The sequence below is a fragment of the Streptomyces sp. NPDC024017 genome (assembly GCF_040638895.1).
In the GTDB taxonomy this organism is placed as follows: domain Bacteria; phylum Actinomycetota; class Actinomycetes; order Streptomycetales; family Streptomycetaceae; genus Streptomyces.
Map to the genome: position 1 here is coordinate 397691 of NZ_JBEZYZ010000007.1, position 112550 is coordinate 510240.

General features: G+C 69.6%; 104 protein-coding genes and 14 pseudogenes (1 of these 118 cut by a window edge). 60 read left to right on the forward strand and 58 right to left on the reverse strand.

Annotated features, from left to right (window positions below; genetic code table 11):
• Together AB0G20_RS21440 and AB0G20_RS21445 are read left to right on the forward strand one after the other, a co-directional pair.
• Window positions 1–327, forward strand: partial view of a helix-turn-helix domain-containing protein gene (locus AB0G20_RS21440; protein WP_361304803.1) — the 3' portion only. 78 nt of this gene lie to the left of the window's left edge; 327 of the gene's 405 nt are visible here — the last part of the coding sequence; its start codon lies beyond the left edge, outside the window; its stop codon occupies window positions 325–327.
• Between the two features lie 337 nt (window positions 328–664).
• A complete protein-coding gene (locus tag AB0G20_RS21445; RefSeq protein WP_361304805.1) occupies window positions 665–1174 on the forward strand; it encodes a MarR family transcriptional regulator in 510 nt (169 codons plus the stop codon).
• Between the two features lie 86 nt (window positions 1175–1260).
• Here the strand turns inward: AB0G20_RS21445 and AB0G20_RS21450 are convergent, their stop codons facing one another.
• The 4 genes from AB0G20_RS21450 to AB0G20_RS21465 form a co-directional block, all read right to left on the reverse strand.
• Complete coding sequence (locus AB0G20_RS21450; RefSeq protein ID WP_361304807.1) at window positions 1261–1686, reverse strand: PPOX class F420-dependent oxidoreductase; 426 nt, start codon at window positions 1684–1686, stop codon at window positions 1261–1263.
• Window positions 1687–1761: 75 nt separating this feature from the next.
• The gene (locus AB0G20_RS21455; protein ID WP_361304809.1) at window positions 1762–2154 is read right to left on the reverse strand and encodes a nuclear transport factor 2 family protein; all 393 of its coding nucleotides are present in this window, start codon (window positions 2152–2154) and stop codon (window positions 1762–1764) included.
• Window positions 2155–2192: 38 nt separating this feature from the next.
• The gene (locus AB0G20_RS21460; protein ID WP_361304811.1) at window positions 2193–2975 is read right to left on the reverse strand and encodes an MBL fold metallo-hydrolase; all 783 of its coding nucleotides are present in this window, start codon (window positions 2973–2975) and stop codon (window positions 2193–2195) included.
• 50 nt (window positions 2976–3025) lie between these two features.
• On the reverse strand, window positions 3026–3406 hold the full coding sequence (locus AB0G20_RS21465; RefSeq protein WP_361304813.1) for a VOC family protein: 381 nt from the start codon (window positions 3404–3406) through the stop codon (window positions 3026–3028).
• Between the two features lie 286 nt (window positions 3407–3692).
• On the opposite strand from AB0G20_RS21465, the gene AB0G20_RS21470 reads away from it, so the two are divergent.
• Window positions 3693–4574, forward strand: a complete 882-nt coding sequence (locus tag AB0G20_RS21470) for a radical SAM protein (RefSeq protein WP_361304815.1) — start codon at window positions 3693–3695, stop codon at window positions 4572–4574.
• Here the strand turns inward: AB0G20_RS21470 and AB0G20_RS21475 are convergent.
• Complete coding sequence (locus AB0G20_RS21475; RefSeq protein ID WP_361304817.1) at window positions 4523–4789, reverse strand: winged helix-turn-helix transcriptional regulator; 267 nt, start codon at window positions 4787–4789, stop codon at window positions 4523–4525. The genes AB0G20_RS21470 and AB0G20_RS21475 overlap by 52 nt on opposite strands.
• Here AB0G20_RS21475 and AB0G20_RS21480 point away from each other — a divergent pair.
• Entirely contained in the window at window positions 4673–5164 is a 492-nt protein-coding gene (locus AB0G20_RS21480; protein ID WP_361304820.1) for a response regulator transcription factor, read from the forward strand. The genes AB0G20_RS21475 and AB0G20_RS21480 overlap by 117 nt on opposite strands.
• Before the next feature lie 32 nt (window positions 5165–5196).
• Here the strand turns inward: AB0G20_RS21480 and AB0G20_RS21485 are convergent.
• From AB0G20_RS21485 to AB0G20_RS21500, 4 genes and pseudogenes are all read right to left on the reverse strand, one after another.
• A pseudogene (locus AB0G20_RS21485) lies at window positions 5197–5277 on the reverse strand (methionine adenosyltransferase domain-containing protein); the annotation flags it as partial.
• A 99-nt stretch (window positions 5278–5376) separates the two neighbouring features.
• Complete coding sequence (locus AB0G20_RS21490) at window positions 5377–5625, reverse strand: non-oxidative hydroxyarylic acid decarboxylases subunit D (RefSeq protein ID WP_361304822.1); 249 nt, start codon at window positions 5623–5625, stop codon at window positions 5377–5379.
• A gap of 32 nt (window positions 5626–5657) precedes the next feature.
• Complete coding sequence (vdcC, locus tag AB0G20_RS21495; protein ID WP_361304824.1) at window positions 5658–7085, reverse strand: non-oxidative vanillic acid decarboxylases subunit C; 1428 nt, start codon at window positions 7083–7085, stop codon at window positions 5658–5660.
• Between the two features lie 28 nt (window positions 7086–7113).
• Window positions 7114–7707: a non-oxidative hydroxyarylic acid decarboxylases subunit B gene (locus tag AB0G20_RS21500; RefSeq protein ID WP_361304827.1), complete on the reverse strand. Its 594-nt coding sequence runs from the start codon at window positions 7705–7707 to the stop codon at window positions 7114–7116.
• A gap of 156 nt (window positions 7708–7863) precedes the next feature.
• Here AB0G20_RS21500 and AB0G20_RS21505 point away from each other — a divergent pair, with 156 nt between their 5' ends.
• Window positions 7864–8697 carry a helix-turn-helix transcriptional regulator gene (locus AB0G20_RS21505; RefSeq protein ID WP_361304829.1) on the forward strand — a complete coding sequence of 278 codons (834 nt, stop codon included), beginning with the start codon at window positions 7864–7866 and terminating at the stop codon, window positions 8695–8697.
• Between the two features lie 263 nt (window positions 8698–8960).
• Here AB0G20_RS21505 and AB0G20_RS21510 read toward each other — a convergent pair whose 3' ends face one another.
• From AB0G20_RS21510 to AB0G20_RS21520, 3 genes and pseudogenes are all read right to left on the reverse strand, one after another.
• Window positions 8961–9488, reverse strand: coding sequence for a hypothetical protein (locus AB0G20_RS21510; protein WP_361304831.1), 528 nt, complete (start codon window positions 9486–9488; stop codon window positions 8961–8963).
• 2 nt (window positions 9489–9490) lie between these two features.
• Window positions 9491–11728 carry an amidase domain-containing protein gene (locus AB0G20_RS21515; RefSeq protein WP_361305054.1) on the reverse strand — a complete coding sequence of 746 codons (2238 nt, stop codon included), beginning with the start codon at window positions 11726–11728 and terminating at the stop codon, window positions 9491–9493.
• A 27-nt stretch (window positions 11729–11755) separates the two neighbouring features.
• A pseudogene (locus AB0G20_RS21520) lies at window positions 11756–13591 on the reverse strand (DNRLRE domain-containing protein); the annotation flags it as partial.
• A 410-nt stretch (window positions 13592–14001) separates the two neighbouring features.
• On the opposite strand from AB0G20_RS21520, the gene AB0G20_RS21525 reads away from it, so the two are divergent.
• Genes AB0G20_RS21525 through AB0G20_RS21535 form a run of 3 tightly spaced genes read left to right on the forward strand, consistent with a single transcriptional unit; the run spans window position 14002 to window position 17541 of the window.
• Complete coding sequence (locus AB0G20_RS21525; RefSeq protein WP_361304833.1) at window positions 14002–15243, forward strand: hypothetical protein; 1242 nt, start codon at window positions 14002–14004, stop codon at window positions 15241–15243.
• Entirely contained in the window at window positions 15240–16805 is a 1566-nt protein-coding gene (locus tag AB0G20_RS21530) for a substrate-binding domain-containing protein (RefSeq protein WP_361304835.1), read from the forward strand. The genes AB0G20_RS21525 and AB0G20_RS21530 overlap by 4 nt, the downstream gene beginning before the upstream one ends.
• Window positions 16792–17541 carry a hypothetical protein gene (locus tag AB0G20_RS21535; RefSeq protein ID WP_361304837.1) on the forward strand — a complete coding sequence of 250 codons (750 nt, stop codon included), beginning with the start codon at window positions 16792–16794 and terminating at the stop codon, window positions 17539–17541. The genes AB0G20_RS21530 and AB0G20_RS21535 overlap by 14 nt, the downstream gene beginning before the upstream one ends.
• Before the next feature lie 153 nt (window positions 17542–17694).
• On the opposite strand, the gene AB0G20_RS21540 is transcribed toward AB0G20_RS21535, so the two are convergent.
• The 4 genes from AB0G20_RS21540 to AB0G20_RS21555 form a co-directional block, all read right to left on the reverse strand.
• Window positions 17695–18606 carry a hypothetical protein gene (locus tag AB0G20_RS21540; protein ID WP_361304839.1) on the reverse strand — a complete coding sequence of 304 codons (912 nt, stop codon included), beginning with the start codon at window positions 18604–18606 and terminating at the stop codon, window positions 17695–17697.
• Between the two features lie 490 nt (window positions 18607–19096).
• Complete coding sequence (locus AB0G20_RS21545; RefSeq protein ID WP_361304841.1) at window positions 19097–19642, reverse strand: glyoxalase superfamily protein; 546 nt, start codon at window positions 19640–19642, stop codon at window positions 19097–19099.
• 385 nt (window positions 19643–20027) lie between these two features.
• Window positions 20028–20894 (reverse strand): cytochrome c oxidase assembly protein, encoded by an 867-nt coding sequence (locus AB0G20_RS21550; RefSeq protein WP_361304843.1) that lies wholly within the window; start codon window positions 20892–20894, stop codon window positions 20028–20030.
• Window positions 20894–21457 (reverse strand): DUF2243 domain-containing protein, encoded by a 564-nt coding sequence (locus AB0G20_RS21555; protein WP_361304845.1) that lies wholly within the window; start codon window positions 21455–21457, stop codon window positions 20894–20896. The genes AB0G20_RS21550 and AB0G20_RS21555 overlap by 1 nt, the downstream gene beginning before the upstream one ends.
• A gap of 336 nt (window positions 21458–21793) precedes the next feature.
• On the opposite strand from AB0G20_RS21555, the gene AB0G20_RS21560 reads away from it, so the two are divergent.
• The 4 genes from AB0G20_RS21560 (at window position 21794) to AB0G20_RS21575 (ending at window position 25936) form a co-directional block, all read left to right on the forward strand.
• Window positions 21794–22159, forward strand: coding sequence for a hypothetical protein (locus AB0G20_RS21560; RefSeq protein WP_361304847.1), 366 nt, complete (start codon window positions 21794–21796; stop codon window positions 22157–22159).
• A 154-nt stretch (window positions 22160–22313) separates the two neighbouring features.
• Complete coding sequence (locus AB0G20_RS21565; protein WP_361304849.1) at window positions 22314–22700, forward strand: hypothetical protein; 387 nt, start codon at window positions 22314–22316, stop codon at window positions 22698–22700.
• A gap of 329 nt (window positions 22701–23029) precedes the next feature.
• On the forward strand, window positions 23030–25234 hold the full coding sequence (locus tag AB0G20_RS21570) for a glycoside hydrolase domain-containing protein (RefSeq protein ID WP_361304851.1): 2205 nt from the start codon (window positions 23030–23032) through the stop codon (window positions 25232–25234).
• A gap of 48 nt (window positions 25235–25282) precedes the next feature.
• Window positions 25283–25936, forward strand: coding sequence for a hypothetical protein (locus tag AB0G20_RS21575; RefSeq protein WP_361304853.1), 654 nt, complete (start codon window positions 25283–25285; stop codon window positions 25934–25936).
• An 86-nt stretch (window positions 25937–26022) separates the two neighbouring features.
• Here AB0G20_RS21575 and AB0G20_RS21580 read toward each other — a convergent pair whose 3' ends face one another.
• Entirely contained in the window at window positions 26023–27216 is a 1194-nt protein-coding gene (locus tag AB0G20_RS21580; protein ID WP_361304855.1) for a serine hydrolase domain-containing protein, read from the reverse strand.
• Window positions 27217–27448: 232 nt separating this feature from the next.
• Between AB0G20_RS21580 and AB0G20_RS21585 the strand changes: the two genes are divergently transcribed.
• Window positions 27449–28042: an isochorismatase family protein gene (locus tag AB0G20_RS21585; RefSeq protein ID WP_361304857.1), complete on the forward strand. Its 594-nt coding sequence runs from the start codon at window positions 27449–27451 to the stop codon at window positions 28040–28042.
• 189 nt (window positions 28043–28231) lie between these two features.
• Here the strand turns inward: AB0G20_RS21585 and AB0G20_RS21590 are convergent, their stop codons facing one another.
• From AB0G20_RS21590 to AB0G20_RS21605, 4 genes are all read right to left on the reverse strand, one after another.
• Window positions 28232–28969, reverse strand: a complete 738-nt coding sequence (locus AB0G20_RS21590) for a VOC family protein (protein WP_361304859.1) — start codon at window positions 28967–28969, stop codon at window positions 28232–28234.
• A gap of 675 nt (window positions 28970–29644) precedes the next feature.
• Window positions 29645–30289: a hypothetical protein gene (locus tag AB0G20_RS21595; protein WP_361304861.1), complete on the reverse strand. Its 645-nt coding sequence runs from the start codon at window positions 30287–30289 to the stop codon at window positions 29645–29647.
• A 576-nt stretch (window positions 30290–30865) separates the two neighbouring features.
• A complete protein-coding gene (locus AB0G20_RS21600) occupies window positions 30866–31549 on the reverse strand; it encodes a response regulator transcription factor (RefSeq protein WP_361304863.1) in 684 nt (227 codons plus the stop codon).
• A gap of 5 nt (window positions 31550–31554) precedes the next feature.
• Window positions 31555–32757, reverse strand: coding sequence for a histidine kinase (locus AB0G20_RS21605; RefSeq protein WP_361304865.1), 1203 nt, complete (start codon window positions 32755–32757; stop codon window positions 31555–31557).
• Window positions 32758–32899: 142 nt separating this feature from the next.
• On the opposite strand from AB0G20_RS21605, the gene AB0G20_RS21610 reads away from it, so the two are divergent.
• Both AB0G20_RS21610 and AB0G20_RS21615 read left to right on the forward strand, forming a co-directional pair.
• The gene (locus tag AB0G20_RS21610) at window positions 32900–34045 is read left to right on the forward strand and encodes a glycosyltransferase 87 family protein (protein ID WP_361304867.1); all 1146 of its coding nucleotides are present in this window, start codon (window positions 32900–32902) and stop codon (window positions 34043–34045) included.
• Complete coding sequence (locus AB0G20_RS21615; RefSeq protein WP_361304869.1) at window positions 34042–35205, forward strand: glycosyltransferase family 4 protein; 1164 nt, start codon at window positions 34042–34044, stop codon at window positions 35203–35205. Before AB0G20_RS21610 ends, AB0G20_RS21615 begins: the two co-directional genes overlap by 4 nt.
• 154 nt (window positions 35206–35359) lie before the next feature.
• Here AB0G20_RS21615 and AB0G20_RS21620 read toward each other — a convergent pair whose 3' ends face one another.
• A complete protein-coding gene (locus tag AB0G20_RS21620; protein ID WP_361304871.1) occupies window positions 35360–35506 on the reverse strand; it encodes a hypothetical protein in 147 nt (48 codons plus the stop codon).
• A gap of 240 nt (window positions 35507–35746) precedes the next feature.
• Between AB0G20_RS21620 and AB0G20_RS21625 the strand changes: the two genes are divergently transcribed.
• Together AB0G20_RS21625 and AB0G20_RS21630 are read left to right on the forward strand one after the other, a co-directional pair.
• Window positions 35747–36352: a dihydrofolate reductase family protein gene (locus AB0G20_RS21625; RefSeq protein WP_361304873.1), complete on the forward strand. Its 606-nt coding sequence runs from the start codon at window positions 35747–35749 to the stop codon at window positions 36350–36352.
• A gap of 198 nt (window positions 36353–36550) precedes the next feature.
• Complete coding sequence (locus AB0G20_RS21630) at window positions 36551–36991, forward strand: VOC family protein (protein WP_361304875.1); 441 nt, start codon at window positions 36551–36553, stop codon at window positions 36989–36991.
• 147 nt (window positions 36992–37138) lie between these two features.
• Here the strand turns inward: AB0G20_RS21630 and AB0G20_RS21635 are convergent, their stop codons facing one another.
• Window positions 37139–37615, reverse strand: a complete 477-nt coding sequence (locus AB0G20_RS21635; RefSeq protein WP_361304877.1) for a GNAT family N-acetyltransferase — start codon at window positions 37613–37615, stop codon at window positions 37139–37141.
• A 20-nt stretch (window positions 37616–37635) separates the two neighbouring features.
• Between AB0G20_RS21635 and AB0G20_RS21640 the strand changes: the two genes are divergently transcribed.
• Both AB0G20_RS21640 and AB0G20_RS21645 read left to right on the forward strand, forming a co-directional pair.
• The gene (locus AB0G20_RS21640; RefSeq protein WP_361304879.1) at window positions 37636–37968 is read left to right on the forward strand and encodes a DUF6086 family protein; all 333 of its coding nucleotides are present in this window, start codon (window positions 37636–37638) and stop codon (window positions 37966–37968) included.
• Between the two features lie 315 nt (window positions 37969–38283).
• Window positions 38284–41031 carry a hypothetical protein gene (locus tag AB0G20_RS21645; RefSeq protein ID WP_361304881.1) on the forward strand — a complete coding sequence of 916 codons (2748 nt, stop codon included), beginning with the start codon at window positions 38284–38286 and terminating at the stop codon, window positions 41029–41031.
• A gap of 202 nt (window positions 41032–41233) precedes the next feature.
• Here AB0G20_RS21645 and AB0G20_RS21650 read toward each other — a convergent pair whose 3' ends face one another.
• Both AB0G20_RS21650 and AB0G20_RS21655 read right to left on the reverse strand, forming a co-directional pair.
• On the reverse strand, window positions 41234–41803 hold the full coding sequence (locus AB0G20_RS21650; RefSeq protein WP_361304883.1) for a GNAT family N-acetyltransferase: 570 nt from the start codon (window positions 41801–41803) through the stop codon (window positions 41234–41236).
• A gap of 74 nt (window positions 41804–41877) precedes the next feature.
• The gene (locus AB0G20_RS21655; protein ID WP_361304885.1) at window positions 41878–42816 is read right to left on the reverse strand and encodes a MerR family transcriptional regulator; all 939 of its coding nucleotides are present in this window, start codon (window positions 42814–42816) and stop codon (window positions 41878–41880) included.
• 136 nt (window positions 42817–42952) lie between these two features.
• Here AB0G20_RS21655 and AB0G20_RS21660 point away from each other — a divergent pair, with 136 nt between their 5' ends.
• Complete coding sequence (locus AB0G20_RS21660) at window positions 42953–43753, forward strand: inositol monophosphatase family protein (protein ID WP_361304887.1); 801 nt, start codon at window positions 42953–42955, stop codon at window positions 43751–43753.
• A gap of 188 nt (window positions 43754–43941) precedes the next feature.
• Here the strand turns inward: AB0G20_RS21660 and AB0G20_RS21665 are convergent, their stop codons facing one another.
• From AB0G20_RS21665 to AB0G20_RS21680, 4 genes and pseudogenes are all read right to left on the reverse strand, one after another.
• Window positions 43942–44097, reverse strand: coding sequence for a hypothetical protein (locus AB0G20_RS21665; protein WP_361304889.1), 156 nt, complete (start codon window positions 44095–44097; stop codon window positions 43942–43944).
• Between the two features lie 302 nt (window positions 44098–44399).
• Entirely contained in the window at window positions 44400–46571 is a 2172-nt protein-coding gene (locus tag AB0G20_RS21670; RefSeq protein ID WP_361304891.1) for an endonuclease, read from the reverse strand.
• A 610-nt stretch (window positions 46572–47181) separates the two neighbouring features.
• Window positions 47182–47559, reverse strand: coding sequence for an antibiotic biosynthesis monooxygenase (locus tag AB0G20_RS21675; protein ID WP_361304893.1), 378 nt, complete (start codon window positions 47557–47559; stop codon window positions 47182–47184).
• A 269-nt stretch (window positions 47560–47828) separates the two neighbouring features.
• Window positions 47829–48200, reverse strand: a pseudogene (locus AB0G20_RS21680) (RidA family protein).
• Window positions 48201–48419: 219 nt separating this feature from the next.
• Here AB0G20_RS21680 and AB0G20_RS21685 point away from each other — a divergent pair.
• The 3 genes from AB0G20_RS21685 (at window position 48420) to AB0G20_RS21695 (ending at window position 52457) form a co-directional block, all read left to right on the forward strand.
• Window positions 48420–48614, forward strand: coding sequence for a hypothetical protein (locus tag AB0G20_RS21685; RefSeq protein WP_361304895.1), 195 nt, complete (start codon window positions 48420–48422; stop codon window positions 48612–48614).
• Between the two features lie 706 nt (window positions 48615–49320).
• Entirely contained in the window at window positions 49321–49698 is a 378-nt protein-coding gene (locus AB0G20_RS21690) for a tectonin domain-containing protein (RefSeq protein ID WP_361304897.1), read from the forward strand.
• Between the two features lie 1559 nt (window positions 49699–51257).
• Window positions 51258–52457 (forward strand): S8 family peptidase, encoded by a 1200-nt coding sequence (locus AB0G20_RS21695; RefSeq protein WP_361304899.1) that lies wholly within the window; start codon window positions 51258–51260, stop codon window positions 52455–52457.
• Between the two features lie 288 nt (window positions 52458–52745).
• Here the strand turns inward: AB0G20_RS21695 and AB0G20_RS21700 are convergent, their stop codons facing one another.
• The 4 genes from AB0G20_RS21700 to AB0G20_RS21715 all read right to left on the reverse strand — a co-directional run bounded on the left by AB0G20_RS21700 (window position 52746) and on the right by AB0G20_RS21715 (window position 56922).
• Window positions 52746–52949 (reverse strand): hypothetical protein, encoded by a 204-nt coding sequence (locus tag AB0G20_RS21700; RefSeq protein WP_361304901.1) that lies wholly within the window; start codon window positions 52947–52949, stop codon window positions 52746–52748.
• A 227-nt stretch (window positions 52950–53176) separates the two neighbouring features.
• Window positions 53177–54541 (reverse strand): NlpC/P60 family protein, encoded by a 1365-nt coding sequence (locus AB0G20_RS21705; RefSeq protein WP_361304903.1) that lies wholly within the window; start codon window positions 54539–54541, stop codon window positions 53177–53179.
• A gap of 1023 nt (window positions 54542–55564) precedes the next feature.
• Window positions 55565–56746: a GTP-binding protein gene (locus AB0G20_RS21710; RefSeq protein WP_361304905.1), complete on the reverse strand. Its 1182-nt coding sequence runs from the start codon at window positions 56744–56746 to the stop codon at window positions 55565–55567.
• Between the two features lie 5 nt (window positions 56747–56751).
• Window positions 56752–56922: a 50S ribosomal protein L32 gene (locus AB0G20_RS21715; RefSeq protein ID WP_361304907.1), complete on the reverse strand. Its 171-nt coding sequence runs from the start codon at window positions 56920–56922 to the stop codon at window positions 56752–56754.
• 355 nt (window positions 56923–57277) lie between these two features.
• On the opposite strand from AB0G20_RS21715, the gene AB0G20_RS21720 reads away from it, so the two are divergent.
• Entirely contained in the window at window positions 57278–58291 is a 1014-nt protein-coding gene (locus AB0G20_RS21720) for an RNA polymerase subunit sigma-70 (protein WP_361304909.1), read from the forward strand.
• Window positions 58292–58508: 217 nt separating this feature from the next.
• Here AB0G20_RS21720 and AB0G20_RS21725 read toward each other — a convergent pair.
• A pseudogene (locus AB0G20_RS21725) lies at window positions 58509–59525 on the reverse strand (PHB depolymerase family esterase); the annotation flags it as partial.
• 337 nt (window positions 59526–59862) lie between these two features.
• On the opposite strand from AB0G20_RS21725, the gene AB0G20_RS21730 reads away from it, so the two are divergent.
• From AB0G20_RS21730 to AB0G20_RS21755, 6 genes and pseudogenes are all read left to right on the forward strand, one after another.
• Entirely contained in the window at window positions 59863–61314 is a 1452-nt protein-coding gene (locus tag AB0G20_RS21730) for a tannase/feruloyl esterase family alpha/beta hydrolase (RefSeq protein WP_361304911.1), read from the forward strand.
• 604 nt (window positions 61315–61918) lie between these two features.
• Entirely contained in the window at window positions 61919–62737 is an 819-nt protein-coding gene (locus tag AB0G20_RS21735; protein WP_361304913.1) for an SAM-dependent methyltransferase, read from the forward strand.
• Window positions 62738–62809: 72 nt separating this feature from the next.
• Window positions 62810–63002, forward strand: a pseudogene (locus AB0G20_RS21740) (transposase family protein); the annotation flags it as partial.
• A gap of 97 nt (window positions 63003–63099) precedes the next feature.
• Window positions 63100–63429: a hypothetical protein gene (locus tag AB0G20_RS21745; RefSeq protein WP_361305066.1), complete on the forward strand. Its 330-nt coding sequence runs from the start codon at window positions 63100–63102 to the stop codon at window positions 63427–63429.
• A 234-nt stretch (window positions 63430–63663) separates the two neighbouring features.
• Window positions 63664–64062: pseudogene (locus tag AB0G20_RS21750) on the forward strand (DUF6308 family protein); the annotation flags it as partial.
• A 16-nt stretch (window positions 64063–64078) separates the two neighbouring features.
• Window positions 64079–64228, forward strand: coding sequence for a hypothetical protein (locus AB0G20_RS21755; protein ID WP_361304915.1), 150 nt, complete (start codon window positions 64079–64081; stop codon window positions 64226–64228).
• Between the two features lie 50 nt (window positions 64229–64278).
• Here the strand turns inward: AB0G20_RS21755 and AB0G20_RS21760 are convergent, their stop codons facing one another.
• On the reverse strand, window positions 64279–65088 hold the full coding sequence (locus AB0G20_RS21760; protein WP_361304918.1) for a hypothetical protein: 810 nt from the start codon (window positions 65086–65088) through the stop codon (window positions 64279–64281).
• 6 nt (window positions 65089–65094) lie between these two features.
• Entirely contained in the window at window positions 65095–65472 is a 378-nt protein-coding gene (locus AB0G20_RS21765; RefSeq protein ID WP_361304920.1) for a hypothetical protein, read from the reverse strand.
• A gap of 117 nt (window positions 65473–65589) precedes the next feature.
• On the opposite strand from AB0G20_RS21765, the gene AB0G20_RS21770 reads away from it, so the two are divergent.
• Window positions 65590–70203 (forward strand): CHAT domain-containing protein, encoded by a 4614-nt coding sequence (locus AB0G20_RS21770; RefSeq protein WP_361304922.1) that lies wholly within the window; start codon window positions 65590–65592, stop codon window positions 70201–70203.
• Between the two features lie 51 nt (window positions 70204–70254).
• Here AB0G20_RS21770 and AB0G20_RS21775 read toward each other — a convergent pair whose 3' ends face one another.
• From AB0G20_RS21775 to AB0G20_RS21785, 3 genes and pseudogenes are all read right to left on the reverse strand, one after another.
• Window positions 70255–70905: an endo alpha-1,4 polygalactosaminidase gene (locus AB0G20_RS21775; protein WP_361304924.1), complete on the reverse strand. Its 651-nt coding sequence runs from the start codon at window positions 70903–70905 to the stop codon at window positions 70255–70257.
• Window positions 70906–71081: 176 nt separating this feature from the next.
• A pseudogene (locus AB0G20_RS21780) lies at window positions 71082–71471 on the reverse strand (WYL domain-containing protein); the annotation flags it as partial.
• A 68-nt stretch (window positions 71472–71539) separates the two neighbouring features.
• Complete coding sequence (locus tag AB0G20_RS21785) at window positions 71540–72277, reverse strand: 2-oxoglutarate/malate transporter (protein WP_361304926.1); 738 nt, start codon at window positions 72275–72277, stop codon at window positions 71540–71542.
• 45 nt (window positions 72278–72322) lie between these two features.
• Between AB0G20_RS21785 and AB0G20_RS21790 the strand changes: the two genes are divergently transcribed.
• Both AB0G20_RS21790 and AB0G20_RS21795 read left to right on the forward strand, forming a co-directional pair.
• Window positions 72323–72949, forward strand: coding sequence for a helix-turn-helix domain-containing protein (locus AB0G20_RS21790; RefSeq protein WP_361304928.1), 627 nt, complete (start codon window positions 72323–72325; stop codon window positions 72947–72949).
• Between the two features lie 114 nt (window positions 72950–73063).
• The gene (locus AB0G20_RS21795) at window positions 73064–73639 is read left to right on the forward strand and encodes a damage-inducible protein (RefSeq protein ID WP_361304930.1); all 576 of its coding nucleotides are present in this window, start codon (window positions 73064–73066) and stop codon (window positions 73637–73639) included.
• A 508-nt stretch (window positions 73640–74147) separates the two neighbouring features.
• Here AB0G20_RS21795 and AB0G20_RS21800 read toward each other — a convergent pair.
• Window positions 74148–74801: a TetR/AcrR family transcriptional regulator gene (locus AB0G20_RS21800; RefSeq protein ID WP_361304932.1), complete on the reverse strand. Its 654-nt coding sequence runs from the start codon at window positions 74799–74801 to the stop codon at window positions 74148–74150.
• A 91-nt stretch (window positions 74802–74892) separates the two neighbouring features.
• On the opposite strand from AB0G20_RS21800, the gene AB0G20_RS21805 reads away from it, so the two are divergent.
• The gene (locus tag AB0G20_RS21805) at window positions 74893–75306 is read left to right on the forward strand and encodes a DUF4345 domain-containing protein (protein ID WP_361304934.1); all 414 of its coding nucleotides are present in this window, start codon (window positions 74893–74895) and stop codon (window positions 75304–75306) included.
• Window positions 75307–75917: 611 nt separating this feature from the next.
• On the opposite strand, the gene AB0G20_RS21810 is transcribed toward AB0G20_RS21805, so the two are convergent.
• Window positions 75918–77126: a hypothetical protein gene (locus AB0G20_RS21810; RefSeq protein ID WP_361304936.1), complete on the reverse strand. Its 1209-nt coding sequence runs from the start codon at window positions 77124–77126 to the stop codon at window positions 75918–75920.
• Between the two features lie 420 nt (window positions 77127–77546).
• On the opposite strand from AB0G20_RS21810, the gene AB0G20_RS21815 reads away from it, so the two are divergent.
• Both AB0G20_RS21815 and AB0G20_RS21820 read left to right on the forward strand, forming a co-directional pair.
• Window positions 77547–78287: a class I SAM-dependent methyltransferase gene (locus AB0G20_RS21815; protein WP_361304938.1), complete on the forward strand. Its 741-nt coding sequence runs from the start codon at window positions 77547–77549 to the stop codon at window positions 78285–78287.
• Window positions 78288–78933: 646 nt separating this feature from the next.
• Window positions 78934–80544 carry a ricin-type beta-trefoil lectin domain protein gene (locus AB0G20_RS21820; RefSeq protein WP_361304940.1) on the forward strand — a complete coding sequence of 537 codons (1611 nt, stop codon included), beginning with the start codon at window positions 78934–78936 and terminating at the stop codon, window positions 80542–80544.
• Here the strand turns inward: AB0G20_RS21820 and AB0G20_RS21825 are convergent.
• Window positions 80545–80778 (reverse strand): annotated as a pseudogene (locus AB0G20_RS21825) (amidohydrolase family protein); the annotation flags it as partial.
• 481 nt (window positions 80779–81259) lie between these two features.
• Window positions 81260–81523, reverse strand: coding sequence for a helix-turn-helix transcriptional regulator (locus AB0G20_RS21830; RefSeq protein ID WP_361304942.1), 264 nt, complete (start codon window positions 81521–81523; stop codon window positions 81260–81262).
• A 534-nt stretch (window positions 81524–82057) separates the two neighbouring features.
• Between AB0G20_RS21830 and AB0G20_RS21835 the strand changes: the two genes are divergently transcribed.
• The 3 genes and pseudogenes from AB0G20_RS21835 to AB0G20_RS21845 all read left to right on the forward strand — a co-directional run.
• Window positions 82058–83137 (forward strand): SPFH domain-containing protein, encoded by a 1080-nt coding sequence (locus AB0G20_RS21835; protein WP_361304944.1) that lies wholly within the window; start codon window positions 82058–82060, stop codon window positions 83135–83137.
• Window positions 83134–84036, forward strand: a complete 903-nt coding sequence (locus AB0G20_RS21840; RefSeq protein ID WP_361304946.1) for a hypothetical protein — start codon at window positions 83134–83136, stop codon at window positions 84034–84036. The genes AB0G20_RS21835 and AB0G20_RS21840 overlap by 4 nt, the downstream gene beginning before the upstream one ends.
• A gap of 274 nt (window positions 84037–84310) precedes the next feature.
• Window positions 84311–84499: pseudogene (locus AB0G20_RS21845) on the forward strand (integrase core domain-containing protein); the annotation flags it as partial.
• Window positions 84500–84520: 21 nt separating this feature from the next.
• Here the strand turns inward: AB0G20_RS21845 and AB0G20_RS21850 are convergent.
• Window positions 84521–84916: a helix-turn-helix domain-containing protein gene (locus AB0G20_RS21850; RefSeq protein ID WP_361304948.1), complete on the reverse strand. Its 396-nt coding sequence runs from the start codon at window positions 84914–84916 to the stop codon at window positions 84521–84523.
• Window positions 84917–85073: 157 nt separating this feature from the next.
• Between AB0G20_RS21850 and AB0G20_RS21855 the strand changes: the two genes are divergently transcribed.
• Window positions 85074–85805, forward strand: a complete 732-nt coding sequence (locus tag AB0G20_RS21855; RefSeq protein ID WP_361304950.1) for an alpha/beta fold hydrolase — start codon at window positions 85074–85076, stop codon at window positions 85803–85805.
• Window positions 85806–85921: 116 nt separating this feature from the next.
• Here AB0G20_RS21855 and AB0G20_RS21860 read toward each other — a convergent pair.
• Window positions 85922–86395: pseudogene (locus AB0G20_RS21860) on the reverse strand (transposase); the annotation flags it as partial.
• A gap of 564 nt (window positions 86396–86959) precedes the next feature.
• Between AB0G20_RS21860 and AB0G20_RS21865 the strand changes: the two are divergent.
• From AB0G20_RS21865 to AB0G20_RS21895, 7 genes are all read left to right on the forward strand, one after another.
• The gene (locus AB0G20_RS21865; RefSeq protein ID WP_361304952.1) at window positions 86960–87796 is read left to right on the forward strand and encodes a helix-turn-helix domain-containing protein; all 837 of its coding nucleotides are present in this window, start codon (window positions 86960–86962) and stop codon (window positions 87794–87796) included.
• An 82-nt stretch (window positions 87797–87878) separates the two neighbouring features.
• Window positions 87879–88349, forward strand: a complete 471-nt coding sequence (locus AB0G20_RS21870; RefSeq protein WP_361304954.1) for a cupin domain-containing protein — start codon at window positions 87879–87881, stop codon at window positions 88347–88349.
• A complete protein-coding gene (locus tag AB0G20_RS21875; RefSeq protein WP_361304956.1) occupies window positions 88346–89065 on the forward strand; it encodes an SGNH/GDSL hydrolase family protein in 720 nt (239 codons plus the stop codon). The genes AB0G20_RS21870 and AB0G20_RS21875 overlap by 4 nt, the downstream gene beginning before the upstream one ends.
• Before the next feature lie 735 nt (window positions 89066–89800).
• A complete protein-coding gene (locus AB0G20_RS21880) occupies window positions 89801–90448 on the forward strand; it encodes a hypothetical protein (protein WP_361304958.1) in 648 nt (215 codons plus the stop codon).
• A gap of 222 nt (window positions 90449–90670) precedes the next feature.
• Window positions 90671–90958 carry a hypothetical protein gene (locus AB0G20_RS21885; RefSeq protein WP_361305068.1) on the forward strand — a complete coding sequence of 96 codons (288 nt, stop codon included), beginning with the start codon at window positions 90671–90673 and terminating at the stop codon, window positions 90956–90958.
• A gap of 167 nt (window positions 90959–91125) precedes the next feature.
• On the forward strand, window positions 91126–91440 hold the full coding sequence (locus AB0G20_RS21890; protein WP_361305056.1) for an STAS domain-containing protein: 315 nt from the start codon (window positions 91126–91128) through the stop codon (window positions 91438–91440).
• Window positions 91440–92372, forward strand: coding sequence for a sensor histidine kinase (locus tag AB0G20_RS21895; RefSeq protein ID WP_361304960.1), 933 nt, complete (start codon window positions 91440–91442; stop codon window positions 92370–92372). The genes AB0G20_RS21890 and AB0G20_RS21895 overlap by 1 nt, the downstream gene beginning before the upstream one ends.
• A 372-nt stretch (window positions 92373–92744) precedes the next feature.
• Here AB0G20_RS21895 and AB0G20_RS21900 read toward each other — a convergent pair whose 3' ends face one another.
• The 6 genes and pseudogenes from AB0G20_RS21900 to AB0G20_RS21925 all read right to left on the reverse strand — a co-directional run bounded on the left by AB0G20_RS21900 (window position 92745) and on the right by AB0G20_RS21925 (window position 99324).
• Window positions 92745–93383, reverse strand: a complete 639-nt coding sequence (locus tag AB0G20_RS21900) for a LysE family translocator (protein WP_361304962.1) — start codon at window positions 93381–93383, stop codon at window positions 92745–92747.
• A 376-nt stretch (window positions 93384–93759) separates the two neighbouring features.
• Window positions 93760–94565, reverse strand: a pseudogene (locus AB0G20_RS21905) (IS5 family transposase).
• Between the two features lie 75 nt (window positions 94566–94640).
• Window positions 94641–96104: an MFS transporter gene (locus tag AB0G20_RS21910; protein WP_361304964.1), complete on the reverse strand. Its 1464-nt coding sequence runs from the start codon at window positions 96102–96104 to the stop codon at window positions 94641–94643.
• Between the two features lie 904 nt (window positions 96105–97008).
• Window positions 97009–98478: a VWA domain-containing protein gene (locus AB0G20_RS21915; RefSeq protein ID WP_361304966.1), complete on the reverse strand. Its 1470-nt coding sequence runs from the start codon at window positions 98476–98478 to the stop codon at window positions 97009–97011.
• 179 nt (window positions 98479–98657) lie between these two features.
• Window positions 98658–98798, reverse strand: a complete 141-nt coding sequence (locus AB0G20_RS21920) for a hypothetical protein (protein ID WP_361304968.1) — start codon at window positions 98796–98798, stop codon at window positions 98658–98660.
• Window positions 98799–98874: 76 nt separating this feature from the next.
• Window positions 98875–99324: pseudogene (locus tag AB0G20_RS21925) on the reverse strand (lamin tail domain-containing protein).
• A gap of 283 nt (window positions 99325–99607) precedes the next feature.
• Between AB0G20_RS21925 and AB0G20_RS21930 the strand changes: the two are divergent.
• From AB0G20_RS21930 to AB0G20_RS21940, 3 genes are all read left to right on the forward strand, one after another.
• Window positions 99608–99802: a DUF6336 family protein gene (locus tag AB0G20_RS21930; protein ID WP_361304970.1), complete on the forward strand. Its 195-nt coding sequence runs from the start codon at window positions 99608–99610 to the stop codon at window positions 99800–99802.
• Between the two features lie 171 nt (window positions 99803–99973).
• Window positions 99974–100471 carry a hypothetical protein gene (locus AB0G20_RS21935; protein WP_361304972.1) on the forward strand — a complete coding sequence of 166 codons (498 nt, stop codon included), beginning with the start codon at window positions 99974–99976 and terminating at the stop codon, window positions 100469–100471.
• Between the two features lie 488 nt (window positions 100472–100959).
• Window positions 100960–101151 carry a hypothetical protein gene (locus tag AB0G20_RS21940; protein ID WP_361304974.1) on the forward strand — a complete coding sequence of 64 codons (192 nt, stop codon included), beginning with the start codon at window positions 100960–100962 and terminating at the stop codon, window positions 101149–101151.
• 657 nt (window positions 101152–101808) lie between these two features.
• On the opposite strand, the gene AB0G20_RS21945 is transcribed toward AB0G20_RS21940, so the two are convergent.
• The 4 genes and pseudogenes from AB0G20_RS21945 to AB0G20_RS21960 all read right to left on the reverse strand — a co-directional run.
• Complete coding sequence (locus tag AB0G20_RS21945) at window positions 101809–102378, reverse strand: hypothetical protein (protein ID WP_361304976.1); 570 nt, start codon at window positions 102376–102378, stop codon at window positions 101809–101811.
• A 255-nt stretch (window positions 102379–102633) separates the two neighbouring features.
• A complete protein-coding gene (locus tag AB0G20_RS21950; RefSeq protein ID WP_361304978.1) occupies window positions 102634–102906 on the reverse strand; it encodes a zinc-binding dehydrogenase in 273 nt (90 codons plus the stop codon).
• Window positions 102903–103076, reverse strand: a complete 174-nt coding sequence (locus AB0G20_RS21955) for a hypothetical protein (RefSeq protein ID WP_361304980.1) — start codon at window positions 103074–103076, stop codon at window positions 102903–102905. Before AB0G20_RS21955 ends, AB0G20_RS21950 begins: the two co-directional genes overlap by 4 nt.
• Before the next feature lie 21 nt (window positions 103077–103097).
• Window positions 103098–103328 (reverse strand): annotated as a pseudogene (locus AB0G20_RS21960) (dihydrofolate reductase); the annotation flags it as partial.
• Window positions 103329–103550: 222 nt separating this feature from the next.
• Here AB0G20_RS21960 and AB0G20_RS21965 point away from each other — a divergent pair.
• From AB0G20_RS21965 to AB0G20_RS21980, 4 genes are all read left to right on the forward strand, one after another.
• Complete coding sequence (locus AB0G20_RS21965) at window positions 103551–103718, forward strand: hypothetical protein (RefSeq protein ID WP_234335411.1); 168 nt, start codon at window positions 103551–103553, stop codon at window positions 103716–103718.
• Between the two features lie 84 nt (window positions 103719–103802).
• On the forward strand, window positions 103803–103991 hold the full coding sequence (locus AB0G20_RS21970) for a hypothetical protein (protein ID WP_361304983.1): 189 nt from the start codon (window positions 103803–103805) through the stop codon (window positions 103989–103991).
• A 113-nt stretch (window positions 103992–104104) separates the two neighbouring features.
• Window positions 104105–104794, forward strand: a complete 690-nt coding sequence (locus AB0G20_RS21975) for a response regulator transcription factor (RefSeq protein ID WP_031144502.1) — start codon at window positions 104105–104107, stop codon at window positions 104792–104794.
• The gene (locus AB0G20_RS21980; RefSeq protein ID WP_361304985.1) at window positions 104791–106095 is read left to right on the forward strand and encodes a HAMP domain-containing sensor histidine kinase; all 1305 of its coding nucleotides are present in this window, start codon (window positions 104791–104793) and stop codon (window positions 106093–106095) included. Before AB0G20_RS21975 ends, AB0G20_RS21980 begins: the two co-directional genes overlap by 4 nt.
• A gap of 62 nt (window positions 106096–106157) precedes the next feature.
• On the opposite strand, the gene AB0G20_RS21985 is transcribed toward AB0G20_RS21980, so the two are convergent.
• Window positions 106158–107009: a CAP domain-containing protein gene (locus AB0G20_RS21985; protein WP_361304987.1), complete on the reverse strand. Its 852-nt coding sequence runs from the start codon at window positions 107007–107009 to the stop codon at window positions 106158–106160.
• A gap of 846 nt (window positions 107010–107855) precedes the next feature.
• Here AB0G20_RS21985 and AB0G20_RS21990 point away from each other — a divergent pair.
• The 4 genes from AB0G20_RS21990 to AB0G20_RS22005 all read left to right on the forward strand — a co-directional run bounded on the left by AB0G20_RS21990 (window position 107856) and on the right by AB0G20_RS22005 (window position 110019).
• The gene (locus AB0G20_RS21990; protein ID WP_361304989.1) at window positions 107856–108311 is read left to right on the forward strand and encodes a carboxypeptidase regulatory-like domain-containing protein; all 456 of its coding nucleotides are present in this window, start codon (window positions 107856–107858) and stop codon (window positions 108309–108311) included.
• A gap of 104 nt (window positions 108312–108415) precedes the next feature.
• The gene (locus tag AB0G20_RS21995) at window positions 108416–109138 is read left to right on the forward strand and encodes a peptidoglycan recognition family protein (protein WP_361304991.1); all 723 of its coding nucleotides are present in this window, start codon (window positions 108416–108418) and stop codon (window positions 109136–109138) included.
• Window positions 109139–109551: 413 nt separating this feature from the next.
• Window positions 109552–109806 (forward strand): EF-hand domain-containing protein, encoded by a 255-nt coding sequence (locus AB0G20_RS22000; protein ID WP_361304993.1) that lies wholly within the window; start codon window positions 109552–109554, stop codon window positions 109804–109806.
• A gap of 12 nt (window positions 109807–109818) precedes the next feature.
• The gene (locus AB0G20_RS22005) at window positions 109819–110019 is read left to right on the forward strand and encodes a hypothetical protein (protein WP_361304995.1); all 201 of its coding nucleotides are present in this window, start codon (window positions 109819–109821) and stop codon (window positions 110017–110019) included.
• On the opposite strand, the gene AB0G20_RS22010 is transcribed toward AB0G20_RS22005, so the two are convergent.
• Window positions 109973–110419: a transposase gene (locus AB0G20_RS22010; protein ID WP_361305058.1), complete on the reverse strand. Its 447-nt coding sequence runs from the start codon at window positions 110417–110419 to the stop codon at window positions 109973–109975. The two genes, AB0G20_RS22005 and AB0G20_RS22010, sit on opposite strands and share 47 nt — an antisense overlap.
• 380 nt (window positions 110420–110799) lie before the next feature.
• Complete coding sequence (locus AB0G20_RS22015) at window positions 110800–111303, reverse strand: N-acetyltransferase (RefSeq protein WP_361304997.1); 504 nt, start codon at window positions 111301–111303, stop codon at window positions 110800–110802.
• Between the two features lie 310 nt (window positions 111304–111613).
• On the opposite strand from AB0G20_RS22015, the gene AB0G20_RS22020 reads away from it, so the two are divergent.
• Window positions 111614–112078, forward strand: a complete 465-nt coding sequence (locus AB0G20_RS22020; protein WP_361304999.1) for a MarR family transcriptional regulator — start codon at window positions 111614–111616, stop codon at window positions 112076–112078.
• Between the two features lie 42 nt (window positions 112079–112120).
• Window positions 112121–112512, forward strand: a pseudogene (locus AB0G20_RS22025) (transposase family protein); the annotation flags it as partial.
• Window positions 112513–112550: the final 38 nt, after the last annotated feature.

Below are 112550 nucleotides of genomic sequence, written 5' to 3' on the forward strand. Positions count from 1 at the left end.
GTTCCGCCAGGACACGAACCGCGATGCCCTATTGACATCACCCTCGCCGCGCTGAGTGGCCGGTGGACGCCGCTGGTAGTCCGCGAGTTCCTACGCCGCGGTCAGGCCACATACTCCGAACTGTCAGCCGCCTTGCCCGCTCTCTCGGACAAGGTCCTCTCGGATCGGCTGGCCCAGTTGACCAGTGCCGGCGTCATCGAGCGTCACCGCACCCCGGGCTGGCCTCCCCGCGTCCGCTACATTCTGACCAGCCAGGGCCGGGCGCTGGAACCAGTGGTGCGCAGCATGTGGGAGTGGGGCACGGCGCGACGGGACGCCCTCGGCTGATCGCCGGACCCGTCGAACACGGCCCGAACCTCGCCGGCGGCCCGGCCCGAACCACGCTCAGCACAGGCGGACTTCGGGCGGGTGCACAGGAGTCGCCGGCTTTCGGGAAGCCCTTCGGGCAGGGGGACCAAGCGCGGTGCGATGGCGGCGGCGAGCGGCGTGGTCAGCCGCTGTGGCAGAGCGTTCCGGTGGTCGGGCAGCCGTACGGCGAGCGCCTTCGGGTGCCGGGCGCTCCCGGTGGACCCGACCAGTGCCGCACCCTGGCGTTCGCCGAGAATCCGATGCCGATGACCTACAATTAAGCATCCCTGGAAGATAATTCTTCGGAAGATGAGTGATGGCTGACCTGAAGCAGCTGTACCGGGAGTTGGTCTCGCTGGAGATCGAGCTCTGGAATGGCATCGAAGGGCGGTTGCGGGCCGAGTACAACCTGCCGCTGACCTCGTTCGAAGTGCTGCATCTGCTGTTGCGTCGGCCCGGGCCGAGGATCCAGGACATCGCCGAGGAGTTCTCGATCACCGTGGGCGGCACGAGCAAGGTGGTCGACCGTCTGGAGGCGGCGGGCCTGTGTGAGCGGCGTGCCAATCCGAACGACCGCCGTTCCTCCGTCGTCGAGTTGACGTCTGCGGGACGGAAACTGGTGGACGGAGCACTGAAGGTTTTCGAGGACGAGCTGGAACTTCGGATCGGGTCGGTGATTCCCGAGCAGTCCGTGCGCGAGGTGACGGCGGTCCTCGGCACGCTGCGGGCGGCCGGGAGAGCCCTGGACGCGGAGCGGAAGGCCGCCGGGCAGACGCCGGCGCCGGGCATGCGGGGGCCGAAGCAGCCCGGCCGGCCGGCGTCGTGAGCTGCGACGGACTGCGCTGTGGCCGTGCGCTGATGGGGCGGGGCCGGGGACTGTGTTCGCCCGGCCCCGCTCCATCAGCCCACGGGTCAGTCGGCGATGCCGTCGAAGGCGATGACTTTGTCGATGCGGCCCCGGACGAGGAGGTTGCCGGGGCCGCCGTTGCGTGCGGCGTACTCCTCCCTGCGGCTTTCGCCCATGTAGCGGGTGCCGAGGAGTCCGCCCCAGCGCAGCATGTCGTCGGGGTCCTCGGAGATCTCGGCGCGTCCTTGGATCAGGACGAACGCGTACGGTGGCCGGTCCTCGTCGACGCAGAGGGCGAACCGTCCGTCACGTACGAGGTTGCGGCCTTTGACCCCGTCCTTCTCGGTGGTGAGCACGACGTCATCGCCGTCGAGGAGGAACCAGATCGGTGTCACATGGGGGCTGCCGTCGGCGCGGACGGTCGACAGCTTCCCGGTGCGGGTGCCGTGAGTGACGAACTCCCGCCACTGCCCGTCGGTCATCTTCCGCATGTGGGTGCCCTTTCGTCTTCGCACGGATCGACTGGCGGGTGTCCGAGGGGGAGTCGGCCTCGGACACCCAGAGGTTCAGCCCCAGAAGGCGTCTTCGGCGGCCGGGTCGCCGGAGAAGAGCCACATCTCGGTGATCTTGCCGTTTTCGATGCGCAGGACGTCGACGCCGTCCATGTTCATCGACGCGCCGTCGTGGCGGCCGCTGAAGCGGATGGTGGCGGCGACCAGGTCTCCGTTGCCCATCAGCGTGTGGATCTTGTCGATGGCGAAGGTGCCCTGACTGGCCTCCATCATCCGGCCGAGCATCTGGAAGACGGCGCCCTGGCCCTTGTGCTCGCCGGAGAACTGGTTGGCGCCGGGCTGGTGCCAGACGATCGCCTCGTCGAGGAGTTCGCCGAGGGTGGCCATGTCTCCGGTCTGTACGGCCTGGAAGTAGGTGCGGGCGATGTCGATGTTCGCTCTGGTCATGTCGCTTGCTCCTTGGGTTCTTGCACGGAGGGTGGTGGCTATCGGGCGAAGTCGAGGCGGTCGGTGAGGCCGGCTTCGGTGAACGCGGACTCGATCTCGTCCCGGCCTTCCTTGAAGTGCGCCCAGCTGTCGAAGTGGGCGGGGACGACCCGGCGGGCGCCGAGCATCTGGGCGGCCTGGGCGCCCTGGGTGCTGTCGAGGGTGAGCAGGGCGCCTTCGAAGGCGAAGGCCATGCGGGCACCGCCGAGGAACAGGACCGCGGTGTCGACGGGAGCGATCCTCTCGGCGATCTCCTTGACGTGCTCCAGGGCGGCGTTGTCGCCGCTGACGTAGACCGAGGGCATGTCGTCGGAGGTGAGCATGAACCCGACGACGTCGCCGGAGATCGGTTCGCAGCCCTCGGGGCCGTGCCGGGCGGGCAGGCCGGTGACGGTGACGGTGCCGCCGTCGGGCCGCCTGAGCTCGGCGCTCTGCCAGAAGGCCAGCCCCTGTGCGTTGCCGCCCAGACGACGGGCGCCGCTTTCGGTGGTGAAGACGACCGGCACCTCGGGCAGGAAGGCGCGGCCGGCGTTGTCGAGGTTGTCGTCGTGCTCGTCATGGGAGAGCAGAACGGCGTCGACGCGGCCCAGGTCGGCGGCGGAGACAGGTGACGGCTCGGTCTTGACGAGCTTGTGGTCGCCGGGGAGGGGCATGGGGTACTCGCCGGGCGGGTCGAAGGTGGGGTCGGTGACGAACCTGAGCCCGCCGTACTCGATCAGGGTGGTCGGGCCGCCGTACACACGGACGGGGATCTTTTCGCTGGTGGCGCTGGCGCCGGACATCGGTGAACCTCCAGGCGGTGAACAGTGGAGACGCGGCTCTGCGGAACCGGTCAGGCGGCGGGTACGGAGAAGACGCCGAAGTGGTTGCCGGCGGTGTCCTGCAGCCGGGCGAAGGTGAAGCCCGCAGAGTCGGAGGCCGGCTCCATGAGGACCTCGGCGCCGAGCTCCTGGCCGCGCTCGACGGTCGCGGCGACGTCCTGGACGAGGACGTAGAAGACCGCGTAGTTGGGGAAGCCGCCCTCCGACTCCCACACGCCGCCGGCCGGCTGCTGGGCGCCCGGCGTCATCACCGAGTGGTAGGTCACGCCGGGGGTGTCGGTGTTGAGGACGTACTTCCAGTCGAAGAGCTCGCCGTAGAACTCCTTGACCTTCTCCGGCTGGTCGGTGCCGAACTCGAACCAGGCGACCGAGTTGAAGGCGGGAACGGTCATGACACTCACTCCTTGCGCCCTGTGGGGAAGAAAAAGACGACTCTCTGAGTCGGGCTGAATCAGACGGTGATCACCACCACGCGGTGGGCCGCCCGGCAGGGGCCGGCAGGGATGGGGGCCCGGCCGGCCCGGCGTCCAGCAAACCATTTACATTCCATGGAAGCAACTTCCATGGATTATTGTTCCAGGGTATGGGTTCGGTGGTCCTCAGTCGGCCGGCCCTTGGACGGCACAGGAACCCGGCGTCTGGGACGCGGACGGTCGGGTCAGCAGGAAGGAAGCGGTCATGGAGCCGGTCGAGATCGAGGCGAAGACCTTGATCCAGAAGTCGAAGACCCCGTCGAACGACTACGTCATCAACCCCTACACCGGCTGCGTGCTGGGCTGCGCCTACTGCTTCGCCAGCTTCGCCGGGCGGCAGTTCGGTCGGTCGGTGAAGGAGTGGGGCGACTACCTGTACGTGAAGAGGAACGCGGTCGAGCTCGCCCGCAAGGAGCTGGCGAAGATGCCGGAGGACAAGCGGCGGGGCACGATGCTGCTCAGCTCGGTCACCGACCCCTACCAGGGTCACGAGACGCAGTACCGGCTCACCCGCGGCATCCTGCGTGAACTGGAGGCGGTCGAGTACCCGGGCCTGGTCCGCATCCTCACCAAGTCACCTGTCGTCACCCGCGACATCGACCTGCTCACCAGCCTGCCCAGCGCCGAGGTCGGCATGACCGTGACCACCACCGACGACAAGGTCAGCCGCTGGCTGGAGGTGCGCGCCCCACTCGCCTCCCGCCGCCTGCGCACCCTTGCCGAACTCAAAGAGGCCGGCATCCACACCTACGCCTTCGTGGGCCCGCTCCTGCCCCACTTCGCCACACAGCCCGAGCTCTTGGACGACCTCTTCGGCCGGCTCGTCGACGCTGGGGTGGGTGAGGTGTTCATGGAGCACATCAACCTCAAGCGGTACATCCGCGAGCGCATGGACCAGGTCCTGGCCGACGAGCCCGAAGACGTCCGCGAGGCGTACCTCCAAGCGCGGACGACGGAGCATCGCGAACAGCTCGACGCGATCGTGGCTCAGCTGCTGGACAAGCACGGTCTGCGGCTGCGCTTCGAGGAGGTCGTTCACCATGACGACAACGACTCCCTGCGGCAGAGGCTCGCATCCTCGGCGTGATTGGTGAGGGTGTGCGGGCTGATGCCGGGCAGGGCCTCGCGGAGCTCGTTGAAGCGGTGGGGGCCGTGCAGCAGTTCGCGCACGATCAGGGTGGATTCATGGACGTCCGGATGCCCGGCATGGACGGCCTCACCGCGCTGAAGGAGCTGCGCCGCGCGACGAACCCGCCGCGCGTCATCATGCTGACCACGTTCGACCTCGACGACTACGTGCACACGGCGCTGCGCGGCGGCTCTGCCGGGTTCCTGCTGAAGGACACCTCCCCACGCGACCTGGCCGCCGCGGTCCGCACGGTCGCCGAGGGCAGCGCGATGCTGACGCCGCGCATCACCAAGCGGCTCATCGACACCTTCGTCGGGCTGGAGTCGGCCGACGCGGCCGGCGCCCGGGAACGCCTGTCGGTGCTGACGGAGCGTGAGGGCGACGTGGTACGAGCCGTCGCCCGCGGTCTGTCGAACGCCGAGATCGGCCGCGAACTCGCCATGAGCGAGGGCACGGTGAAGGCCCACGTCAGCCGTGCCCTCGCCAAGCTCGGCCTGTCCAACCGGGTCCAGGTGGCGCTGCTCGTACGGGACGCCGGCCTGTCCTGAAGGGAGACATCGGCACCGTCCGTCGGTGGCGGACAGCGCGTGGCGAGGCCCGCAGCCACCACGTTCTGCGCGGCCCAGCGCATCGCGTACGCCGCGCAGCGGTCGACCTTGGACCGCGAGCTGCTGCGCGACCCGTCCTCGCCTGCTACGCGGCGCGCGAACTGGGCGCCGACGTACACGTCGGCTCTCCCCGGCACTGCCCTCCGTCGCGTTCAGGCGGGCTCGGCCCGCAGCGGCGGTATGGCCGGCACCTCGATCGCGTTGTCGATGTCGGCCTGCGTCAGCTTGAAGGCGTCTGGATAGGCGGAACGCCGGGTGCGCCGGGCGGGCTCGATGGTGCGCCAGGTGTAGAGGCAGCGGTCGCACTGGAGCACCTCCCAGACTCCGGGCACGGGCGACGTGGCGAGTCGGCTTACGGCCGCGAAGGCGCAGCGCGGGCACTCAAGCGGGTTTTCGTTCACGGGAGTTGACCCCTTCTGGAGACGGTAGGAGTTCAGTGGCGGGCCGCGATGAGGCGCTGCAGGCGGGCCGCCCACTCGGCGGTCTCGGGCAGGTCTTTGGCCGGGGTGGAGAAGTTGCCGCGGACGTCGGGGGCGACCGGTGTCGTGGCGTCGATGATCATCTTGCTGGTGATGCCGGCGGGCTGGGCGGCAGGCGCGAGTTCGAGGACCGACAGGTTCGGTATGACCACGACGTCGTCCTTCGGATTGACCTTCGCGGACATCGCCCACATGACCTGCGGCAGGTTGAAGGGGTCCACGTCCTCGTCGACCAGGATCACCTGGGAGACGTAACCGAGTCCGTGCGGTGTCGTCATCGCGCGCATGCCGACGGCCTTGGCGAAGCCGCCGTACCGCTTCGCGGTGGAGATCACCACCATCAGCCCGTGGGTGTACATGGCGTTGACGGCCTGCACCTCGGGGAACTCGGCGCGGAGCTGCTTGAGCAGGGGGACACAGGTGTTGGGGCCGACGAGGTAGTCGACTTCGGTCCAAGGCATGCCCAGGTAGAGCGACTCGAAGACGGGATCCGTCCGGTACGAGACGCGGTCCACGCGGATGACCGGCATCCGCCGTCCGCCCGAGTAGTGGCCGGTGAACTCCCCGAAGGGGCCCTCGATCTGCCGCGTACGGGACTCGATGACGCCCTCGATGACGACCTCGCTGCCCCACGGCACGTCGAAGCCGGTGAGCGGCGCGGTGGCGATCGGCGCGGGCGCCCCGCGCAGCGCGCCGGCCATCTCGTACTCGCTCTGGTCGTACGCCATCGGCATCCCGGCGACGATCGCCATCACGGGGTCGTTGCCGAGGGTGATGGCGATGGGCAGGTCCTCGCCCACCTCCTCGGCCTTGCGCAAGTGCTGGGCCACGTCGTGCATGGGGACCGGCTGGAACGCGAGCCGGTCCCGGCCGATGACCTGGATGCGGTACGTGCCGACGTTCTGCTTGCCGAAGTCGTCGGGGTCCTCGGGGTCGCGGGAGACCACGGCGGCCTTGTCGAGATAGAAGCCGCCGTCGCCGTCGTTGAGCCGGAAGAGCGGCAGGACGGAGAAGAGGTCGACGTCCGCGCCCTCCTGGGTGTTCTCGCGCCACGGTGCGTCCGCGCGGCGTTCGGGTGCGACGGGGAAGGCGTCCCAGCGCCGGGCGAACTCCTCGACCTGTTCCTTGACTGGTGTGTTCCTCGGCAGTCCCAGGGCGAGCGCGTGGTTGGCCCAGGAGCCGTGCACGTTCAGCGCGATGCGGGCGTTCGTGAAGCCCTTGACGTTGTCGAAGTACAGGGCGGGGGCGTTCTCGCCGATGCGGCCCGTCGCGTTGGCAGCGGCCGCCAGATCGGGTTCGGGCAGCACCTCGTCGGTGATGCGCAGCAACTGCCCCTCCTTCTCCAGCGTTTCGAGGAAGCTGCGCAGATCGTCGTAGGCCATGATCAATTCCTTTGTGCGATACGGGACGTCATGCGGCATCACGGGCAGCGGTGCGGGCGGCGCGCATACCGGCCCAGCGGCGGGCGGCGGGCGCGGGCAGCTCGAACTGGTCGAGGATGCGGGCCGTGACGTGGTCGACGATGTCGTCGATGCTCTGCGGATGGTTGTAGAAGGCGGGCATGGGCGGCACCAACTGCACGCCCATACGGGCCAGTTCGAGCATGTTCCGAAGGTGGATCTCGCTCAGCGGCGTCTCGCGCGGAACGAGGACGAGCTTGCGGCGCTCCTTGAGGACGACATCGGCGGCGCGCGCCACGAGCCCTTCGGCGTATCCGGTCCGGATGCCCGCGAGGGTCTTCATGGAGCACGGCACGATGACCATGCCGTCGGTACGGAACGAGCCGGAGGAGAGGGAGGCGCCCTGGTCGTCCGGGTGGTGCGTGACGTCCGCGAGCGCTGACACGTCGGCGACGGACAGGCCCGTCTCCAGTTCGATCGTGGTGCGCGCCCAGCGGGAGAGGACCAGGTGGGTCTCCACGTCCGGCAGCTCGCGCAGGTTCTCCAGGAGCCGGACACCGAAGGGCGCACCCGTCGCCCCCGTCATGCCTACGACCAATCGCACAGCATCTCTCCTCACACGTTGCTGACCTGTGCTTTCACGCTAGGCGGCAGGACGGACCCGGCAGCGGTACGCTTGGGACTCGGTATGGGGAAAATCGGACAGGATGCAGGGGGCGCTTCGGGCGCGGACGTCAGGGACCTGGCGTACACCCCGGCCGTGGGCGCGCCTGCCGGGGTCGAGGTGATGGAGCTCGCCGATCTGTACGAGCGGGCACGCCGGCACGGCAACGACCCGTACGTCCCGCTGCGCCCCGCCTTCCACCAGCTGATCGGGGCCCGCGGCCGTCCGGTGCGGATGTGGGTGGACTTCGTCGAGCAGGAGCTGCGGCCCGGGTCGTGGCTGTGGATCCGGCCGGGGCAGGTGCAGCGGTTCGCTTCCGATCTGGCGGCGGTGGACGGGGTGATCGTGCTGTTCCAGCCGGGTTTCCTGCCGCCGGCGACGGTCACGGCCGCGCACCTGGACACGCCGTACGAGCAGCGCCCGCTGGAGCCACGGGGGCCGGACGCCGAGGCGGTGACGCGGGCGCTCGAACATCTCCGCTACGAGTACGAGGCGCTGGCCTCGCTGCCGCTGCAGGCCCATACGGAGGTGCTGCGCGCCCTGCTGTCCGTGCTGGTGGTGCGCCTGGCGAACGTGCGTGATCCGGCGCCCGGCGCGGCGACGGTGTCCGGCACGTTCCGCCGCTTCCACGCGGCCGTCGAGCGGGACCACGCGGTGACCCGGCGCGTCGAGGACTACGCGGCGGCGCTCGGCTACAGCCCGCGCACGCTGACCCGGGCGACGGTCGCCGCGACGGGCCGCACGGCGAAGCAGTACGTCGACGACCGTGTACTGCTGGAGGCCAAACGCCTGTTGTGGCACAGCGGCCTGTCGGCGAGAGAGGTGGCGGCCCGGCTGGGCTTCGCCGACCCGAGCGACTTCACCAAGTTCTTCCGGCTGCGGGCGGGCGAGACACCCGGCGCGTTCCGCGGGGGCCCGCGGGCCGGTTGACCGGCCCGCGGGCAGTGTTCCGCAGACGTCCCCTGCCATGCTTGCTCCGCAACTCTCCCAGCGACGGTGTTGCCGAGCCGACGCGAAGGTGCGTGGGTAGCAGCGCAGCCGTACGCCGGGCTCGCAAGGCACCCAGGTGGTGTTGCCCGCCGGCGCGGTTGTCCATCGGCCGGCGCGCAGACGGCCAGGCCCGGCAGATGCGAAGGACCGCACCCCGAATGTTCGGAGTGCGGTCCTTGAAGGGGCTGCGGGGCAGGTGACCGCTAGCCCCCGGACGGGGCGCCGGAGGTGCGGGAACCGGAGCCGCCCGGCTTCGGCGGTGCCCACGTGGGCTTGGCCGTCGCCTCGGCCGGGTCGCGCTCGGCGAGGGTGAGTCCCCAGGAGTCGTCCTCGCCGATGCGGGCCTCGATCTCCTTGATCTGGCCGCTCTTGGCGAAGTACAGGACCACGACCTGCCGTACGGAACCCTCGTCGTAGAAGTCCGCCGTCACGTCTCCCTTGGCTGCGGCGCCGAAGGCCTTGACCCAGTTGCGGGCCGTGGCATCGGCGTGCGTGTCGTCGACGGCGAGCGCGGCCAGCCCGTCGGCGTCGCCGTCGGCGAGCCGCCACACGGCCTTCTGCACCGTCTCAAGACTTCCCGTGGAGGGGTAGCCGACGACCTGCAGCGGCCGGTGATTGCCGTAGTCCGTCTGATACGTCAGGGACTCGTCGTCCGACGTGCAGCCCGTGAGAAGTCCGCCCGCGACGACGGCGGCCAGTGCGAAGCCGGTGAGCCTTGTCTTGCGTGCCATGGTCAGGACCTCGCCTTCGGACGGAGGATGGTGATCCGCTCGATGTAGTTGGGCTTGCCGCGGTACCGCAGGATGGCAGCCGCGAGGCTGGTCCTGTTCGAGCTGCCGTGCTGGATCAGCTGGAGCCCGTGCCGCTTGCGCTCGACGATGGCCACGTGGTTGTAGCCCCGTTCCCGCTTCCACTTGAAGAGCACGAGGTCTCCCGGCTTGGCGGACAGGGACGTGACGTGCTTGGCCCCGCGGTAGCGGATCATGTGCCGGCGGAAGTTCTCGGCGGCGGCCCAGGTGTAGCTCTTGTTCTTGATCTTTCCGAAGAGGTAGTACTGCTGCCACCAGGCGCGGTCGTGCTTGCGACCGCCGTGGCGGGTCTTCATCTTGCCACCGTGGTACAGCGCCTTCGACACGAAGTTGGTGCAGTCCTGGCTGTACTCCCAGCGGGTGTTGACGTTCCGGGACGCCCACTTGACCGTTCCGGAGCCGGACACCTGCGCGGCGGCGCGCGTGACGCGCGGTGCCGACTTCTGAACGGCCGGAGCGGGTTCCTCGATCGGCAGGCCGTCCGCGTCGAGCGCGATCGGCTCGTCGGGCACCTCGCTGATGGGACCCAGTGAGTCGTCGGTGGTCTCCAGGCCGTTGGCGGCCGAAGCCGACGCGGAGAGCACGGTTTCCACCGCAGGGGCGTCCGCCTCGACGTGGAGGATCGGGGCGCCACTGTTGGTGCTGAAGGTGAAGCGCTGCTCCCGCCGTCCTTCCTCCGGTTCACCGCTCGGGTCACCCGAGTCGCCGGCGTCCGCCGGGTTCCCGCCCGTCAGTACGGCAGCGTCCTCGAGGACCGCGCGCAGGAACACCGTGCCGCTGTCGTCGACACCGACCAGGACGTCGGACAGCTTCGTCGTCATCTCGGTGTAGCGCTGACCGCGCCGGGCCAGTACGTCCCTGGTCCCCGCCAGGTCCGCGGCCTGGGCGCCGAGCAGGTCCTGGAACGCGGCCCCGCGCGAGCTCGCGGCGAGGGCCGCCGCGGCGGTCGGATGCTTGTCGGTGAGGATGGCGCTGCGGGCATCGACGTACTGTTGCACGATCTCCCGGTAGGTGGCCGCGCCACCCGGAACGGCCACGGGGGTGAGTGCTTCCGACGCCGTGCCGGGACCGGTGCCGTGCGGGGTACGCGCCGTCACGGTCACCCGATGTGCGGTGCCGTTCTTCAGTCCGTCCACGACGAGGTGCGCGTCGCGGGTGGTGGCCCTGGCGGCCTCGCTGCCATCGGTCTTCGTGACGACGACGGTGTACTCCGCGCCGTCCGTCGACGAACCCAGGTCCGGCGGCGGGTTCCAGGTCGCCAGGAGCCCGCCGTCACCGGCGGTCACGCGCAGGTCCTGCGGAGCTCCGGGCGCGGTCGGTGCCACGTAGGTGATGACGAGCCGCGGCCGCTTCGCCGCGTCCGTGCTGCGGCTGGAGTGGTAGGAGACGGCCGACGCGGTGTCGGCGGCGGGGAGCCGCACCGCGAACCCCTCGCCCGCCTGCTCGTCGATCCAGGACTGCACCAGTGGCGCGAGGTCCTGGGTGTCGGCGAGCGCGGTTTCGGTGAACGGGGCGTCGTCCAGCACGTCCAGCAGGCCGGTTCCGGTGCGCGGGGTGGCCCACGGTTCGTGCAACTGGTACATCTCGACCGGCCGCTGCGCGCAGGTGCCGGTGCCGCATTCGGCCGGAGTCAGCACGAGCCGGGCCCGGGTCACCCTGGCGCCTTCCGGCACCTTGCCGAGGTCCGGCTTGAGCCAGGCGGCCCGCTCACCGTCGGTGCCCCCGCCCAGCGTCAGCCGGCCGTCGGTGACGGCGGGGCAGCCGCCGTCCGCACAGGCCTTGGTGCCGACCGGCACCGTGGCGTCATCGAGGGAGGGGCCGGTGAGGGTGACGGACGTGGTGTCGGGTGCCTTCGGGTCGCCCGCGTCGGTAGCGGTGAACTCCTGCTCGTAGGACCAGGCCGAGCAGCCCCGGTCCGTGCAGGCACGCATCGCCCAGAGGTACGTCGTGCCCACGCGCAGGGCGCCTTCGGGGACGCGTGCCGCAGCGCGCTGGCCGCTGTCCACCCAGGTCTCCGGGACGCTCACCCCGGGGAGCTGCTTCCCGTCGGCGTCGCGCAGGACGAACTCGGCTCGTACGCGGCCCAGTTCGGGGCTGGACACCAGCCCGGACAGCAGGGGGGTGAGGGACTGCGTGGCTCCGGACTCCAGCGCCTGCGGCATGTCCGGGAGACCGCCGGGACGGCGCCCGGTGCCGACCGTGAAGGTGGCCCAGTCGGACCAGGCGAGGTTGAAGTGCGTGCCGTCATAGGGACTGGTGCGGAACCGGTAGGTCGCACCGTCCTTGAGCGTGCCGTCCGGGACGGTCACGGCCGCGGCACGTCCGGAGTCGACGCGCGGCGAGACGAGGTAATCTCCCACCCGCTTGCCGGTCGCCGCATCGACGATCTCGAAGGTGCCGGTGACTCGGTCGCCGTCCTTGTCGGAGAACGTGTCCCGCAGCGTCGGCGTCGTGGTGTTGACCTGCCAGGTGCCCGAGGCGTCCGCGGTGAAGGGCGGGCCGGCCTGGCGGTTGTCGCCCGACCGCGGACGGAAGTTGTAGGTGACCGTCAGCTTGGGCGGGTTACTGGTGGCGTTGGCGGAGTTGACCCGCTTCCACTGCCCGACCTCGGACTCGTCGGCGGCCCTCAGACCCATGCTGGACTGCGGAGCCTTGGAGGAGGCCCACGTCTGTACGAGTGAGGTCACATCGGCGTTGATCCAGCCGCCCGCGCCGCACTTCGGATTGCCCTTGGTCTCCGTGGACGTCGACTGCTGGGTGTGCAGGGAGGGCTGGGACGTCCAGCGGCTCGAGACCGAGGCCTTGTCGGCCGACCAGACCGCCCAGGGCTGCGCCTTGCAGTCGAGGTTGCCCGAGTGGAAGTTCCACAGGCTGAGCTCGGCGCTCGTCACCAGGGCGTCCGCGAGGGGGGCCGTTCCCCAGGTGATGAAGGACCGTGCGGTGCGCGGGGTGCCGTTGGCGTTCTTCGTGCCCGGGTTGCCGAAGTCCAGCTCGGTGTCGGTGGACCAGTCGCGGGCTTCTCCCTGCTGGACGTACGTGTCGAAGACATTGCCGAGGACGGAGGTCGAGGGGTCGACGGTGACCGGGTACCGCGTCGTCGGGTCAGCCAGGAACGCGGCGTCCGGCGTGACAACGAGGTCGATCGAGGAGCCCCGCTGCTTCACCTGCATCGCCACCGGCACGCGGCGGGTGTGCTCGCCGGACCGTTCGTCGACGGTCGCGTCCCACATCACCGGGGCGGGCATGACGGCCCGCTCCTGGCCGGTCTCGCGGTCCGTGAACAGCACGCTGCCGTCCGGTTGTTGCTCGGCACGCAGTCCTTCCGCACGCAGCGGAAGGGTGTAGCCGTAGTCCTTCGTGGACGGGCGCTGCTTGATCTCGACGTACTGCTCGAATCCCGTACGAGTGGCTTCCACGACGACGTCGGCGCCCGGGACGGCATCGGGATAGGTGGCGCGGTTGCCGTCCAGTTCGGGCTGCGGCAGGCCGCCCTTCCACTGGAGGGTGACCTGCTGCTCGCCCTCGCCGAGGGTGACGAGGTCGCGCGCATCCGCCTTGCGGGCGGCGCTGAGGGAGGAGGCGGGTGTCCCGCCCTTGCCCGCGAGGGTGAGCGAGGCGGGATGTGCCTTGGGCGCCACGGTGCCGTCACGGCGTTCGGTGAGATCGGTGTCGACCGTGACCCAGTTGCCGTTCCGGTCGAACCGTACGGGGCCGGCGGTGAGTTCGGTCGTCAGGGAGCCGTCCTGGTTGACCCAGGTGGTGGACGTCTCGGTGCGCTCGGACAGCGCCTCCACCCGCTTGCCGGAACGCTTCGCCTCGGCGAGGGCGGACGGCACGTCGGGAGCGGAGAGTTTCCCGGCCGGTCCGTTCACGGCGGGTGTCGCCGCGACGGCCGGCCGGGGCGTCGTCAGGATCGCCCCACTCAGCAGTGTCAGGGAGAGGGTGAGCAAGACGGTGGTTCGGGACAGACGTCTGAGCGCGTGCGGAGCGCCCCGTTCCCCCGGAACGGGCGGTGGTATGTGCATGGTGTGCATTCGACCCTTGGTCAGATGGTCAGAGATGATGAAGAAGTCGTAAAGCTAATGCCTGGCTGGTGTGCACACATCACCGAGGGTGCCTTTTGTCCCGTGATGACCAAGGGTGGGCTGCGGTGGGCTTTGTCACGGAGAAGTGAGGGAACCTCAGGCTCCTTCCGCCGTCCACCTTCGCACCTGGCGGCCCCGATGCCGTGGCCGGCCCTACACGCTGCCCGAGGGCGCGCCCTGGAGTGGATCGAGCGGCCAGGTGGGTAGCGCCCCTCCGGCCTTCGCGCCGTGCGCTCTCTCTACGTTCAACTGACGTTCCGGGAAGCGGTGTTCGGGGTACACCGGCATCACCGACGATCCTGGCCCGGGCCCACGGGGGGAGAACGCAGGTGTCACGGGGGGAGACGCAGGTGCCCGCGAACAGACCCGCTGCCGAAGAGCCGCGGTTAGCCGTCACCAGACCCCCGCGCCGACGCCTGCGCAGAGTGCTGGCGTCGGCGCTGCCCGTCCCGGTCGTCGGGCTGGTACTGCTCGTGGCCTCCGGAAACCTGCTGTTGCCGCTGCGGCAGGTGGTCACCATAGAGGCCAAGATGGCCTCGAAGAGGGACTTCTTCCAGGACCCCGTGGTCGAGCGGCTGCTGATGAAGCATGGATTCCGGGTGCACATCACCAGCATGGGCTCGCGTGAGATCGCCAAGCAGGACTACGAGGGGTACGACGTCGTCTTCCCCTCCGGCCAGCCGGCCGCCGACCTGATCAGCCGGGAGCGTGCCCGGGCGAACCGTCCGGTGTTGCTGTACCGCCCGTTCGTCAGTCCCATCGTGCTGGCCACCTACCGGGACTACGCCGAGGTGCTCAGGAGGGAAGGCGTCGCGAAGCGCCTGCCGGGTTCGGGCAGTCGGCCGATGTACTACACCCTCGACATGCGGAAGTTCCTCGATCTCGCGCGTGGCAAGAGGAATGATGTCCAGCGCGCTTCCAAGGACGGCTACCGCTGGGACGAGATCGACCGCAAGGTCCATGTCCGCAACGGCAACAAGATCCTCGCCCAGACCTCGGACATCTGCGAGGCCAACTCCGCCGGCACCTACCTCGGACTCGTGGCCTTCGTCGAGCACGGAAACGACGCGCCGGACAGCGAGGCCGAGGCCGTGCAACTCGCCCGGAAGATCAAGCCTCTCCTCGTCGAGCAGGGCCTGCCGTCCTCCGAACGGGCCGAAACGTATCTGTCCCCCGACGGGCAGAGCATCGCCCCGATCTCGGTGATCTACGAGCACCAGTTCCTGGCCCACCAGATCGGGCACCAGGAGGCGAAGGGCGCGACCGACGACGAGCGCGTCCTGCTCTACCCATCCACACGCTTCGTCACCGAACCCCAGCTCGTGGCGCTGACCGGCGACGGCGCCCGGCTCGGCGAACTGGTCAGCAAGGACCGAGAACTCCAGCACCGCGCCATGGAGCTGGGATTCCGGGCCCGCAACGCCACTGGCGGCGCGACCGGCGACGAGCTCGCCCGGTTCCTCACCGAGCGGCAGATCCCGGCGCCCACCACCTCCTCCGACGACACCCGGGCGGTCCTGCCCAGCCTGCCCCTACTGGAGAAGATGATCGAGATCGTCGGCGACTGCCCGGACCGGACGGGCAGCCAGTGAGACGCGGGGCGGGCCTGCTGGCGCTCTGCCTGGTGCTCGTCACCACCCTGCTCACCGCCTGCTCGGGCGACGACGGCGACGACACGGTCCGGCTGCGCGTGCTCGCCAGTCCCGATCTCGCCGTACTGGCTCCGCTGCTGGGCGATCTGAAGGAGGAGACCGGCGTCGACCTGCGCCTCGACCACCGGGCCGACGCCGAGACGCAGACCCCGGACCGCGACAGGTACGACCTCGCGTGGCTGTCCTCAGACCGCTATCTGCGTCTCACCGACAAGAGCGCGACCCGGGGAGTGCAGCGCACCTCCACCATGACGTCCCCCGTCGTCATCGGCCTGAAGCCGGACGTGGCACAAAAGCTCCGCGCCCGGGTGCCCGGCGGCCGGCTCACCTGGGCGGACATCGCGGACGCCGCCGCCACCGGCACCGTCCGTTTCGGCATGGCCGACCCCCGGCACGCGGGCAGCGGGCTCGCCGCCCTCGTCGGCGTCGCCACCGCCGCGGCCGGCACCGGAGCCGCGCTGCGCCCCGAGGACGTCTCCTGCGACCGGCTGCGCGGCTTCCGCTCCGGCCAGACCCTCACCGCCGACACCGGTCCCGCCCTCGTAGACTCCTACGCCGACCATCAGGACGAGGCCAACGCCCTCATCACATACGAGTCCGATCTGCTCGCCCTCAACGCCTCCGACCGCCTCGACGACCGTCTGGAGGTCGTCCGCCCCGAAGACGGCATGGTCCTGGCGGACTTCCCGCTGCTCCTGCTCAACCCGGCCCAGCGCACCGCGTACGACAAGGTCACGCAGTGGCTGCGGCGCGACTCGGTGCAGCGGCAGATCATGCGGCACACGCTGCGCCGCCCCGTGAACACGACGGTCACCCGGGACGCGCGGCTGCGCGAACCGATCGGCAACGCCCTCTTCTACCCCGACCAACCCGCCGTCATCGGAACCCTGTTGGCGGACTACGGCGACCCCGACCGCCGCACCACGAGCCAGGTGGTCTTCCTGCTCGACTTCTCCGGCTCGATGCGCGGCGCCCGGACGGCCGCCCTGCGCGAGGCCTTCGCCGGACTCAGCGGCGCGGACCCCTCCGCCGCCGGCAAGTTCACCCGCTTCTACCGGGGCGAGCGGCTGACCGTCGTCCGGTTCGGGGGTCGAGTGCTGGAGGAGAAGACCGTCACCGTCACCGGCCCGAAGGACCTGACGGCCCTCGCCGACACCGTCGCCAGGGGCGGATACGGCGATGCCACCGCCGTATGGTCCGCCCTCGACCACGGCTACCGCACCGCCACTCGCGAACTGGCCACCGACCCCGACCGCTCCGTCTCACTCGTCCTGATGACGGACGGCGAGAACAACGCGGGCCTGTCCTATGCGGAGTTCGTACGCCGCCACAAGGCGCTGCCCGCCGCCGTACGCGCCGCCGTCCACACCTACCCCGTCCACTTCGGCGAGGCCGACGCAGGCGAACTGCGGCGTGCGGCGGCGCGGACGGGCGGACGGATGGTGGATGCCGCCGGCTCGTCCCTTTCCGAGGCTTTCAAGGAGATCCGTGGCTGTCACTGACGCACTGTGGTGGAGCCTTTGGTGGCCGTGGATGACGGTCTGGCTGGTGACGGCCGCCGGCGCGGTGGTGCTCGCGGGGGTCCTGGTACGCCATGCCCGGGAGCGGCGCAGGCACATGCGGCGCTGGCAGTCGGCGTACAGCATCTGCCTGTACCTCGACGAGCAGGCGGTGATGGACCTGTACGAGCTCGGCAACTACCGGTCCGCGCTGGAGGAGGCCGTCGAGCTGCGGACGAAGGTCGACACGAGTGTCGGCTTCTGGAGCCGGGTGCTGACGTGGCTGTTCCGCTTCCGGTTGAAGCGGGACGTCAGCCAGGAGACGTTCCGCAAGTTCGTGCGCAAGGACAAGCCGATCAACGTGATCGGCGTGGTCATGGAGGCCTTCGACCGGGCCGACGCCATCGTCCACGCCGACCTGACCACACTGACGGTCGTCCCGAACCGGAACCTCGCCGACAACCTGGCCGACGGCCGTGCCGTGACCCTGAGCCGCATCGGCGAATTCGTCTCGGTCAAAGGGGTGTTCACCGGCGTGCCGGACGTCGCGGAGGGATTCGTCCTGCGGGCCGAGTACGGCACCGAGCGGCCCCCGGTGTACATGCGTGTCGTAGCCCCCGGGAACGCGCGCCGCTCGATCCCGGCCGGCACATTCACGGCCCGTTGCCTGGGCAAGATGACCGGCTGGCGCGAGGACACCCGCGAGGTGACGCTGGAGGCGATCGCGATCTTCTGGTGAACGCCGCCGCTCACCGGGAGTTGAGCTCGGCAGCGAGCAGCCCTGAGGAACTCGTGGTCCAGGTGCCCCACAACGCGACCCGGCCCGGGCCCTTGTTCCTCGAGAGGAGCGGGGCCCGGGCCGGACGGTGTGGCTGTGCGTCGGACGTGTGGGTCAGACCCGGGTGAGGCGGACCGCCACCGTCTCGCTGACCGTTACGGGCCGGTCGTAGTCCGGGTCCGTCGCCGTCGCGCGGCCCTCGACCTCGACGTCCCCCTTCTGGAACGGGACCGAGCCGTTGGGTACGGCCGTACCGGTCCACGCGACCGGGGCGCCCGGGGTGCAGGACACCGACGTGGAGAAGGAACCACGGATGAGGTCCCGCTTCTTCACCTGCGTGACGTCGCCCGCCACGGTCACCTGCACCGGCTTGTTGCAGCTCACCGTGCCGTGGAGGGTGGCCTTGCCGTTGAGGGAGCTCGCGGTGCCGTCCAGGGCGATGCCGAGGCCCAGGCCGAGTTCGGCCGGCGGGGCCGGGTTCTCGATGTGGACCTCGCCGCGCGCCGCCGGGGTGCCTCCCTCGCAGTGCTGCACGAAGGTGGCGTCGAGCTCCTTCACGTAGCCCTGGGGGCCGAACTCCACTGCGGAGATGGTGAAGGTGCCGGTGAGCTGGTTGCAGCCGCGGCCGTTGCCGCTGAGCGACAGGCCCGGCTCGGTCCCGTCGTTGAACGGGTAGCGGGTGGCTCCCGTGTACGTTCCGGGCGTCAGGGCCTTGCCGGACGGCGCCGCGAGGTTCAAGGTCCACCAGTCGCCGTTCGCTCCGTCGACGGAGACGGTGACCACCCTGTTGTCGGTGTTGCCGGAGACGTTCATGCGGTCCTGGGACGCCGTCGCGTAGGCGTAGGACTGGCCGCCGCTGATGTAGTCGTCCTCGTCGCCGCTGAAGCTGAAAGAGCCCCCGGTGACCGGCTGGGCGTGCGCTTCGGTGCCAGAGAGCAGGCCGGTGGTGCCGGTGGCCATGGCCAGCGCCAGGGCGAGGGTGGCGGTGGCCCGGGCCAGGACGCGTCTGGGCAGGCTGAGATTCATGGAGGTTCCCCCTGGTGAGATGACGTGAGCCCCGTCCGCCGACCTGATGCTTCCACGTGTGCGTTCGCACGCGTGTTCGCGTATGTCCGGCGGCGAGGCGAGTCTGCCAACCAGAAGGATGTGCGGCAACTGTGTTTCAGGTGTGATGAGTTGATGTTTCAGCCAACACCAGGTGTCAGCGTCGCCAGTCGGACAGGCGTGCCCTCCGTGCCCCAATTCCCCGTTGCGGGACCTATACGCCGTCGACCTCCGACCTGCAATGCGTCAGCCTGCTCGCCCTGGAGCCCCGACTCCGCACCACAGGCGAGATCGCGGACCTGACGGGGCTGACCTCCGGATCAGCCACCCGCCTGGTCGACCGCCTGGAGAAGGCCGGCCTCGTCGAGCGCCATCACCGACGACGAGCTCACCGTGATCGAGCGCTACCTGCGGCGCACTACCGATGTCGGCACCGAACAGACCGCACGCCTGCGCACTGGCTGACCTGGAATCAGCCGGACGGCTGTGTGAACCTCAGATTGTTGCCGTACGGGTCGATGACCTGCAACGTCGGCCCTCCTGGCGCGTCCGGATCGATTCCGGGACGTAGCGGAGCGTGCGGTCGGGCGAGCAATTCCTTGTGCAGCGCGGCCACGTCACGCACCGGGATCCAGACCGTGCTGTTGGGGCTGCCATCGCCGTGGTGCTCGGAAAGGTGCAGCACGGCTGATGAGCGCGATACCTGCACATACAGTGGCAACCCGGGCTCGAACCGGTGCTCCCAGTCCAGGGTGAAGCCCAGGTAGTCAAGGTAGAACGGCAGTGCCTGCGCGACGGACATGACGCGCAGGACCGGCACGCCCGGGCTGATGTCCGGCGCGGCAGGGCTCCCGGCGCGGCTCGTCAGGGCGGCGAGCACGTTCCAGTCCTTGGTGCCGAGCTGATGGGCGATCAGTTCGAGCGCGAGGCTGTGCGGGATCGCGATCCCGGCCGCGGCAAGGTCCTCGCGCAGGAGTTTGGCGAGCTTCTTGGCTTGGTCAGTGGTAGGGGACGTCATCGCGTCGGCTTTCCACGCGGCCCATCCTGCCGATGCTCGCGTTGTCGGCTGGCGCCGCGTTCAGGGAGCCGAGGCGAGGCGACTCACGGTGCATTCACCCAACCTTGAAAGGCGCGAGCGGCCGGCTGCACCAGGCCGCTGCCGATAGTACTGGTTGCTCTTACGCGATGGCACCCCTGCCCCCGACATGGGGGAGGCCACAGCTCCCCTCGTCAGGCTACGAGTCGGAGGACTTCGGTCAGGCCCCGAACTTCGAGTGGTCCACGAGGAGCAGGGCCCGCTCGGCGCGGATGCGGGAGAGGGCGCGGGTGACCTCGGGTCCGGTGCAGGAGTTGAAGTCGCCGTGATACCGCCCGCCGGGACTGGCCCTGGAAGTCCGCTGCTATCACCAAGAGGAGCCTCGTGTGCGACCTGAGCTCGCCGGATCAGCGTTCTGTTCCCGCTCGGCAAGGGTGCTGCGGGTCGTCTGGCGGCGGTGTTCGGGGCGCCAGGTGGCGACCAGGGCGGCGGCCAGCAGCAGTTCGGCGATGTCGCCGCCGTAGTACATGATCTCCGCGCCTGTCTGGACCTGGTAGATCGGTGCGTGGATGTCGACCCAGAAGCCGCCGTACATCAGCTGGGAGATCACCGCGTGCGCCGCGATCGCGACGCCGAGGTACACCAGCCGGGCTCGCACTCCAGGGCGGGAGGGGGCGGGGTCGGGGCCGGCGATGACGTAGGCGAACAGGCATCCGGACAGCAGGAAGTGCGCGTGCAGCAGCCAGTGGGCTGCCGGGTTGTCCGTGGTCGCGTTGTAGAGGGGGGTGAAGTAGAGGACCGCGAGGCTGCCCGTGGACAGTGCCAGCGCGACAGCGGGGTGGGCGATCACGCGGGCAGGCGGGCTGTGCAGCACGGCGGTCAGCTGCCGTCCCCGGACCGCGGGCAGGGTGCGCAACAGGAGGGTGACGGGTGCCGCGAGGACGAGCGCGAGCGGCGCGTACATGCCGATGAGCATGTGCTGGACCATGTGGCCGCGGAAGTCCTCGTGCGCGAAGTCAGCCACAGGTGGCAGCAGCGCGACGCCGAGCAGGACGGTTCCGGTCAGGAAGCCGGTGGTCCGCCACCGGCTCCAGCCCAGGGCCGGGTTGCGGAGGCGTGCCCGGCGGGCGAGGAGCAGATAGGCGCCGGCAGCGGTCAGCAGGACGAGCGCGGGCAGCGTCCCCGGGAGGCTGCTTCCCGCGTCGTGCCCGTGTGCGGGCATGTCGTGGTCCATCAGGCTTGCCGGTTCTCACTCCGCCCGGCCGGGGCGTTCGGGTCGAAGGGCTGGCCGCTGCGCTGGAGCAGGTAACCGCCGACGACCAGCAGGGCGCCCAGGACGAGGAAGCCGATGTCCCACCAGGCTTGGCCGTCTCCGGCGTAGACGTGGTGGATGCCCAGGATGTGGTGGTCCAGGACGCCTTCGACGAGGTTGAACAGGCCCCACCCGACAAGCATCCATCCCCACAGCACCCGAGAGGTCCACACCCGCAGCCGGTCGTGGGTGACCCGCGAGTACAGGATGGCGAGCCCGAGGAGGACCGAGAGCCAGCACACGGTGTGGAAGACGCCGTCCCACAGAGTGTTCATCTCCAGGCCGGAGACGGTGTGCGGGTCGTAGTACTTCACCCCGATGCGGTCCTGGTTGGTGCTGGAGAGCATGTGGTGCCACTGCAGCAGTTGGTGCAGCAGGATGCCGTCGGCGAACCCGCCCATCCCCACCCCGAGCACGATGCCCGGCAGCTGGATACTCCTCGGCTGTGAGAGACCGACCCGCGCGTCGCCTGTCGTCGTGGCCATCGCTTGTCTCCGCTCCTGCATCTGGACTCTGCTGGAAGTTGCCTCAGCCGCAGGTTGCCCTCTCTGCGGCACCTGACGCGTGCGGATCGTCCGTCCGGCCCAGCCGGCGTGCAATACCAGACAGTCAGCGTGCGGTCGTGAGTCGTGAACTTTTCAAATGGTTCGTCGGGTCGACTCCGGGCCGGATTCCCTGACATCTGTCAGGACTGTTCCTGCCCGTGGGCTCCTAGCCTCTCGTGCACGAGCCCCTGTCATCGCGGCCGCAAGGAGCGCCGTGCATGCGCGCACCGACGGCAGCCCAGTGCTGACGACGGTGACAAGAAGAGGAGGACCTTCATGCGACTTCACCTGCGAGTACGAGCCGCCGCGCTGACCATCGCCGCCGCGCTGGGGAGCTTCGGCCTGAGCACGCCCATGGCCTCCGCGAGTGCCCAGCACCAGTGCACGCTCGAGACGAACGCCCACTACTGCTACAACGTTTACGCCGCGAAGGTCTACGACAGTTTCGACGGCACCGGCGAGGTCGTCGGATACATGTACACCACCTACAGCTGGTTCAGTTGCCGGCTCGACAACGGCGCTTATGTAGGCGGCCCGCACCCGAACCGCTGGCTGTTGACGAAGGCGGACAACGGAGTCTGGGGATGGATGAAGGACACGTCCGTCAGCTCCGAGACCGACCCCTTGATCCGCTGCAACTGACGCCGAGGTCTCTCGGCATCCCGTGACGGGCGGAGCAGGCGCCGCTCACAGGAGTACGACCGGCTGTTCGAAGCGGTTTCCATGTCATGTGTGCCGCCCGCTGTGACGTCCGGGCCCGCACCGACCTTTTGACCATCCCAAGGGGGAATCAATCATGATCACTTCTGTGAAGGCCGCCGCCGCGGCCATGGCATCCACGGTCATCGCCGCCGCCGGCCTCGTCTTCGGCACCGCGGGCTCTGCCCACGCGACCGGTCATGGCGAGGGCTACTACGGTGTCTGGGCCTCCGGCGTCAATGTCCGTGCCGGTGGCGGGGAGCAGTGCTATCTGTACCCGTCAGCCGCCAACTGCCCGGCCGTGCAGACCACGGTGAGCAGCCCGGCTCAGGTGTGGGTGTACTGCCAGCAGGGGGGCGCGCAGACCGTGGGCGGCAACCCGTACTGGGTGTGGGTCCTCACCCCGAGCGGCCACCGCGGCTACATGGCCAGCTACTACATCGACAACGCCAGCAACTGGATCGACGGCGTCGAGAACTGCTGACGCGGCGTCGAAGGACACGGCACTGAGCGGCCGTCTTCGTCTGCAGAGCTTGTTTCGTTCCAACGAGTCCCTTCCGGGCCGGTGCGCGCAGCGGCCCGTGCAGTCGTCCGTCCTGCCTCGGGGGGTACGAGGGCCCCGGCTCGTCAGCCGGGGCCCTCGTCGTGGCGAGCGACTGCCGGTGCGGATTCATTCGCCCTCACCGCCCACGACACCTGGTTCCGCAAGGCCGATGACTGCGCTGGCCATCCGGTCCGTTCCCGCCCGCACTGCAAGGCGCGCAGCCGCACACCCCACAGAGCCGCCCATGGGCGCGTGTGAAAGGACACAGCATGGCCGATCAAATGGTCATCGAGGCACAGAGATTCATCAACTCCTACAACGTCGCCGGAATCCCGAAGGTGGAGGAGAACGGCCGCACCGGTTGGGCCGTCATGTTCGCGCTGACCCGGGCGCTCCAGCACGAGCTGGGCATCGCCGCCCTGTCCGACAGCTTCGGCCCGACGACGCTCGCCACCCTCCAGTCCCGCCACCCCGTCATCAACGCGGGCACCCGGCACGAGAAGATCCTCAAGATCGTGCAGTCTGCGCTGTACTGCAAGGGCTACGACGGCGGCGGCATCGACGGCACCTACAACGGCTCCGTCGCGGCGGCGGTCCGCGAGCTGACGCAGAACATGGGCGTCGACGGCACCCTTGCGGATGGTGTGACGCCCAAGGTGTTCAAGGCGTTGCTGACCATGGACGCCTACGTCGTCACCGAGGGCGGCAGCGAGCTGACCCGCGCGGTACAGCAGTGGATGAACGGCCGCTACGTCGGACGTCGAAACTTCTTCATCGTGCCGTGCGACGGTCACTTCTCACGGGACGTGCAGAAGGCACTGATGTTTGCGATCCAGTACGAGATCGGCATGAGCGACGACGTCGCGAACGGGGTCTTCGGCCCCGGCACTCAGCAGGGCATCAGGAACAACCCCCTCTCGGAGGGCTCGTCGGGCACGTGGGTGAGTCTCTTCACCGCTGCCATGATCTTCAACAAACGTGGCGGGGTGTTCTTCACCAGCCAATTCGACGCCGACCTGGCGACACGCGTACGCAGCTTCCAGAACTTCGCGAAGCTCCCGGTCACCGGCCGCGGGGACTTCCAGACCTGGGCCTCGCTGCTGGTGTCCACCGGTGACGCCACCCGAAAGGGGACCGCGGCCGACTGCGTCACCGAGGTCACCGACGCGCGGGCGGTGGCGCTCAGGGACGCGGGGTACCAGATCGTGGGCCGCTACCTGTCGAACGTCCCCAACACCTCTCTCGACAAGAAGATCAAGTCCGGTGAGCTGGGCCGGATGGCCGCTTACGGTCTGAGCTGCTTTCCGATCTACCAGACCTGGGGTGGGGAGGCGGCCTACTTCCGCCGCGAGCAGGGAATCGCCGACGCCTTCGCCGCCATTGAGCGGGCCAAACACTACGGCTTCAAACCAGGCACACGTATCTACTTCGCCGTGGACTTCGACGCGCTCGACTACGAGGTCACCGACAACATCCTTCCGCACTTCCGTGCGATCCGGGACGTCATGAACGAGCACGGCCAGGGGTACCTGACGGGCATTTACGGACCCCGCAACGTATGCAGCCGCGTCGCCGCTGCGGGATACACCTCGGCCAGCTTCGTCTGCGACATGTCCACAGGATTCTCCGGGAACCTCGGCTATCCGCTGCCCAACGACTGGGCCTTCGACCAGATCTCCACGATCTCGGTGGGAGCGGGCAGCGGCCTGATCGAGATCGACAACAACATCGTGTCCGGCCGTGACGTCGGCCAGAACACCTACAACCCCCAGCAGATCACCGCAGACCTGGACGTCAGTATGGACATGTCCAGACGGAACGCCCTGCTCGCGGACGTCCAGGCGTATCTCCTCAACCACATGGGCGTGCCGGAGGAGGGCGGCAACCAGGGCGCCCAGGCGCTCACTTACCGGTCGACCACGCAGGCGTTCGACCTCCTGATGAGCTTCGACGGGCTGGTCACCCGGCTCGCGCGCACCTTCAGGATGCGCAAGGCCATCATCCAGAGCCCGCTGCTGTGGGAGATACGTATGTACAACACCCTGGATGTCGTCGGTGACGAGGCGGTCATCGACCATTACGACGGGACCGGACTGAGTACCAAGAACGACGCCAGCACCGGTCTCGGACAGATCTTCGCCGCCACCGCCATCCGCGGCCGCAACCACTGCATCCGGGCCGGCCTGATCGGCGGCACCATCATGGACCCCGCCAACGAGAACGATCTGTGGAACGTATGGCAGCAACTGCACAACGACCACAACTACAACATCAGCACCCTGCCCACGGTCCTGATCGAGGGAGCCGCCGACGTCGGCGTTCCCCAGCCGTCCATGTCGACCAGCGAGGAGCACACCCGCCTCACGCTGGCCCGCTACAACGGCACCGACGAGAGAGCCCAGAACTACGGCCGCGCAATGCTCGGCCTTCACCTGGTGTTCGAAAAGTACAACGCGCCCCTGCGCGGCCTGTGACGCACCGATCACCACCCACCGCAGTCCACACTCTCAGACAGGACGGGCATGACCACCTCATCCCCACACCCGCCGCGCCGTCGCGTACTGCGCACCGGCCTCGGCCTGACCGCGGCGGCGGGCTTCACTACGCTCGCGGTCCCCACACCGGCGTCCGCGTCCACGCGACCGGCCGCAGGCAGCTCGCCCAAGCCCCCCACCAGCGCCAACGGCTGGCCGATGGAACCGAAGGCCGACACCTCGGGAGCCATCTGGACCCGTCAGGTGCCGGGCAGTTCGGTTTCCGTGGCCCTGCGCATCGGCGAGGCGGCCACCGTGCTCGTACATGTCATCCGCCGCTACCACTACGAGATCGACACGCTCGTTGACGGTGAGGTGATCGGCTTCCGCCCGGCGGACGGCACACTGAAGGGCTACGCGACCAACCACGCCTCGGGGACCGCGGTCGCGATCCGCCCGACCTGGTACCCGGAGGGCGCCAAGGGTGGTCTCTTCCCCCACCAACTGGCCACGGTCCGCGACATCCTCAAGGAATGCAAGGACGTGGTGGCCTGGGGCGGAGACTTCCGCCGCCCGAACGAGTCCCACTTCCAGATCGACGTGCCCCCCTCGGACGCGCGCTTGAAGCGGCTCGCGGCCAGGATCCGCGGCTGGGAGGACAAACCCGGCCGGGGGGCGGGGACCCTCGGCCTGGGCGCCTGACGCGGCACGGCGCGCCTTTTAGTCCCAGCGCGTACCCGCCAACCAACGCTCTTCCGCGGAGCATCCCTTCGCTCTCCGGTATACGCCTAGGACGCCGAACCTTCAGCGGTCGGGCTGCGGGTGAGCAGGTCGGCGACCCGAGCGATCATCTGGCTCTCCTCGCCGTTGCGGGCGGTCGTCGGATGGTACGCGAGCACGAAGCGGCGCCGCTGGTCACGAGTGGAGAACGCGGCGTTCTTGTACCCGTACGTCTCACCGGTCTTGCCCCAGAGCGTGACGCCGTTGACGGTGGCCTGCTGCAGGCCGGTGCTGTAGCGGGCCGGGGAGCCGTCCAGCATGCGCACGTCGTTCGGCGGCAGGCTGAACATCAGCTGAAGCAGCTCAGGCGGGAGCAACTCGCCAGAGAACAGCGCGGCGAGCATCCGGTCGACATCGCTCGTGGTGGAGATCATGTCGCCCTCGCCGCGGGAGGACGACTGGTCGTAGGAAGTGATGTCCCGCAGGCTGCCGTCGGCCATCCGCAGGTAGCCGTGCACGTGCCGGCCGTGAATGCGCGGGTCGTTGCCGGGCACCTCGGTGCCCGCCAGGCCTAGCGGACGCAGGATGCGGGCCGTGACGGCCTCCCCGTAGGAGCGGCCGGTCACCTTGTCGACGATCAGGGCGGCCAGTACGTAGTTGATGCCGCGGTACTCCTGCCGGGTGCCCGGGGCGAACTTCAGCGGCCCGTGCGTCGCCGTCGCCACCCACTCCTGCGGCGTCCAGTGGTCGAAGCGGTGGCGGAACACCTCTTCCGCGGTGTCCGGCTGCGGGATGCCGACGTGGTCGGGCAGTCCGCTGGTGTGGTTCAGCAGGTGTGCCACGGTGACAGCCGCGAAGCGGGCCGGCAACAGTTCCGGCAGGAGGCGCTGCACCGGCGCGTCCAGGTCGACCCGGCCCTCCGCTACCAGCTGCAGCACCACCGTGGCGACGAAGGCCTTGGTGATGCTGCCGATCCGGACTTTGTGACGTGCCGTCACCGGGCGCCGTGTGCTGATGTCGGCGACGCCCGATGTGCCGCACCAGTGACCGGCCGTGCCGCCGACTCGCAGCTGCGCCGCGGTCGACGGCGGGTGCTCCAGGTCGTCGATCGCCGCCCGCAGGGCAGGAGGATCCAACGCCGGGAGCAGTGCGGACGAGGCGTAAGCGCGGTGCGCGGGCAGCGCTGCGGTGGTGGCCAGCGCGGCCGTCCCTAATAGGGCGGCGCCCGCAAAAGCCCTCCGTGACATGCGCGTTGAAGTCATGCACTTCACTCTGTCAGCGGACACGCGCCCGAGCATCGGGGTTCATCCCGGATCGATCCCCGATGACACCCTGACCCGTCCCTGCACGGTAGGTCTTCGGCGGGTGCTGCGAATCGTTCCTGCGGTGAAGCTCCTGGGCCATGCGGGTGAGCCCAGCCGCTTATGTCCCCCGGGGGCGTGCGGAGCCGGTAGAAAGCGGGGGGCTTTTCCGTCGTGATGAAGGGTGGCCGTGGTGAGCCGAGGCTTGATCGTCGTGGATGTGCAGAACGACTTCTGTGAAGGAGGCAGTATCCCCGTGGCGGGTGGCGCGCGGATCGCGACCAAGATCGCCGACCTGGTGGAGCAGAGCGCGGGCCGTGACTACCAGTACGTCGTCGCCACCCGCGACCATCACATCGACCCGGGAGGTCACTTCTCCCAGACCCCGGACTTCAAGGACAGTTTCCCCGTCCACTGCGTGGCGGGAGGCGAGGGCGGCGAGTTCCACCCCCATTTCGCCCCTGCCGTCACCGGCGGAAAGGTCGACGCAGTCTTCTTCAAAGGCGCCCACAGCGCCTCAAAGAGCGGCTTCGAAGGAGCAGACGAAGAAGGAACCCCCCTCGCGGACTGGCTGCGCGCCCGTGGGGTGGAGGAAGTCGACGTGGTGGGCATCGCCACGGACCACTGCGTGCGTGCCACCGCGCTGGACGCAGTGAAGGCCGGCTTCCGCGCACGCGTACGCCTGGACTACTCCGTCGGAGTCGCCCCGGACACGACGGCCGCGGCCGTGGACGACTTCCACCAGGCAGGTATCGCCGTATCCGGCCAGGCACCCGTCCCGCAGTAGACCCCGCACCAGGCCCGGCGGGACCGGACCGGGCTGTGGTGCACCCTGCCGCCGAGGATCAGCGACAGGGCGCACTGTAGGGCTCGCCTGTCGTATGTGGGTCAGGCTGTCGTGGGTTGGCGGTCGGGGTGGGCGGGGCCCGGTGCCGTGCACTGCCCCACCGCCATGGAGGCCGGACGGAGTTCCGCGTCAGCCTCGGCCCAGGACGCAGAACTCGTTGCCCTCCGGGTCTGCCAGGACGACCCAGGAGACGTCACCCTGACCCACGTCGGCCCGGATCGCGCCGAGGTCTTCGAGCCGGGCGACCTCCCTCGCCTGATCCTCGACGGGGTCGGACATCACGTCGAGATGGACACGGTTCCATACGACCTCGTCGTCGGGCGTGCGGCGGAACTCCAGGTACGGCCCGACGCCCTTGACCGAGCGGAGCAGGGCGCGGTCGTCGGTCAGTTCGTGGACGGTCCAGTCGATCGCCTCGCCCCAGAACCGGACCATGGCCCGTGGGTCGGTGCAGTCGACGACCACGGCGGCAATCGGCCCGGTGTCGCGGTAGAGCTCCCGGGGCTCCAGGACGCTGAACACGTTGCCTTCCGGGTCGGCCATCACCGTCCACGGCGTGTCGCCCTGGCCCGCATCGTGGGGCGTCGCTCCGAGCTCCTTCAGACGTGCGACCAGCTCCGCCTGATGGGCATCGGAGGTGGTGGCGAGCTCGATGTGCACGCGGTACTTCACCGTCTCCGGGTCCGGGACGCGGACGAGATCGATGCAGACGGCGGACGGGTCCGGCCAGTCGAAGCCCACGGGTTCCAGGTTGGTGACGCCGGGCCCTTCGCTGGAGACACCCCAGCCGAGCGCCTCCGCCCAGAACTGGCCGAGCGCCGAGTCGTCCCGGGCCTTGAAGTTCACCTGAACAAGTTGCAGCGTCATGCCGCGTACTTTAGTGATCTTCCCTCGGGCGGGCCTGCGAATTCAGTTCTCCTGCTGGTACATGGCTCAGGCGAATGCGAGTTGGCTGCGGGGGAGGGGGGCTTCGTCGACACGGGATGCCATCACAGGCTGATCATGCCTGGCCCTTCCCTGGTCGATACCGAGTGTCTCGATCCTATCGCGAGCGTGTCTGCGCCGAGGATGGCACCTGGTTGGACTGGTACGTCCGGAACCTGGGCAAGGGCTGGACTGCGCCCGCGGCCTCCACCCGCGAGCGGCCCCGCACGGTGACTGACGCTCCCGAGTCCGTCGACGAGGGGCTGATCCGGGTGCTGGTCGGACTCGTCGTCCTCGTCGGGCCACCGGCCTCGGGCAAGACCGGTTTCGTTCGGGCACTGATCGCGCGGCGGCAGATCGATGCCGAATCCGTGGTCCGGCACCGACCAACTACGCTCAGAAGGCGCAGCAGCCGTCCACGACGTCCTGGGACGCCGACGATGGGGTCACACCCCACCGAAGCCGCCGGCCGCTTTCCTTCCGCTGCTGAGACAGCGAAGGTATCCAGGCCTTCTGATACCCCTGGGGGGAGATCGTTCGGCTGAAGCCCTGCAGAGCTGACTCCGCCCGGACCGGTAGCGGCTCTGCTCACAGAGCTGGGCAGCGCCTCCTGCACCGTCAGCTATCAGTGGGTTCGCGCGGTGCCTCGGCCTCGGGCGCAGCCGTCGGCTCTGCGGCCGGCGCGGTGTAGAAGACGGACCTGCCCTGCTTGGAGCGCTCGGCCTGGCTCTTGGCCACGAGTCCCTCGAGCGTGACGCGCACGACCTTGGGTGCGATCTCGCGATCCGGGTGGGCCTCGCCGAGCGCTGTGGAGATCTCCGCAGCGGAGCGCGGTTCCTTCTGCTCGGTGAGGTGTTGGCGAATGAGCTCGACCAGTGTGGGCGCGGCTGCCTTGACGCTGTCCGTCCTACTGGCCGCGGGCTTCCTGGCTGCCTTCTTCACTGGCGCGGCAGTGGATGCAGCGGACTTGCGTGCCTTCTGCTTTCCGCTACCCGGCGAGCCGGCCTTCTTCCGTCGTGGGGAAGGCACCATGCCACTCTTGGACTCGGCCGCAGACTCGGTCGGCGCCTGTGTGATGCCGAGTGCCTGCTGCATGCTTACCAGCACGCTGTGATCGTGCTGCAGAGCGGCAAGCTGCTCTTGCAGGGAGGCGATCTCCGCACCGATACGTTCCTGCTCCTTGAGGTTTGCCTCGAGGTCGCCTGTCACCTGGGCGATGTACTGCGATGCCAGTTCGGTGGCGTGAGTTGTTGTCTCGGGCATGGGGCTGACCCTTCCTTTGCGTTGGAGGCGTGCTGCGGGTGATGCCTGTCTGGGGGAATCGGGGCCTGGTGGAACGTCGCTTGTGCTGCAAGACGCCTTGGTGAGAGATGGTACGGACTGGTGGAGCCTGTTGTTCCCGCCATGTGGCCTCTTTTGCTCTGCGTCGGCCTCAGGGGTGCGATGTCGAGTGGCTACGAGGCAGTGTGCAGGCATGTGTTGGTGCCTGCGGCAGAGGAAGCTGCCAGAAGATCTCGTCCGTCTCCCGTCACCGTAGCGGCACCGCCTCCGCCCAGGTTGAGGCGCCCGGCGGTGTGCCGGCCATCGACCCCGACTACGCCACCCCCTGGCTGGCAAGCAGGCGACGCCGGTGAAGGGCAGGAAGTCGCGTTCGCAGCGTCTAGTAGGCATGCCCCGAGTGCGCCGGCGTGGCAGAGGGCTGGGCCGGTGGCTCTGGTCATCGGCTCCTCGGCCGGTTACGCGCTCGCGGCCACCGTTCCACCGTACGGCGGAACCGTTACGGTCGGCGGCTGGTACCGCACCGCCGCAACCGCCAACACAAACCAGGCAAAGGATCCCTCAGCCGCCCCCGCCTCCCACCCGCACCAGCCCCAACTCGTAAGCCACGATCACGGCCTGCGCCCGATCCCGCAGCTCCAGCTTCGCGAACAGCCGGTTGATATGGGTCTTCACGGTGTGATCCGTGATCGTGAGCCGGCTCGCGATCTCCGCATTGGACAGCCCCCGAGCGATCAAGGTGAGCACCTCGGCCTCACGCGCCGTGAGCTCCCCCACGGAGTGAACCGGAAGCCGAGAAGCCCGCGCATGCACGAACTCACCGATCACCCGCTTGGTGATCTCCGGGGAGAGCAGCGCATTCCCGCCCGCCACCACCCGCACCGCGTGCAGCAGTTCGGGGAAGGTCGCGTCCTTGAGCAGAAAGCCGCCCGCCCCGGCCGCGAGCGCGTCGTACACGTACTCGTCGAGGCCGAAGGTCGTCAGCATCAGGACCTTCGTCGTGCCCCCGGACCCGGCCAGGATCTCGCGGGCCGCCTCGATGCCGTTCTTGTGCGGCATCCGGATGTCGAGGAGCGCGAGATCGGGCCGGGTCTCGGCGGCGATGCGTACCGCCTGCACACCGTCCTCGGCCTCGCCCACGACCTCGATGTCCTCCTGAGTGTTGAGGAGGTTCACAAAGCCCGTACGGACGACCGCCTGATCGTCGGCGACCAGTGCCCTGATCACACCCAACTCCCTCTCCATGCCGATCACCCGGTCCCCCAGGGAAGCTCCGCCTCCACCAGGAAACCTCCATCCGGGCCCGCCCCCGCGCTGAGCCGACCGCCGACCAGGGCCGCCCGCTCCCGCATCCCGGTCAGGCCATGGCCCGCGCCGGAGCCAGGACCGGAACCCGGGCCCGGGCCGTCGTCGTGGATGCGCAGCGTGAGCAGCCGGTCGGCACCGTAGTCGATCTCCACGACGGTACGGGCGCCGGGCGCGTGCTTGCGCGCGTTGGTCAGCGCCTCCTGGGTGATCCGGTAGGCGGACAGCTCCCACGCGGCGGGCAGCGACACCCACTCCCCGGTGACCCTCAGCTCGGCTTCACCGCCCACCGCCCGGTGCTGCTCGACCAGTTCGGCGAGATGGTCGAGGGTCGGCTGGGGGGCGGTGAGGGCCGCGTTCTCCTGGCCCTGGGGGGTGCGAAGGACACCGAGGAGGCGGCGCAGTTCGGCCATCGAGGAGCGGGCCGTGCCGGCGATCTGCTGGAAGCCGTCGCGGGCCTCGGGGGTGAGCCCGGGGGTGGTGTACGTGGCGCTCTCCGCCTGCACGGCGATCATGGACACCGAATGCGAGACGATGTCGTGCAGCTCACGGGCGATGGCGGCCCGCTCGGCCTCGGCAGCCTGCTGCCGCTCCATGGCGATCAACTGGGCCTGAGCCAGGTCCCGTTCTTTGCGGGTCTCCTCCCGGGAACGTACCGCGTCACCCATCATCACGGCCCCGAAGATGACCACGGTCAGCAGGAACGACTCGGCGAACAGACTGAGCGAGCCCTTCTCCCAGAGCGCGGGCACCGGCAGGTCCATCCGCGACCAGGTGTTGATGTGCACCAGGTTCACGCACAGGGCCCCGAGCGCGGCGCCCGCGACGGTCACCGCGGGGTGCAGCACCCGGTTTCGGCCCAGGGTGTAGCAGCCGATCAGCCCGCTCGCCATGATCGAGACGTACAGGTTGATGTCCCCGGCGAAGCCGAGCAGCCCCGCGGCGACCGTGAGCACCGCGACGGGCGGGAACGACCGCCGCCACATGAGCGAGGCGGAGGAGACGAGGACCCCGATCGTGGTGGTCACGGATCCGCGAAAGACGATCAGCTCCGTCACGGCACCGACGGTCAGGGCACCGCCGGTGACCCAGGGGTAGGCGGGCGTGGCGATCCAGGCGCGGAACCGCTGCTGAAGGGGCGTCCTCATACATCCATGGTCCGTGCCGGCGCGGGTGCGCGCGTCGCCGCACGGGTTGAGCCTGCGGTCGGATGTCATACCACGGGTTGATTCCCAGGTCCGGAGCCTCGGTTGACGCCCTGCGACCTGCGGATTCCTACCGTCGACGGACATGACGAAGAGCCTTGAACGGTACGTGCGACACATCCAGTACGTACGTCACGAGCGGTACGAGCGGTACGCCTGGGCCGGTTGCGCGGTCGTCGCGCTAGGGCTCGCCGTGGTTTCGGATCTGGGGCCGCATCGGGTGTGGGGGGTGGTGGCGGGGGCGGGCTACGCGGTCGCGGCGGTCCTGGCGTGCGGTGCGCGCTCCCGCCCCGCCGCCCGGGTGGTCGCGGTGGCGGGGGCCGTCCTGGTGCCGCTCGTCTCGCTGGTGACGGCCGGGCTCGGGCAGTTGGAGGTCACGGTCGTCGAGCGGTCGGGGCAGTTGCTGCTCACGACTGGCAGCCCGTACGTCGCCGACCCTACGGCCGTCGCCGACTTCAACCCCTACCTGCCAGGGATGGCGCTCTTCGGTGTGCTACCCGGGGACGCGCGCTGGTGGCTGGGCGGCACATTCGTGGCGGCCCTCGCCGCGGCAGGCCTGCACCGAGCCTGGCTGCTCGCCTGCCCTTTGGTCGCGCTGCCCCTCTCGGTGGGCGGGATCGACCTTCCGGTCGTCGGCCTGATGTGTCTCGGCGTCGTACTCGCCGGGCAGGCGCGGCCGGGCCGCGCGGGGCTGGTGCTCGGCGCCGCCGCCGCGCTCAAGTGGACGGCGTGGCCCGCGCTCCCCGTGGCGCTGGCGCTGATCGCGGTACGCCGGGGCGGCCGACCCGCGCTGCGGTACGCCGCCGTGGCCCTGTCCACCGCGACGGCGGCGGTGCTGCCCTTCGCCCTCGCCGGCCCCTCCGGCTTCTACCGGAGCGTCATCGCCTTCCCGCTGGGCCTCACCGACACCACCTCGCCGGCCGCGAGCCCGCTGCCCGGCCATCTGCTCGCGACGTACGTCCCTGACGGCAGGGTCATCGCGCTCGCGCTCCTCGCGGTGAGCGCACTGCTGATCGCGGTGTCGCTGGTGGTGCGGCCGCCGAGGACGGCACGGGCGGCCGCCGCCCGGCTCGCGCTCGGTTTGGGCCTGGCGATGACCCTGATGCCCGCGACCCGTTTCGGCTACCTGGTCTATCCGCTGGTGCTCGGGGCGCTGGCGTACCGGATGCCGCGGCGCGGCAGCACCACTGTCACCCCTGTCGCCCCTTCCAGGGAGAAGACCCTCGTATGACGAACAACTCCCGCCCTCGCACACTGATCGTCACCAATGACTTCCCGCCCAGGCAGGGCGGCATCGAGACGTTCGTCCGTGAACTGGCTGACCGTTTCCCGCCCGACGAGGTGGTCGTCTTCACCTCGACGCCGAGCCCGGCCACGGCGGAGTCGGCCCCCGACGAGTCCTTTCCGTACCCGGTGATCCGCCACCGGGTACGCACCCTCCTGCCCACCCCCCGGGCCACCGCGCACGCCGCAGCCGTGGCCCGGCGGTACGGCTGCGACCGGGTGTGGTTCGGCGCGGCGGCGCCGCTCGGCCTGATGGCGGGACGACTGCGGCAGACGACGGACATCCGAACCACCGTCGCCACCACGCACGGCCATGAGGTGTGGTGGGCCCGCACCCCCGGGGCCAGGGTCCTGCTGCGCCGCATCGGCACGGATGCCGACGCCCTGACCTGGCTGGGCGCCAGCACCCGTCGGCCGATCGAGGCGGCCCTCGCTCCCGGAACCCGCACCGCACGTCTGGTCCCCGGAGTGGACACCACGGCCTTTCATCCCTCGATGGACGGCGGCCCGGTGCGGGCCCGCTACGGCCTGGGCCGCCGCCCGGTCATCCTGTGCGCGGCCCGGCTGGTCCCGCGCAAGGGCCAGGACACCCTGATCAGGGCGCTGCCCTGGATCCGCAGGGCGGTCCCGGACGCCACGCTCCTCCTGGTCGGTGACGGCCCTTACGCCCCCGTACTGCGCCAACTTGCCCTGACCGAAGGCGTCGTGGACTCGGTCGTCTTCGCGGGCGGCCACCCCCACCACGCGCTCCCCACCTTCTACGCTGCCGCCGACGCCTTCGCCATGCCCTGCCGCACCCGACGACGCGGCCTGGAGGTGGAGGGCCTGGGCATCGTCTACCTGGAGGCCGCCGCATCCGGGCTCCCCGTCCTGGCAGGCGACTCGGGCGGCGCCCCCGACGCGGTACGCGACGGCGAGACCGGATACGTCGTCGACGGCCACTCGGTGGCGGCGACGGCGGACCGCCTGACCAGACTCCTCCGCAACCCCGAACTCTCCAACGAGATGGGCGAGAAGGGCCGCCACTGGGTGCAGACGGAATGGACCTGGGACCGCTCCTACGCAACTCTGGCGGGGCTGCTCCATTCAGCCGGAACAGGAGGGTGAGTGAGCGCAAGCCGGTCCTGACCTGTGCCGTGCGATTCGAAGACCGGACCCGGGTGGAGATCAGGAGCCGGGTCCGGCGGACGCGCTCACGCTGCAATTCCAGCTCCGCCGAGCCGCCCGAGCCGACGGCGCTGGGCGACGAGCGGTCGCTGTTTCACGACACGGCCGCCGCCGATACAGGTCTCCCGTCGTGAGAGTGCGGGCAGGCGGCGAAGGAGGCAAGCAGTTCGTTGTACTGCTTGGCGGCGGTGTTCAGGTCTTCGTCGGAGAGGCCGAAGGCGGTGCCGTACAGCTTGACCATCGGCTGGACGTCGAACTGGCACAGCCGCAGGGTTGCGTGCCAGGTGCTGAGAAGGGTCTCCAGGGTCGTCTGGTGCGCGCCTTCGGGGATGCCGGGCTGCCTTCCACGTCGACCACTGGCAGCCCCGTCGAGCAGGGAGCAGTCGCCCGGCAGCCAATCACTGCAGCCCTGTGCCTCGGAAGTCCCGTCGATGAGTTTCCGGCGGTTGTGCGGTCTACCCTTCGACGAAGGGAGCGCACCATGCGCGAGATCATCGTTTGCACGTTCCTGACGCTGGACGGCGTCATGCAGGCGCCGGGCGGTCCGGACGAGGACGCCGAGAGCGGCTTCGAGCACGGGGGCTGGCAGAAACCGGTGTCCGACGACGAGGTCGGCGCGGCCATCGCCGGTTGGTACGAGCACTCCGAGGCGATGCTGCTCGGCCGCAAGACGTACGAGATCTTCGCGTCGTACTGGCCGACCGCCGATCCCGACAACCCGTTCACCCATCGGATGAACAGCATGCACAAGTACGTGGCGTCTCGGACCCTGACGTCCGTCGAGTGGCAGAACTCCACGCTGCTGGAAGGCGACATCGTCGATGCCGTACGCAAGCTGAAGGCGTCCGACGGCGGCAACATCAACGTCGTCGGCAGCGGCGACCTCGCCCAGACCCTCATGCGGCACGGCCTTGTCGACGAGTACCGGCTGACCATCCATCCGGTGATCATCGGCACTGGCAAGCGGCTGTTCGCCGACGGGGCGATCCCCGCTGCGCTGGAGCCGGTCAGCGTCTCGACGACGAAGGGCGGCACCATCGTCGGCGTCTATCGGCCGAACGGTAAGCCCAGCTACGACAGCTACTAGGCGCTGCGCGGCCCGCTCCCGGAGGTCTTCTTGGCCGCGGCCTGCTTCGTGGTCTTCGCCGCCGCCTTCTTGGCCGGCTGATCGCGATCCAGATTTTCGGAGTTCGTCGGTCTGAGGATGTCGAGAACGTGTCACCGGCTCCGTCCCAGGGACATCAGCGGCCACCACCGGCCGCACGAGGAAGAAGGAGAAACCAGCATGGCGATTCAGCGGATGGACAACGTCGGCATCGTCGTCGAGGACTTGGACGCCGCCATCGGGTTCTTCGTGGAACTCGGTATGGAGCTGGAGGGCAGGGCGGAGGTCGGGGGCCTCGTCGCCGACCAGTGCACCGGACTCGACGGCGTCCGCTGTGACATCGCGATGCTCCGGACCCCGGATGGTCACAGCCGGCTCGAGCTGGCGAAGTACCGCAGCCCCGCGGCGATCAGCGCCGGACCGCGCAACCGGCCGCACAACATCCTGGGCACGCACCGCGTCATGTTCGCCGTCGACGACATCAAGGACACCGTTGCCCGCCTGCGCCCTCACGGCGCCGAACTCATCGGCGAGATCGCCCGGTTCGAGGACAGCTATCTGCTCTGCTACGTCCGCGGCCCGGAGGGCATCATCGTCGGACTGGCCGAGCAGCTGCACTGAGAAGGAGAAACCGGACCATGCAGCCGAGCGAGATCATCGAAGGTTCTGGACCGCCCGATCAGCCAGAAGCTGCTGGCCCGTGATGTGACCCGCCGCAAGCTCCCGAAACGAGGGCACCAGTAGGTGAGACACATCTGAGCTCGTCGTTCAACCTCCGGTGCCTGGGGCGTCGCGGAGCCGAGAACTTGGGCAAAGGTAGAAGAGTTCGGGATCTCCCTCGTCGAGGCCGTGGAGCAGACCGACCGGGCGCCAGCCGCCGCGTCGCAACAGATGTTGCATGGGGGCGTTGGAGACGTTGGTCGAGGTGAACAGCTTCGCGGTGGTGCAGACGGTCTCAACGGCCGTGAGGAGATGTGCTCCCACGCCTCGTCGGCGGGCATTGGGGGCGACCATCAGCATGGTGACGAAGCCCTGTTCGAAGAAGCTGTACTCCAGCACGCTGTAACCCACAGGCCCGGATGAGTCTCGGGCCGCAAGGACCACACCCTGTTCGCACCAGCGCCGGATGCTGCCCCGTCGGGCTTGGTCGCCTGCTGCCGCGACGGAATCGATCTTGGCTAACGCGTCCCAGTCCAATGGATCCGCGCGGTCCACTTGAAGCCCGCTGAGGTTCTCGACACCCATGGGGTGCATCGTGGCAGCGTATGGGTGGTCGGCGCTCGCCTATTGAGGAGCGTGATCGTTGCGGGGTCGATCCGGCCGTGTACGCGGAGTTCACGCGAGGCCTGGTCGCACGGCACTGCCGGACGGGGCACTCCGTGATCCTCGCGCTCTCCGAGAGTCTCGTGGCGACTGCGGTCGCACTCGCGCGGCGCGCGGGCGTCGAGGTGGAGATGCCCGACTCCGGGCCCGGCGCTGTGTGTGGTGGCGTCCAGCGCGACGTGCGAGTTCCCGGCAGCCCTCGGACCCCGTCAGCCGCCGTCGTCACCGCGCTGGACACGCGGGTGCGAGAGATGGACCGCTGGATGGCCCGCTGAGCCGGTGCGCCCAAGACCGCTCCTTGCCGACCCAACACCCTGGAACGGCTTGCCATTCAACCTCTTGCCCGCCCCCGACCGAGACGCCCTCTCAGACGAGGGACTGGCGACCAGCGTGCTGCGCGGCGACGTATCGGAGAGCGATCAGCTGCACTGGCTTGATCACATCGCTCGCCCGCTTCGGCGTCTCCTCACAAACAACCCACAGTCGCCCCTCCCCGGTCCTAGGTGACGCGAGAGGCGCCCGGGACCGACGGGACGTCTGCGCACAGGGGTTTGAGGAGAGGATCATTGATCCGTGCCCGGCGAATATGCGTGACCGCCCTGGCGGTGCTGGCGGCCCTGGCGGGCTCGCCCGGACTGGCCCAGGCTGAACAGCCGTACACATCGGGGCTGTTGAGCACGACGGACGACAACCCACTTCCGCCGGGGTGGCGGATCGGCGGGGAAGGCGGGGCGCGTGAGCTGCTCTGGCGTGCACCGAAGGTCGTGCCCATCGGGGATGCGCGGGTCGAGTTCCGTACCGGGGACCGGCTGCTCGGGGTGCCGAAGCCGGCGAGGGACGGGCGGACCTTCCGGCTCGCCCTCGGCGAGATGCGGCCCGCGCAGCTGACGAACCTTCAAGTGACGGCCGCGGGGCGGCGGCTGGACGCGGCGGCCGACGACACGCACAGGTCCGGCTCGCGCGTGGCAAGGATGCCGGCGCAGGCGCCGGCGAACGGCGTTGATCCGGGCAAACCCGGCTCGTACCGCACGGTCGCCGGAAAGTACGACCTCGACCCGGTGCCCCTGCCCGGGTTCGACACCCCGGTGGAGATGACCGCCAAGGTGGTGGCGCCGAAGGGTGCCACCGGCAGCCGGCCGCTCGCGCTGTTCCTGCACGGCCGCCACGGCACCTGCTACAAGCCGGGCTCCGAGGACGACGTGACCGGCGACTGGCCCTGTGCGGACGGCTACAAGCCGATCCCGAGCCACCTGGGCTATCTGCGCGACCAGCAACTGCTCGCCTCCCAGGGCTATGTGACGGTGTCGATCTCGGCGAACGGCATCAACGCCCAGGACTGGGAGGCCGAGGACGCCGGCGCGCAGGCGCGTTCCTCGCTGGTACGACAGCACCTCGCCCGCTGGGCCGACTGGACCGCCCGTCGCTCCTCCGCCCCGGCCGTCGTACGCGAGGCGGCGAAGGCGGACCTCTCCCGTGTCCTGCTCGTCGGCCACTCGCGCGGTGGCGAGGGCGTCAATCGGGCCGCCATGGACAGCCTCTACCCGCCGCCGGCCGCCGAGGACGGTTACCGGGGCCCGGTGCGCTGGAAGGTGCGCGGGACCGTGCTCATCGGACCGACGATCTTCGGCCAGAATCCAGTAGCCGACGTGCCGTCCGTGGCACTGTTGCCGGGCTGCGACGGCGACGTGTCGGACCTGCAGGGCCAGGAGTTCGTCGACGGGACGCGCGGGATCAGCCGGGGCACGGCACTGCACAGCGCGGTCTACATGGTCGGAGCCAACCACAACTACTTCAACAGCGAGTGGACCCCGGGCGAGGCCGTCGCACCGGCCGAGGACGACTTCAGGACCGACCCGGAACAGCCGGCGGACCCGGTGTGCACGCCGGGTGCCGCGACCCGGCTGACCGCCGCCCAGCAGCACAAGGCGGGCGCCACGTACATCGCCGCCGCGGCCCGGCTCTTCCTCGCCGGAGACGACCGGGTGCGTCCGCTGCTCGACGGTTCCGGCAAGCGGGCCCCGTCCGCGGACCCGGCCCGGGTGCTGACCCACGCGGTCGGCGGCCGCCGCGCCGGTGGTTTCCTGCCGGACGGCGGGGCGAAGGTGACCGGCGCCAGGATGTGTTCGGCGATCGACCCCGACCCGGCCGTGGCCTGTCTGGACCCGGAGACCCCCGGATCGTCACCGCACTTCGCGTCGTGGGAGACGGAACAGGAGACCGGCCGCAGCGCGGTGGACCTGAAGTGGTCCGCGCCGGGCACGGCCGCGCGTATCGCTCCGACCGAGCCGCTCTCCCTCCGCGACTCCCAGAAACTCGCGCTCCGCGTCTTCGTACCGCCGAACACGACCGGCACGAAGTTCGACGTGTCCGTCACCGACTCCTCCAACCGTCGGGTGACGCTGGGCTCGGTCAAGGTGGACGGGCTCCCGGGCTCCGCGAACACCGCCTCCTACTGGGCTCAGGAGCTTCGCGTCCCGCTGTCGGCCGCGACCCGGGCCGGGCTCGATCTCCAGCATGTCAAGTCCCTTGAGGTGACGCCCCGTTCGCAGTCCGGGCGGGCCTGGCTGATGGACGCCTGGGGCTGGGCGCCCGGCACTTCGGCGGTGAAGGCGGCCGCACTGCCGCGTGTCGACGTGGGCCGCACGATCGTCAAGGAGGGCGACTCGGGCACCCGCACCTACCGGATCCCGGTCGAGATCTCCGGACACGGCAGCGGGCAGGTCCGCGTATACGTCCTCGACCCGGACGGAGGCCGGGCCGAGAACCGCCTCGTGACCGTACGGTCCGGCAGCGATGCGATCGACGTGCCGGTCGCGGTGAAGGGCGACACGGTCTACGGCGACGACGTGGAGCACGACATCGCCGTCAAAGCCGTTCGCAACGCCGTCGTCGGCAAGTACCGGGGCGGGCTCACCGTCGAGAACGACGACCCCGAGCCGGTGATCACCCTGTCGCCGGTCACGGACCGGGTGACCGAGGGAGAGACGCTGACCTGGCGACTGTCCGTGGACACGCCCACGGCGGTGGACATCTACCAGCCGGTGCGGGTCCTTCCGGCCACCGAAGGCGCCGAGCTGTCCACCAAGGACGTGGACCCGCAGTGGCTCAAGGAGTCCTCCGGTGACGTGCCCGACCCCGAACGGCCGCTGTCCGACGCGAGCCTGTGGGTGTGGCTGCACATCCCGCCCGGGAGCACCAGCGTGGACTTCGTCGTGCCGACCGTCCAGGACCAGGTGGCCGAGCCGACCGAGTCGATGCGCCTCGCACTGACCGACAGGCACGCCGAGCCGCTGCCCGACAGGCCGGTGCTGACGGGGACGGTGCTCGACAAGCCGTAAGCACGATGTACGAGGGATCGTGAGCACCCTCTTGCGCGGGGGTCCGGTCTGTCCGGGCCCCCGCGCTCAAGCGTGGGCGGGCCTGCTACGCGACTGTCCCCGCCGGGGCATGCGCGCCCAGGTGCCGGCCGTCGGGGACGGCGCGCTCGGCTTCTGGAAGGCCCTGGCCGAGATGTTCCCCTCAGCAGAAGGCGCGGTGATCTCAGGTGCTCCTGCGCCTGCGTATGTGCAGGTGGCCGTCGCGAGGGAAGGAGGGCGGCGCCGCGGGCAGGACGGTGTCGAAGTCGTAGCGGCTCTTCTGCGCAACCCGGCACGATGCCAGGTTGTCCACCTGGTGCAGGAGTTCGAGACGCTCCAGCCCGTCGGCTTCGAAGGTGTCGAAGGCCCAGTTGGTGAGTGCCTCCAGAGCGCGGGAGGCCACTCCCCGCCCGCGAGCGTGCGCCGCGGTCCAGTAACCCACCTCGGCCGCCGGTTTGCCGGAGGTGACTTCCTTGAGGACCACGCTGCCCACCAACTGTCCGCGAACCGAACCGGGTTGTGCCTCAAGGACGGCGAAGCCGAACCGGTCACCCGCTGCCCAGCCCTGCTGCTGGGCCTGCACCCACCGTGCCCCGTCGGCATCGTTGTCCACGGCAGAGCTCGCCCACTGGCGCAGTGCGGGATCCCGGCTCACCTCGACCAATGCGGCAACGTCCTCCGTGCGCCAAGGGCGAAGAACGAGAGCGGGAGAGGCCGGCGTAGCGGCCACCTGAAGTGCAATGGGGGCACCCATCAACCGAACATATGCGGCGGCGTTTTCACCCGACGCCGGCCGCGTCCACCCCATGCCGCCTGGCGACGGCCCCGTCATTGCTGTGTCCGGACGCGCAGAGCCTGGACGGACCAGTCGAACACCGGAGCCAGACTCTCCGGGGCCGGCCAGCCGTTGACCACTGCGAGCAGCTGGAGGTACCGCTCCCTGCGGGGATCGTTCACACGCTCCAGCCGCGTCGCCAGACGTCGGCGAAGCTCGACGTCGTCAGGGTGGCCGAGAAGGTGAGCGCAGTGCGCCGTGAACGCCGCGACGATCGGATCGGCCTGGGGCGACGCCGGGTCGATGCCGGCGGTCAGGGCCGGGCCGACCTGGTCACGGACGGCTGCGGCGATGTCGCGTCGCGGGCCCGTCATGTCGCTTCGGGTCTGCTCGGCTGCTAGGTCCTCGGCCATCCGCCGCACGACGGCGCGGAAATCCGGGTCCAGTGACATTTCGGCCAACTCCACCCACGCCTTGACCTGCTCCGCCTCCGGGTTGTCGGGCAACTCTGGGGTCATCGAGCGCATGACCCCCGCGAATGCGGGGACGGCGTCAGGACCGCCGAAGACGGCGTCGAGGAAATCGCCGATCAAACGTCGGCGTTCGTCCTCGGAAAGCTGGGCCAGCCGGTGCATGAGTTCCGTCTCCTCAGGTGTGGACCCGCGCTCGGCCACCGCCGTCAGCACCGCGCGCCGCAGGCGCAGGACGCGGATCTGCACTGCCAGAGCTTCGGCGTGCGCCGCGGCGACCTCGGGAAGCGAGAGCTCGCGGTCCACGACCTTGCGGATCGTGGGGAGGTCCAGCCCCAGCTCACGCAGGGTCCGCACGAGGTTCAGGCGTGCGACGGCGTCGATGCTGTAGAAGCGGTAGCCCGCAGGGTTGCGTTCCGTCGGCGCCACGATTCCGCGATCGGAGTAGAACCGAATGGTCTTGACCGTGAGACCGGTCCGCCGAGCGAGATCGCCGATCGAGTAGAGCGTGTCGCCGTCCATGCCCCCACCTTTGTGTCTCCCCCTACGGGAGACTCAAGCCCTTTCGCCTGCGACCCACAGGCAGACCACGCTGTCCTAGTGCTCTGACCGGGAAGGTTCGCCGGGGCGGTAGCTACGCCTCGATAGTCTGCACGACGTGATCAACTCATACACGAGTTCCGACGATGCTGAGGTCGCGATAGCCGGGGCGTGTGCCGGCGCGGACGTGGTCCGCACCATGTACGGCCAGTGGCTCCCCCGCATCGACAAAGCTGCCGGGGACTTTGCCACCGCCGCCGATGTGAAGGCCGAGGAGATGATCCTCGACGTCATCCGTGCCGCCCGGCGCGACGACGCGGTGCTCGGCGAGGAAGGCGGGCACCAGGGCGCCGGCGGCGCAGTGCGCCAGTGGCTGGTGGACCCCCTGTGCGGCACGCTGAACTACGCCGTCGGCAACATGGCGGTGGCCGTCAACGTGTCGCTGCGCGAAGGGGCGGCGGCGGTGGCCGATCCGTTCAGCGGGGAGGTGTTCTTCACCGACGGGGAGACCGCCTGGGTGCGGCACTACGGGGCCGACGACGCACTGCTGACGCCCACGCCGGCCAGCCGATTGGTGGACGTCAACCTGGATCCGCCGTTCCCGAGTGCGCCGGGATTCCGGGCCGTGGATCTGCTGGCCCACCCTGAGTTCGTCGAGCGTTTCCGGCCGCGGGTCGTGTCCACGACCCTGGCGCTGGCCTGGGTCGCCGCCGGCAAGCGCGCCGCGTATGTCACCGACGGCGGCGACCTCTCCGGGAGCGTGCACTTCGCCGCCGGCATCGCTTTGTGCCGGGCCGCCGGCTGCATTGTCACCGGGATCGACGGTGCCCCGATCGGTGAGACAGGCAGCGGGCTTGTGGTCGCCGCTGACGACGAGACTCACGGGCAGCTGATGTCGATGATCCGCAGCCGAGGCTAGTGGCGTGACCGGCATGGGTTTCGCCGGGATGGGTCAGGCTGCGGCTTGCAGGCGGGTCTGCCGCCCCGGCGGATGCCTTCGCGCTGGGTACGAGCATGGGCATCCGCGCGATCGTGGCCACCGGCGAGCACGGCGAGCACGGGGAGCACGGCGAGACCGAGGCTGCACTCCGGCAGTTCGGATCCTGGTCAGCGATGCTGCACGGCGGGTACTGGGCCGAAGCCTTGGCCCATGCCTGCCGGCTGGCGGATCCCCCAGCAGTGCAGATGTTGGTCGACCGTGTAGGCCCGCGCCCGCTGCGCGTTCGCCGACCGGGCGGCATCGCCGGACACGTGCAGCCGCACCGGACAGGTCCCTGCCGAAGTACGACTTCATCCCGGACCGCAGCGACGGTGGAAGCGGTTCGGCACGGCCCGCCTCCCGCCGCAGGAAGCCCCCCACCGCGTGGTTCCCCTGGTCCTGCACGGCCGGCGGCAGTCCCGTGCCGTCGAACGAGGACCGCGCGAACCCCGGTTCCGTGGTGCGGCCGGCCGCCGAACGCGGCCCGGCCCGGGCCCCTGCCGCCTTGTCGACCTTGTCGACCATGAGGACGCTCCGAGTACGGGTGGCCGCGGATGCGAGGAAGCGGCCCGGTTCTGCGTGAACCTCAGGGCCAGACACCGGAGAAGTCGATCGTGCGGGCCCACTCGGGATGATCTATCAGCGGGTTCCGGTTGCCCTGGAGTTCCGCGGCGGCGGCGTTGCGGTGCCGCTCGTACTCGGTGACCGGCTCGCTCTCGTGCCACTGCAGCAGGAGGGGCAGCCGGTCCTGCGGGAACTCCCGTGCGACGTCGCCGACCTGGCCCGGGTAGCGGATCAGGAAGTACAGGGTGGCCCTGGCGACCACGCCCTTGCCCTTCTCCGGCTCGAATCCCACGCTCTCGCGCTTCCCGCACGCACCCCGGACCGCTTCCTCGAAGTCGGGGAAGTCGATGTACGGGAAGTTGCCGCGGAAACTGTTGCAGCCGACCTCGCAGGCGAACAGATGGTGCAGGTCGCCTCGCATGGGCTCCTTCTTGCCGAACCACGACTGCGGCACCACGTGCTCGCAGTTGAACGGCATGGACGCCTCCAGCGCGTCGAACTCCGCCTCGAACTCGGCCGGCCCCGCCGTGCGCTCGTGCAGCAGCAGCTCCTGCACCCGGTCCAGCCGGGCCTCCTCCACGGCCGCGTCCGCCCGTATGAGCTCCTCGGCGGAGAACTCCTTGCCCGAGTAGATGCTGCGCAGCCGCCCGTTCTCATGCAGGTCGACCCACGGGTAGACCAGCCTCATCGGCTTGTATCTGGGCTGCGGCGCATGGGTTCGGGTCACCAGCTCGGTCAGCGTGCGGCGCAGCACGTCACCGTCGTCGGTGCGGACGTTCGCGTAGTAGGCGTCGCGCGCCGCGGTGTCGGCGGGACCGTCGTAGTAGGGGCGCGTCTGTGCCAGCTGGTGGTTGGTCAGGGCCGCGTCGATGTCCTTCTCGACCAAGGAGACCACGTCCGGCCGTCCGCGCGCGGGCGGCGGTTGCGGTGCGGGGGTGTCGAGGGCCACGGTGATCCGCAGCGGGACGACGAGCTGTGCGGCGATCTCGGCTGCCTGGGCCTGAACCTGGAGCTGAGCCGCGGCGGTGGTCGGGGTGGGGGCCTGGGCGCCGTTGGGGCTCGGAGGCGGGGCGCCGACGGTGGTGGAGAGCTCCGGCGGGAGGCTCGTCGTGGGAGGGGGTGCGAGTCCCGCGGTGGCCACCTCGTCCCGCAGCCGTGCCGCCTCACCGGTCAGCGGCGTCTCGTGCAGTGCCCGCAGCACGCGGCTGATCCGCACCCCCTCGTTGGCCCGCCAGGCCAGTTGCTGGTCGCCCATCTCCGGTTGCCACACCACGCCGTCGACACTCAGCGGCCGGCCCTCGCCATCGGTCTGCGGCACGGCCGAGTGATGCAGCGCGACGACCTCCCACTGATCGTTGAAGACCGGAGAACCCGAGGAACCCTCACGGGTGTCGGACTCGTAGTGCAGGAACCGCTCCAGCACGTCCACGATCTGGTTGTCGCGCAGCGCGAGCTGTTTCGGCTCGCCCCTCGGGTGCTGAACGATGTTCACGAACTCCCCGATGACCACCTTTCCCTGCGCGTCACTGAGGACGAGTCGGCCGAACGACGACAGCTCCTGGCCCTGTGCGCTGCGGGGGGCCACCGCGACGAGGCTGTAGTCCAGCGCCCGGTCGGTGACGAAGAACCGGGCCGGCTCCAGCTGGAAGACCGCCGGCGTGAGCGGACTCCCGTCGACGCCGTCCTGGAAGGCGAACGCGACGGTGCTGCGAGCTGCCACCTGCGCGTCGCGCAGCACATGATTGTTGGTGAGCAGCAGGGACGCCGAGACCAGGAAGCCGGTGCCGTGCCCGCCGCCCGGTCCACTGATGGTGACCCGGCCGACCGAACGCGAAGCCTGGACGCCTTCCTCCAGGAACGCGACCGGCGTGAGGTTGTTGCGCCCGATGAGGCGCTCAAGCCCCAGGACCTCACTGGTGAAGGACTCCGGGGGCAGGCGCAGGGTGCTTCCCGCGCTGACGGCGGGCACCGTGGGGTTCTGCTCTATGGCCCGCGCCATGGCCCAGTCGGCACCAAGACGCGCGAGCCGCTTCTCGACGCGCTCGGGCTCGTCCGCGTACAGCACGCCGCGCGTGTCGAGAACGGAACGAGTTCTCTCGCGCTGTTCGGTGCGGTTCGCGTAGCGCGCCGCGGCCATCGTCAACTGTGACAGATAGTCCGACTCTCGTTCGGAAGCGATTTCCGCCGTGGCCATGATCCGCCTCCTGGCCTGTTGTATATCGGGGCGGTGGTGTCCGAGATTCTGTTCATCGGAGGACAGGCGGGACGCGTCCGGAGAAGGCGAAGACGTCGGCGCTGCCGAGGAGGCACGCGGAAGTGTGCTGCGCACCTCTTTGCGTGGAATGTTCTTGCTATCGATGTTTCCAGATGTGATGTATGTGCGCAAAGGGGACGAAGGTGTTGGACCGGTGAGGGGCCGGGGCGAGAGCGGCCAGTAGTCGTCGACGGTGTCGACCAGGCACCCACGGCCCTCGACGGCGCCATCGGCCGAAAATCCACTCGGACGCCGCAGAGCTCACTCCCCGGTAGCCGCCTGTGATCGAGGAGGTACTGCGTGTGTCACCGCGCCCGGGTGTTGGCGGTGTACGAGTAGTTCGCGCCCGAGGACGACTCAGTACGATCCGCGAATGTCCGCAAAGAGTCGGCAATCCGAGGCAGTTGAACCCAACGGCGAGGTGACAGGCCAAGAGTTCGTCTATCGCCAGCCCCAGAACGCTGTCGAGGTCGACCGGCTACTCTTCCCCGCCTGGACCGATCCCTGCAGCGGCGACGGCTGCTGATGCGCCCTCGCGACCTTCGGTTGGTCAGCCTGCTGACTCTGAGGGACCTACGCCCGCGCGAAAACCGCGGCTCCGCTCCACTTTCGCGACATGCAGCGTGTAGCACTGATACCACTCGGCTCGCCCGCGCTTTTGCGCTGAGTGGTGCTCGGCGTTGGTCCGCCACTCCGTGAGGGCGTCGGCGTCGCGGAAGTAGCTGACGGTGATACCCAGCCCGCCGGGAGTCTGCCCGTGGTCCATCCCCAGGTACCCGGGGAGGTCCTTCACCAGGTCTTCCAGGCAGGCGTTGGTCTCGCTGTAGTCGTTCTGGTTCTGGGTTCGCACCGTGGTGAAGACAGCCACGTAGTAGGGGAGTTCATATGCTTCGACGGGCGTGACAGGTGCTTCGGAGTGACTGCTCACGGCACCACTGTGAGGAAGGATGCGCACAACGATCCGGTGTCCTTTCGTGAACGGGATACATAGGAGATACGGCTCTTGGTCAAAGCTGTCCGAGCCGGCGTTCTCCAGGTCACCTGAGGGCTGGCTTGGCCTCGCGCTTCAGGCCGGCCAGCCTGTTCGGCTTGGGCTCGGGTATGGGTGAGACGGTAGGTCCGGTGCCCTTTCGGCTGATCGCCCCACCCGCCCGCAGGCACAACGCCCCGTTCCCCCAGAGCCGATTGCGCGGACGGTTACGCGGTGGGCCGACGTGCGTACACCTCGATCTCGATCTTCCTGCGGGGATCGGCGAGCCCGCACGTGAGCATCGTGGCGGCCGGTCGGACTGGCCGAAGGTGCGACGCAGTACTGGCCAGCAGGGCTCGAAGTCGGCCTGGTCAGCCAGCAGATAGCGCACCCGTACCACGTCGGGGAAGGTGCACTTCGCCTCGGCCGAGCGCAGCCTCGATGTTGCGCAGGCACTGCTCGGCCCGTTCCACCACGTCGTCGGAGATCGTCATGGTGGCGTAGTCCAACCCGGTCGTCCCGGACACCTGAACCCAGTCGCCGTCGACGACCGCGCGGGCACAGCCGATCCGCTCTTCGAACGTCGAGCCGCTGAGGATGGGACGTCGCTCCCGTCATGCGCCGAACGCTAAGTGAGCAGCATCGATACGTCTAATGCAGCATTGAGTATGGGGTGATATCTCTGAGCGTACGGAACGCCCTCACCTTCCTCTTCAGCAACTGCACGCCTTCGCCATGCTCGCCGAGGAACTCAACTTCGGCCACGCTGCCACCCGCCCGGGCATCGCCCAGCCACCGCTAGCCGGCAGATCCAGCGCTTGGAGGGCCAGGTCGGCCACGCGCTGTTCAGCCGCGAACCAGGATGTATCGCCCTCACCTCGGCGGGCCGAGAATCCCTTCCTCCCGCTCGGCACGCCCTCAACGGCCTCGCGGACGGCCTGGCCGCAGCCCGAGACGCCGGCAGTAGCAGGGTCGGCTTGCTTCTGCCTCGCGCTTTAGGGCGTCGGGCGTAGCCGTTTCCATGATGGCAGGCGCGCAGTTCCGCCTTCCGCTTTTCGAGCGGCGGCTGAGTTCGGAGGCGTACTGCGAGTGAGGGCTGCCAGAGGCGGCGCCCGGCCGGTGGCCGCTCCGACGGAGATGCCGAGGACCTCGCTGAGGACGGCGGGTGGCATCTGTGCTGCGAGGTCCATCAGTGCGCGTCGTCTTCGATCGGGCGTGCGGGCAGACGGTCTGCAGGGGGCTGATGCAGTCGGCGTGCGGGTCGGTGAGGGCTGCGAGGATGGTGGGCTTCAGGGAAGGCGACGTGGCGGGGGAGAGGTCGGGGCGGGCGGAGGCCTATCACCGGCCAGAGGCGTCGCGGGCGACACCGACGCCGCCTTCGCCTCTCGTACACCGTCGGCGCCCCAGTGCGTCGGGCGGGTTGATCCTCAGCTGCCCTTGCCGCCACGTGGGAGGACCGCTTCGGCGAGCAGGACCAGGCCACCGCCACGAGGCGCTTCGGTGACGGGGTGTCCGAGTCGGACCCAGCAGTTCGGCTACTGCGGCCTGCACGATCAACTCAGCATCGGTGCCGGCAGCGTCCAGCCGTGAGCGATGCTGGCGACCTCCCCGGAAGAGGTTGACGGCCAGCACATGTCCAACTGGCATCCCAGTACGTGAAGTTGACCCTCTGTGTGGGTGACGGATTTCCCGGCCTCAAGAAAGGGCCGGGCGAACCCCATGGCTGACTGGAAGAACATCTCCGGTGGACTCACCACGATCTCGGCCGGGTCCAGGACGCACGTGTGGGGGGTCAACGCGGGCGGGGCGCTCTACCGTTACACCGGGCACGACGCCAACCCGTGGGTCAACATCCCCGGCGGAGCGTCTGACATCGGCGTGGCCGCCGACGGCAACGTGTGGCACGTCAACTCCGGGCGGCGGCATCTGGCGCTACACGACAGGCATGCTCCCTCCTTGGAACTCGGCGCTGCGGCGAGTGGCCCCGCCGCAGCGCCGGTCATCAAGGCCCTGAGCGCGCACCTTGTGGCCCGTCCCTGGAGATCAGGGGTGGGCCTACGAGAGTCGGCTGGTGATGCCGTCTGCGCCCCGCCGTAGGTCGCTTCTGCTGCTGCAGGGTTTGGCGCCTGAGGCAGTACGGCGGTGGGATGAGGTGCGGAAGGTGCGGTTGTCCTTCTTGTCCCGCGAGGGCCGAGTGGACGCCGCTGTCGACGGCTTCGGGTGCACGTCTCCATCAGACAGGAGTTCCCGGAGTCCACGGATCCGGAGCACTCCACTCGTCTCGTCGTAGGGCTTGCCCATGGTCTGACCGGAAGCGCGCGGGTTCGCAGCGAACTGCTGCGCAAGAACATCCAAGGACGCCTGATCCGGCGGGGCGGCCACAACCGCCGTACACCACAACCACCATGAGCTTGAACCACTCGAGCCGCCCACCCCCCTGCAACGCGGCTGCTTGGCGTGGGTGTCGTCCTGGAGGAACCTGAGGTACGACTGCGCCAGTACGGTCCTCAGGGAGTCGTCATCCTGAACGACCTCTGCGAGTTCCGACGGCCTCTCGCTCCACAACTCGGCGATAAGCATGTAAGGCTCGGGGCTTTCGCCCGCGGAGGCGATTGCCCCGGCCAAGTAGTGCACGGCTGCCGCTGGGTTGCCTCCGCAGTGCGTCATCACCCGCGCGAGATCTACCCCAGCTGCTGCACCCGCCCGATTCGACATCCTCCGAGGATATCCATCGTCCAGCCGTCCGTCGGCCCGTCCATCGTGGCCTCGCTGAGTGCGAGGGTGCCCCGTGAGGGGGGGCGACAGGACGCGGCCGGGGCGCCTGTGTTGTTGCCGCTGGAACGCCGGGTGCGTCTGGTCACTGCGTACTGGCGGGCCAACCTGACGCTGCGGCAGGTTGCCGAGCCGTCGGCAGCTGGGGCAACGGGCAAAGCTGCCAGGGCACGTGCATCCCACGAGCAGTACGGGACAGCTCTGAGAGAGGCGCCCTCCTCAACAGCGTCGCGGCGTAAGCACGGGCGGGCCCATTTCACTCAACAGTGCGTTGGAGCTGTATCGGCGAGGGGCGATGTCCAGGAACGCCGAAAGGTTGAGGAGTATGTGTACCTACCTGTGGCCTCGTCGCCCGTGCTTTGCACGAGACCCCCGCTCTGCCCGGAACTTGCCCAAGTTCAGTGGCGTACATCACGGCGATTGGCTCGCTCGACACAGGATCCGGTATTCCACTTCAACTATTGAGCCGCGCAATAGATGTAATCGGGCTCATCTCTTGGAAGCGTCAGCACCCGGGGTAACGAATCGGCCTGGTTCTTGCTGCGGAGCAGGGCCTGCCGCAGATTTCAGGTTCGGCTGGGCGCTGGTCCGTAATCGCTTGCTGCGGAACTGGCACTGTCTACCCAGATTGTTCGCAACCACCTCCGCCCCGGGTGTATGGGCACACATTCTCGACACAACGTCCGCATGAGCGTCAGGCGTGTGATGAACGAACTAGGCGCGGAGGGTGGCCGATTCGCGCGCAGCTGACCTGCCGTTTCGGCGCGGGTTGGCGCGAAGCTCTTGATCTGTGCACATCAATGGGTCAGGTTCGAGGCGGACCAAATGCAGTTCCGGTCCGAACCCCCACACCCCCCACGAGAAGTGACGAGGAGAACCCTCAGATGTCAGCTCGCGCATTCACACGCAGAATGCAGGTCCTCACCGCCACGGCTGTCGTCACAACCCTGACGACCTTCGGGACGGCACACGCACAGACAGCCCCCGAACGCGCTCCGGCCGAGGGCACCGTGCACGGCCTCGGCGCCAAGGGAGCCGTACCGGGCAGCTTCATCGTCACGCTGGACGACAAGGTGAACAAGCCTGCGCTCGCCAAGGAATATGGCGGCAAGCTCCAGCGTACGTACACGGCTGCCCTCGACGGCTTCTCCGTCAGCGGTCTCTCGTCGGCCGAAGCCAAGCATCTCGCCGCAGACCCGTCGGTCTCCAAGGTCGTCCAAGTCAAGAAGTTCAGCATCAACACCACTCAGGACAACCCGCCCTCCTGGGGCCTCGACCGCCTGGACCAGGCGGACACCGCCGGCGACAGCAAGTACACCTATCCCGACAGCGCGGGCGAGGGCGTGACCGCGTACGTCATCGACACCGGCGTGAGGATTTCGCACAAGGACTTCGAAGGGCGGGCCGCTTCCGGCTTCGACGCCGTGGACAACGACAACGACGCCAGTGACGGCAACGGGCACGGCACCCATGTCGCCGGCACGATCGCGGGCGCAGCCCACGGCGTCGCCAAGAAGGCCAAGATCGTCGCCGTCCGGGTTCTCGACGACAACGGCTCCGGAACCACCGAGCAGGTCGTTGCCGGCATCGACTGGGTCACCAAGAATCATCAGGGCCCGTCCGTCGCGAACATGAGCCTGGGTGGTGGCGCGGACCAAGCCCTCGACGAAGCCGTGCGCAAGGCCATCGCGGCCGGCGTCACCTTCGCCGTCGCCGCCGGCAATGACTCCTCGGACGCCGGGCAAGGCTCCCCGGCCCGCGTCAAGGAAGCCGTCACCGTCGCGTCCTCGACCAAGGACGACAAACAGTCGGACTTCTCCAACTACGGCTCGGTCGTGGACGTGTATGCCCCGGGCTCCGACGTCACGTCCGCGTGGAACGACAGCGACGAAGGAACCAAGACCATATCGGGCACGTCCATGGCCACGCCGCACGTCGTAGGCGCCGCCGCCGTCTACCTGGCAGGCCACAAGGACGCCACGCCTGAACAGGTTGCCAAGGCTCTCACCGAAGGCGCCACCCCCGACAAGATCTCCAACCCCTCGCAGGGCACCGCGAACAAACTCCTGAAGATTGTCGAGTAGTCGTCCCTGAGCTGCGCTCGCTGTGCCGCCCTGGTGAGGCACGGCGAGCGCCGGCCGATGTGCGCGACAGGCGTCCAGGCGTGCGGTTGTCCTGCGGATCGAGGTCGCCGAGGCCTGATGCCGGGCTCGAATGCGACCCGTCAGTACGCCGGGCCAGGTCCACACATCAACCGATGGGACTCGGCATCCACACACGCGTTCAGCACGGGCTTCCCTCAGCCCGGCACCTGAGCTAACCGCCCCCCCCCGCCCGTGCCGTCGCCACTACGAGCAGTGCGCCCGGGGCGGTCAGGGAAGGTGTCCTCTCGGCTCCTTGCCGATGAGCCGGTCCCGACCCCACGACAGCAGGAGAGCCAGAGGCGTGACGAGCAGACCGATCAGTAGTGCCGGACCCCAGTCCATGCCGTCTCTTCGGTAGCGCATGATCAATACGACGCAGACGTAGGCCAGCCCAATGATCAGGGCGTTCTTCAAGTGCTTGGGCAGTGTCATGAGCCCCCAATTGTCCTGAGCCCTGCAGGACATGGCGGAATCCCTCACCTCACTTCTCACCGGTCTTCATGAACCTGAGACCGGGCATGAGCACCCGCGCGCCGACATCCCCGAGGGGGCATGGCGTCGGCACGCAGGCATACGCGGCTGTTACGACGGTCCGGCGCACGGCCGCCGCACAGCTGGGCGCGCGTCCGCCGCCGCACCATGCGGCCGATCAGAGGGCGTCAGGCCGGGCGGACCGCGCCCTTGATCGCCGACTGGCCGGCGAAGAACAGCGACTCCTCACGGATGAGCGCTCCCGGACCCGGTGCGTGAATCATCATGCCGTCGCCGCTGCAGATACCGACGTGACCGAAGTCGTCGTGGAAGAAGACCAGATCTCCGACCCGGACGTCAGCGAGCGAGACCTGTACTCCCGCTCCCCATTGGGCCTGGGTGGTCCGGGGAAGCGTGACGTCGGCAGCCTTCCACGCGGCCCGGGTGAGACCGGGGGCGTCGTACGAGCCCGGCCCGACTGCGCCCCATACGCAGGGCCGACCGATCTGCGCTCGGGCGAAGGCGATCACCCGCTCGGTCTGGGTGCTGTGGCCGGCCTCCGGCGACAGCCAGGGTCCACCGGAGGCGACGGGTGTGAAGATGGTGGAGGGAGTTTCGCGTGCCGAGAAGGCAACCGGTGCTGTTGGTGCGGCAGCTCCTGCTGGTGCGGCGGAGGCGGATACGGTGGCCGGCTCCGTGAGCAGTGCCGGAGCAGGAGCCGCCAGGGCAGATGCAGGGATGTCCGGCAGACCGGTGCCATAGGTCTCGGTAGGCACGTCGGCCGGTGAACCGGAGGTGTAGTACGCGGCGGGATCGGCCGCCTGAGCCGCGGTATACGGTGCGGTCGCGCCGGTCACCGGACCGGCACCGTACGCCTGCGCCCCGCTTGCTGGAAGATCCGCCTGGTGAGTGCCAGCGGTGAGGTGCGGGTCGGTGGGCAGCACCACAGCGGCCTGTAGGGCGGGCAGCCAGTTGGACTCGGGGGCGCGGGCTGGTGCGGGCTCGTGCAGCGGCCATGCCGCCGCGTCGCCGCCCGGGACCGGCCGTGCACCGGCGCGCCAGGCGTCCTCGTCCCGCCGGGACTCGCCTTCCGCAGCCGGCGCGACACGCTGGTCGGAGAGCTGAGGGAGGGAACCGGTGCTCGGCGCCTGTGCCGATCCGCCGGTCAGTTCCCACGCGACACCGGTGGGCGCCTCGGGCACCTTGGGTGCTTCGAGGGCGAGGGGTTCCGCGGGACGTTCCGCCGGGCGCGCGGGTCCTGCTGCCTGGGGCGCGCGGGCGGGACGGACCGGCGGTCTTCTGTCCGACTGCCACACCGGCACGGTCGGACCCAACTTGGCACGGGCGGCGTCGAACCACTGCCGGGCAAGGGTTCCGACCGTCGGCTCCGTGTCCTCCTGGGGTCCGACGCGGGCGGCAGCGCCCCGCTGACGCGGGATCGCAGCGGCGCGGGTCGCGTTGAAGGTGCCCGTGTCGCTCTCGGCCCGGTCGTAGAGGTTGTCGACCCACCGCCGGACCTCGTCAGGGCTCGGCCCCTCGCTCTCAGTCGCCAACGCGGGAACCAGCAGACCGAGAGAGCCGGGCCTCGACAGTGAAGGCTTCCGGGGCAGGGGAGTGGGCCTTGTCCGCGAAGCCGGTCGCTTCGGGGCTCGAGGTTGGTTTCGACGCCATGGAAAAGCGTGCTCCTTCCGTCCGCGAGTGCACGAAACCGTCTGCCTATCGGTGGAAGTCGTGCACGCAGTGGTCAAGTTAACCAACTTGTGAGCCTTCCGTGAAGATCCAAGACCGATATGCCCGATAGCTCTACTGTGATCTTCACCCTCCGTTCGCACCTCCGAGGGCAATGCTCCGTATCTGCGGATCACGCCCGACGCGTCGGCTCCTGGCAGCAGGCCGACCTCGGCGCCGCACTCGGTACCGCCCCGGGCCGGTGCTGGGTCGTCCACGCACTGACCCTCGGCACCCGCACGCCGACGACGAGATCACCACGTGATTGTCCGCCCAGCGCTGTGTCGCGCCGCTCGCCGCGCACGGCGCCCCCTGCTCGTGACCACCCTCCTGCAAGGCGCCGTCACCCTTACCCGCCTGGCACAGGCCGCCCTGCCGGCCCTTGCGCTCGCCGGCCTGGCCGACGGCGACAACGGCCGGCTCCCGTGACTGCCGGCCGCTGTCCTGGCCGTCGTGGCCGCCCGTGCCTGACTCACCCTGTGGCAGTGGCGCACCGCCACACGTGCCGGACCCGGTACCGGGCGACGGTGCGAAATGAACTCCTGGACCACTTGAGCCGGTTGGGGCCCGCGTACCTGACCACCGCGCGGGCCGGACCCGTCCGCACCACCCTCATCGACGGGGTGGAGGGCGTCGACCCCTACGTCTCCCGTCACCTGCCCCAGCTCCTGGTCACGCTCGCCGTCCCCCTGGCCATGGTCGAACCGCGGGCCTTCCTCGGCCTCGTCCCCGCCCTGCTCCTCGCCTCGCTGGAGCCGCGTGCCTGGAGCCGGCTCCTCGCCGCCTGCGGCAGGGGTCCGGAACGCGGTGCGGGCAACGGTAAGGCGCCTGGCTGCCCCGATGATCTGCTAGACGGCTGCCGCCGTACCTGCGTGCTCGTGCTCATGCTCATGCTCGAGATCGCAGATGTCCCCCGTGCCCCACACGGGAAAGGGGTCCTCGGCGGGCACCTGCTCGCCCTCGGCCATCAGGCAAGCGGCCAAGGCGGCGCGCAGACTCGGCTCCCGCAAGCCGACACCGATGAACACGAGCTCCTGCACGTGGAGCGCGTCGATGTCGCGGACTCCGGACGGCTCGAAGCGGGCCACGGCTCCGGCCTGTGACCACAGGCCGGTCACGCCCTCCCGTCCGGCCAAGGTAAAGAAGCCTTTGGAGCGCAGTACTTGGCCGTGTGCTCCGCCGTCCAGGTCCTCGGTGACGAACGCCCACAGCCTGCCGGGGTGGAACAGCGCGGAGGAGCGGAAGACCAGGGAGGAGATGCCGTACTCCTCGGTCTCCGGAACGTGGTCGCCGTTGAGTTCCTGAACCCAGCCGGGTGCCTGTTGTGCGCGCTCCAGGTCGAACCGTCCGGTCTCCAGGACGTCGCGCACGCCGACCCGGCCGTGCACCACCGGGATCAGACGGGCCGTCGGATTCAGCCGTTCCAGCACTCCGCGCACCCGTTCGGCGTCGGCTTCACCGACTAGATCCAGCTTGTTCAGGACCAGCACGTCGGCGAACTCGACCTGGTCGATCAGCAGGTCGCTCACAGTGCGCTCGTCGTCCTCATATGGAGCCAGACCCCGGTCGGCCAGGTCGTCGCCGGTGCCCAGTTCGGCGAGGAAGTTGGCGGCATCGACAACGGTGACCATGGTGTCCAGCCGGGCCACCCCGTCCAGGGTGGCGCCGTCGTCGCGGGCGAAGGCGAAGGTCGCGGCGACCGGCATCGGCTCGGAGATGCCGCTGGACTCGATGAGCAAGTAGTCGAAGCGGCCGTCCCGGGCCAGCCGGTCGACTTCCTCCAGCAGGTCGTCCCGCAGGGTGCAGCAGATGCAGCCGTTGGTCATCTCCACCAGCCGCTCCTCGGTCCGGGAGAGGGCCGCCTCGCCGCCGCGCACCAGGGCGGCGTCGATGTTGATCTCGCTCATGTCGTTGACGATCACTGCCACGCGCAGGCCCTCGCGGTTGCTGAGGACGTGGTTGAGAAGGGTCGTCTTTCCGGCGCCGAGAAAGCCCGACAGCACGGTGACGGGGAGACGCTGCGAGGGCATTGGTGTCAGCCCTCCGGGCGCAGCAGCCCGCGCCGGCAGGCGGGCACGAGGTGCTGGTACTGCTGCCCCCGGTAGGTCGCACCGTCGCCGGTGACCGCTATGAGGGTAGGCGTCCTCGCCTCCCATCGCGCACGGCGGTTGCGGCTGCGGGACATGTTGTGCCTGGGCACGGCCATGGGAGAGGTCCTCTCGGTCAAGGCGGGGGGAGACGTGGAAGCGCCGTCGGTGGGCGGGAGAGACACCGACACTATACGACAATGATTTTCATGTGCTTTACGGCGGGGATGAGGGGGCACTCGGTCAATGCGTGTCGCACATGCCGAGGCGGACGAAGCGCAGGGCAAGGGTGGCCGGCGGCTCAGCGATGCCCGGCCCGCCGCCCAACGCACGCGCCGACTCGACCCGGCCAGTAGCCCATATGGCTAAGGATGAGAAGCGCTCAGCCATGACGACTGGCTCCAGTGATGAGTTTTCGCACCGGATCCCGTCACACCTACGACGGGGGATACGACGAGGCGGAAGGATGACGTGATGAGTGCGGACACGCGGCTGAAGGAGCTGGGCGTGAGCGGTCTGGGCCGGAGCGGGCTGGGCGAGGTCGACGAGCCGACGTTCTCGGGACTGGTGGAGCGGCACAGGCGGGAGCTGCACGTGCACTGCTACCGGATGCTCGGGTCGTTCGATGACGCGGAGGACACCGTGCAGGAGACGTTCCTCCGTGCCTGGCGGCGGCGGGAGACCTTCGAGGGGCGGTCGACGTTCCGGGCCTGGCTGTACCGGATCGCCACCAACGCCTGCCTGGATCTGCTCGCCAAGTGCCGCCCGGAGCCCGCGACCGGCGGCGAGGTGCTGTGGTTGCAGCCCTACCCGGACCGGCTGCTCGACGAGCTGCCGGCGGGCGACGCGGACGAGCCGGAGACCGCCGCCGTCGCGCGGGAGACGATCGAGCTGGCGTACCTGGTCGCCGTCCAGCACCTCGCGCCGCGCCCTCGGGCCGTGCTGATCCTGAGGGACGTGCTCGGCTGCCCGGCGAAGGACGTCGCCGAGCTCCTCGGGGACTCCGTGAATTCCGTGAACAGCGCGCTGCAGCGAGCCCGCGCCGGCATGCGGGAGCACCTGCCCGCCGAGCGTCAGGACTGGACCGGAGGTGAACAGGACGTCGGGACGCGCGAGCTGGTGCGCCGCTATACCGACGCCAGCGTGGCCACGGACGTCGACGGGCTCGCCGCACTGCTGCGGGACGACGTCCGCTGCTCGATGCCGCCCACACCGGGCCTGTACGTCGGCCGCGACGCGGTGGTGAACGACTGGGTCGAGAGCGGCTTCGAGGGCATGAAGGGTCTGCGCGCCGTCCTCACCTCCGTGAACCGGCAGCCCGCCGTTGCCTTCTACCTCTGGCGGAAGCAAGAGGGCGCGTACCTGCCGCTGACGATCGACGTCCTGCGCATCACCGGCGGGGCGATCACCGAGATCGTCACGTTCCACGACGACCGGTTCCCACGGCTCGGGCTGCCCGAGCGCCTGCCGGCGGACGGCATGGAGTAGTCCCAGTGGGGACGCTCGGGCTGCGCGGGGGTGCTCGTGTCGCGATGATCGCGGCGGAGTGGTGCGACGCGTCCGGCGTCGTCACCCGCGGGCGCGTGCACCGAGGCCAGCCCAAGGCTGGTCGGCGCGCGCGGCCGGGCTCGCCGATCGCTTGCCAGCTCAGGGAGAGGGCGGGGCCCGTGACCGTCAGTCCGGCGGGCCGGGGGGCCTTGTTCTAGTTGCTGTCGAGCCCCCAGAAGCGGGTGGTGTGGTAGCTGGAGCAGATGGTGTCGCGATAGTAGGTGCCGGCGCTGCCGCACTGTCGGGCGTCGCCGCCTGGGTCGACAGCCAGTCCGTGCCCCATGCCGGAGACCGAGTAGACCTCGACGGCGGAGCGGCCGGAGGCGTCGTCGAACACGCTCAGCGTGGTGCCCCCACCGAGATTCTCCGTACGGGAGGGCGTCTGGCCGATGCCCCACACGTCGGTCCACTGGTCGCGCAACTCGGCGGCGTTGGCGGGCTTCACGGTGGTGTCGGCGGTGCCCTGCCAGATTGCCACGCGCGGCCAGGAGGTCGTGCCGGCCGGAGCGGCGGAACGCACCAGATTCCCCCACTGGACGGGGCTCTTGTCCGGCGGGATGTACATGCAGGTGTAGGCCGTGGCCACGCTGCTCGCGCAGCCGGTGGGCAGTCCGGAGTTGATGGACCCGCCCGCGAAGACGTCGGGGTAGGCGGCCAGCATGTTCGCTGTCATGGCGCCGCCCGCGGACAGGCCGGTGATGTAGATGCGCCGCGTGTCGCCGCCGTACAGCGCGACGGCCTTGTCCACCATCTGCTTGATCGACAGTGCCTCGCCACGACCGCGTCCGCTGTCGCCCGGCTCGAACCAGTTGAAACAGGAGTTGCCGTTGTTGGCGCTGTTGGTCTGGGGGAGGACCAGCGCGAAATCGTGGGTGTCGGCGAACTTGGGCCAGCCGGAGTGCGCGTAGTAGTCGTTCGCGCTCTGCGTGCAGCCGTGCAGGGCGACGACCAGCGGGGCGCCGGCAGGCAGTGCATCGGGTGCGTAGGTGTACATCGACAGGTTGCCGGGGTTGGTGCCGAACCCGGTGACCTGGGTCAGACCGGCGGCGGATGCCGGGGGGCTGATGACGAGCAGGCTGCCCGTCAGCGTCAGAGCCCCGGCGGCGGTGGCCCAACGACGAATGCGCCGGACGAGCGTCCGGGAGAAGCGGAACGCAGGATGCGACTGTCCCATGGCGACTGCCTCCTGAGGTTGTGGGGGCCTCGCCGGCACCGGCAGGACAGGTGACCGGCGAGGCGTGCATCATCGGCGCTCGCGTGTCGGCGCCGGCATGGGTGGGACAGCCACAGGTGGCGAGAACCCGTGTGCCGGCGGAACATTTCCCGGCTCGTGAAGCGTCGTGTAGCGCAGGAGTCCACAGGCCCGGGCCGTACGGCCAAATGCGCCCTGCGCCGAGTGGTGCCGACAGCCACGCCGTGGCTCTGGACGGTGGTGGTCAGCCCCATATGTCGCTGCGAAGCCGCGCTATAGCCTCCCGCGCATCCCCGTACCCGACCGCGGAGGTTCACGCATGCCTCTCTCTTTCCGCCCCATGCCACGCTCCTGGAGACGCGGTGGACCAGCGGCCCTCGCCCTGGCCGCACTCACCCTCGCACCCGTGCCCGCCGGGGCAGCACCGGTGAACGCGGGTGGCGGCCACTGCGCGCACCTCACCCAGGTGCGCGTACCGGGGGCCGAGCACCAGCGGGTCGCCTGCCTGGACGAGTTGACCACGGCGGGCACGGTCACGTCGGGCCACACCGACCCGGCCGACTGGGCGGGCCTCACACCCAGGGACCTGGCCGTTCCCAGCGGGGTCCCCGGTATCCAGATCGACGGCTACTTCCCGGACACGTCCACCACCAACACCAACCACGGATGGAACCATGACGCCCAGTTCGTCATGCGCCTGCCCGACCGGTGGAACGGCGGTCTGGTGGTCGCCGGCACCCCCGGCAACCGGGAGCAGTACGCCAACGACCGGGCCATCGCCGACTGGGTGCTCTCCCGCGGCTACGCCTACGCCGCCACCGACAAGGGCAACACCGGCCCGGCCTTCTACCGGGACGGCAAGAAGCCGGGCGACGCCATCGCCGAATGGAACGACCGGCTCACCCAACTCACCCGAGCAGCCCGCGCCACACTCGCCCGGCACTACCACCGCCCGCCGTCACGCACCCTGGTGACCGGCATGTCCAACGGCGGATACCTCGTGCGCTGGCAGTTGGAGAACCATCCCGGCCTCTACGACGGGGGAGTCGACTGGGAGGGCACCCTGTGGCGCTCCGACGGCCCCACCCTGCTGAACTTCCTGCCCGAAGCTCTCCGCAACTACCCCGCGTACGCCAGCGGTGGCGAGGAAGCAGACGCGGCGCGCAGAGCTCTGCACGCCGCCGGCTTCCCGGCCGGTTCCGAGTTCCTCTGGCCGTACCACCACAAGGTCTACTGGGACCTGACCCAGCGCATCTACCGCGAGGAACTGGACCCCGGTTTCGACGGCCCCATCGAGGCGGGCACGCCCTTCTGCGCGCCGGGCACGCCGGCCTGTGACGCCGACTACGACTATGCCGCCCGGCCCGACAAGGTCCGCAGGGCCATGGAGAAGATCGCTCTGACCGGCCGGATCGGCAAACCGCTGATCACCCTGCACGGCACCCTGGACGTCCTGCTGCCGATCGCCCAGGACTCCGACGTCTACGCCCGCATGGTGAGCCAGGCCGGCCGCGGCGAACTGCATCGCTACTACCGCATCCAGGGCGGCACCCACACGGACGCCCTCTTCGACACCCACCCGGAACGCCTGCGCCCCCTCACGCCGTGCCACCGCACGGCCTTCACGGCCCTGGAGAACTGGCTGATGCCAGGACACCGCCCCCCGGCCTCTCGCACCGTCGCGCTGCCCGCTGATAGAGACTCCGCGACACTCCTGAACACCTGCTCCCTGGACGCACGCACGACCGCGGCCGATCTCCGTCGTCCCTGATTTCTGGGGCGCGGTGCCTCAGGCACCCGAACTCCGGGCACATCGTCGCCTCGCCGCCGATGAACCGCACCTTCTTTCCTACGATTGCGGCGGCCTCGCTGACGAGGCGCTTCCAGTCGTCGGTGGTCAGGCTGCCATGCCGCTCAGCGGGGCCTCGACGTGTGCAGGGGGTGGCGTATCGAGGCGGTGTGCCAGGCCGAACAGGATGTGCGCGGGCGCCAAGAGCAGCGGGGGCGCCGCTCGTGGCGACGACCGGTGGCCGGCTCGGACGGCGCTTCCGTAGCTGACCCGGGCAAGCCTTCACGAGATGTCGTGGTGGCGGGGGAGTGAGGCCCCCGTCCGGAGCCCTGGAGTGCGCTGCCGACGTAACTGCCCATCGTTGCTCTTTGAGAGGTGGTCGCTGCGGCGGCTGCACTCCGCGCGTTGGTCGTCTGAGGAAAGATGTGCATGGCGGAGGCTGCCGTCTGTGTGCCCCTCTGCCCGAGGTACGAGACCCCGAGGAGTCGCACTGGTTCGCCAGGTCAGCGGTGGCGGCCGCCCCCCCGGGCTGGCTGGAGGGCCAAAACGAGGGTGCGCAGGCGACGTTGCGGAAAGAATGGCCGCCATGACGTACGAAGGCTCCTCCATCGACCCGGCCAAGCCCAGCATCGCCCGCGTCTACGACTACTTGCTGGGCGGCAAGGACAACTACGCCGCGGACCGTGCGGTCGGCGACGTGTTCAAGCGCGACCTGCCCGGTTCGGTGGCCATCGCCTTCGCCAACCGCGCGGCCTTGACCCGGGCGGTCAGGGAGATCGCGAAGACCACCGGCATTCGGCAGTTCATCGACCTGGGCAGTGGCCTGCCGACCGCGGACAACGTCCACCAGGTCGCGCAACGGCATGCTCCCGAGTCCCGGGTCGTCTACGTCGACACCGACGTCCAAGTGTTGGTCCACGGCCGGGCACTGCTGGAGGACAACGACCGGACCCGCGTCGTCGCGGTCGATGTGCGCAACCCCGAAGGCATCCGCTCTCACCCCGCCACGCTCGAAATCATCGACTTCGCCCGTCCCGTCGCCGTCATCCTCAGCGCCATCCTTCACCACGTCAACGATGACGAGGACCCGGCCGGCATCGTCCGCTACTGGCGCGACCAGGTCCCGTCCGGAAGCTACTTCTTCATCAGCCATTTCCGCTCTGGCGACAACCCGGAGACCGTGGAGGCCGAGAAGGTCCTCCAGCAGACGTTCGGCCGCGGCCGGTGGCGCACGGACGCGGAGATCGCCTCCCTGCTGGACGGCCTGGAGATCCTCGACCCGGGGATCGTCCCCGCGTCTCTGTGGCGTCCCGACGAGCCCGACACCCCGTGGAACAGCGGCGAAAGACGAGAGCTCACGGTCTGGGAACACCTCATCGCCGCCGGACTGGCCCGGAAAGCCTAAAGGGTGTTGCAGACGCTGTGATCAGGGCATTTCCGTTGTGTGCGTGGGGGGTTGAGGACTGAGCCGTTGTGAGTGGAGACGTTTCACAGGGCTGCGGATGAAGCAGTTCGAGCTGATTGCTGAAGGTGGTGCGGGAGCGGGTGGCGACGGGCTGGGGGATCGGCCTCCATGGTGCCTGCCGCTGGCCGACCGGGTTCTGGTGGTAGCGGTCCACTACCGCACGAACCTCACCATGCGGCAGCTCGCACCGTTGTTCGGGGTCTCGCCTGAGCCTGTCCGCCTTCCGGCTGCGGACGTTCCGCCCGGCGGTACACGGGTTCCTGGACACGATCCGGGACGGGCACCCGGACACCCCGCTGCTGTTGATCTCTCCGGTGAGCTGTCCGGCCCTGGAGGAGACCCCCGACCCGACCGCGACCGGCCCGGACGGCAGGCTCGCTGCCCTGGGCGACCCGGCCGATGTGGCCGGCGGGGCATTGTCGCTGGCGGTGGTCCGTGCCGAGCCGGCCCGGATCGCTGCGGCACGACAGGTGTCCGATCCCCACCTCCACTATCTCGACGGACGCGAGCTGCTCGGCCCGGACGAGGCAGATGACCTGGCCGACGGCTTTCACCTTACGGCCGCCGCATACCGTCGAATGGGCAAGCGCTTTGCAGCCCACGCCTTCGCGGCCGACGGTCCCTTTCGCTGAGTGAACTGGGCTCCACACCCTGCACCAGGTGTGGAGCTTCCACGCTCCTTTGGCCGGAGACAGGCGGTGGGGGGATTCAGGGCACTGCTCGCCTCATGAAGGATGGGTTCGGGTGATCTCTTCCGCTGGAACGTCGTTGTCGCCGTTGGGGAAGCGGTTGCGCGTGCTGCTGAGTGCAGAGCGTGTCGTCGGTGACCTGCGGCGCTACTTCGGCATAGGCATGCCGCCCGGCGAGTGCCGTTCACCGGCAGTCGGTTCGAGTATCCGGCGGGTGGGGGAGACAAGCCGGAGGCCGCCGACCGGATCACGGCGGAGGACCTGGTCGCAGTGCAGACCTTGTCGGTGACCGTTCCGGCGCCTGTCGCGCTGGACATTCTGGAGGGCCCTCTCGGCGCGCGGCTGTCCGGCCTGCTGCAGGCCATTCCCAGGGACATCGACATGGCTGATGCCGAAGCCGCTGTCGTGGCCGACGGCTCGCCGGCGGACCAGGCCTGGCATCTCCTTCGCGACCAGCCCGATGTCGCATAGGTGATCACGGGGCAGATTCTGGCGCGTCAGCGTCCGCGGTTGGTCCCGGTCCACGACCGCGTCGTCCGCTGCGCTGTGGGCAGGCCGCCGTCCTTCTGGCTGGCTCTCCACACCGCGCTGCGTGAGGACGACGCTGCTTTGCACCGCCACTGCCAACGACCCGAGGGGTTGTGCCACCATCACCGCGCAGAAGTCCGGCACGGTCTCCCGGCTCGCCGTCAACCGCATCCAGCAGGTGGAGGGCGGCGACCTGCTCGTCCAACTCGGCTGAGTCGCAAGCACCGTTCCCGACGCGCCCTGCACCTACGCGTCGCGGTGTGTTCAGGCGCCGCCCTTGCGGAGCATGTCGTCGATCCGGGCGCCCTCCGCCGCCCCGACCCCCTCCGTACCGAGGGTGACACCCAACGCCTCGGCGAGCGCGCGGTGGTGGACGTCGACGGCCGACTCGATGAGCGTCGCCAGGTCGTCCAGACCGGTGCGAGCCCGGCGCCACCCGGTGAGGAAGACGCAGGCCCCGACGACGAGGGCCGGCCACCACACGATCCCCACCAGCGCGTAGAGGCAGCCCCAGCCGGCCAGGGACACCGCGTCCGCGAAGGCGGCCCGCGCGCTGATCACCGGCCTGCGCGCTTCGTCACCCAGCAGCAGCCACAGCCGGGGCCAGGCCGCCGAGGCGTCGAACCAGTACTGCGCCCGCGTCCGCGCCTCGACCAGCCTGATCCGGTCACTCATCCAGGTCCGCCGCTGCGGCAGATACGCCGCCACGGTCGCCACCCCGGCCCGCTCGGCCGCGCGCACCGCCCTGCGGCGCCGCCGCCCGCCACCGGAGGACCCGGCGCTCAGCCACACCCGCTCGACGGCCACGCCCAGTTCACTCGCGAGGGCGCCCACCACGCCCGCCGCGAGCAGCGCCAGCCCGACGTCCACCGCCGCCCCGGACGGCTCCCGGCGCCAGCCGCGCCACACCGCCTCGGCCCACACCCTCAACTCGTCGGCGCTCAGCGCCCCTTCGTGACCGAGGTGCCGGCCCGCCACCGCCACGGCGACCAGCAGGAGGCCCGGCAGCAGCACGGCGGTGAACCAGCGGCTGTTCACATGCCGGTTCAGTTCGGCGAGTACACCCGTGACCATCGCGCGTCACGCCGTCGGCCGCATGGCCGCACCGAAGGCGTGGCACACCGGCACGTGCCCCTGCGCGTCCCGCCCCGCCGTCCGGTCGCACCGCTCGCGCGGACAGACGTAGGTGCCCGCGCCGACCGGCGTCGTCCGCGTGGTGCCCGGGAAGCCGACCAGGCCGAGCACGTCGCGGCCCGACCAGACACGGACGGCCTCCGGGTCCCCGTCCCGCACCCACTTGTGCACCGCGCGCACCGCCGAACCGCCCTCCTGGACCCGGGTCACGTCCCGGTCCAGCCGCTCACCGACCCCCGTACGCCGCGCCTGCTCGCGCAGCCCCGGCAACCGGGCGCACCACACGGCGAGCGCCTCGGACTCGGTCGGTTCCTCGGACGTCATGGACCCTCCGCGCAAGGTTGGTCACTCTGGGGTGAACGGTCGTATCGTTGTGTGCCTGTCGTGCCGTCAGGGTGCCACAGGCCAGGTGGGTGACGGCAGGGAAAAGGATGGGGCGGGATGAGGTTACGGGCCTGGGGCGATCCCGAGCGGCGGATCGAGGACAGCGTCACCCGGTACCTGAGCAGCGGACGTGCGGCCGAGGTCGCCGGTCCCCAACTCCTGCGGGACGCGGACCGGTTGCTGGCTCAGGCCGCCGAGGCGCCGCCCCGCTCGCCCGAGCGGGAGCGGGTGCTGCGCCTGGTGGGCCTGCTCTATCTCGCCCGCGAACTGGGCCTGCGCCAAGGCGCCGTACTCCCCGAGGCCTCCCACATCGCCGCCGCCCTGGGCCTGCTGCACGACACCCGGCCACAGTTGCTCCCCGCGCCCCTGTGGGACCTGGCCGTCGAGTTCGGCGCCGACCCGGCGACCCGCGCCGAGACCGCCGCCTCGTTCGCGCAGGCCGAGAAGGACGGCGGCGCCGATCCCCTCGCCTTCCTCGTCGCGCTGGAACACGCGGTGGCCGACCTGCCCCCGGGCCACCCGCGCCTGTGCCCCTACGCCCTGCTTCTCGCCGTCCACTGGCTCGAACGCGCCGGGACCTTCGAGGACGCGGGCGACCTCGACCGTGCCGAACAGTGGGGACGCGCCACACTCGCGCTCACCGCCACCGGCGACCCCACACGCGTCGCCGCGCTGCACGCGCTCGTCGCCACCCTCACCCGCCAGACGGCCCGGCACGACACGGCCGCCCACGCGGGAGCCGCCGTACGGATGTGCCGCAAGTACCTCGCCTCCGTACCCCCCGGCCAGGGCGAACACCTCGCCGTCCGCTTCTCGTTGGGCACCACCCTCAAGGTCCGCCACGCCCACACCCGGGCGTCGCGGGACCTCGACGAGGCGGTGGACGTGCTGCGGGACGCCGTCGCCGATGCCCGGCGCGCAGGCGGCCCGGCACCGGACCAGCTCAGGAGCTTCGCGGCGACGGTGTACGACCGCTACGTCCGCGAGCACGCACAGGAGGACCTGGACGAGGCGCTGGGCGCGATGAAGGAGGCCGTGTCCACAGCCGCCGCGCGTGGCGGCCCGGCGGCGGCGTCGGCCCTGCGGACCGAACTGGTCGCCCTGGAACGGGAGAACGCCGCCGGCCGTGGCCTGGACGTGACCCGTCGGCCGCTCCGCCGCCCACCGACGCCCCACCAGCGCGCCATGGAGGGGCGCGAGCTGGTCGACCGCTCCCAGACACCGGAGGGCGGCCTGCTCGACCTCGACCAGGGCATCGAACTGCTCGGCGGCGCCCTGCGCGAGCTGCCCCCGGACTTCCCCGACCGCGCGCCCTACGCCGCCTACCTGGGCCAGGCACTGCTGAACCGCTACGAGGCCGAGCAGGACGCGGCGGACCTGGACGCGGCCGAGGAGACGGTCCGGCACGCGGTGCGGCTGTGCCCCGAGGGCGACGACAACCAGGTGCCGTTCCGCACCCTGCTCGCCATGATCGCTGACGCCCGCCACCAACGCCTCGGCACCCCCGAGACCCGCGACGCGGCCGTCCAGCGGTGGCGCGACCTGCTGTCCCGGCCGCTTGACCTGACCGGATACCGCCGACGGACCCTGCACCGGCTCGGCGCCCACCTCGTCGCCCGCCACGAGGACACCGGCACCCTCTCCGACCTCGACGAGGGCGTGGACGCCCTGCGGCAGGCCCTCGACGCGGCCGGCCCCGCCGACGGGGAACACGGCCCCGTCGCCCTCGACCTCGCCGCCGCCCTGCTCCGCCGCCAGGAACACAGCGGCACCGCGCGCGACCTCGACGAGGCACACACCTGCCTCACAGCCGCGCTGGACCGCCTCCCGCCCGACGACCCCCGGCACACCCGCGCCCGCGACCTGCTGACCACCGTGACCGAACGCCGGCGCGAGGTCCACACCCGGCACGAGGAGAAGGCGGCGCCGGTCCTGCGCTCCAGCACCTTCGTCTCAGGCCCGGCCGACCCGCCCGCCGTGCCGGCCGACCAAGCGGGCGGCGACCCCGACGAACTCAGCTCCGTCGTCCGTCACAGCAACCGCGTCAACACCCTCCTCGGACACTTCCGGCACACCGGCGACACCGAGGCCCTCACGGAGGCCGTCGACATCAGCCGCCGCCTGCTCGCCGGCATGCCGGACACCCACCCCTACCAGGCGCTCGTCCACGCGGACCTGGGCGCCGGACTGCTGCTGCGCTTCGAGCACGAGGGCGACCCCCGCGACCTCGACGCCGCCGTCGACCACCTGCGCCGAGGCGCGCACGGCCCCGACGCCACCGTCCAGCAACTGCGGAACCAGCTGAACCGCCAGGACCTCACCGTCGAGGAACTCGACCGCATGACCGGCGGCTCGCTCGCCGGAGTCCTCGAACTGACCGGCGGACGCGGCAAGGAACTCGCCCACCTCGCCGGCGCCCTCGTCCGCCGCTTCGAACGCGACGGCGCTGCAGGCGACCTGGAGGAAGCGGTCGCCTCCGCACGCCGCGCGGTCGAGACGACCCCCGCCGAGAGCACCGTCGACCTGCACGACCGGCAGGCCATGCTCGGCCTCGTCCTGCTGACTCGGTACCGGCACACCGGCCACCGAACCGACCTCGACCAGTGCGTCGACTCCGGGCGCGCCGTCCTCGCCCTCACCGACGACATCGTGGGCGGCCCGCCCGGCGAGCACCGGCGCGGCGCCCTCACTGCCCTGTGCAACCGCCTGCGCATGCGCTACCTGCTCACCGACGACGCCGACGACCTCGAGGAGTCCGTCGCCGCCGGACGGGAGGCCGCGCGACTCCAGCCGCCGGGGACCTCGGACGAGTACCTGCTGACCAACCTCGGCCTCGCCCTGTGGGATCGGTGGGCCCGGCACGGCGAGGCCGCCGACCTCGACGAGGCGATCGACCTCACCGGCACGGTCGCCCACGCGCTGCACCCCTCCTCACCCCGACGCGCCCACGTCCTGCGCACCCTCGCCCGGATGCTGGGCGACCGCAGCCTCGCCGGACCGGCCGCCGCGCGCCCCGACGACGCGGCCCGCTGCCTCGCCCTGTCCCGCGAGGCGGCCACCCGTGCGGACACCTCGCCCCCGGCCGAGCGTCTCGAAGCCGCCGTGGCCTGGGGCGACTTCGCCGCCGCCCGCGCCGCCGACGGGGACGGCGACTGGGCCGAGGCCGCCGACGCCCACGCGGTCGCCGTCGACCTGCTCGCGCTCCTCACCTGGCGCGGACTGTCCCGCGGCGACCGAGAGCGCCGCCTCGCCCCGTACGCGCACTTGGCCACCGACGCCGCCGCCTGCGCGATCCTCGCCGGGCGGCCCGAGCAGGCCGTCGAACTCCTCGACCAGGGCCGCTCCGTCCTGTGGAGCCAGGTCCTCGACACCCGCACCGACCTCACCGCGCTCCACACCGCCCACCCCGACCAGGCGGCCCGCCTGGAGGAACTGCGGGCGGGCCTCGACGACCTGCCCGACGGCCCGACCGGACCCGACGACGGCACCGAGCACCGGCGCCGCCTGGCCCGCGCCTGGGACACCCTGCTCGACGAGATCCGGCGCCTGCCCGGCTTCGCGCACTTCCTGAAGCCACTGCCCTTCGCCGACCTCTCGGCCGCCACCGCCGACGGCCCCATGATCCTCGTCAACGTCAGCCGGTTCCGCTGCGACGCCCTCGTAGTCACCCCCGGCCGGGTCCATCTCGTCCCCCTGCCCGGCCTGACCGCCCCCGCGGCGCAGCGCCGCACGCGGGACTACCTCGCCGCCCTCGAACGCCTCGACGACCCCGACACGCCCACCGGACCCACCCAGCAGGCCGTGCTGGGCACCCTGGAGTGGCTGTGGGACACGGTCGCCGCGCCGGTCCTCGACTCCGACCTCGCCCGGTCCTGGCAGGGCGGACGCGTGTGGTGGTGCGCGACCGGCCCGCTCGCCCTGCTGCCCCTGCACGCCGCCGGCTACCACGACCCCGACGACGAGCGCGAGGACGACGCCGTCCTGGCCCGCGTGGTCTCCTCGTACATGCCGACCCTGCGCGGCCTCCTGCGGGCCCGGCGCCCCGCCGCGCCGCCCGACCACGTACGCCGGCTGCTGATCCTGGCCCTCGGCGCCCCACCGCCGTACGCGTCCCACCTCGCCCCGCTGCCCGGCGCCCGCCAAGAGGCCGAAACGCTGCGCCGCCGCTTCCCCGAACGGCACACCCTGCGGCTCGACGCGGCCGCCACCGCCCAGCAGGCGCTGCACCTGCTCGACGGCCACACGTGCGTCCACTTCGCCTGCCACGCCGGCCAGAACCTCGCCGACCCCAGCAAGGGAGCCCTGTACCTGCACGACCGGCCGCTCACGGTCACCGACCTGACCCGACTCGACCTGGAGACACCCGAGTTGGCCGTGCTCTCCGGCTGTCAGACGGCCGTCGGCGGCACCGACCTGCCCGACGAGGCCATCCACTTGGCGGCGGCCCTCCTCCTCGGCAACTTCCGGCACGTCGTCTCCACCCTGTGGCCCATCGGTGACGACAGCGCCCGCGCCCTGACCGACGAGGTGTACGCCCGACTGGGCGACCCCGGAGGCCGCATCCACCCCTCCCGCACACCCCAGGCCCTCCACCGCGCGGTCCTGGAGGCCCGCCGCCGCGCCCCCGACGCCCCGCTCGCCTGGGCCTCGCACGTCCACTTCGGGCCGTAGGGAGGCGAGTCGGTCAGCAGAGCCGACGCCGGACGTCCCACTCCGGTCGCTTCAGCATCGACGACAGGCGCAGCTCCCGGGAGGCCGGGCAGAAGCGTGCGGGCGTCCCCGTGTACTCCACGTGGAAGACCGCCCTGACCGCCGTAACGAACGGGTGAGCCGCGTGCACTCGCCGTACTCGGCGCACTGCTCGTTGACGGCGAAGTCGAAGGTGCCGACCGCGGGATCTGCGCGAGGTCGTTCTTCAGGCCGACCGCCAGACCACGGGCGTGTGCGATCGGCGATCATCCGGTTGTGACGGAGCTGGTCCCGTGCGGTGAGCGGGAACCCGGTCCGGTCGGCGTACCCCTCCACCAGGTCGGACTCCACCGCGTCGAAGCCCTTGTCCCGGCCCATCTCGAACCGGCGCTCCATGACCGGCCGCAGGACGGAGATCCGGCGGATGTCGATCCACCGCTCGACCCGCCGGCCGTTGGGTTCGCCCAGTACCGCGCGGGGAAAGTCGTCGCGGTCCGGCCGGAAGTCCTCCCAGGCGCCCACGTTGACGTAGCAGATCACCTTGCGGCCGGCGCGGTGCAGCCGGGCCACGTCCTCGGCGTCGTTCTCGAAGCCGTCGATGTCGTAGACCGACACGTCCACCGACGGGTCCACCTTGCCGTCGAGCTGCCACTGCCAGACCAGTCCGGGTCGGGGCTGCCACATCGCCCCGGCGGTCGGTCCCGGCGGCCCAGAGCCGCAGACCCCGCGGGCGGGTGATCCGGCGGAGCATGTCCAGGCGATGTCGGCGTACCCGGGCCCTGACGACGACCCACCGCGGGACTCGACCTTCCGGCGCAGTTCCTCCAGACGTCGGCAAGTTCCACACTGTCACGGCGGCGGGGCGGCTCGGTGGTGACCGCGACGCCGCGGAGCCGGTCGGTGCGGAAGAGCCGGGGGCGCCCCGCCTGGTCGGCGATGAGGTACCACGTGCCGGCCTTGGAGACCAGCCCATACGGATCGATGGAGCAGACGTCGACTGTGCCGCGGCCACTGTGCCGGTAGGCGATCCGCAGCCGGTCGGCGAGGACGGCGTCGTGCAGCTCGCCCAGCCCGGTCTGGTCGCGCCGCCCGCCCAACCAGCCGTCGGGATCGATCAGCAGCCGTCGGCTCGTCAGCTCGGCGGCCGGCCGGTGCGGCCCACCCGCGCAAGCGCCCCCAGCGGCGCAGTGAAACACCCCACGGCCCGCAACAGGCCGCAGGCCTGCGGCAGATCCGTGACGCTCTGCCACTGCTGCCCTTCGAACTCCTCTATGTAAGGGTCAGTGGTTCCCAGGGAGAGCTGAGGACGCCGTCGCCGTCACCGGGCGTCTCCTGGGACCTGCCGAGCGGCCTCGCGGGAACGCGCATCCGCATCCAGGCGCATCAGAACGATGCCGTAGGCGGCGACCCAGACGACCCACAGGAGCCAGCCGGCGAGACCGAGGAGGCCCAGCGGGCCGGTGCGGTCGATCACCAGAGGGGTGAGGGTGGCCGAGGTGAACAGCAGGGCGGCCGAGGCCAGCCCCAGGACGTGGTGCCAGGGCCGGATGATCCCGGCGTGCCGGCCGCCGACGGACAAACCGACGAGGGCGAGGGCCAGAAAGGTGCCGTTGAGAGTGAACAGCGCATCGTGCAGAGCCCACAACCCGGCGGACCCATCGGTGCCGTCTGCGGCCGTCGACGCCAGGGCCAGACGAATCGCGATGACTCCGGCGAAAGCGGCGTTCTGCAGAATGAGGCCGGCGAACCCGAGCAACGACCACGCCTCGCCACATGCCCGCTCCGACCGCCACAGCGCGCGGACCGCGCCCGCACCGAACAGCGTGGCCAGGACCCAGGCGGCGGGCGTGAGCACGGATGCGACGCGGACCAGATCGCCCTCCGTGCTGAAGAACGCGTCGACGGCATCGATGTCGGCGCCGGTACGCGGCAGACCGGCGGGGACCACGATCACGTTGCCCATGACGATCAGGAAGGCGAAGCCGAGGGCGGCGATTCCGCTGAGGCGGGAGAAGCCCGTGGTGGGGATGACCGGCTCAGGTGATTGACGTAACATGTATTCACTATAGGCACCGTAAACCCAATGGGAAGGCCCGTTGTTGTGAGCGATGAGCCGGTCCGGCGCCGCTACGACTCGCTGCGCCGGACAGCGCAGGCGCAGCAGACACGCGCGGACATCGCCCGTGCCGCACGGCGGTTGTTCGTCGCCCGGGGCTGGGCGGCGACCTCCGTCCGGGAGGTGGCGCGTGAGGCCGGGGTCTCCGTACCGACCGTCTACGCGACGTACGGGAACAAGACGGGGCTGATCCGCGCGTTGGCCGACGCAGCGGACCTGTCGGCCGACGTGGCACAACTCGTCGCGGAACTGGAGGACCCGGCTGCCGGCCCCGCTTGCCAACTGGCGGCGATGGCCGCCTTCGACCGGCGGCTGTTCCAGCGCGCGGGCGACATCATCACCCTGGTGCGCGAGGCAGGGCGCAGCGAACCGGAGCTCGCGGCCTTCTACCGCGACAGCCGCAGGCGTGCCGACGAGGCCCGCATCCAGGTGTTCTCGTCCTGGCCGCCCGACGTCCTCCAGCATGGCGTGGATGTCCGGTTCGCCGTGGACGTCTACGGAGCCCTGTGCAACATCGACGTCTACACCGAGCTCACGCTCGTACGCGGCTGGTCCCCCGATCGCGTCGAGCAGTGGTGGGGACGAGCGCTGGCCCGCGAACTCCTGAACTGACCCTGCTCTCCCCTCGAGGGGAGACAACCGCGGACTGCTCGCCTCGCGGCGGCTCCGCCATCACCGCCGGCCGAGCAGGTCCGACCTTCATCGCACCCCCAGGAGGGCGACCTGATGGACGCACACGACGCGTTACCGTTTCCGCGCACCGACGTGGCGCTGAACACGCTGCCCTTCGTGACGGGCAGCGAGGATCCGGCGCTCTTCAACCACAGCCTGCGCACCTACCTCTACGGGCGTTTCCTCGGTGAGCGGCAGGATCTACTGCCCGACCGCGACTACGGTGACGAACTGCTGTTCCTGGGGCGCCTGCTGCCCGATGCCGGCCTCAGCGCCGAGGGCAACGGCGATCAGCGCTTCGACATCGACGGAGCCGATCTGGCCGCTCGCTTCCTCACCGAGCAGGGGCTGTCGCCCGAGAGGATCGAGGTCGTCTGGGACGCCGTCGCCCTGCACCTGCACTACGAGATCGCCGTACGCAAACGGCCCGAGATCGCCCTGGTGACGGCCGGTGCCGGACTCGGCCTCGGCGACGACGACCCGCCCGTCCTGCCGACCGATTACGCCGACGTCAGCATGCCCGGCGAACTCGTCCGCCAGAAGACCCAGGAGATCTGGCCCACTTGGCAACAGCTGATGGGCCAGCCCTCTGGCCGGCACGACTACGACGGCTATCAGCCGAAATCGTGAGCGCAGATCCCTGGTGCGGCCACAGCCGCACCAGGAGCCACCGCCCCGAACGCGGCTGGCCTCGGCTTCACCGTCCTGTTCGCACGAACGCCTTCCCCTGATGAGGACGTCCGGTTCACAACCGCACCGACGGTCGGGGACGGGAGGCCCGATGGTGGCCTTCCTCGCCCGCGGCGAACGCCCTGGGCTTGGACTACCTCAACGTGCATGAAGATGGCCGAGACCACTACGTCGGTGGTCTACGACCGGGCAGGCACGGGCTGGAGCGAGCGGCCGAAGCCCGGCGCTTGACCCGAAGTTGTTCCCCGACGAGGTGGCTGGCGCGGTCTACCTGAACTCCTTCTCGTACGAGGAATGGGACACCTGTTTTCACCGATCAGCGCCTTCGCATGAAGCCGCAGCCCGTTCCCGGTGTCGCGATGTGGAGAACGCCACGTGATTCCCACCGGGAGCATCAGCTTCCGCATCCAGACGTTCGAGCCGGCCCGCTGGCAGTGCATCGACTTCACTACGTGGCGTGGTGCGGCAAACCCTGGGCAGCCGCACCGGATTCTTGTGGCGGCCAGTCGGGGGCAGGGTCTTCGGCGAGCAGCGGCCGGAGGGCGCCGATGACCGCGCCGACGCAGACGTCGCGCAGCTGAGTGCGGGTACAGGTCTCGTGGGTGAGCCAGTCGATGCAGAGCACCTGGACGAAGACCAGCCAGCTCTTCAGGACATCGGACACGGCCTCGCGGGTGTTCTCGTCCGCGAGTGGCAGCACGGCCAGGAGTCGGGCACGGAGCGCGTCCAGCTCGTTCGTCATGATCGTCTGGATCACGGGATCGCCCGCGAGTACCCGGTTCGCTGCGAGGACGGCGTTGCGGTTCGCCACGAAGTAGTCGAGATGGACCTCCATGCCCTGGATGAGCTGCTCCAACAGGGAGGCGGTGGGGTCGAGCCGCGTCTCGGCGAGTAGTTGGTCCGCCGCCCGCTGGTAGACGGCCGCGAAGAGGGCGTGCTTGCTGGGGAAATGACGGTAGAGCAGGGCCCGGGAAACACCGGCCTGTTCGGCGACTTCCTCCATCAGCACATCGGCGTAGGGATGTGCGGCGAAGAGTCGTGCGCCGACAGTGAGGAGCTGGGCGCGGCGGTCGGCGGGGGTGAGTCGTCGGCGGGGAGGCATGAACCGAGCTTAGTTGACATGCGTCTACTACAATGGGCACGCTAGTAGACGCATGTCAACTAAGCGCGGTTCAGGACCACTTGGGGGAATCATGGCCAGGACTCTGCGTCTACTCGCACAGCTGATGGGCTGGGCCTGTGTGGCGATCGGCCTGTATCACGTGGCACTCGGCAACGCAGCGATCCCCGGCGCCGGTTCCGCCGGTGCGACGGTCGACAGCTGGGGCCGCTTCATGGGGGCCGGCTTCGCCGGCTACGGGCTGGCCTGGCTCTGGGCTGTGCGGCAGCGACCGATCCCGGCTCGGACGGTGCGGTGGCTGGCCGGCGTTTTCCTGCTGGGCGGTGCGGGCCGGCTTCTCTCGCTCGCCGTGCACGGCTGGCCGCACTGGTTCCAGATCGCACTGGCAGTGCTCGAGCTCGGCCTGCCACCGGTCTTCTTCTGGCTGGCCGACGCGGAGGAGCGGACCCTGCGCAGCGATGTGGAGGCTGCGCCCGCCGGGCTGTGAAAGCGCCCGAGCTCCTGGGCCAAGAGCGAAGCGATGCCTATCTCGCACCACGATGGTCCGCACCGCACCCGGTGCGGGCCACTCGGGGATGCACGACATCGCCGCGCCCACCAGGGTGCGCCGCTCTCGATGTTCCGGGTATGGGCCGTACTCACCTATCGGCAGGAACGGCTCGATCAACTTCCACTGCCCATCGGAGTTGACTGCGCGTCACGACCGTCTTCCTACCGGATCCGCCTCCCAGACGGACCGATCGGCAAAATTGATCACGCCATCACACAGGCCCTAATGATGTGGCCAACCCGGCCGGACTTGCGAAGCACCACCGACCCAGCGCAGCACATCGTCGACCACGAAGACGTCCGGGTCGATCGGGGGCACCATACGGGCGCCGGCGGTCCGGCCGATCGGCCGCATTCCCGAACCCGTGCGCGAGACAGTCACGCCCACGGGTGTCCCGACTGGACCCGTCCGCCACCACTACGCGACATACACCACCGCGCTCGCTGCGATCGCCGAGAAGCTCACTCAGATCGCTGCCGGCACCGGGTAGCCATCCACCACCGCCCGCGACCGGGAAAAGCCGCACCCACTTCTCGGCCGCGGCAGGTTCAGGGCCCGAGTGCGGGATCGCGTGATCGCATCACCTCCCAGCCGTCCATCCGGTCGGCAGCTCGGCCCAAGCGCTTCGGTAGCTGTACGCAGGCCACGACGACCGCGCCCAGGGACAGGGCGCACAGCGCCCAGGACAGCAGCCATGTCGACGGTGTGACCAACACCGGCAGCGCCAGCACCCAGCCCAGCGCCAGGAGACCGAGCCAGGGCAGCCGCGCCGGGGTCAAGGCGGCACTCGTGCGCGGCGCGAGCAGTCGTACCCGGCGCTCCGCCGTCACCTCCACCGCTGTGGCGCCGAGCACGTCCTCGAACGACTGCCGGTCGGCGTACGCCCACAGAACCTCGTCGTCATCGGAGACGAACGCCACCGGCTGGGCGCCGGGGATCAGCCGCCAGCGCTCGGCACCGACCAACCAGCCCTGTCGGCCGGCCAGGTCGGCGCTGATCGAGGCGAAGCCCTGCTCGTCATCGTCCGAGGTGAGGTGGAGTCCGGCTCCGTCCTCGCAGTCGACGCGTAGCCACCGCCGGGTCTTCGTCCTGGTACGGCCGGCAGTATCACCGAGGGTCGTGTACTCCGCGCGCACGGCGCCGGTGACCCTGGCCCGTACCGCCGGCAGCCGCGCGCCACGAGCGGCGTCGGCGCGCAGGACCCGTACGTCGGCTCGGGGGCGGATCTCCAGGATCACAAGGACAAGCAGAAGCAAGCCGACGATGAAGGTCGGCAGCACCAGGGCACCGCCACCCGAAGCGGTCGGCACCAGCCGCCAGTCGGAGTGGCCGTCCGCGTACACCGCCACATTGCCGCTCTCGTCTACGAAACCACCGAGCCCCGGCGAACCGGGCGCGTACAGGACAGCGACCTGTGCCCCCGCCGAACGCGCCGTACCGAGCTGGGAATCGGGCGCGGTGATCCGCTGCACCGTGCCGGGTTCCTCGCCCGCCACCTCGACAGTGACGTCACCGGAGTAGTGCATGCGCTTGTTGACACTGCCTTCCTGACGCAGTCCGGACACGGCAGTGATCGTCCCCTGGGCGGTCGCGGCGCCCGCCTTCTGGATCGCGCCGATACGACGTACGTCGTCGCCGTCGGGGCGCGCCGCCAGATCGAGGTAGGCGGCCGGGACGAAGAGGCAGACAATGACGACGAGGTGACTCCGCGCCCGCCGTGACGGCCGCACCGGCAGCCGCGCCGGCGGAGCGGGCACCGACGCCCCCTCGGAGCCGCCCGGTGGGCTACCGATGCCGCCGGACCCCGCCACAGCCCTCGACCGCGTGCGGGCAGCCACCCACACCCAGCCCGCAGCGCACAACAACGCAGCGGCCCCCAGCACCGCCACATCCAGCCGTGGCACCCGCGCTCCGCTCCGGAACAAGGAACACCACAGCGTTGCCCCCGCCAACAGCAGCGCGCCCCCGCCCCATAGACGGGCCGGCCATGTCGATCTCCCCATGGGCTGAGACCGTAACAGCGCCTCGCGCAACAGGCGGCGGCCGGCGGCCGCGCGTGACGCAGCGGAAGTTGATCGAGCCGTACCTCTTGCCTGTGGAGGATGGCGTCGAACCAGTCTGCGAGCGATCCACTAATCGTGTTGACCGCCCCCGGCAGGCGGTGCTGGAGTCGGCACGTGGACAGCATCCCCGCCAACCGGCGGCTCTGGAACCAGATCAGCAGCGCCTACCAGCACGAGCACGACCCGCAGATCGGCGCCACACCCCGGCTGTGGGGCATGTACTCCATCCCCGACGCGCACCTGCACGCCCTGGGCGACGTCACCGGCAAGCGCGTCCTCGAACTCGGTTGCGGCGCCGGCCAGTGGTCCAGGGCGCTCGCCGCCGAGGGCGCCAAAGTGGTCGGGCTCGACCTGTCAGAAGCCCAACTCGCCGCAGCGGACCGCGCGATGGGAGCGGCCCGCTACCCACTGGTGCAAGGCGCCGCCGAACAGCTCCCCTTCGCCGTCAACAGCTTCGACCTGGTGTTCTGCGACTTCGGTGGGCTCAGCTGGGCGCCCCCGCACCTGGCCGTCCCGGAGGCCGCACGCGTCTTGGACCGAGGCGGGCGTCTGGTGTTCAACGTCGCCAGCCCATGGTTCGAAGCTTGCTACGACGAAGCCGCCGGCCGCGTGACCACGACGCTGCAGCAGGACTACTTCGGGCTGAGCACCATCGCCGAAGACGACGGCGCGACCAGCTATCAGCTCACCTACGGCGACTGGGTCAAGGTCCTGCGCGGCGCGGGTCTCATCATCGACGACCTCATCGAGCCGCGGCCCGAACTCGGAACACCCAACGGCTACAACGAAACCGACCCACCCGACTGGGCACACCGCTGGCCGGCGGAACTGCTCTGGGTAACCCACAAACCGTAAGTCCCGCCGCGCCGAGAGGTGAAGGCATCCCCTCGCCGGACAGGCCCTAGTTGTATTGATCACGAACGTTGTTGACACTGGCCGGGCTTGATCATGGCGAAATCCGGCGCACCCTCACGCCCCCGCACACCTGACTGACGAGCCGCTGACCTACCCGACCATCGCCTGGTGGTGGGAGCGCATCGCACCATGACCGCCACGGGCAGGTCAGCGTGCTGACGTACCGCGCTGATCGCCTGGGCGGTCGGCGTTCCGCGAGGAAGCCGGCTGCCTCGCCGCGGCCTTTTCACGGGCGTGGCCGACGCCAGGCGTGCGTTCGTGTCGTCCGTCTCGCCGCGTGCCGCCCCGGCCTCGTCGACGGACTGCTGCAGCGCGGCCATCAGGTCCGCAGCTGCCCCGGCCGGGCCGTCGGCTAGGAACACCCCCTGTTGGCAGAAGAAGGTTGGGACGCCGACCAACCCGGTAACCGCAGACAGGCGTCTCCCAGGGGAGGGGCCTCTGTGTCATCGAGACCTTACTGCCGTCAGCTCGTGAGTTACCCACAGAAACCCTTTCCCCATGGCCTCCCTTGCTCCACTATGAGCCGTCATACCCGCCGGTAGGTCAGGTCTGCGCGCGGGTCGCAAGGTTGTAGGGAGGCGGCGGGATGGGTCGTGCCGACGACAGGGATCCTGGCGGTGCGGAGCCCGGTCACGGGATTCACGAGGGCGCGTCCGACGCGCGGCTTACCGAGTTGCTGGGCGCTGATACGGTCACGGCATATCCGGCGCTTCAGGAACTGCGCGCCCGTCATCATCCGCATGTCCTCGCCTACGCCAGGCTGTGCACTCCCAATGAGTCCATGGCACGGCAGCTGGCGGCCCAGGCGTTCATGCTTGCGGCCCGTCAGACCGCCCGCGGAATCGACCCGGGACTGCCCTGGCGCCACCAACTCCTCCTGCTGGTCGCACGGTCGGCCGGGTCCTGGGCAGGGGACGGGCGGGCGGCCGGCCTGGACGCGGGGCTGTTGCTCGTCCTGAACTCGGTCGGCCCCTCCGGCCCCCGGCCCTCCATGCTCACGGCGTTTCAGTCCTTGCCTTCCCGTACTCAGGGCCTGATCTGGTACGGGATCGTGGAGCGGGAGCCTACGGAGAGCACCGCCGCCCTCCTCGGCCTGACCCGGGAGGACGTCGCCTACTGCACAGACGCGGCGCTGCAGCAGCTGGCCCGTGCCTGCCTGCGCACTCGCCTCGCCGCCTCCGAGGACCCGGACTGCCCCGACTTCGGCCGCCTCATCGAGGAGTCCGTGCGGCCTGACAGCCCCCGCGACAGCGCCGATCTGCACGCCCACATGGCGCGTTGCCCGCACTGCACGACGGCGTACGAGGAGCTGTCGGCCCTGCGGGACGCACCGCGCACGGCGCTGGCGGAGGGGCTGCTGCCGTGGGGCGGCACGGCGTACGCGGCGGGTGACCCGGGCGAGCGGGCGGCCGGTGGCACCGCCGTGTGGCGGAGCGGGCCCGGCCCTGCCGGGTCCGGGCGGGATCTGGAGGAGGGGGAAGGGGCACCGGATCGCCGGCGCACCGTGCTGGTGCCGGTGGTGCTGGGGGTGGCCTTGCTGCCGGTGGCGGTGTTCCTGATGGCGCAGGGCGGATCGCCGTCGCATGACCCGGTGGGCCCGGTGAACGCTCGGGTGAGTGCGCCGCTGGTGACGGTGTCGGTGACGGCCACTGTGTCGGCGACGCCGTCGTCGGCCCCGCCCTCGCCGTCACCCTCGCCCTCGCGGACCTCGAAGCCGCCCTCCTCGACGAGGAGTCCGTCACCCACGAAGACGGCGAGCCCGAAGCCGCCGCCCTCCTCCACGCGCCCGCTCTCCGGCTCATTCGCGCAGGTTGTGAACGTCGCGTCGGGCCTGTGCCTGGACGTGAGCGGCGCCTTCTCCAACGGGACCGATGTGATCACGGCCCCCTGCTCCTCATCACGCACCCAGCGCTGGCGCGTCGACGACGACCGCGGGGTGCTCCAGTCGGCCGCCGATCCCGACTTCTGCCTGGACAGCCGGGGAGCGACGCACCGGGGCGTCGGGATCTGGGCTTGCGACTCGGTGGAGGGCCGCAACGGCCGGAACCTGATGTTCGTGGTGGACGAGGACGGGCTGATCCGCCCCGCCATCGCCTTCGGTACGGCCGTCACCCCGGACGGCGGCGCTGGGGACGGGCTGTCGCTGGAGTCGGCGGGTGAAGGCACCGAGCAGCGGTGGCGGGCGGGGGCCGCTTGATCAGACCTCGCGCAAAGTTGCGCTGCTGGATCTGCCCGGCCGACAGGTCGTGTGGACGTGACTTGGGACATCGAGGAGTAGCAGGTCCGCGCGGGCGCCGGGGGTGAGACGGCCGATGTCGTCTCGGCGCAGGGCCGCCGCGACGTTGGCCGTCGCCGACCAGACCGCCTCATCGGGGCTCACGCCCTGTCCCCGTATGACGAGCGCGGTGCAGAGTGGGACGGATGGGGTGAAGGGCGGCCGGGAGTTGCAGTCGCGGTCACTGACGAAGTAGGACCGGCTCGGCATCGGGAACCATCGGGAGGTTGGAGTTGCTCGCAGGCCGACGGTACGTCCGCAGGTCTCGGGATCGACGGATCGGGGAGAAGGACGGGATCAGTGCGGCGAGTGGGACGCCGGCTGTCGTGATCGCCATCGCGGTGCGGATGCCTAGCGCGGTGCCGAGCGCGCCGCCGAACAGTGCTCCGAGGGGGGATTGTTCCGTAGCTGAGGATGCGGTTCTTGCGGTGAGGCGGCCGAGGAGGTCTGGCGGACAGAAGCGTTGTTGGAAGCTCGCCTTGATGATGTTGTCGCGCGGGCTGTGCCGATCTGATCGGCGTGTTGGCGTGCGACGAAGGCCCAGCAACGCCTCCGGCACTGGTGGCCGCGATGAGTACGCCGACCGGCCCGGGGGTCAGGCCGACGCTCCGGACCAGGTGGCTGCTCGGACGGGGCGTCAGTTTCTGCTCGGTTCCGGCAGGTCGTGCCCGCGGCACAGGGGGCCGAAGAGCTCGTCGAACTGGGTGCCCAGCGCGTGGGCGAGCGCGTGCCCGGTGTTCAGTGTGCCGATGGTGCGGCCCTGCTCGATCTCGATGACGGTGCGCCTGGCCAGGCCGCTGCGGTCAGCGAGCTCGTTGTAGGTCCACCCGCGCGCGGCCCGCAGACGCGCGAGCTCCAACCGCAGCGCGTCGAGGTCCGGATTGGGCGGCAAGATCGTCACCCGTCCGCCCGACGGTGCAGAACTCTGCCCTGTCAGCGCAGACCTCTGCCCTGTTTCTGCAGATGGCGGCAGCGGCGATAGTGCAGAGGTCTGCACTATGGTGGGCTGCCGCCCCACAGCCTCCGACGGAACGGCGCGCACGCATCAGGAGGAACACGCGCCCATGAGGCTGCGCACAGCATGCCCGGCGACATCATGCGCCTGGACCGTGGACTTACGCCCGCACCCCGGCGGGCTCACCCTCGTATGCCGATAATGCCCGCACGGCAGCGGACAGGTCACCGCAGCCTCCGCCCGCTCGGCCGAACTCGCCCACCGACTCTGGCGACTCGCCGACGCCTGCAGCGCCTGCTGCGGCGAGGTCGCGCCGGTGGTCGCCAGCCCGGGTTCGATGCGGACGCAGACGTTCCCGGTCGACACATTCACCCGCCACTCGACCAATTCGGCCCGATCTGCTTTTCGTCCCCTTGACGACAAGTGGGCAAACCGATTATCGTCGCACTGACGAATATCGTTTCGCCCGAGGGGGACTCCATGGCCGACATCACCCGACGCCTGGGCTGGCGCCATCTGCGGGGCGCACCCACGGCGCACATCCGTCACCACCGCTCCGGCAAGCTGGTGCACGACGGCCCCGGGCTCAGCTTCTGGTTCCGCTCACTGAGCGCCGCGCTCTCCGAAGTGCCGGTCGACGACCGCGAGTTGGCCATGACCTTCCACGCTCGCACAGCGGATTTCCAGGACGTGGCGGTGCAGGCGACGGTCACCTACCGCGTCAGCGACCCGGCCGTAGCCGCCGCTCGCCTCGATTTCTCGATCGACCCGGACACGGGCGTGTGGCGGGGAGCACCCCTGGAACAGCTCGGCACGCTGCTGACGGAGACGGCGCAGCAGCATGCGCTGGACGTCCTGGCCCGTACGCCGTTGTCGGCGGCGCTGGTGGACGGGGTGACCTCGGTGCGCGAGCGGGTCGCGGCCGGTCTTTTGGCGGAGCCCCGGCTGCCCGCCACCGGCATCGAGATCGTGGCCGTGCGCGTGGTCGCGCTCCGGCCCGAGCCGGAGGTGGAGCGGGCGCTGCGCACCCCGGCCCGGGAGCAGATCCAGCAGGAGGCCGACCGGGCGACGTACGAGCGGCGGGCGGTGGCTGTCGAGCGGGAACGGACGATCGCCGAGAACGAACTGGCCAGCAAGATCGAACTCGCCCGTCGTGAGGAGCAGTTGGTCGAGCAGCGCGGCACGAACACGCGCCGCGAGGCGGAGGAGAGCGCGGCAGCGGACAAGGTGCGGGCCGACGCGGAGGCGACGCGCACGGTACGGCTTGCAGAGGCGGAGGCCGCCCGCACGGTGGTCCTCGCGGATGCGGAGGCCACCCGTTCGGTACGGCTCGCCCGCGCGGAGGCGGAGGCGGCGCGGGAGGTGGGTGAGGCGCGGGCGCAGGCCCAGGCGGCCTGGCTGCGCGTACACGCGGACGCAGGGGTGGACGGCGTGGCCACCCTGCACGCCCACGCGAGCGCACGATTCGCGGAGAACCTGCCGCAGATCGACAGCGTGACCATCTCGCCGGACGTGCTGACCGGCCTGATGGCCAGGCTCGGCGCCGGGGACCGAACGTGAGCCTCGCCCCGCGTGCCGTTCTGGTTCACCGGACGACGGAATACGAGGAGTTGGTGGCCCGGCACGGCACGCACGGCCAGGCCGCCTTCTTCCTCGCCTCGCGGGGCCGGGACATTGAGGAGGTCGCCGAACGCCACCGCCGCACTCGGCGGGCGTTGGCGGAGGTGACGGCGGCGATTCCGCTGATGTGGCGTCAGACACGTGTGGAGCGCAGCGACTTGGACCGGTTCCTCTTCGGCCCTGAGGACGTGGTCGTGGTGGTCGGCCAGGACGGTCTCGTGGCGAACGTCGCCAAGTACCTTGCGGGGCAGCCGGTGGTGGGCATCGACACGGAGCCCGGACGCAACCCGGGCGTCCTGGTCCGCCATCGCCCGCAGGACGCCGGCGACCTGCTGCCGTCGGTCCTCGCGGGCGGCACGGGGGTGTCCGAGCTGACCATGGTGGAGGTGGTCGCCGACGACACCCAACGGCTGGTGGCCCTCAATGAGATCTACCTCGGCGCAGCCGGCCACCAGACCGCCCGGTACCGCCTGGCCCTCGACGGCGGCGGGCGTGTCGCCGAGGCCCAGGCCTCCTCCGGGGTGCTCGTGGGAACGGGCACGGGGGCAACCGGCTGGATCCGCTCGGTCTGGCAGGAGCGGGGATGCGACGGCTTGGAGCTGCCGGACCCGTCGGAGCGGCGGCTCCTGTGGTTCGTACGCGAGGCGTGGCCGTCGCCGGTGACCGGGACGTCGTTGGTGGCGGGCGAGTTGTCGGCCGCGCGGCGGCTGACCCTCACCGTCGAGTCGGAGCGGCTCATCGCCTTCGGGGACGGGATCGAGAGCGACGCGGTGGAGCTGACTTGGGGGCAGAGGGCGACGGTTGGGGTGTGCGAGGAGCGGCTGCGGCTGGTGGGATGACGACCATCTCCTCGTAATTGGCGTGGCCCGGGGTCGCGTTCGGATTGTTTGTTCGGGTGCTTGGCCTGCGCGGTTCAGTAGTTATGTGGGATTGATCTTGGCTTTCTCGTAGGTGTGGTGGCGTGTCTACAGTCGGCTGCGCTCTCTGGGGCCAGGGGTTCCGGGATGATGCTGGTCAGTGGCGTGTGTGGTTGAGGAAGACCCGGAGGGGATCGTTTGCGTTGCTGGCCAGGCGGGGCAGTCCGAGTCGGTGGGCGATGAGGTTGAGGGCCGCATCGAACGGGTCCTGACCGACAACGCCTGGCCCTACCGCAAGAGCTTCGCCTGGCAGCAAGCCTTGGCCGACCTCGGCGCCACCGGCAAACTCACCCGCGCCTACCGGCCCCAGACCAACGGCAAGGTCGAACGCTTCAACCGCACCCTGCTCGACGAATGGGCCTACCACCGGACCTACACCTCAGACACAAGCACAGCCGGGCGGGGGTCAGGCGGGCGAGGTGTCAGGGCGGGCGTCGTACGCGGCGCGGGCGGCGTCGATGTGCGTCAGGTGCGTGATGCTCCACTCCAACAGGGGTGCGGTGGCTTCGCGGAGGGTCCTGCCCATCGGAGTTAGTTCGTAACTGACGTGCGGCGGCATGACGTTGCGGACGGTCCGTGTGAGGATCCCGTCGCGTTCCAGGCCGCGCAGGGTGACGGTGAGCATTCGCTGGCTGATCCCGTTGACGGCCCGCTTGAGTTCGGTGAAGCGGCGCGGCCCCTGGCTGAGGTTACGGACGATCAGCAGCGACCACTTGTCGCCGACGATGCCGAGCACTTCACGGGCCTGGCACGGGTCCTCCGGCCGAGCCGGCCGCGACTCGCCGCCCACTGTGCCGCTCATGGTTACCTCCAGAGAACCGGGGCACCGAAATGTGCCCTATTGATCGGGGTGCGGCAGGTGCAGCACGATGATTTCGGTTCCCGAAGAGTACCGAGGCACAAACAGGAACCGTAATGCTCCCGCGCCTCCACGCCCCGTAGAGGAAAAAGACTCCCTCATGTCAACGTTTCTGCTGGTACACGGCGCCTGGCACAGCGGCCGGTGCTGGGAGCGGGTGGTCCCGCTGCTGGAATCGGCCGGACACCGCGTGTTCGCGCCCTCACTGACCGGCTACGGCGACAAGGCACACCTGCTCGGTCCCGAGGTGGGGCTCGACACGCACGTCGCGGACGTCGTCAAGTTGATCCACGACGAGAACCTGACCGAGGTGGTGCTCGTGGGTCACAGCTACGCGGGGCTGGTCGTCTCGTCCGCGGCCAACGAGGTACCGGAACGAATCGCGCACCTGGTGTACCTCGATGCGATGGTCCCGGAGCACGGGGAGACCGCCGTCGACGTGCAGCCCATGACCCAGAACCTGATCGACCTGGCCGCCAAGTCCGACGACGGCTGGCGCATCCCGCCGCTGCCCGAGATGCCTCCGCCCCTCGGCCTGTTCGGAGTCACCGACCCGGCGGACGTCGCTTGGCTGCGTGCGACGCTCTCGGACCAGCCAGTGCGCTGCCTGCGGCAACCGGTCCGACTGGACAACCCTGCCGTGGACTCCATTCCGCGCACGCACATCCACTGCGTCGGCGCAGAGCCGGAAGGCATCGTGCGGCGGCCCGTCCCCGCGACACAGCCCAACGGCTCCCCAGCACGGATACGGGAACTCTCGACCGGGCACGACTGCATGATCACCATGCCGGCGGACCTGAGCGAACTGCTGCTTGAATCCACCCTTCGGTAGCGTCCGGACCGTGACTGCGGCAGCGAGCCGGAGAAGGCCCGCCACCGTCGGACAGCGGACCCGGCCCACGAAGCCGCCCGCTTCGCGAAAGAAGCGCCATAGGGCCTTATGCGAGGTCACTTTGTCTTCGGCAGAGGCAGGAGGCCGTTGATCCAGATCATCGAGGCCAGTAGATGGAGGCCGACGTCGTAACGTGCGGGGGTCTTGTCGTATCGAGGGGCGATGCCGCGCCAGGTTTTCAGCCTACTGATCAGGCGTTCGACGGTGTTGCGGTCCTTGTAGAGCTCTGTGTCGTGAGCGAGGGGTCGGCCGCCCTTGCCACCTCGGTTCTTCCGGTGGGCGGCCTGGTCCTTCTTCTCCGGGATGACGGACTTGATTCCGCGTCTACGCAGGAAGGCGCGGTTGGCGCGAGAGGAGTACGCCTTGTCGCCAGCCACGGCGGCGGGCTGGGTGCGCGGGAGGCCGACGGGCAGTCGGAGGACACGGATCTTCTTCAGTACCGGGATGAACTGTGGGCTGACCGCGGCTTGTCCGGCGGCCACCACGATGGCCAGCGGCCGGCACTTGCGGTCGGTGGCGAGGTGAATCTTGCACCGAAACTCGACGTCGACTTCACACCGCTGCGCGAACAGGACCTGACCGCCGCCGGACTCGGTCAGGCCGCTTGACGACCGCGAGTCTCCTCGTGTGAGCACGGGGTCGGCAGTCGAAGCGGCGCCCGAAGCCACCTCTTATGGCTTCGGGCGCCGCTTCTCGTTGATGCTGTGCGAGGTCAGGCGCCGGCGGCCAGGCTGAGCGTCTGTCCGGCCTGGCGCTGGCGGTGCTCGTGGGCCTGGTCCAGGTTGGCGCGCAGTTGCTCGGCGACGGTGCCCGGGTCGGTGTCGGGGACGGTCAGGACGGGGTGGCCTGCGTCGAGGATGCGCCGGTAGGTCCCGCGGTACTCGCCGTTGCCGTCCGCGATCAGCGCGGCGGCTCCCGGGGACTTGGCCGCGGCGGTGGCGCACTCCTCGGCCCTGTTCTCGTATAGCTACGGCCAACGGACATGTAGCGCTGCGTGACGGGGTGCCGGTAAGCACCGCGTCACCAGCTGCGAACGGCGGTGATCAGTCCTTGTGGTGAGCTTCCTGGGCTGGGCGGCTCGTACACTGACGAAAATGGAGGACCACACGGCCACGGGGATCGGTGCACGTCCGGCGCCTGTCTTGCGGCAGTACGTCGACTCGTATGTCGGCTTCGACCTCCGCGGGTTCCCGACGGGGGTGCACTGCGGCCCGCCGAGCCGCGCGCTCACTGTGGTGATCAGCCTGTCAGATCCTTTGGAGGTGGCGGCGGGCGTTGACGACGGGTCACCGGTCACCCGATTCGGCAGCGTGGCCGGCGGTCTGATGTGCCGGTCCGTCGCGATTCACCACGACGGACGCCAGCAAGGTGTTCAGGTATCGCTGACACCGCTCGGGGCCCGGGCCATCTACGGCATGCCCGCTGCCGAGCTCGCCCACCGACTGGTCCCACTTGACGAGCTTCTCGGAGCGCTTGCCGTCGAGCTGGTCGACCGGCTCCGATCGGCGACAACATGGGCGGCGCGGTTCACCGCGCTGGACGAATTGCTCCTCCGAGCTGTCGGCCGTGGTGCCTGCGGCGACCATGTGCGCTGGGTGCGCCCCGAGGTAGCCGAGGCGTGGCGCCGCCTCGTCGCCGCGCGGGGTTGCGTCCAGGTTGGTGCGGTCGCCGCGGAACTCGGCTGGAGCCGTCGGTACCTCACCGAGCGGTTTCGCGGTGAGGTGGGCCTGTCGCCGAAGACCTTCGCCCGAGTCTTGCGCTTCGAGCACGCGCACGAGCTGGCGGCGGCGCAGGACCCGCTCCCGTGGGGCGATGTGGCAACCGTCTCCGGCTACGCCGACCAGGCCCATCTCGTTCGGGACTGGCGCGAGTTCACCGGCCGATCGCCGACGGCCTGGCGTCGCAGCGAAGTCCTCCTCGGAGCCGAGTAGCCGCCAACCGTCTGCCCGTCGCGCCGGCTTCTCTTCCCTTTTCTTCAAGACCGCCCGATCGCTGGCGTGGACGATCGTCGGCATGAGACTCGTCAATCACGAACGCAATGCCGTGGACCTGCGGACCACCCCCGTGCACCTCGGACTGGGATCGAGAGCGAAACCCGTCGAGGGCTTCACCTGGGACCCGGAGGTGCTCCAGGCCTACAGCGCCGCGGTCGCGGCAGACGGCGCCGAGGGCCGGATGGTGATGATCTTCGACGGCGACGGGCTCGGCGACCATTGGGAGAGCCACCCTGCAGGCGACGAACTGGTCGTTTGCCTCAGCGGGTCCGTGACGGTCACCCGCGACGTGGACGGGGTCCCCGACCGCGTTCTGCTCGGGCCGGGCGAGGCCACCATCAACCCGGCCGGGGTATGGCACGTGGTCGACATGGAGGGGCCGACGTCCATCCTGGCCATCACCGCGACCCTCGGCACCGACCACCGTCCTCGGACCGACGCCCGCCCGACCGAACGCGTAGGCACGCCCAGCCCGGAGGAAGCGCCGTGACGACACGCATCGCGTGCCTCGGCGACAGCCTCACCCGCGCGCAGTTCAGCGTCGACTACCTGGATCTTCTCGGACGACGCCGCCCTCCCGGTGACGTGCAGATTGCCCGTTTCGGCGCCAACGGCGACTTCGCCTACAACCTCTTGCAGCGCCTCGATACTGTCGTCACGAACCCACCCGATGTGATCACCGTGTTGATCGGGACCAACGACGCCCGAGCGAGCCTTGCCGGCTACCCCGTCGAGCAGGCCATGAAGCGCAAACAGCTCCTCGATCGCCCGTCGGCCGGCTGGTTCCAACAGTGCCTGGGAGCCGTCGTCGCACGGCTGCGAGCGGAGACCGACGCGACGATCGGTCTGCTTTCGCTACCGGTACTCGGCCAACAACTCGACGGAGCAGCGGCACAGGCATCGCAGGCGTACAGCCGGATGATCGCCGAGGTCGCCGCCACCAACGAGGTGGCCTACCTTCCGCTCCACGAACGCCAGATCGAGGAACTGCGCCAAGCGGACCCGCCGCCGATTTCATACCGGGAGGTGACGCCCGCAGCGGTCGTCGGCGTCCTCGTCCAGCACGCAGTGCTGCGCCGCAGCCTCGACACGATCTCGCGGCGGCGAGGTCTCGTGCTCACGACCGACCACATCCACCAGAACAGCCGCGGCGCCACCCTTATCGCTGAGGTCATCGACGCCGGTCTGCTGCCCCAGAGCGCGTAGCTGGTTCCGGCGCCCGGCCAGTCGGATGCCATCTACCGCGCGGAGGTGGCATCCGATCCAGGCGGTCAACGCCTACGACATCCGGCTCGTCTGCCTGCGTGATCACCGCGAGGGCACCTGGCTCACGGCCCCGTGGCGGCTGCTGTCGTCGACCGCGACCCCATTCGGCGAGCCGGTGGCTCTGTCGACGAGGAGCGGCGCTTCTCGGGCGGTTCGGGAGGCACTGCCCGTGCCCGATGTCGATGGCTTCGGGCAGCAGCTCGGTGCCGATCGGTAAGACACCGTGTGCTGCTCGTCCGAAGCCCGGGACAAAAGCGCTGGCTACGGGCGCAGGTTGCGGCCCCCGTCCCGCCGTTGCCGAGTACCGGCAGGCGCCTTCCGTTCTGGCCCTGTTCTCGTATAGCTACGGCCAGGTGGCTTGTAGCACTGCGTAACGCTCAGGGTTGCGGTGAGAGATGCCGCAGTGCATGCCGGATTCACCACGACAGAGCCCCTACCGTGATCACCGCGACCTGTGGCGGGCCATTCCGGCCGCCGGGGCGAGGTGTACGCATTTACTGCGGCAGTGTCAGGGGGGCGGGGCGGCGTGACGATCGAACCGGTGACCGATCTCGGGAGTGGGGGCGCGCTTCGGTTGCCGCGCGCTCGGGTCGTACCTCTGTCCGCCCCGCCCGCGTCGTACACCGCGGCGGTCGAGCGCTACCTCACCGGCGCGGGCATCGCGAAGCCCTCCGCGTGGACCGGATCTCGCTGACGACGTGGGGATGGATGCTCACCGGTGAACCGGCGCCGACCGGACCCGCCCGCCGAGCAGCGAAGCCCCCCGTCTTCCCCGTCGCCGCGATCGACGACCCGGCACTGCCGGAGGTGCTGGCTGAGCTGGCGGCGGCGCGGGCGGACGAGATGGACGCCGACACCGTCAACCGGGAACTGTCCATCGCGCGCAAGGCGATCGGCTGGTGGCAGCGCCGAGGCTGGATCGATGGCGATCCCACGATCGGCATCGAGCGGCGGCCGGCGCTGCCGGACCGCACCAAGGCCCTCGCGGAGAACCAGATCGCCGCCCTTAGGCGCCTCGACGTCGCGCTGCGGGAGAAGACCCAGTGGGAAGATGCTCTACGAGTCCGCCGCACGGGCCGACGAGGTGCTGTGCCTCACCGTGGAAGACCTCTAACCGCAGGACAAGCGGGGGAAGATCACGGCCAAGGGCGGGCGACCGAGTGGATTCACTGGCAGTCCGGCACCGCCCAGCTCCTGCCGGACTCATCGCCTGCCGTACCCGTGGCCCGCTGTCCTCACCGACCGCAAGGCCCTGGCCGGAACACCGGCGCTCGACGTGTGCCCGGAGACCGGCCGGGCCCGACTCTCCTATCGCCGCGCTGAGGAGATCTTCGAGGAGAACACCCGGCTGCTGGCCAACCCCCCTCGCCTCACCCGACGACATCGAGGATCTGGACGGCTGGACGCTTCACCGGATACGGCACAGTGCCCTGACGCACGACGCGGAGGACGGCACCTCGACCCCGATGCGGAGCACCGACGTTAGGTGCTTCTGAGCAGCGACGAAACAGTCGTCATCGTGATCACGGTGGCGGCCGTTTCGCTTTGCTGTCGGATCGCGGGCGCGGTTCAGAGGAGATTCAGACGTGCGGCGCGCATCTGACGGCCCGGGCCACGGTGGCGGCCGGGTCGCTGGCAGTCTACAAAGTGAAGCTGTACCGGCCGGTGGCCGGCGAACCGGACGCCTACCCGCAGCGGACCCCGGCACTGACCCGTCCGATCCGTTGGGAACTCATCGCCCAGCAGTACCATCAGCCCGCCGTCCCTGCGCTCGAGCTGGATCGACTGCAAGTCGGCGAGGCCGGTGGCCGCCTCACCGAGACGCGTCGATAGACGTTGCTCGCTCCCACTTCCAGAACCAGGCGTGTCTGTCGCTTGGATAGACTGCCCCGTTGGGAGGAGCTTTTCCTCTGCCCGTGCCGGGACGGTCGGCAGGCGGCTCGATGTGAAGGAGTCCGAGCGTGGATGCCCCACATGTGGTGGGCGGGCCCGTCCCAGCAATGCCCGGGAGGGGCGCGTTGGAGGTGAGCTCCTTGCCCGGTCGTTCCGGGATACGTGCCCGCGGTGAGATCAGCGCCCTCACTCGCCCGTCTTGGGAGCAGGCCCTGTCCGAGCTGGCCCGGCGGCACGCGGGCGTGTCGTACGTGGAGCTGTCGGGTGTGGCGTTCGTCGACGTGGCCGGGGTGACCGCGCTGGCGGTCACCGCCATGAACCTGCCCGACGGGAGGGTTGTGGTCGAGAATCCCCCGCCGCAACTGCCGCGGGTCTTGAAGATGTTCTGGCCGGGCCTGGACCGGATCGAGGTGGCTCTGTGATGAGCACGGAGACCGCCCACGAGGCGTTCGTGCACCCTGCCCTCTTCTACCGCACCGAGCAGGAGTACACGCAGCAGACGGTGGCCTTCCTACGCGAGGGCCTGACCAACGGCGAGCCGATGGCCGTGGCGGTGCCCGGCCCCAACCTGGAGCTGATCAGGGCAGGTCTGGGCGGGGACGCCGACGGCATCCTGTTCTTGGACATGACCGAGGCCGGCCGCAACCCGGGGCGGATCATCCCCAAGGTGCTGCGCGGTTTCGCCGACGCCCACACGAAGGGGCGTGTGCGAATCATCGGCGAGCCGATCTGGGCCGAGCGCAGCGCGGTGGAGTACCCGGCATGCGCGCAGCACGAGGCGCTGATCAACGCCGCGTTCGAGGGCCGGGCGGTGACGATCCTGTGCCCCTACGATGAGGTGCGCCTGGACCCAGAGGCGATCGCTGATGCGAAGGTCACCCATCCGACCCTCATCAGCGGGGATGGACATGAATCGGTCAGCGACGCCTACGACTGGCAGGCGGTCGTCGACCGGTACAACCTGGCGCTTGCGCCCGCACCGGACGCCGCGACCTTCTCCTACGGTGGTGAGGACCTTCCGGCGGTCCGCCAGTTCGCTCTCGCTCAGGCCGCGCGCCTGGGCCTGGCCGGTGAGCGGCTGATGGATGTGGAGCTGGCGGCCGCGGAGCTGACGACCAACAGCGTGGTTCACGGCGGAGGCCGCGGGACACTCGCGGTCTGGGCTGAGCAGGGGCAACTGGTGTGTGAAGTCCGCGATACGGGCCGGCTGACCGATCCGCTGGCCGGCCGCCGCCCGCCGGAGCGCGGCCAGCTGGGCGGCCGGGGCTTGATGCTGGTCCACTACGTGGCAGACCTGGTGCGCGTGCACACCGGCGACGACGGCACGACCGTGCGCTTCTACCTCAGCTTGTGAGCGCGCGTGGGCGGCCGCCATCGGAGACAGCACCCGAGCCGAAGTCGCCTACGCCCGGTCGCTGGGCAAGCCCGTGCGGTTCACGCACCCCGAAGTCGACCCTGATGCCTGACCGCCCGCTGCCACTTCGACAACCAGGGTCGGCCGTCCGCCGCCCGACCGTCTCGCGGTCGCTTCGGCCGCCGCCCACCCCACACCCCCTGCAGGCACCCCTTGGAATTGATCATCTAGGTGACGTCATCTACGTGACCGCCCGGTCAACCCCACAGCAGAAGGACTGTCGCCTTCGCTCCGCTGTCCATTTGAAGGTCGTGCTTGACCGGGACTGTGATCGTTGGTCTGGGCGGCAGCCAGGTATGAGGGCTGGGCGCTTCAGAGCGGAACGATCGCCAGTCGGATGCCGAGCCCGATGAGTGCGGAACCCATGACCCCGTCGAGCACTGCCGAGAGTCCGGGTCTCGCGAGTCGGCGGCCCACCCGGGTCAGCAAGTAACTCACTCCCGGATACCACGTCATGAGCACCGCGGTGTGAGCGGCGAGCAGGGCAGCGGCCGCCGGGACGACTGCATCGTCCGGCCCGATGAACTGGGGGAAGACGGTGGTGTAGAAGATCCCCACCTTGGGGTTGAGCAGGTCGCCGATCAGACCGCGGCGGAACCCGCCGAGCGCGGACAGCTCGGGCACGAGACCGTCGGGCGGCTGGATCGCCGGCCGGCGCCGGGCCGAGCGCAGGGCCTGCACTCCCAGCCAGATCAGGTACGCCGCGCCCGCGAGACGGAGCACGTCGTATGCCACGCGCGAGGTCGCCAGCAGCGTGGCAAGCCCGAGGACGGAGCCTGCCGCCCAGAAGACCTTGCCGAGCGTCAAGCCGACCGTGGCGGCGACCGCTGCACGCTGACCACCCTGTCGCGCACAGCCGAGCACAACCGTGAGATTGGCGCCCGGAGTTGCCGCAAGGACAAGGCACAGCGCAACGAAGGAGCCCAGCTGGGCCCAGCTGGGCCCTAGCACGCCGGCTCACCGCCCCCGGCGGCCCGCCCGACCGCCCTCACCGGCTCTTCAGGTGACGGTCCGCGGGGCGGCGCAGGCCCGTCCTTGAGAAGGTCCCCCACCAGCAGCACGTGGAGGCGGCCGCAGGCACAGCGCTGATAGCGCACCCAGCCCAGGGATGTCGAGTGCTTCGACAAGGTGAGGAAGAGGCATGAAGTCATGCGCGGGCCGGTGGCGCCAGCTCGGCCAGATTGGCCAATGCCCTAGCGACATTCCGAGGACGCAGATAGATGTCGTAGCCGTAGATCAGCCCCCCATTTCCCCCTGTCTCAGATCGAACCGAACCCTCTCACGCCCCGGCCCTTGGGCGCTTGTCGGTTTATGGCTCGCACCACGTTCATGAGTGCTTCCTCTTCAGGCGCCGCCAGCAGACCAGGCTGCAGGCCAACGAGAGGAAGGTGTTGTGGAGTTCGAGGCGTCGTTCTCATCGGACGGCGAGGCGTTTGAACTGGTGGAGCAGGGCGAAGGTCTGCTCGACGACATAGCGGAGCTTGCCCAGTCCCTGGATGTTCGGCGCACCTTGCGGGAGATCACCGGAACGATCCGCCGATGGCGTAGTTCACGACGGACGGTCCGGGAGCCGTACGCCTTGTCGCCCAGCAGGGCGTCGGGGCGTCGGCGGGGATGGCCCGGACGTCCAGCGACGGGCGGAATGCCGTCGACAAGGGTGAGGGTCTGGGTGATGTCATTGACGTTTGCCGCGGTGGTGAGCGCCTTGAGCGGGGTACCCTTCCCGTCGCGGATCAGGTGGTGCTTGCTGCCTGTCTTGCGCCGGTCGACTGGCGACGGGCCGGTCGCGGGTCCTCCTTTTCGCGCGAACGTGGGAGCCATCCACGCACGCGCGGGACCAGTCGAGCTCGCCGTCCGCGTTCAGTTTCGCGAGCGAATGCGGTGCAACTGGTCGAAGCCCCCTGTCTGCTGCCAGCGATCCAGACGCCGCCAGCAGGTCTGTCCGGAGCCGAACCCCAGCTCAACGGGCAAGAGTTGCCAGGCGATGTTCTGGTGCAGGACGTACAGGATGCCCTGCAGGCACAACCGGTCCGGCACTGGTTTCGGCCCCGGCGACCGCTCGGGCCAGGGCGGCAGCAACGGTTCGATCAGCGCCCACGAGTCGTCGTCCACGATCCACGGCCGATTCGTCACACCCACCTGAACGCTCAGATCGTCACAACAGTCACGACCGATCAGGGCACTTCAACAAGATCCTGTTACGAGCTCTCACCCTGGAACGCCGTTGTTGACCTCGTCGCGGGCCGCGGGCGCCGCGCTCTTCCGCTGGCTGGCGGTCCTGGTGCTGCGGAGGCCGAAGGCGGAGACCGCCGCCCCCAGCAGCACCATGACCACCGGGACGACAAGCGCGGTGCGGTAGGCGTTCAGCGCCGCGTCCGGTGAGCCATCGGCGTCGGCTGCGGCGATCCCGTACACCGCGGTCACTGCGGAGATCCCGACCGCCGAGCCGAACTGGGTGAACGTGTACAGCAGCCCGCCGGCCAGGCCCTGCTCCTCCTTGGCCACGCTGTCGGTCGCCGCGATGGTGAGCGGACCGTAGGCGAGGGCGAAGGCGGTGCCCGCGATGATCAGGCTCGGGAACATGGCCGCGTATGACCAGTCCACCTGGACCAGCAGGAAGAGCCCGTAGGCCACGATCGCCAGCAGGAAGCCGCCGAAGATCACCCGGCTGTTGCCGTAGCGGTTCACCAGGCGCGGGGTGAGGGTCGGCGCAAGCACGGCGTCGCAGCCCATGACGATCAGCGCGATCGCGGTCTGCAGGGAGGACCAGCCGCGCAGCTCCTGCAGGTAGAGCGTGATGATGAACTGGAAGCCGAAAAATGCGCCCAGAAAGAGCAGCGCGGCGAGGTCGGCCCGCACCATTGCGGCCTTGCGGAAGATCCCGAGCCGGACGAGCGGCGTTTTGGCGCGCCGTTCGATCACGATGAACGCCGCCAGCAGCGTGAGCCCGGCGGCGAGCGCGCCAAGGGTCAGCCCGAGCCCTTTGCCGCGGTGCTCGAGCCGGACGATGCCGTAGGCGAGCAGCAGCATCGCGGCGGCGGCGCTGGCCGCGCCGGCCAGGTCGTAGCCGTGCTGTGCGGGCTCGGGGCGGGTCTCGGCCGGCAGAAGCCTGAGCGCCGCGAGCAGGATGGCGCCGGCCAGGAACACCGGGGCGAAGAACACCCAGCGCCAGCCGAGTTCGGTCAGCAGCCCGCCGATGACGAGGCCCAGCGAGAAGCCGCCGGCGCCGACGCCGGCGAAGACGAGCAGGGCCTTGTCGCGCTGCGGCCCTTCCGGATACGAGGTCGTGATGATCGACATGGCGGCGGGGGTCATGAAGGCCGCCGCCACGCCGGTGATGAACCGGGCCACGACCAGCATCCAGCCGTCGGTCGCGAAGCCGCCCAGCGTGGAGAAGACCAGGAAGACGCCCAGCCAGGTGAGGAACATCCGCCGCCTGCCCAGCAGATCGGCGGCGCGGCCGCCGAGCAGGGTGAAACCGGCGTAGCCGAGCACGTAGCCACTCATCACCCACGCCGCGGTGCCGGTGGTCAGCCCGAGATCGGCGCGAATGGTGGGGACGGCAACGGCCAACATGGCGACATCGCTGCCCTCTAGGAAAATCGTTCCGCACAGAACGAGCAGCAGGGCCCAGGATCGTCCGCTATCGCGAGCCACGGGAACGGTGGACACGGAGGCGCTCCTCACCCACCCAGTCGCTTGGTCACGTCCGGTTCATCAGCAGTGGACGCTGTCCGTCGCGCAAGCTGCACAAGCACAGCCAGCTCGCCCGTGTCCGCGCGTCGAACCATCCATCTCGGAGCCCCCACGATCGCCATGGCCGCGACCGTACTGAGCAGCAAGCAACCTAGGCCACACCTTTTTGTCTCTACCCGGAGGTTCGCGTGGGTGGCCAGCGCAAAGGTGAGGACAAGCTGAGCCGCTGCTTCGCCACTGAACGTGACGGCCTGACGTCCGGACTTGCCAACCAACGTTCAACGGACCCGCCAACAAGAAGTCAACGGAACGCCCCCACCTGGCTCTTCGGGAGCCCAGCCTTGCCATCTATGGATCAAAGTCACAGCCGTCTGTGACGACGATCGCTACTTGGCCCCTCCGGCCGATAGTTGGCCGGAACATCGGTGCAGGAAAAGGTTCGATACCTCCCAAGCTGCCGAGCCACAGGGTGTGGGTCACCTCTGGGTGAGAACAGGATCTGAGAACCGAACCGGGGACGGCGAGGGTCCGGTGCCAGGTTTACGAGGTTTTACGATCTTGCTCCGGCAGAGAACCGTTTGTTACGCCCTAGCGATCGAGGTCGGCAGATTGCGCGGACTCGCCGGGTGCGACGAGTCCGACGTTTGAGGCGGTTGGTTGGAGTCTCCGCGATCGCCGGCAGATGCGGCGAGGAGGACTGGTGTCCCTCTTGCCAGTGCGGCCGGAAGAACGATGGCTCCCCGTCGAGAGCGCGGATGAGAGCACTGACCTCTTCCCAGCTCCCAGGATTGCGGAGCCCGGCCGGAGGACGACTACAAGATCTGGCGGGTCAGCAAGCAGGCTCAGGGCCCTCATCTCTACGTCCGGACCGGTTGCCGGCTCAGATGATGCTCAGCCGTCGTGCCTCGCGCATCCACGACGGGAACTGGGACAGCAGCCGGTCGTAGAGCTCCGCATCCGGTACGCCGCTGATGTCGTCGACGGCGAAGAACCCCACGTTGTCGACCCGCCGGCCCGGCAGGGTGTCGAACCGCTCCAGCACGCCGTAGTTTGAGCGCCCTAGTCCGACGAACTGCCAGAAGACTGGTTCGTCCACCGCCTCCCGCAGCTCGGTCTCGATCTCCTTGTTTCGGTAGACGCCGCCGTCGGAGAAGAAGAGCACCAGCGTGGGGGCTGCCGCCGGGTACTCACGGACGTACGTCCGCACCTCCGCGATCACCTTCTGCTCCTCGTTCTGGACCCCGACCGCGCGCATGTCCACCTGGCCCGGCAGCAGACCCTTCCGCGGCTTCTTGCGCCGGAACAGCGTCAGTTCACCGACCCGGACATGACGCTGCAGCCACTCCGGCAGGTCTCCTAGGGCGAGGTCCGGCAGCCGAGCCGGGTTCGACGCGAACGTCCACGCCTGCATTTCACCGTCGTCGTCGAGCTGCGCGGCCACCGCAGCCATCCGCTCCACGACGTCGGCCACGACACCCTTCGAGTACAGGAACGACATCGACCCGGAGGCGTCCAGGACCAGGATGACGCGCGCGGTCACTCCCTCCGCTCCGTGCTTGCGAAGACTGACGGCCACCTGCTCTTTGCGCAAGGAGAGCCGCTTGCGCATGTCCACCGGCAACTGCTCCTCGCCCTTGACGAGTCGCGGGGAGGAGGCGTCCGGGGCGGGGGTCATCGGGGGCCGGGGTGGGGTGGGAGGGCCAGGCTGGGGCGGAGCGCTCGCGACGGCAGGCGTGGGCGCCGGGGCGGCGGGCGTGGATGGGAACGTGGGGGCGGGCGTGCCCGCGGAGGAAGCCGTCGACGCGGTGGCGCCCGGTTCTTCGTCCACGCTGATTCCGAAGTCGGTTGCCAGGCCCGCGAGTCCGGACGCGTACCCCTGTCCCACCGCGCGGAACTTCCACTGACCGGCCCGCCGGTACAGCTCTCCGCCGATGAACGCCGTCTCCGTCGTTGCCTCCATCTCGAACAACGCCAGCTGCCTACCCGTCCCGGCATCGAGCAGCAGCAGCCGCAGACCGGACAACTGGCCGAAGGTGCCCCCGTCCGCGGAAGCGCCGAGAACGACCCGCTCGATCTCCGGTTCCAGAGCGCCCAGATCCACGCCGAGGGTGTCCGTCGTACCGCCACCGTCCCGCCGCTTCCCCAAATGACGCACGGCACCCGAGACGTGCTGGGGCTGGTTGTAGAAGACGAAGTCCCCATCGTCCCTCACCCGCCCGTCGGCACGGAGCAGCAGGGCCGAGGCATCGGCGTCCGGGGCACCGGGACCCCCGGACCAGCCGAGCTCGACCTGCACCGCCTTGGCGGCGACGGGAAGGTTGCCGCCCTTGGTCATCGATGTCGCTGTCATGCGCCCAGTCTGCCCAGAAACTTCTATTGTTGTTTCGTCGTCTCGGGGTAGCGCAACACGTTGGACCGCTGCGGCTCCACTGTCTCGGAGTGTGGGGGCCCCGCTTCGAGGGCGGTCGCCTTGTCGAACGCTCCGAGATCCTCGCGGCGTAATCGAAGCCGCGGGTACCGGAGCCTTCGTCAGGTGTGGCGGGCAGTGGTCATCCAAGACCCGATGCGCGCGAGCGAGAGGGTGAAGCTGCGCGGGCGTTCGGTGTGTTCGCCGACCGGCCAGGCGGTGGTGCGCTGGGCACTGATGCGCTGGAATCGCAGGGCTGGCATCTTCGCCTCACCGACACCCCACAGCCATGAGCCGAGGCGGGCTGGGGGCGGCCCGGGGCCGGGTGGTGGTGGGGGCTCAGCCGTGGAAGTTGATGTATCCGTTGTCGCCGGGGTCGCCGCTGGACTTGCTGTAGGCGTGGACGTCGGCGCGGCTGCCTGATGGCTTGGAGAGGTAGATGGTGTCTTTGTCGTTGTTTCAGAGGAAGTTGCAGTTGTCGCGGTAGACGACGTTGTGGGTGTCGGAGTCGGTGCCGTGGCCGCCGCGCAGCTTCACGTAGTCGCCGGGCTGCAGGTAGTGGTTGGCGGTGAAGGTGAAGCGGTTGCCGGTGGCGTCTTTGACGACGTAGCCCTTCAGGTTGATCGTCGAGCGGGACGAGTAGTTCTTCACCGTCAGGTACTCCTGGTCGGTGTTGCCCGAGGGGCAGCTGTTGGAGTCCCGGCGCGTCGCGTCGTACTGCACTCCGCGGATCTTCAACGCCGAGCTGTACTCGGCCGCGTGTGCCGGAACAACGGACAGGGCGGTCAGTGCGCCGGCGGCAACAGCGGCAGCCGTGACGAGGTTCTTGCGGTAAGAGCGGGCTCCCCATGGTTGAGCGGGTGGTGTCGCCTGTGCAGGAGACGCACCCGTGTCCGGTGGTTGCGCAGCGGAAGGGCCTTCACCCCTTCGAAGGACGTGGAGGTACGTTGCCTGCAGCGGTGGAGGCCCGGCCATCGGCGCCACTTGCCTCCACCTGATGGCCTCGGCGAGTGGTGAGACGCGGGCCGGGGCAGATCGAGGCCCGGAACGACCTCGCACCGAGGACGCGATCATGCGACCCCTGCTCCGAATGCGGGACGTGGCGGCGTGTGGTGCCCTGTACGGGCTGGCCGCTGTGCCCCTGCTCGGGGTGATCTCACTGTTCGTCGGCGACCACCACGACCGCAGGATGTTCCCCGGCGTCGTCGGATTGGCCGCCGCTTTCATAGCCGTGGTGGGGACCCTCCTCGAGCTCTTCTTCTGGTAAACCTGCGGGGAAGACATCCGGCGCTGCCGCGACTGGCACACCGTCACGGGCCAGGCCGCGCCTTAGTCGAGGCCGCCGGGCATCCAGCCGGTAGTGGTGGAAGGTGTAGATGTGTCCCGCTAGTGTCCACCTGTTACTCGGGTGGAGGGGAACTACCGCGTGGCTACAAAGATGAGCACCGAGTTCGCGTCGGCCATGGTGACCGTCATTCCGCTTGTCATGCTGATGTGCGCGGCGGAGTCCCGGGTCGTCTACGCCTACTGGGACAGCAAAGCCGACGCCGTAGTGGCGGCCGCCAGGGAAGACGTTGAAGCAGGGGCGGGACCGGCGGATCCCCTGAGGTTCTATGGCTGGGTCTTCTGGGTCTTCCGCAACTACCGCGCCATGCTGCCGTGGGTCCACTCCGTATTTGGTGTTACGTACTGGCTCCTCATGGCCGCGGCCCACTTCATAGCGGAGGTTGGTCTCATTCTGTGGCTCGCCTCCGCGCGGCCGCCTGGCGTCGAGTTCTTGGACGACGTCGTCGTGGTGACCGCGATCTGGGGCTTTGGTCACGCCACCGTGTTGGGCACGCTGATCGTGTTCTTGCGTGTTCCCTTGCGGCTCATGCGCGCCTTGGAAGACGGCGTGCCGGCGTCAGCCCCCACGCACCGCTCGCCCACCCTGTAAGCGTTGAGTTCTGTACTGTTCACGGCTGCCGGAACGTACGGCTGGGGGGTGTCCCGCATCCTGCTTGGACTTCCTGGCTGCCCATCCATCGGATGTGCCGCTGCGCCCGCAGGTCGGGCCGCTCGGAGGAAGCGCGTGCTCCGTGTTGTGGTGACGAACCAGCAAGGCATCACGCCGAGGATCAGATTTGCGAGGGCGTGCGGCATCGCCCCGAAGCTGGCGACCCAGGTCTCGACGAGGCAGATCTCACTGCCCTCATCGATACCTGGTAAGAATTGGCCGTGATCGAGCTCGCTGAGCGGGAAGAGGCGCGGACCGCCTGAGCAGCTCGACCGGATCACCGATGCCCACCTCGCGGCCGACACAGCCGGAATCGACCTGCGCGCACTCTCCCCGCTCACGGACTGCCCGACCTGGTCCAGTCAGTCGAGCGAGCAGAAGCGCGCCTGCTGTGCGAGGTGGTCCGTGCATGCACCAAGGCCTCCTCCATGCTGGTGAAACTGCTACTGGAACGCGCCGGCACCGACGTGTTGAGCGAGCTGATGGACGACGTCATGTGGGACCAGTGGGTTCGTGCCGGTGGTATCGCTCCTGTTGGCCGACTGGGGGAGGCCGCGATCACCGTGAGCACCGTTCAGTATCTCGTCGTCCCGGGATGGGCCGAGGATCTGCACCGCTAACAGGACCGCATGGACCGCCTCCTGGCCGCCTCTCCAACGAATCACACGTCGGAGCGACGATGGGGTCAGCCATCTGCTTCGCCTTCGAGGCGGCCGGCGCTGTCGGGGCCGGGGTGGTCGACGCCGGGCACCATGGGGTTGTCGTGGTCGAACAACGATCTCGCCAGACCTGACCACGTGCCACCTGCGCAGCTGCGCGACGTACTACCTCGGCGAGAGCGCCACGGCATTCGGGTGGGCGGCGGGCGCGTCGACCCAGCGACCAGGCCCCGCAGCTGCCCGCTGTGGTCGAATTCCGCCCGGTGGGCCCGGCGGGGTCCCTGCCTGTGCTCGGCCCGACATCGAGCACGCTGTGCAGAAGCCAACTCGGCTGGGCACCGCTGCATGGTCCGGATGTTCCTCGTGGCTCTCTGCCGCGCGTGCTGTGTCGAGACGGCTCCGCGGTTGAAGGGATCCCACCCATGAGGACAACCGCAATCGAACGTCGCGCCGAACTGCTGCGTCTGGCACCTACAACATGACGCCGTGTCACCGCGACCTGCTGATTGGTGGCCGGGTTGCTGCTTACCGGCGGCCGCGCGGCTGTCGGTGGTGAAGTGCGCGCCGACGAGTTGCGGCCTGAGGTCCTCAGGGCTGTTCGCGGCTGCTCCCGCGAGCTCAGTTCGGCCGCTCGTATTCGTCGATCGTCCCGTCTCCGTTGTCGTCGTACATGTAGTCGTATGCGTCGCCGTAACTGTGCCGGTAGCGCATACACGTGCCCTCGGCGCGCAGTTCGGGCTCGCCGTCGTAGTAGTCGAGGTGGAGGGTGACCCGGATGCCGCCGTCGAGGGTGGCGGCGATGCCGTTGTCGACCTCCTCGACGGTGCGGCCGTCCTCGCGCCAGGTGGCCCGGAGGGATGCCAGCGCCGCGCGGTAGTCGTCGTCGCTGGCGAAGTCCAGGTCCCAGGTGAAGAAGGGCTCGTCCCGGCTGACGCCGGTATCGTCGAAGCCGATGTCGTCCACGCACGAGGAGCTGCCCTGCCGGGAGGCGTACGGCTCCTTGGCCGGCGCCGGGGACAGCGCGCGGTAGACATCCTCGCCGGCCCGGGTGGTGGCGCGGACATGGTCACGGAACTCCTCGGTGCTGTGCACGGGCCCGCCCTGTATCGTCTCGCACGCCTTGGCCGTCAGCCCGAGGAGAGACATCAGGGCGACACCGAGCACGGGGACCACGATCTTCGACTTCATGCCGTCGATCAAAGCCGCCCCGGAGGGACGCGCGGCAGCGCTCTGCTACTCAGTCGGTCTGAGCAGCGGCGCTCAGAGCGGCCGTTGCGCGGGAAGGACAGCACGGGACGCCAGTAACGTCAGTGGTGGGGGAGGAGTACGTACGGGCACAAGGGGCCCCGATCACCCGCAGGACGAGGGCGCGGTGGGCGGTGTGCGCACGGCGGTCCGGGCCGGACGGTCTGCTACCGGTGGCTGCAGGCCGGGTGTGTGTCATCAGGGGCGCAGGACAAGTTTCCCCTTGGTACGGCGACCCAGCAGGTCCTCGGCCGCGTCGCGGGCCCGGGCCAGGTCGTACTCCGCGCCGACCAAGGGCCGCAGGTGACCGCGTGCCGTGAGGTCGAGCAGCTGCGCCAGTTCCGCACCGGCGGTGCCGTTCCTGGCGATGAGCGGGATGACCCAGAAGCCGGCGACGGTGATGCTGTCCACCGCCAGGCGGCTCGGCGCGATCGCGGCGGCTGCCTGCCGGGACGAGGCGCCGTAGGTCACCAGCCGGCCGAGGGGCCCGAGGGTGTCCAGGGCGGCGTCGAGGACGGACCTTGGGGGGCGTACGGACCGTCGGTGTGCTCGCCCGCGATCTGCTTGATGTCGCCGAAGTTGACACCCCCGGCCTCCACCTGGACCAGAGTCTGGCCCGGCCCCGCCGACGGATCGGGCACATCGGCCTCCTAGACGGACGAGTCGTCCCAGCCTTCTGGCCCGTCGACGACATCGAAAAGCCGGCGACCGAGGACGACGGCGCCTGAGCGGGCGGTCGCCTCGCGCAGGACCCACCGGTCGTCGGGGTCTTCGGAGAACGCCCAGGTGTGCAGGGCTTCGCCGCCAGTGCCCAGACCGTTGCGCGGGCCGGGGTCGGGCCCGGTGACGAAGCCGTCCAGAGAGACAGAGATGTCAGCGATGATGCGAGTCATACCAGGGCAGACCCGGCCGACTGCCCGAACTCATCGCTCATGTCTGATCGGAGTGGCTCCAAGGCGGATGTGAGCCGGGCCGTCTGGAGCTGGGTATCGCTGATGTTCACGTAGGCCCCCTGTCCTTTCCGTCTCGTGCTCGACTTCCAGAGGATTCGTGCAAGGGGGTGTCACCACGACACCTCGCGGACGCTGGCTCGGCTCTGTGGCTGGGTTGTGGCGGTGACTTCCGACCGGTGGCGGCTGGCCGAGAACGTCACCGTGAGTGTCTGTGCCTGGGGCCGGCTCGTGCTCACCGTGAACCCCTGGTTCGGCACGGCCGAGATCAGGCAGACCGCGTCGTCGCCGAACCGCACGGTGACCTTGCCGCCCTCGGACGGCACCGTGTAGACGCCGGCGCCGCCTTCCTGGCACCCCGAGTCGTCCGCGCCGGTCGGCGCCCCCGGGGAACTCGTGCGGCCGGTGGGGGTGGGCGTGGGCGTCGGGCTGGGATCGGTCGCCGGCTCGCTGCTGCGGGGTGGCGAGCTGGGCCTGCGGCTGCTCGTCGACGGACTCGGGGAGGGTTTCGCGGTGGTGGGGCTCGGCCGCGGGGGCTTCAGGGGCTTGCTCGGCGCGGACTGCGCGACCGGCGCGGTCGGCCGGGTCGACCCCACCACGAAGTGAATCGTGAGGATGACAGCGGTGACACTGGCTGCCGTGCAGGCCAGCCATATGATCAGGTAGCGCAGGAGGCGGGACACGACACCATAGTGACGGACCGGCTAACGTGCCTGCTCATGGCCTCCGTACTTGTCGTCGAGGACGACCCCGTCATCCGGGCCGCGCTGATCGAGGTCCTGACCGGGCATGGCTACGCGGTCAGGACCACCCATCAGGGTTTCGAGGCGCTGCGCGAGATCACCCAGAGCCCGCCGGACATCGTGGTGCTGGACCTGGGGCTGCCCGATCTCGACGGCCTGGACGTGCTGCGCATGATCCGGGGCATTTCCCGCGTGCCGGTCCTGGTCGCCACCGCACGTGACGACGAGAGCGAGATCATCCGGTTGCTCAACGCGGGGGCCGACGACTACCTGGTCAAGCCCTTCTCCGGCGGCCAGCTCGCCGCCCGGCTCGCCGCCGTGCTGCGCCGGTCCGTGCCTGCCGACGTGACTGCGGCCCGGCGGCCCGTCCTGCAGGTGGCAGACCTGCGCATCGACCCGACGGCGCGCACCGCGCACCTGGCCGGCCGGGAACTGCCTCTGACCCGCCGCGAGTTCGATCTGCTCGCCTACCTCGCCGCCCACGCCGACCAGGTCGTCACCCGGCAGCGCATACTCGCCGAGGTGTGGCAGCAGCCGTACGTCGAGGACCAGACGGTCGACGTCCACCTCTCCGCGCTCCGCCGCAAGATGGGCGAGAAGGCGCGAAAGCCCCGCTATCTGCGCACGGTTCGCGGCCTGGGCATCAAGTTGGTCAGCTCGCCATGAGACGTGCCCTCGCCGGGATCGCCCTGGCCGTCACCTCAATGGTGGCTCTGTCCTTCCTCATCCCCCTCGCCCTCCTCGTGCGCGAACAGGTACGGGACCGGGCCACCACGGCCGCCGAGCAGCGGGCGTCCGCCCTGTCTCCGGTGCTCGCCCTCACCACCCGGCGCGCCGACGTGCAGCAGGCCGTCGCCGAGCTCGGCTCCTCCGACCAGCTCGTCGTGCGTCTGCCCGACGGCGACTTCGTCGGCACGCCGCACGCGCCGCAGGACGCGCTCGACCGGGCCGTGCGCGGGCGCGAGACGCTGGCCGTGGACACCGCCGGCGGCTGGGTCTACCTCCAGCCCGTCGTCCTGCAGGGCGACCGGGTCGCGGTCGTGGAAGCCTTCGTGCCGTCCGCGGATCTCACACGGGGCGTGGCCGCGTCCTGGGGCGTCATGGCGCTGCTCGCGCTGGGTCTGGTCGGCGGTTCGGTACTCGTGGCCGACCGGCTCGGCGCCCGCGTCGTCCGCTCCTCGCGCACTCTCAAGCGTGCCTCACTGGCTCTCGGCTCCGGCGACCTGGACGTGCGGGTCGAACCCGACGGCCCGCCCGAACTGCAGGAGGCCGGTGCGGCGTTCAACACCATGGCCGACCGCGTCCTCGACCTGCTCGCCGTGGAACGCGAGCTGGTCGCCGACCTCTCGCACCGGCTGCGCACTCCGTTGACCGCTCTCTACCTGGAGGCCGACCGGATGGGGTCGACGCCCAGCGCCCGGCGGGTCGCGGAGGCGGCCGGCCAGCTGGAGAGCGAACTGGACTCGATCATCGCCGCGGCCCGTACACCGCTGGCGTCGGCGCAGTCGGCCCGTGCGGCGGTCGGCGCGGCGAAGGCGTGCGATGTCGCAGAGGTGGTCGCCATGCGTCTGGACTTCTGGTCGGTCCTCGCTGCCAAGCAAGGGCGGCCCTACGAGCGTTCCCTGACGCCGCGACTGGTGCCCGTCGCCTTCCCCGAGGACGACCTCGCGGCCGTCATCGATGCCCTGATCGGCAATGTCTTCCGGCACACCCCGGAGGGCACCGCCTTCGCCGTGCGCGTGGAGCGGACGGATCGGCACGTGTTTCTCACGGTCGACGACGCGGGACCGGGCGTGGCGGACCCCGACGCAGCGCTCACGCGGGGTGTGAGCGTCGGCGGTTCGACGGGGCTGGGCCTGGACATCGTGGCCCGCGCGTCCCGCGCGGCGGACGGTGAACTGACGATCACCCGGGCGCCGTTGGGCGGCGCCCGGGTGCGGGTGTCGTTCGTACTCGCTGACGCGTGAGGGACCGGTGCGGGGTGAGGTGACCGACGCCGGCGGCCGGGGGGGGGGGGGAGAGAGAGAGGTCAGCGACCGGCGCCGAAGTTCTGCGTCCACCAGGGGCCGCCGTCGCCGAAGTGGACGCCCACGCCCAGCTCCTTGAAGGAGCAGTTGAGTATGTTCGCGCGGTGTCCGGGGCTGTTCATCCAGGACTTCATCACCGAGGCGGCGTCCGCCTGGCCCCGGGCTATGTTCTCGCCCAGGGTCGACCACTGGTACCCCGCGGCCTCGACCCGGGTCGTCATCGTCGAGCCGTCGGGGCCGGTGTGGGACATCACGCCGCTGCTCGCCATGACGTCGCTGTAGTCGTCGGCGGCCCGGGTGAGCCGGTCGTTCGCCGTGACCGGCGAGCAGCCGCCCGCGGCCCGCTCCTTGTTGACCAGCGCGAGTACCTGGGCCTCGGTCCCGCCACCGGACTGGGAACCCGACCCGGAGTCCGATCCGGTGCCGCCCGGCCGGATGCCGCCGGAACCGCTTGCCGACCCGCCGCCGCTGCTCTTCGCCGCCGTCCCCGCGGGTGCCTTCGACGCGGGGACGGCCGTCTTCCGTGCACGGTGGGTGGGACTCGCCGACTGCTTGCGCTTCTGCTTCGGCTTCGCGCTCGGCGAGCTGCTCGCCGTGGTGCTCGGGCTCGCCGAAGCAGAGGGGAGCGGCGTCGTACTGTCGGCGGCGTTCCCGGCGCCCGACGTCCCGTCCGTGCTGTTCGCGACCACTCGGTTTGACGTGTCGCCGTCCTCGCCGCTGACGACGGCCAGGGTGATCCCGACGCCCGCGATCGCAGCGACGGCTCCGATGGCCAGCGCGGGACCGCGCGTCTTCGGCCCACTGCGGGGGCGGGCGTGGAAGCGGGACGGGCGAGCGGCTCGGCGGGAACCCATGCAGGACACCTCGGTTGGTCGGTGGGCTGACTCGGCCCCGTGTCCGGTGGCCGCGATCGCGGCCACCGGACCTGTGGGGGGTGTTCGAGAGCCTAGGACCCGGCCGGGGCTCAGACCTCCGTTCGAAGGTCATCTTCAAGAAGCCTTAAGAGAGCCGCCAAAGTCCGCTGAGGAACGGGTGGAAGCGGCCCGGCCTGTCACGCGCCGGCCTGGTCTCCACCGTCTGCTTACCCAGGACACCCATCTACCTGTGCATGCCCTCACGCAGTGGAGCTGCCGCATCTCCCGCCTGGCAGGCGTCAGGAGGCGGCCGGAAGGGGGGCTGGGTGCGTCATGGCTTCGCGTGTGATCAAGCGGCGTTAAGACAGTCCTTGTAGGCGCTGGCGAGGGCGTCGTCGCGGCGAAGTCCGCGCTCGAGGTGGGAGGTGGCGGTCGGCCAGAGTCCGAAGTGGCTGGCGGCGGCGGTGAGCCGTCCTCATGACGTAGATCCGCTCGCGGCGGCTCAGCAGCTCCTGGAACGCCCTGCGGCGCGCCTCCACGGGGTGCCGCTCAGGCGCCGACGGTACACGACAAGTTGAACAATCCACGACCGAGCAGCACACGTATCACCGGCACCGTGGCCTCGGGATCCTCTACGGCGCCCCCGAGGCCGCGGCGTGCCATGGAGTAGGGCTTAAGTCAAAGCGGTGGCCAACACCTCGCCGAGACGGCCAGGGTGGCCGCCAGTTGACAGGGTTTGCACACGGGGCGAACCTGGAATCAGACGCCCTGAACGGCCTCTCAGAAGTCTGTATCGCAACCAGATTTGCGTTTGTCGACTCCGGCCGCGTCCGGGAGGAGACTCGCATGTACGGGCATGTGCGATCCATCACCAGGGACGAGCCGATCTCCATGATCAAGGTCAGCGTCTACCGCCCCGACCTCACGCTCATGGACCACGCCTACACCAACGACGACGGTTCGTACAGCGTCGACGTGCCCGCCGGTGAGACGGTCACCGTCCGGTTCGACACCCATCACTCGCTCAACAACGCGGACAGCTGGCAGCCGTCGCTGGTCACCGAGGTGGTCGCCGACGACGCCGTCCCGCTCGACCGCCATCTGGTCCCCGTGGGCCAGTTCGCGGATACGGCGCGCGGCATCGACGTACTCGCCGCCAGCCTCCTGGCTTCGGCCGTGGAAGGGCCGGAGTACGCCGCTCACGCCATGACCCGGCTGTCTCAGATCAAGCAGGACACGCTGTTCCGCCAGCACATCGAGGCAGCCCTTATGGAGCATTTCAAGGAGCAGACCGACGCCTGATGGGCCCTACCTTCCCCGGCTCATGGCCATCGTGCCGCACCTCCTCCTCGTCCGACCCCCGGACCATCTGTCACGCGAAGTCGCCCAACTGAAAGGACGGCGTCATGCCCGAGAAGAACTTCGACGACGAGGACGTGAAGGCGGCCATCGAGAGGCCCTACACCGGCGATGGACCCGGCACCGACAACCTTGACGATCTTCCGGAGAGCGACTTCGTCGGCGTCGCCGTGGACGACGCGGACGCCGGCCCCCAAGCGACCGCCACCATCCCTTACGACTGTCCCGTCGCAAACTTCATCGACCAGCTCAGCGCGACGGGCCACGTCACCCACATTTCGTACAAGAAGACGTCGGTCACGCTGCACCACAATGCCGGCCGGCTTTCGCACCAGGGTGTGCTCGACGTCTGGAAGGTACGTCCGGCTTCGGCCCACTTCGACGTGGACGCCGCCGGCGCCGTCGCTCAGTACGTCAAGGTGAACGAGTACGCCTGGGCTGTCGGCAACACGGTCGGCAACCAGAGCTCGATCAGCATCGAAATGGCGAACGCAACGCTCGCGCCCGACTGGACGGTCAGCGATGCCACTTGGAAGAACGCCGCGCGTCTCGCCGGCTGGCTCTTCGCCGAGGTGATCGGCGAACGCCCCGGCAGGAGCAACCTCTTCTACCACCACCACTGGTCCTCGACCGTCTGCGCCGGTCCGTACATGGACCAGATCTACGACGAGGTCCTCGCCGCGGCACAGGTGGCGTACGACCACTTCAAGGATGCCCTCCCCGATTTCCGGCCAAATCCCGAGCCGGTACCGGCCGAGCGCCACCGCTGACCAGCCGGGACGAGCTCAAGGTCCGCCCAGTCGAGCTCGGTGTCAGTGGCGGCACCGACCTTTTCCGCATAACTGATCATCGATGGGCGGGCATCCGTCAACAGGTCGAGGCCTTGGCGGAGTCCACCACGCGGCTGCCCTGCAACGCCTGCATCAGGTCAACCATGTTGGAAGCCGCCGGCGCCTCCTGCGACCACGCGCTCAGCCACGGCCGCCGCGCTGCGCGGGTGCCCCTGCAGGCGTAGGTATGCCGAAGCCCGGAGTACGCCAAGGTGGGCTGAGCACAAAAATGCACCTGGCCGCGGGCGATCAGGTGGGCTGGTGAGGGCGGGGGAACCCGGGCGGTTCGGCATGCGTCCTTCCGCCTGAGCGGGATGGCTTACCCGCCGGCCACACACCAACGGGGACACGTGATGAGCGACAAGGCCCGCAGACTCTTCGAGGCCCTTGACCTGGACGGCGACGGGCTGCTGACCCGTGAAGAGGTGATCGTCGCCCTGCGGACGAAGGGACCGTCGCTGGCCGCCACGGGCGTCATCCCCTCCTGGGGGGTGCAGGACACCGACGCGTCCTCCGCTCTGTTCGACGCCGCTGACCAGAACGGCGACGCTGCACTCACCTTCGAGGAGTTCACCGCGGTGGTGGACCGCCGGTTCGGCTGGAGCTGACCGCGCTGAAGGGTGGAGCAGATCAGGAAGGCGTGCGATGCCGCAGAAGCCGCCGGCAGCTTTGAGGACCTGCTCGACTCCACCCGGCAGCACGCCCTGCACCTGGAGCTGCTGGGCGTCTACGCCGTGGGAGAGGAGCAGGAGGTCTACCGCGCGATCTCCAAGGTCAGGGCGAGTTTGTCCCGGCACCAGCCGACGAGGGAGCCTGTGTAGCTGCCGTCGGCCCACACGAGGGTGATGTCGCGGTGCAGACGGCGCAGCCGGACCAGCAGGCCCGCCGCGGCGTCCCGGTCGCCGATGTTCGCGGCGGTGACCGCGAGGGCCAGGAGCTGGCCGGGGTGTCGGTCACGATGTGCCGCTTGCGGCCCGGCACCTTCTTCCCGCCGTCGTAGCCGCGTGAGGCGGCCCGCACCGACTGCGCGTCGATGATTCCCGCAGTGGGCTCGGCCTCGCGGCCCTCGCGCTCACGGAGCGTCCCGCGCAGCCGGTCGTGGAACTCGGCGATCAGCCCTGGCTCGCGCCAGCGGCGGAAGAAGGCGTAGACCCGGCCCCATGCAGGGAAGTCCGCGGGCATCGCCCGCCATGAGATCCCGCCCGCGACCAGGTAGCGCATCGCGTCCAACAGCTGCCGGTGGCAGTAGCTCTCGGGCCGTCCACCCGCCCATGAACCAGGCCGGCACCGGCAGCAACGGCCGGATGGCCGCCCACTCCGCGTCCGTCATGTCCGATGGATACCGGCCCACCCGGTCCGGATGATCGGCCGCGTTGCCGTACACGTACGCGAGGCAATCGCACGACTCGGCGGGCGAGTTGAAGTCAACGTGCTCGGGCACGTACCACAAAGACAACAGGGCCTCCGGGAACCACTCGGAATGGGATCGCACGCCCGAGCTACCAGGAGGCCCTGCCTTCACGCGCGGAAACCGCCGCAGTCACCCGATCGAGACTCCCGTTCGATCAACAGCCTTCGAGATCGGTACGTGCACCAACCACTTACGTGGCGGGATGCTCCGGCAGGGCGAGCCAGTCCGACCAGGAGATCTCGCGGCCGAGGAAGCGCGGCTGCTCGAACGGCCAGTCGGCGGCGATCCACTGCGGCACCAGCACATCGAGGGCTTGCTCGACCTTGCTGCCCACCAGCTCGTCCACCACCCACCAGGAGATCTCGCCGTCCGCGCCGGCCCTCTCCGGTGGGTCGATGTAGACACAGCCGAGCAGAGCTGTCTCCGCCGCGTCGAACAGCGCGTAGTTGAAGGACTGGTGTGCGGCGATCTCCTTCTCGTGCCGCAACAGGTCGGCCTGGTCGGCCTCGTAGGTCATGGTGGCCGCGGGCCAGCCCCAGGCCGGCCCGAAGATGGTCCACAGCCGCCCGCGCGAACCCATTACAGCCGGATAGTCGAGCGGGGTGTCCGCCTCCCGGATCGGCCGCAGGTGATGACCACCGCCCGGCAGTGGTACCAGGACGGGGTGGACGAAGTCATCGGGAAGCCAGCTCATGGCGCCCGACCGTAGCAGCGCGCGCGGCCGTCCGATCCCCTGGACTATCCCCGCATACCGCCAGGCCCTGCTCTCATGCTGGGCAGGGCCCGCGATCCCCCGATCGAGACTCCCGTTCGATCGACAGACTCCATGACCGGTATGGCAACGGATTCCAAGGGCTGTCCCGTTGTGCTCTGAGGTGGGCCGCGACGCCCCTCGGGGTTCAGCCTCGCGTGATGCTGTGAACGGGCCCTGAAACGCCTTGACCTCAACTGAACCTGAGGGTCTACGGTGATCGCGTTCTGTCGATCACGAGAAGGAGGGGCTCGTGAGCGTGACGCTCAGGGAGTACTCGCAGGAGGAGTTGGCTGCTCAGCCCATCGGCTCATGGACTGGCGAGGCATACCGGCAGGTGGTCGGTGCCCTCCGTGCGCAGTTAGCGGTGGAGGATCTCACGCAGCCGCATTGGTGGACGCTCAACCACGTTGCCGGGGACCCGGGTAAGTGGACCCGCGCAATGTTGATCGAGCGGCTGGCGAAGTACGAGGACCTAGGGATCGACTTCAATAGTGTCTTCGATGACCTTGTCGCCCGTGGTTGGCTGACGGAGGACGCAGGGCTCATGACTTTGACCGAGGCAGGAGAGGACGGGCGGCTGCGGGCCAGGGAGCGCAACTTGCGCGTACATCAGCAGATGCACGAAGGCATTGATACGGCCGACTTCGTGACCACAGTCAACGTCCTTCGACGTATGGTCGCCAACCTGGGCGGCGACGGCAACCTGCCCGACTGACGGGTGCCGTAGGCAGCCGTACATGGGTGAGAACATCTCGGTGTGGCTGGTGTGATCACGGCGTCGGAGTCGTCCCGGATAGCCCCGTTCACCGGGTTGAGCAGCGTCAGTTCGGAAAGCCGGTCACGGCACTGCGTCGGGAGGGCGCGGACCCGGTCCGCAAGGGTCGGCCGTGGAGCCTGCCTCTCGAGGATCGGGTCCTGCTGGTCGCCGCGCACTGGCGGACCAACCTGACCATGCGGCAGCTCGCGCCGCTGTTCGGGGTCTCCAAATCTGCGGCCGACCGCATCATCGACCACCTCGGGCCGTTGCTCGCCCTGCAGCAGCGCAAGCGCTTCCCCAGGGACGCCGTGTTGATCGTTGACGGCACCTTGATGCCCACCCACGACCACAGCATCGCCGAGCAGTCCAAGAACTACCGGTACTCGACCAACGGGGTCGGCCTGGCCGCTCAGGCGAACGCCTTCGGCAA

Bases quoted from the DNA above. Each gene is read 5' to 3' on its own strand.
- AB0G20_RS21480 (WP_361304820.1), top strand. From the start codon at position 4,673: ATGGACGTCCGGATGCCCGGCATGGACGGCCTCACCGCGCTGAAGGAG.
- AB0G20_RS21870 (WP_361304954.1), top strand. From the start codon at position 87,879: ATGAGACTCGTCAATCACGAACGCAATGCCGTGGACCTGCGGACCACC.
- AB0G20_RS21850 (WP_361304948.1), bottom strand. From the start codon at position 84,916: ATGAGCGGCACAGTGGGCGGCGAGTCGCGGCCGGCTCGGCCGGAGGAC.
- AB0G20_RS21510 (WP_361304831.1), bottom strand. From the start codon at position 9,488: ATGGCACGCAAGACAAGGCTCACCGGCTTCGCACTGGCCGCCGTCGTC.
- AB0G20_RS21610 (WP_361304867.1), top strand. From the start codon at position 32,900: ATGACGAAGAGCCTTGAACGGTACGTGCGACACATCCAGTACGTACGT.
- AB0G20_RS21915 (WP_361304966.1), bottom strand. From the start codon at position 98,478: ATGACAGCGACATCGATGACCAAGGGCGGCAACCTTCCCGTCGCCGCC.
- AB0G20_RS21920 (WP_361304968.1), bottom strand. From the start codon at position 98,798: ATGCCAGCCCTGCGATTCCAGCGCATCAGTGCCCAGCGCACCACCGCC.
- AB0G20_RS21945 (WP_361304976.1), bottom strand. From the start codon at position 102,378: ATGAAGTCGAAGATCGTGGTCCCCGTGCTCGGTGTCGCCCTGATGTCT.
- AB0G20_RS21690 (WP_361304897.1), top strand. From the start codon at position 49,321: ATGGCTGACTGGAAGAACATCTCCGGTGGACTCACCACGATCTCGGCC.
- AB0G20_RS21545 (WP_361304841.1), bottom strand. From the start codon at position 19,642: ATGACGTCCCCTACCACTGACCAAGCCAAGAAGCTCGCCAAACTCCTG.
- AB0G20_RS21710 (WP_361304905.1), bottom strand. From the start codon at position 56,746: ATGCCCTCGCAGCGTCTCCCCGTCACCGTGCTGTCGGGCTTTCTCGGC.
- AB0G20_RS21820 (WP_361304940.1), top strand. From the start codon at position 78,934: ATGGGTCGTGCCGACGACAGGGATCCTGGCGGTGCGGAGCCCGGTCAC.
- AB0G20_RS21765 (WP_361304920.1), bottom strand. From the start codon at position 65,472: ATGACGTCCGAGGAACCGACCGAGTCCGAGGCGCTCGCCGTGTGGTGC.
- AB0G20_RS21450 (WP_361304807.1), bottom strand. From the start codon at position 1,686: ATGCGGAAGATGACCGACGGGCAGTGGCGGGAGTTCGTCACTCACGGC.
- AB0G20_RS21555 (WP_361304845.1), bottom strand. From the start codon at position 21,457: ATGGCCACGACGACAGGCGACGCGCGGGTCGGTCTCTCACAGCCGAGG.
- AB0G20_RS21635 (WP_361304877.1), bottom strand. From the start codon at position 37,615: ATGGGTGTCGAGAACCTCAGCGGGCTTCAAGTGGACCGCGCGGATCCA.
- AB0G20_RS21720 (WP_361304909.1), top strand. From the start codon at position 57,278: ATGAGTGCGGACACGCGGCTGAAGGAGCTGGGCGTGAGCGGTCTGGGC.
- AB0G20_RS21980 (WP_361304985.1), top strand. From the start codon at position 104,791: ATGAGACGTGCCCTCGCCGGGATCGCCCTGGCCGTCACCTCAATGGTG.
- AB0G20_RS21775 (WP_361304924.1), bottom strand. From the start codon at position 70,905: ATGTGGCAGCCCCGACCCGGACTGGTCTGGCAGTGGCAGCTCGACGGC.
- AB0G20_RS21990 (WP_361304989.1), top strand. From the start codon at position 107,856: ATGTACGGGCATGTGCGATCCATCACCAGGGACGAGCCGATCTCCATG.
- AB0G20_RS21935 (WP_361304972.1), top strand. From the start codon at position 99,974: ATGAGCACCGAGTTCGCGTCGGCCATGGTGACCGTCATTCCGCTTGTC.
- AB0G20_RS21560 (WP_361304847.1), top strand. From the start codon at position 21,794: ATGCGACTTCACCTGCGAGTACGAGCCGCCGCGCTGACCATCGCCGCC.
- AB0G20_RS21465 (WP_361304813.1), bottom strand. From the start codon at position 3,406: ATGACCGTTCCCGCCTTCAACTCGGTCGCCTGGTTCGAGTTCGGCACC.
- AB0G20_RS21995 (WP_361304991.1), top strand. From the start codon at position 108,416: ATGCCCGAGAAGAACTTCGACGACGAGGACGTGAAGGCGGCCATCGAG.
- AB0G20_RS21985 (WP_361304987.1), bottom strand. From the start codon at position 107,009: ATGGGTTCCCGCCGAGCCGCTCGCCCGTCCCGCTTCCACGCCCGCCCC.
- AB0G20_RS21770 (WP_361304922.1), top strand. From the start codon at position 65,590: ATGAGGTTACGGGCCTGGGGCGATCCCGAGCGGCGGATCGAGGACAGC.
- AB0G20_RS21890 (WP_361305056.1), top strand. From the start codon at position 91,126: ATGCCCGGGAGGGGCGCGTTGGAGGTGAGCTCCTTGCCCGGTCGTTCC.
- AB0G20_RS21650 (WP_361304883.1), bottom strand. From the start codon at position 41,803: ATGGGTGCCCCCATTGCACTTCAGGTGGCCGCTACGCCGGCCTCTCCC.
- AB0G20_RS21700 (WP_361304901.1), bottom strand. From the start codon at position 52,949: ATGACACTGCCCAAGCACTTGAAGAACGCCCTGATCATTGGGCTGGCC.
- AB0G20_RS22015 (WP_361304997.1), bottom strand. From the start codon at position 111,303: ATGAGCTGGCTTCCCGATGACTTCGTCCACCCCGTCCTGGTACCACTG.
- AB0G20_RS21930 (WP_361304970.1), top strand. From the start codon at position 99,608: ATGCGACCCCTGCTCCGAATGCGGGACGTGGCGGCGTGTGGTGCCCTG.
- AB0G20_RS21760 (WP_361304918.1), bottom strand. From the start codon at position 65,088: ATGGTCACGGGTGTACTCGCCGAACTGAACCGGCATGTGAACAGCCGC.
- AB0G20_RS21975 (WP_031144502.1), top strand. From the start codon at position 104,105: ATGGCCTCCGTACTTGTCGTCGAGGACGACCCCGTCATCCGGGCCGCG.
- AB0G20_RS21540 (WP_361304839.1), bottom strand. From the start codon at position 18,606: ATGAATCTCAGCCTGCCCAGACGCGTCCTGGCCCGGGCCACCGCCACC.
- AB0G20_RS22000 (WP_361304993.1), top strand. From the start codon at position 109,552: ATGAGCGACAAGGCCCGCAGACTCTTCGAGGCCCTTGACCTGGACGGC.
- AB0G20_RS21600 (WP_361304863.1), bottom strand. From the start codon at position 31,549: ATGGAGAGGGAGTTGGGTGTGATCAGGGCACTGGTCGCCGACGATCAG.
- AB0G20_RS21735 (WP_361304913.1), top strand. From the start codon at position 61,919: ATGACGTACGAAGGCTCCTCCATCGACCCGGCCAAGCCCAGCATCGCC.
- AB0G20_RS21835 (WP_361304944.1), top strand. From the start codon at position 82,058: ATGGCCGACATCACCCGACGCCTGGGCTGGCGCCATCTGCGGGGCGCA.
- AB0G20_RS21785 (WP_361304926.1), bottom strand. From the start codon at position 72,277: ATGTTACGTCAATCACCTGAGCCGGTCATCCCCACCACGGGCTTCTCC.
- AB0G20_RS21805 (WP_361304934.1), top strand. From the start codon at position 74,893: ATGGCCAGGACTCTGCGTCTACTCGCACAGCTGATGGGCTGGGCCTGT.
- AB0G20_RS21455 (WP_361304809.1), bottom strand. From the start codon at position 2,154: ATGACCAGAGCGAACATCGACATCGCCCGCACCTACTTCCAGGCCGTA.
- AB0G20_RS21460 (WP_361304811.1), bottom strand. From the start codon at position 2,975: ATGTCCGGCGCCAGCGCCACCAGCGAAAAGATCCCCGTCCGTGTGTAC.
- AB0G20_RS21625 (WP_361304873.1), top strand. From the start codon at position 35,747: ATGCGCGAGATCATCGTTTGCACGTTCCTGACGCTGGACGGCGTCATG.
- AB0G20_RS21470 (WP_361304815.1), top strand. From the start codon at position 3,693: ATGGAGCCGGTCGAGATCGAGGCGAAGACCTTGATCCAGAAGTCGAAG.
- AB0G20_RS22010 (WP_361305058.1), bottom strand. From the start codon at position 110,419: ATGCGCTACCTGGTCGCGGGCGGGATCTCATGGCGGGCGATGCCCGCG.
- AB0G20_RS21730 (WP_361304911.1), top strand. From the start codon at position 59,863: ATGCCTCTCTCTTTCCGCCCCATGCCACGCTCCTGGAGACGCGGTGGA.
- AB0G20_RS21795 (WP_361304930.1), top strand. From the start codon at position 73,064: ATGGACGCACACGACGCGTTACCGTTTCCGCGCACCGACGTGGCGCTG.
- AB0G20_RS21895 (WP_361304960.1), top strand. From the start codon at position 91,440: ATGAGCACGGAGACCGCCCACGAGGCGTTCGTGCACCCTGCCCTCTTC.
- AB0G20_RS21630 (WP_361304875.1), top strand. From the start codon at position 36,551: ATGGCGATTCAGCGGATGGACAACGTCGGCATCGTCGTCGAGGACTTG.
- AB0G20_RS21855 (WP_361304950.1), top strand. From the start codon at position 85,074: ATGTCAACGTTTCTGCTGGTACACGGCGCCTGGCACAGCGGCCGGTGC.
- AB0G20_RS21640 (WP_361304879.1), top strand. From the start codon at position 37,636: ATGGGTGGTCGGCGCTCGCCTATTGAGGAGCGTGATCGTTGCGGGGTC.
- AB0G20_RS21670 (WP_361304891.1), bottom strand. From the start codon at position 46,571: ATGGCCACGGCGGAAATCGCTTCCGAACGAGAGTCGGACTATCTGTCA.
- AB0G20_RS21800 (WP_361304932.1), bottom strand. From the start codon at position 74,801: ATGCCTCCCCGCCGACGACTCACCCCCGCCGACCGCCGCGCCCAGCTC.
- AB0G20_RS21715 (WP_361304907.1), bottom strand. From the start codon at position 56,922: ATGGCCGTGCCCAGGCACAACATGTCCCGCAGCCGCAACCGCCGTGCG.
- AB0G20_RS21615 (WP_361304869.1), top strand. From the start codon at position 34,042: ATGACGAACAACTCCCGCCCTCGCACACTGATCGTCACCAATGACTTC.
- AB0G20_RS21445 (WP_361304805.1), top strand. From the start codon at position 665: ATGGCTGACCTGAAGCAGCTGTACCGGGAGTTGGTCTCGCTGGAGATC.
- AB0G20_RS21515 (WP_361305054.1), bottom strand. From the start codon at position 11,728: ATGCCGCAGGCGCTGGAGTCCGGAGCCACGCAGTCCCTCACCCCCCTG.
- AB0G20_RS21590 (WP_361304859.1), bottom strand. From the start codon at position 28,969: ATGACGCTGCAACTTGTTCAGGTGAACTTCAAGGCCCGGGACGACTCG.
- AB0G20_RS21565 (WP_361304849.1), top strand. From the start codon at position 22,314: ATGATCACTTCTGTGAAGGCCGCCGCCGCGGCCATGGCATCCACGGTC.
- AB0G20_RS21570 (WP_361304851.1), top strand. From the start codon at position 23,030: ATGGCCGATCAAATGGTCATCGAGGCACAGAGATTCATCAACTCCTAC.
- AB0G20_RS21575 (WP_361304853.1), top strand. From the start codon at position 25,283: ATGACCACCTCATCCCCACACCCGCCGCGCCGTCGCGTACTGCGCACC.
- AB0G20_RS21940 (WP_361304974.1), top strand. From the start codon at position 100,960: ATGCTGGTGAAACTGCTACTGGAACGCGCCGGCACCGACGTGTTGAGC.
- vdcC (WP_361304824.1), bottom strand. From the start codon at position 7,085: ATGGCCTACGACGATCTGCGCAGCTTCCTCGAAACGCTGGAGAAGGAG.
- AB0G20_RS21865 (WP_361304952.1), top strand. From the start codon at position 86,960: ATGGAGGACCACACGGCCACGGGGATCGGTGCACGTCCGGCGCCTGTC.
- AB0G20_RS21595 (WP_361304861.1), bottom strand. From the start codon at position 30,289: ATGCCCGAGACAACAACTCACGCCACCGAACTGGCATCGCAGTACATC.
- AB0G20_RS21605 (WP_361304865.1), bottom strand. From the start codon at position 32,757: ATGAGGACGCCCCTTCAGCAGCGGTTCCGCGCCTGGATCGCCACGCCC.
- AB0G20_RS21550 (WP_361304843.1), bottom strand. From the start codon at position 20,894: ATGGACCACGACATGCCCGCACACGGGCACGACGCGGGAAGCAGCCTC.
- AB0G20_RS21580 (WP_361304855.1), bottom strand. From the start codon at position 27,216: ATGACTTCAACGCGCATGTCACGGAGGGCTTTTGCGGGCGCCGCCCTA.
- AB0G20_RS21695 (WP_361304899.1), top strand. From the start codon at position 51,258: ATGTCAGCTCGCGCATTCACACGCAGAATGCAGGTCCTCACCGCCACG.
- AB0G20_RS21620 (WP_361304871.1), bottom strand. From the start codon at position 35,506: ATGGTCAAGCTGTACGGCACCGCCTTCGGCCTCTCCGACGAAGACCTG.
- AB0G20_RS21655 (WP_361304885.1), bottom strand. From the start codon at position 42,816: ATGGACGGCGACACGCTCTACTCGATCGGCGATCTCGCTCGGCGGACC.